Below are 107,689 nucleotides of genomic sequence, written 5' to 3'. Positions count from 1 at the left end.
TCCAATCTGAGAGTAGGTGCGTTTCATTGCATCGTCCTTGCAATTGATAACCCATTGGGATCATTAGCAAGTCGCACTTCATTCTAGAACCCACCTGTCGAACAGCGAACTCGGCGGTTGGTATTCTCCAGGCACTGCACCCATCACTTTCGCCGTAGGCGAATATCGATTTGGCTGCGCTATCTGCATCGAATCTCAATTTCAGGAGGTGTTTCAAGAATATGAGACGCTCGGCGTCGATGCCGTGCTTTTTTCCTCGTATGGCCTTGCCGAGTACTTCCAGATCGCGCTTCGCGCTCATGCGGGGCTGAACTGCATCTGGATCGGCGCTGCGACGCCGGCGCAGAAGGCTGCCAAAGGCCCCGCGGGCATCATCGGCCCGGACGGAAAATGGGTGACGCAGTGCCCTGCAACTCCCGAACCGAACCTGGTGACGGCGGTTCTCGATCGCGACGACCCTCTCTATGACATCCCGCTGCGGAAGGCCCGGCCTTGGCGGCTGAAGGCGCGAGCGGGCGACATCTATCGCGAGAAGATCGTCGATGATCCCAGAAGCGAAAACAGAAACGGCTATTGACGCGCAATGCTGCATTGCGTCGCAGTGCCTTCATCTTGGGGCGCCGACCGTCTATATGAGCGGGGTCGCGGGTTGCGACGTGCCGGAGTTCATGATGGATACCGAAATACGGGGCCGTGCTGCGCATGTGGCCGCCATTCGCGAGCGCGCAGAAGCCGAAATGAAGGCGATGGGGATCGATGATGCGTTCATCGATCACTTGGTCGAGACGTTCTACGGCCGGGTGCTCCAGCATCCGACGCTTGGGCCGGTGTTCGATGCCAGGCTCTCCGGTCGCTGGCCGGAGCATATGCAGAAAATGAAGAGCTTCTGGTCCTCGGTCGCTTTGCGCAGCGGCGCCTATGGCGGCAAGCCAGTGCAGGCGCATACCGGTGTCGCGAACCTGTCTGCCGATCTTTTCCCCCAATGGCTGGCGCTGTTTTCCGAGACGCTTAGCGATATCGCCCCGAACCCCGAGGCCAAAGCCTGGTTCATGGCAACCGCGGAGCGGATCGCCCGTAGCCTGACGCTATCGCTGTTCTACAACCCGGCGCTCGACGATCCGAAGCGGAAGCCCGCCTAAGCCAGTTCAGGCAACACGCTTGTAGAAAAACGTCGTGGCGCAGAGGCCACCTTCCGGCCACAACGCATAGTCCGGGATGACCCCCACCCGCTCCCAGCCAAGCCGTGGATAGATCGCCTCGGCGTCGCTTCCGGTTGCCGTGTCAAGCACCAGAAGCGTCTTGCCGCGCGCGGCCGCTTCGCGTTCAGCCGCAACCATCAGCTCGCGCGCCAACCCCTTGCCGCGCGCGGAGCGATGCACCAGCAGTTTCTTCAGATCGCCGCGATGCGGCTGGTTCGGCATCTGCGCCGCACCGACCTGCACCGTGCCGACGCTGCGGCCTTCAATCTCGGCGACGAAGAGCAGCGTCGCGCCTGAAGCAACGGCATCTGCAACGCCCTGCCAATAGGGCTCCGCATCGGCATGGGTGTAGGGCTGCATGAAGCCGACGGAGGCGCCGCCATTGACGCAGTCGGTCAGCACCTCGCAAAGGTCTGGTATCGCCATGCGGGCCTGTGCCGCGTCAAGAAGGCGGATCATTGCTGTCATCACTTTTTCTCCTGAAATGAATTAGCGTCCGCGCCGGTCGAGCACGACACAATAGCGGGCAGGAATGTTGCCGGGGTTATGGAAAACATGGCCTTCACCGACCGGCATGAATAGACAATCGCCCGGCAGCAGCCGGTAGACCGTGTCACCCGTCGTCATTTCCATCTCGCCATCGAACAACCAAATGTGCTGGGCCATACCGCTGCTTGCGGCGTGCGGAGGAAAACTGACGCGACCGCCTGGCGGAAACTCGACGTCCACGATGTCGACATCGGACGCGGCGCCGGGCGGCGAGACGGAGCGCCTGAGGTAGCCCGTCTCCGGATCCCTCCAGACCTGCTGCTCCTGCCGGCGCGACAGCGGCGAGGCCTCACCCTCCTCGGCAAAGAACGCCGAAAGCGACAAACCGAGCGCTGCGCAAACTCTCGCGAGCAGCGAGGCTGTCGGACTAGCTTCACCACGTTCGATCCGCGAGATCATCGCGCGGCTGACACCCGAGGCGTTGGCGAGGTCGTCGAGCGTCATATTCTTCTGCACCCGCAGCTTGCGGATGCGAATGGCGATCGCCTTTTCCAGTTCCTGTTCCATTATTCGATCCAGTATTTCTACTATAATAGAAATACATAGTCTGATCATGGAATCAAGCGCCAAGTTTCCGCCTGAGAAACAGCGAGTTATCGTAAACGAACCCCTGCTTTTCCGCTTTGCGGCAAGGGGCGGCGCTGCTATATGGCGCGCATGAGCACCAATCCGACCACTCCGCTTTCCCATATCCGCAACTTCTCGATCGTGGCCCACATCGACCACGGCAAATCGACACTTGCCGACCGCCTGATCCAATCGACGGGCGGACTCGCCGAGCGCGAGATGTCCGAGCAGGTGCTCGACAACATGGATATCGAGCGCGAGCGCGGCATCACCATCAAGGCCCAGACGGTGCGCCTGCACTACAAGGCCAAGGATGGAGAGACCTATATCCTGAACCTGATCGACACGCCCGGCCACGTCGACTTCGCCTACGAAGTCTCGCGCTCCCTGTCGGCCTGCGAAGGTTCGCTGCTGGTCGTCGATGCGTCGCAGGGCGTGGAAGCCCAGACGCTTGCCAACGTCTATCAGGCGATCGACAACAATCACGAGCTCGTCACCGTGCTCAACAAGATCGACCTGCCGGCGGCCGAACCGGACCGCATCAAGGAACAGATCGAGGAAGTCATCGGCATCGACGCCTCCGAGGCCGTGCTGATTTCGGCCAAGACTGGTCTCGGTATCCCCGACGTTCTCGAAGCCATCGTTGAGAAGCTGCCGGCGCCGAAGAGCCCGGGCGGCGATAAGGCTCCGCTGAAGGCGCTGCTCGTCGACAGCTGGTATGACACCTATCTCGGCGTCATGGTTCTCGTCCGCATCATCGACGGTGTTCTGACAAAGGGCCAGACGATCCGCATGATGGGCACGGACGCCAAGTACCAGGTGGAACGTGTTGGCGTGCTGACACCGAAGATGGTCAATGTCGACAGCCTCGGCCCCGGCGAGATCGGCTTCATCACCGCGTCGATCAAGGAAGTCGCCGACACGCGCGTCGGTGACACCATCACCGAGGACAAGCGCCCGACGGCGCAGGCCTTGCCGGGTTTCAAGCCGGCGCAGCCGGTCGTTTTCTGCGGTCTCTTCCCTGTTGATGCCGCCGACTTCGAAGATCTGCGCGCCGCGATGGGCAAGCTTCGCCTCAACGACGCCTCCTTCTCCTTCGAGATGGAATCGTCCGCGGCTCTCGGCTTCGGCTTCCGTTGCGGCTTCCTCGGCCTGCTGCACCTTGAAATCATTCAGGAGCGCCTTGAGCGCGAATTCGACCTCGACCTGATCGCCACTGCGCCTTCGGTGGTCTACCAGCTGACGATGACCGACGGCAGCGAGCGCGAACTGCACAACCCGGCCGACATGCCGGATGTCGTCAAGATCGACGAGATCCGCGAGCCGTGGATCAAGGCGACGATCATGACGCCGGACGATTATCTCGGCGGCATTCTCAAGCTCTGCCAGGACCGCCGCGGCATCCAGACCGAACTCACCTATGTCGGCACGCGCGCCATGGTTACCTATGAGTTGCCGCTCAACGAAGTCGTCTTCGACTTCTACGACCGCCTGAAGTCGATCTCGAAGGGCTATGCGTCGTTCGATTATCACCTCGAAGGTTATCGCGAAGGCAACCTCGTGAAGCTGTCGATCCTCGTCAACGGCGAGCCGGTCGATGCGCTGTCCATGCTCGTCCACCGCGCGTCTGCCGAAAAGCGCGGTCGCGACATGTGCGAGCGGCTGAAGGAGCTGATCCCGAAGCACATGTTCAAGATCCCGATCCAGGCCGCGATCGGCGGCAACGTCATTGCCCGCGAGACGATCTCGGCGCTGCGCAAGGACGTGACGGCGAAGTGCTACGGCGGCGACGCCACCCGCAAGCGCAAACTTCTGGATAAGCAGAAGGAAGGCAAGAAGCGCATGCGCCAGTTCGGCAAGGTGGAGATTCCGCAGGAAGCCTTCATCGCCGCGCTCAAGATGGGCGACGAGTAAGGAGAACCAACATCCAGCCCGGCTGGCGCGCATGGCCGGGCTGCGACATGCCTCAGCCGCAGGCCATGTATTCCTTCACCAATCCCTCATAGGCGTCCATCTCCGGTAGCGCCTCATAGCTGCGGGCTGCGCCGGTTTCGGCAAAGGGCAGCTTTTCACGCGTCCAGGTCTCGATAAACGGTTTGAACCAGCGCGGATCGTCCAACATCGTCGGGCGGAGATTGACGAACCAGTCCATCCCTTCCGATCGCGTGAACATCCAGGTCATGCAGTGGCCGCAGAAATAATGGTGCGCCTCGGCGCCGTGCAAACCGCCGACCACTGGCTCCCCTTCCGTAATCGCGAAGCCTTCCGCCGGGATCGCGGCACTCAGCGAATAGGCACTCGACGACATCTTCTGGCAGCCCGTGCAATGGCAGGCCATGGTCAAAAGCGGCTTGGCGCTGATCTTCAATCGCACGCGGCCACATCGGCAGCCGCCCTCCCAAGGCAGATCGACTTCACTCATCACGTCCTCCTTTTTCGCCGTGCTCAATCTAGCGGCAGTCAGTCCGGCGTCAAACTCGCCCACCGCGAACGACAAACGCACCGGCAGATGCTCCCCTAGAGCATCGGGAAATTGCGATCCCGCTCGGACATCTGCTCGACCGGCAGCGGCCAGCCGATGGCGATCTTCGGATCGAGCGCGTTGACGCCGCCCTCGGCTCCCGGCGCGTATGGCTTGTCGTGCAGGTAAATCAGTTCGCAGTTCTCCGTCAGCGTCTGGAAACCATGGGCAAAACCTGGCGGGATCATCATTGACCGCGCGTTCTCGGCGGAGAGAACCTCGCCATGCCACATGAGATAGGTTGGCGACTGCGGCCTAAGATCGACTGCGACATCGAAGACGGCCCCGGCGAGGCAGGAGACGAACTTCGCTTCGTCGTGCGGGGCACGCTGGAAATGCATTCCGCGAATGGCCCCTTTCGCCTGCGTCATCGTGTGATTGATCTGCGCGATGCGACCGATGCCGAAATCCGAAAGCTCCTCGGTACAGAAGAAGCGCGAGAAAAAGCCGCGCTCATCGCCAAGCCGCTGACGCTCGACGACGAGGAGATTGCTGAGGGCAGTCGGGATGCGATTGAAACGGGACATGGAACTCGACCGGAACGTTTGAGGATAGCCGACAGAATGCTTTATCGCCTTGTTTCAACCCGCGCAAACTTGACCTCACACCCAAAAAGGGCTCATTAGCAGCCACTGTTCGAGAGCACTGATTTGGGCAAAGTACTTATCACCGGAGCCTCCGGGTTCGTGGGCCAACACGTCCTGCGCACACTTGTCGCGCAGGGGACCGACTTGCGTGTGGTCCTTCGACCGAAAGCCGTCGAAAAGCTGCGGGACGTCGAAGCGATTGAGATCGTGGAAAGCCCGTCTCCTTTTTCCGAGAGCGAAGGCTGGTGGAAAGATACCTTTGCCGGGATCGATACGATCATCCACCTGGCGTGGTACGCGGAGCCTGGAAAATATCTCACGGCGCCGGAAAATCTGGACTGCCTTTCCGGCACGCTGACGATGGCAAGGGCCGCAGCCAGTGTAGGCGTGCGCCGATTTGTCGGGGTTGGCACGTGCTTCGAATATGACGTTAGCTTCGGCAAGCTTTCGGTTGACACACCATTGAAGCCGCTTACGCCCTATGCGGCTGCCAAAGCGGCGGCGTTCATGGCGCTCTCGCAGTGGCTGCCGGCCCAAGGCGTCGAGTTTGCGTGGTGTCGCCTGTTCTATTTGTATGGAGACGGCGAAGATGAGCGTCGCTTCGTGCCATATCTCAAAAAATCGCTCGAGGCGGGGCAGCGGGCAGACCTCACAGAGGGAAGGCAGGTCCGCGACTTCATGGATGTCCATGATGCTGCCGCACGCATATGCGACGTCATCTTCGGAAAAGCCACGGGCGCTATTAACGTCTGCTCCGGCGTTCCTGTGACGGTGCGGGAACTCGCGGAACGAATCGCCGATCAGTATGGTCGGCGAGACCTACTAAATTTTGGGGCGCGGCCCGACAATCTTGTCGATCCGCCCGTCGTCTTGGGAGTGCCATAGCCTTGAATGCAGCACCAACGGATGTCCGCGTGCTTTACGAGCAGCGGGGTCTGCCGATCTTTCAGAACAGAATGTACGACACCTTGGAGGATGCCCTCGGCTCGCCGAAAGGTGACATCTGCCTGGTGGAAGATGTGCGCACGGGTCTCGTCCGCAACGCAGCGTTCCAACCCGACCTGATGGTCTATGACACATCTTACCAGAACGAGCAGGGCCTGAGCCCAATGTTTCGTCGCCATCTGGAGGAAGTCGCGTCAATCATTACCGCGAACATGGGCGAGAAGAACCTCGTTGAGGTCGGCTGCGGCAAGGGGCTTTTCCTTGAGATGCTGGAAGAGCGCGGGGTCGAGATAACCGGCTTCGATCCTGCGTATGAAGGCACCAACAGCCGAATTCGCCAGGAGTATTTCCAGCCCGGCAGCGGTATTGAGAGCGACGGCCTCATCCTCCGGCATGTCCTGGAACACATTCCGGACCCGGTCGCTTTCCTCGGCCAACTGAAGGAAGCCAACGGCGGGCGCGGATACATTTACATCGAGGTTCCCTGCTTCGATTGGATCTGCGAGCAGCGGGCATGGTTTGACGTCTTCTACGAACACGTCAACTATTTCAGACTTTCGGATTTCCACCGAATGTTCGGGACCGTCGTCGCAAGCGGAAGAATCTTCGGCGGCCAGTATCTCTACGTCGTCGCGGACCTGGCAACCTTGCGCCAACCGATGATCGACCAGAACGACCGCGTAAAAATGCCCGCGGACTTCGTCGAGAAGCTGGAAAGCATCAGCCCCGGCGAAACCCAAACAGCGGTGGTCTGGGGTGGCGCTTCGAAGGGCGTGATATTTTCGCTTTTGCGGCAGCGAAAAGGCCGTCCCGTCACCGCCGTGATTGACATCAACCCTTCAAAGCAAGGCAAGTTCCTGCCTTTGACCGGCTTGAAAGTTCAATCCCCGAACGAGGTGCTGCCCGGACTGCCGCCAGGCTCCGATATCTACGTGATGAATCGCAATTACTCTGAAGAGATCAAGAAAATGTCCAACAACGCCTACAACTATGTCGAGGTCGACCGTGGCTGATTTCAAGAGCGAAGTCGCCGACCGCATTGTCGCGATCCAAGGCAACGAAGAGTTCAAACGAAGCGCTTCCGATTTCCTGCGCAAGTCCGTCGAGCCGAAATATTCCTATAACTACTTCTGGATGGGTCGCCCAATTATCCAGTACCCCCAGGACATGGTCGCCATGCAGGAGATCATCTGGGAGACGCGTCCGGACCTTATTATCGAAACCGGGATCGCACATGGCGGATCGCTGATCCTCAGCGCATCCATGCTTGCGCTCCTTGATATGACCGATGCGATGGAAGCCGGCGTCAGCTTTGACCCACGCGCTTCGAACCGACGTGTTCTCGGCATCGATATTGATATCCGCGCGCACAACCGGACGGCAATCGAAGCGCATCCGATGGCGTCGCGCATTCAGATGATTCAAGGGTCGAGCATAGACCAGAGCGTCATCGACGAGGTCCATCGGATCGCCAAGCCCTTCAAGCGCGTTCTTGTGTGCCTGGACAGCAACCACACCCATGACCACGTGCTGGCTGAGCTCGAGGCCTATGCGCCCCTGACCTCGGTCGGCAGCTATTGCGTTGTCTTCGACACGCTAATCGAAGATATGCCTGAAGACGCGTATCCAGACCGATCCTGGGGGCCGGGCGACAATCCGAAAACGGCTGTGTGGAAGTATCTCGAAACGCATCCTGAATTCGAGATCGACCGGGCGATCGATCAGAAGCTTATGATCACCGTGGCCCCCGACGGCTTTCTGAAGCGACACAGATAGAACTCCCAGAGGCGGCGTTCTCAGGCCAGGAACCCTACATGAAAATCGTCATTCTCGCTGGTGGTTACGGCACCCGTATTTCCGAAGAGAGCCATCTGCGGCCAAAGCCGATGATCGAGATCGGAGGTCGTCCGATCCTCTGGCATATCATGAAGATCTATAGCCACTACGGCTTCAATGATTTCGTGATCTGCCTTGGCTACCGCGGCTACATGATCAAGGAATACTTCGCGAACTACATCCTGCATTCGGCAGACGTGACCTTCGACATGGAGCGCGGCGAGACGACCTACCACGCCACCAAGGCCGAGCCCTGGCGCGTGACACTTGTCGAAACAGGCGAGGGATCGATGACCGGCGGGCGCCTGAAGCGTGTCGCGAACTATCTCGATGACACATTCTGCCTCACCTACGGCGATGGCGTGGCTGACGTCGACATCAAGGCTCTGACGGAATTTCATCTAAGGCACGGACGCGAGGCGACGGTGACGAGCGTCGTGCCGCCGGGAAGGTATGGCGCCCTGCTGACCGACGATGGAAAAGTCACGAGCTTCACCGAAAAGCCTGCGGGCGATAACGGGCGCATCAATGGCGGCTTCTTCGTGCTCAACCGGTCCGTGCTCGATCGTATCGAGGGAGACCTAACGCCGTTCGAGGCAGCGCCGCTCGAAAGCCTCGCCACCGACGGCCAACTAATGGCCTTCCCGCATGACGGGTTCTGGCGGCCCATGGATACGCTGCGCGACAAGAACCAGCTCGAAGAGCTGTGGCAGAGCGGCCATGCCCCATGGAAAGTCTGGTCATGAGCAGGCTTCCGGATCAGCGCTTCTGGTCGGGAAAGCGTGTCTTCCTCACGGGTCACACCGGCTTCAAGGGAACGTGGGCGCGGCTATGGCTTTCCCGGCTCGGCGCCGAGGTGGTCGGCTATGCGCTTTCACCAGCAACGACGCCATCACTGCATGGGCTTGCCGGCAGCACGGGTCTAACGGCCGAGACAATTGCCGACATCCGCGACGGCAAGACGCTTTCGAAGGCGCTTGGCGAGTGCAATCCCGATATCATCCTGCACATGGCGGCGCAGCCGCTGGTTCGGCGCAGTTATCTTGAGCCGGTCGACACGTTCGACGTCAATGTCATGGGTACGATACGCCTACTGGAGGCGGCGCGTTCGCTCGAGGCGCTCAAGGCCATCCTGGTTGTTACGACCGACAAGGTCTACAGCAACGACGAGAGCGGACGGCATTTCGTCGAAACCGATCGGCTTGGTGGGCACGACCCCTACTCCGGCTCGAAGGCTGCGGCCGAGATTGCAGCCGCGACCTACAGGGACTCCTTCTTCCGCTCAAAAGGCGTGCATGTCGGCACCGCGCGTGGCGGAAACGTGCTCGGCGGCGGCGACTTCTCGGAGGATCGCCTGGTTCCCGACATCGTCCGCGCCGCTATCGCCGGCAAGATTCTTGATATTCGCAGCCCGCTGGCGACCCGCCCGTGGCAACACGTCCTCGACTGCCTGAACGGCTATTTCCTGTTCTGCGAAGCGCTGTATACCGGGGCCGTATCGGTCGAAGCGCTGAATTTCGGGCCTTCGCCTGATGAAGCGCAAATCCCCGTTGGTGTCGTGGCGTCATCCGTCCAGACAGCCATGGGGCTCGGGCAAACCTGGCAGGATACGTCAGCGGCAGACAAGCCGCGAGAGATGCACGCGCTGGGCCTTGATCCCGCTGAGGCTAGCCGTTCTCTCTCCTGGCGGGCAAGGCTGAGCCAAGCGGACGCCATAGACTGGGCCGCGCGCTGGTACGATCAGTGGCGCCGGGGCGAAGATGCGCTCTCGCTCGTCACTGGCCAGATTGATGCTTTCACGAAAGGCCCCTAACCACATGTCTCACCAATGCCGTTTTTGCTCAGCGCCGCTGACGACCGTTGTCGCGGATCTTGGATCGACACCGTGGTCCAACGCCTTTCTGTCCGACGCGGCCGCGATTGCGAAGGAGCGCTCCTTCCCACTGAAGGTCATGGTTTGCTCGGAATGCTTTCTGGTTCAGACAACCGAGAACGTGCCGGCTGACGAAATTTTCAATGCCGACTACGCTTACCTCTCGTCGTTCTCGACGAGCTGGCTTGAGCATGCCAAGCGTTATGCCGAGATGATGACCGAGCGCTTCGGGCTCTCAGCGGATTCGACGGTGGTCGAAGTCGCCTCGAATGACGGCTATCTCCTGCAATACTTCGCCGCCAAGGGCATCACCGTGCTCGGCGTGGAGCCGGCCGCAAATGCCGCAAAGATTGCCGAGAGCCGGGGCGTGCCGACCAAGGTCGCTTTCTTCGGCAAGGAGACTGCCACGGCGCTCATCGAGAGCGGCGTGCGCGCCGACGTGACGGCCGCCAACAATGTCCTGGCGCACGTACCTGATATCGCTGACTTCGTCAGTGGCTTCGCCATCCTGTTGAAACCCGATGGCGTCTCGACCTTCGAATTTCCGCATCTTCTGACGATGATCGATGGGATCCAGTTCGATACGATCTACCACGAGCACTACTCTTATATGTCGCTGCTCGCCGTCGAACGCATTTTCGGTGCTTGCGGACTGAAGGTCTTCGATGTCGAAGAAATTCCAACGCACGGCGGTTCATTGCGCGTGTTCGCACAGAAGGCAGAGGGCACACGCGCTGTGACGGACAGACTTGTCGCCCTCCGTAAAAAGGAAGAGGCGTTCGGTCTCAAGCAGATGGCGACGTATGAGCGGTTCGGATCGCGGATCGAAGGCGTGTGCCAGGAGTTCAAGGCCTTCCTTGCTCGCGCCAAGGCCGAGGGGAAGACGGTCGCCGCCTATGGCGCCGCAGCCAAGGGCAACACCTTTCTCAACGTCTGCGGCGTCACCGCCGACGACATCGCCTTCGTGGTCGACCGCAGCGACATCAAGCAAGGCAAGTTGCTGCCCGGGAGCCACATTCCGGTACATGCGCCGAGCCATATCGAGAGTGCAAAGCCGGACTATGTCGTCATCTTGCCCTGGAACCTGACAGACGAGATCGTCAAGGCGAACGACCATATCCGGGCGTGGAGTGGACGCTTCGTCGTCGCGATCCCGACGCTGCGAATCCTTTGACCTTCGGCGCGCAGAGCGGTGCCCGAACGGCGCACCGCTTGTCCTTTGTTGTCATGGGCCGCGCAGGGCTTTGAGGTCCGCGAGATTGCAGAACCTCATCAGGTGTGGATATCATCGGCGCAACGCGCCTCTAGGCAGACAGTGGCGCCGGCGGCATGTTTGCCGGTTTCTCTTTTTTCGTCTCCGAAAGTCACTTTGCATGTTCTGGCATAGCCATTCGCCGAACCTCCTCGGACAACGCTACATTTCAAATCAATGGCGACGGCATGTCGCAAACAGACGTTAGAGGGACGCATTTGCCATTGAATTATCAGTGCAATTCTCTGCAATAGCGGAGAATGCTGAGCCGGCTAGCGTCAGCTTATTCAACCACCGATTGATATGGCGGAGCACGGCCATTTGAGCCTAATGCGACCGGAGCGGATAAAATTTCCCCCTTTCTGTAGCCGGCTGTGGGATTACGGCGCCAAAATCATGGTCGCAGGAGGCGTCGCTCGCCATTTCATTTGGGGGCTTGCAACGCCAGACCTTTACGATAGGTTGCGCGTTGACCTAGACGTAACTGGTCACGGGAACAAACGACTAATAAAAGGCGCAAAGCCTAGAAAGGTGGCCCCCATATGAACTTCCTTACGAAAAAATTCTTGGCTTCAGCAGTGTTTGGCTCGCTGCTGGCCGTATCGGCCCACGCGGCGACGCTCAACATCCACAATGGTGGTGACCCGCAGTCCCTCGACCCTCAGAAGCTGTCGAGCGACTATGAGAACCGCATTGCAGGCGACATCTTCGAGGGTCTGGTAACGGAAGACCCGAAGGACGATCCGATCCCTGGGCAGGCCGAAAGCTGGAAGGTTTCGGAGGACGGCAAAGTCTATACGTTCAAGCTTCGTGACGGTATCAAGTGGTCGGACGGACAGCCGGTAACGGCGGGCGACTTCGTTTTTGCCTTCCAGCGTCTGGTTGATCCGAAGAACGCCGCCGAATACGCCTACCTGCAGTTCACCATCAAGAACGCCGAAAAGATCAATAAGGGCGAAATCACCGATTTCAGCCAACTCGGCGTCAAGGCGATCGACGACAAGACGCTCGAGATCACGCTCGAAAACCCGACGCCCTACTTCATCAACTCGCTGATGCACTACACCGCCTATCCGCTGCCGAAGCACGTGGTCGAGGCGAAGGGCACCGACTGGGTGAAGATCGGCAACATCGTCACCAACGGCCCTTACAAGCCGACCGAATGGATCCCGGGCGCATCAGTTACGACCGTCAAGAACGACCAGTACTACGGCGAGAAGGACCTGAAGATCGACGGCGTCAAGTTCTTCACGCTCGAAGACCAGGAAGCAGCTCTGAAGCGCTACCGCGCTGGCGAGTTCGATATCATGACCGACTTCCCGACCGACCAGTATGAGTGGATGAAGAAGAACCTGCCGGGTCAAGCGCACGTTACGCCGTTCCTGGCCAGCTACTACTACGTCCTCAACGCGACGAAGCCACCGTTCGATGACAAGCGCGTCCGCCAAGCTCTGTCGATGGCCGTCAACCGTGAAGTCATCGGCCCGAAGATCCTCGGCACCGGCGAACTGCCGGCCTATTCCTGGGTTCCGCCGGGCACTGCCAACTACGGCGAACCCGCCTATGTGAGCTGGAAGGACATGCCTTACAAGGACAAGGTTGAAGAGGCGAAGAAGCTGCTGAAGGAAGCGGGTTTCGGACCTGACCACCCGCTGAAGGCACAGCTTCGCTACAACACCAATGACAACCACAAGCGCGTGGCCGTCGCGATCGCTTCGATGTGGAAGCCGCTCGGCGTTCAGATTGAGCTCTACAACACCGAAACCAAGGTGCATTACGACGAAATGCAGCATGGCCAGGTGGAAATCGGCCGCGCCGGATGGATCGCCGACTACAACGATCCGGACAACTTCCTCGGTCTGCTGGTTTCAGGCGTTTCGATGAACTACGGCCGATGGAGCAACCCCGGCTACGACAAGCTGGTCAAGGAAGCAAACGCTCAGACCGACCTGAAGAAGCGTGCGGAAATCTTCAAGCAAGCTGAACAGCTCGCGCTCGACGACAGCGCCGCCATTCCGCTGTACTACTACGTCTCGAAGAACGTCGTTTCGCCGAAGGTCCAGGGCTTCGAAGACAATATTCAGGACATCCATCGCACGCGCTGGCTGTCGGTCAAAGAATAAGGAACACCGGCCCTTCCCGCCTGGCGTGGGAAGGGCCGATCCACGACCATGATCAAATATGCACTCCGTCGCCTGCTGTCGACGATCCCCGTAATGTGGATCGCCGTGACACTCAGCTTTTTTGTCTTGCGCCTTGCTCCCGGCGGCCCATTCGATGGCGAACGGCCATTGCCGCCGGTAATCCTCAAGAACCTCGCGGCCCACTACAATCTCGATAAGCCGCTCATCGAACAATATCTGATCTACGTCTTCGACGTGCTGAAGGGCGATCTTGGTCCCTCCTTCGCCAACGAAGACTTTAGCGTTGCCCAGCAGATCATGATCGGCCTGCCTTACACGTTCACGATCGGCGGCCTCGCCTTCATCCTTGCCATCCTCATCGGCGTAACAGTCGGCTGTCTTGGGGCGCTTTATCAGAATAAGGCGCCTGACTACGTCCTCGGCCTGCTTATTCTCGTCGGCCTGGTTCTTCCGAACTTTCTGATCGCGCCCATCCTGCAGCTGATTCTCGGCATCCACCTCGGCTGGTTGCCTGTAGGCGGGTGGGGCGACGGCTCGTTCAAATATCTCGTCATCCCAATCGTTGTGTTGGCATTGCCGCATGCGGGCCGTATCTCGCGCATGACCCGCGGCTCGATGATCGAAGTGATGAACCAGAACTACATCCGCACGGCAAAGGCCAAGGGCATCGGCCCGCGGCTGACCGTCATGCGCCACGCTCTCAAGCCCGCCATGATGCCGGTTGTTTCCTATCTCGGCCCGGCGGCCAGCTACCTTCTCACCGGCTCGCTCGTTGTTGAAAGCATCTTCGGATTGCCCGGCATCGGCCGCTATTTCGTCAACGCAGCGCTGAATCGCGACTACGGCATGGTTCTCGGCACGGTCATCTTCTACATGGTGCTGATCGTCATCCTGAACCTTCTCGTCGACATCGCCTATGCGTGGCTCGATCCGAAAGTGAGAAACCGATGATCCTCAATCCCGCAAAAAGAGAGCTGCTTGCGGCCGAACTTCTCGAGGCCGAAGGGCTCTCGCACAAGAGCCGCTCTCTCACCGGCGATGCCCTGCGTCGTCTTTCCCGCAACAAGGCGGCCGTCGTTGCCATCGTTGTGCTGCTGCTTCTCATCCTCGCAGCATTTCTTGGGCCATACCTCATTCCGTTCGACTATGAGGAGCCGGATTGGGCGGCGTTCCGGGTGCCGCCTGATATGGAAAGCGGCCACTATTTCGGAACCGATCCGAACGGCCGTGACCTGCTGGCCCGCGTGCTCTACGGCACCCGTGTTTCGCTTGCCGTTGCGGCGACCGCCACCATCGTTTCGGTGGTGATCGGGGTGCTGTACGGCGCGATTTCCGGCTATATCGGCGGCAGGCTCGACGCGATCATGATGCGCTTTGTCGATATCATGTATGCGCTGCCTTACATCCTTTTCGTCATCCTGCTGATGGTCGTGTTTGGCCGCAACGTTTACCTGCTGTTTGCAGCAATCGGTGCGCTGGAATGGCTGACGATGGCCCGAATCGTGCGCGGACAGACGCTGTCGATCAAGCACCGCGAGTTCATCGAGGCGGCCCGGGCATCCGGCCAGAAGCCTTTCAAGATCATCCTCAAGCACATCATCCCGAACCTTGTCGGGCCGGTGGTGATCTTTGCTGCGCTGACGGTCCCAGAAATCATCGCGACGGAGAGCTTCCTGTCCTATCTTGGTTTCGGTGTTCAGGAACCGTTGACATCGCTCGGCACGCTGATTGCCGAGGGCACCGACGCCATGGAAAGCATGCCGTGGCTGTTGGTCTTCCCGGCCTGCTTCCTCGTCGCCCTGCTGATGAGCCTGCTTTTCATCGGCGACGGTCTGCGCGACGCGTTCGACCCGAAGGATCGATAAATGCAACAAGAAACAAAAAACGATACGCTTCTCGAACTGCGAGACTATTCGATCACCTTTGCGACGCCGGATGGCGAGGTAAAGGCAGTGTCCAATATGAACCTGTCGATCCGTCGCGGCGAGCGTGTCGCAATCGTCGGCGAGTCGGGGTCGGGCAAGAGCCAGACCTTCCTCGGCGTGATGGGGCTGCTCGCCAAGAACGGCCGCACCAGTGGCCAGGCACTGCTGGAAGGCAAGGACGTCTTGGCGCTAAAGCCGCGGGAACTCGACCATGTCCGCGGCAAGGACATGGCCATGGTGTTCCAGGACCCCATGACCGCGCTCAATCCGTCGCTGCGGATTTCCCGGCAATTGACGGAGCAGCTTGAGGTTCACCGGGGCTTCACGGCGCGCGCTGCCTCCAACGAGGCGCTCGATATGCTGAAGCGGGTCGGCATCCCTGACCCAACGCGACGCTTCAACCTTTATCCACACGAACTGTCGGGCGGCATGCGCCAGCGCATCGTCATTGCGATGGCACTGCTGACGAAACCGAAGCTGCTCATTGCCGACGAGCCGACGACCGCGCTCGACGTTACGATCCAGGCCCAAATCCTTGATCTCTTCAACGACCTGACGGCGGAAATGAACACGGCGCTTGTCATGATCACTCATGATCTGGGCGTTGTCGCCGGCCTCGCGGATCGCGTTGCGGTCATGTATGCTGGGCGGATCGTCGAGGAAGCACCGGTCGACGAGCTCTTCGAGGTACCGGCGCATCCGTATACGGCTGCGCTGCACGCTTCTATCCCGCGGCCAGACCAAGACGTCGATCAGCTCGCCGTCATTCCAGGCCGCCCACCCAACCTGCAGCATCTACCGAAGGGCTGCAGCTTCTCGCCGCGCTGTCCCATGGTCCAGAACGACTGTATCGACGCGTCGCCGAAACTTGAGATGTTGGCGAAGGGCCATTCCGCGGCCTGCTTCCATCCTTTCCCGCGCCGTGAGGAGGTTCTGAGCCATGGCTGACCGTTCGCTTCTGAGGGTCGAGAACCTCACCACCCAGTTTGAAATTCCGTCGAAGAGCTTCTTCAGGCCACCGATGAAGCTGACTGCGGTGAACAATGTCAGCTTCGACCTGAGAGAAGGTCGGACGCTCGGGATCGTCGGCGAGTCCGGCTGCGGCAAGTCCACGCTTGGGCGCTCGATCCTGCGTCTTTTGAAGTCGCAGAAAGGCCGCATCCTGTGGCAGGGACGCAATCTCCTCGATCTTTCGGACGAAGAGATGCGGGCAGCGCGCCGCGACATGCAGATCATCTTCCAGGATCCGATCGCCTCGCTCGACCCGCGCATGACCGTCGGCGATATCATTGCCGAACCGCTGACCGTCTTCGAGCCGAAGCTTACCAAAGCGGAACGCGTGGCGCGCGTCCGGGAAATCATGAGTGCCGTCGGCCTGGTGCCGGAGATGATCAACCGCTATCCGCACGAATTCTCGGGCGGTCAGGCGCAGCGTATCGGCATTGCCCGCGCTGTCGTGACGCGCCCGAAGCTCATCATCTGCGACGAGCCGGTCTCGGCACTCGACGTGTCGATCCAGGGGCAGGTGATCACCCTGCTGCGCAAACTCCGCAAAGAGTTCGGGCTGACCCTGATCTTCATCAGCCACGACCTTTCGGTTGTGCGGCTGATCTCGGACGATGTGCTTGTGCTCTATCTCGGAAAGGTAGTCGAGGCTGGCGATTGCGCCACCGTATTCGATCGGCCGGCGCACCCTTACACACAGGCGCTCTTCTCGGCAGCACCAGTGCCTGATCCGAAGCTGGCACGCAACCGGCAACGCATCCGGCTTCAAGGCGACCCGCCCTCGCCGCTCAATCCCCCGCCAGGCTGCGTGTTTTCTCCGCGCTGCTGGAAGGCCACGGATATCTGCCGCAAGGAAATGCCGCCGACGGAGCTGGTTCGGCCAGAGCAGAATGCAGCCTGCTATCACATGGACCGCTGACAGGGCATTAACACAAACGCCAAGCGGCCCGCCATCGCGCGGGCCCCTTGTTCTTTATCCGGCGTAAGAGGTGCACAGTCTGCTAGTTTTTCACTGGTGTCGTTACCGTCACGGAAGCGCGTTGCGCTTCGACCCGTTCCGTCAGCAGGCTGTAGGCGACATAGTACTTGAATATATTGCTGACGTACTGGACCGTTTCGCGCCCGACGATGGCCGCAGCGGCGTTTTCGACGTTTCCGAACCAGACGTCAGGGTTAAGCCCCATATCCTTCGCCTTGGCACGAAATTTCCGCAGATTCCCCGGGCCAGCATTGTAGGCGGCGAATGCCATCAGCTGCTGATCTCGGGCTGAGATGCCGGGATCATTGATATAGACCTTGACCAGATAGCGTAGATATTTCGCGCCGGCCTCGACGTTACGATCCTCGCTCTTTGCGATGCCGGTGATACCGATCTCCTTGCCGGCCGCCGTGGCTGGCAACAGTTGCATCACGCCGACGGCGCCCCTCGGGCTGTGGCGCGTTTGATCGAGCTGCGACTCCTGATAGCCCTGGGCCATGAGCATCAGATAATCGAACGAATACGTCCCTGCGTGTTTGCGGAATATCTCGACCAGGTCCTTAAAGCGCTCGACATCAGCCGGCGAATAGGCTCGCCGCAACATCGTATCGCTCTTGAAATAGCGATTGCGCAGCATGTTGCCGAACGTCGTGCCGACCTTGTGCTGTTCGGCGAACTTGTCGAGGACGGCTTTCAACTGCGGGCTACCCTTGCGGATTGCCCAGGCGATCTGTCCATGCGCCGACACGGCGACGTCAGCATGCACCTTCATGTCCGTGAACACCTTTGCCCAGATGTCGGCCTTATATCCATCGACAACGGTCCAGGGGAGCAGGCCGGCGTTAACCATTTCCATCAGATCTTCATCTTCGAGGTTCTCGTCGATCGGCTTGACCTGAATCTCTGGCTTTCCATCTTTCTTGAATTGCTCATTGAGCGCCAGAAGATGCTCGTAGTAGCTGCTGGTCTGGCGGACGCGGATTTCCTTGCCGGCGAGGTCATCGATGCTTGCAATCGGCCCCGCAGACGGTCCGGAAACCAGAACCTCGCTGGCGTCGCTGTAGAGCGGCGCGCTGAAATCGACCTCCTGGAGGCGCGCCGGCGTCACCGTCAGATTCGCCATGACGATGTCGCCGGCGCCCTCCTTGAGGGCTGGAATCAGTCGGTCGCGACCGGTTGGGATGAAGGCGATGCGGATGCGCTCGATTTCCTTCTTCTTACCCTTGTTCAGCTCCGCCTCGAGGGCGGTCCCGAACTCCACGGCCGTTCCGTACTGGCGGCCCTTGTCGATGAAATAGATGGTCTTGCTATACGGCACCAGAATACGGATAAGCCGGATCTTGGTCATCGCGTCGAGATCGCCTGTATTCGGCTTCGGCATGATCTTGCCGATCTCGATCTTCGTTTGGGCGAACGTACCAACCTGACCGAACAATACGGTCATGGTTGCGAGCACTAGGCTGAAAAGGAAATGTCGCATGATCTGCCCCCAGCTGGTGCCGAGAGCGTATCACGTTTATTAGACAATCAAAGCGGCAGAGTGGGACCCGGTCGGCACCTTGAGCGAGCTCTCCCGCTCAAGACAATTTGCCGGATTCATGCCTGCGAGCTGCCGACGCAGCCTAACCGTTAACGGGCGCCCCAGGTGTCAGTCAATCGATACCCTTCCGGCCAGGGGTCGGACGGATCGAGCATGTGCTGATGGGTGCCGGTGATCCATGCGCGGCCGGAAATTTCCGGCAGGATTGCCGCGCGATCGCCGACTTTCGTGGTGCCTAGAATGCGGCCAGAGAAGGTCGAACCGATCAGCGAGACCGCGGTCAACCGATCTTCGAGGTTCATCTGTCCGCGCGCATGCAATACCGCCATGCGCGCCGAAAGCGCGGTTCCGGTCGGCGAACGGTCGACCTTTCCGGGCTGAATGGCGACGGCCGCACCCGCACGCAGACCTTCGGCGGTGCGCTCCACCGGACCTGCGAAAAGGCAGAACGAGAAGTGCTTCCAATCCGGATTTTCCGGGTGGTGGAATCCGAGCCCAGCGTTGGCCGCGTTGGTGATACGCACGCCGAGCCTCGCAATGTCATGCGCCTCGTCGGGCGACAGGCTGAAGCCCATCGCTGCCGCATCGACGATGACGAAGCTGTCGCCGCCATAGGCAGTATCGACGGTCAGTGTGCCCAGCCCTTCGACTTCGAGCTTGGCATCCAGCTGTTCCGCAAAGCTCGGCAGGTTCTGCACGAAGATGCGCTCGGCCTTGCCATTGCGGCACTCGGCGCGCACGCGAACGAGGCCGCCGGGGGCTTCCAGGGTGATCTCGGTAACGGGCTCCTGCATCGGCAAAATGCCGCTGTCCAGCAACACCGTGGAGACGCAGATCGAGTTCGAGCCGGACATCGGAGGCGTGTCCTCGGGCTCCATGATGATGAAGGCGGCATCGGCATCGGGATGCTTCGGAGGCACCAGCAGATTGACGTGGCGGAAGACACCGCCGCGCGGTTCGTTCAGGACGAAGTTGCGCAACGTCCCGTCACGGGCGATCCAGCGGCTTTGTTCCCATATGGTTTCGCCGGGCGGCGGCGTAACGCCGCCAACGATGACATCGCCCACCTCGCCCTCGGCATGGGCGGACACGACATGGATGGTCTTGGTACTGCGCATGATACCTCCTCAGGAAAGCCAATTGGGGAGCCGCGGGGGGACGCGACCCGTTAGAGCCGCTTCGACACAATCAGCAAGGCTGCCGAAGCGAACGGCGCGGCCGGAGAGCCCTGGGCCGTAGTGGGCGTACTTGCCGGAATTCGTCAGCAGGGCACGGGTCCGCGTCGGGAACAGCGGCTCGGAAATCGAACACCAGCAAAGATCCGGGAGAACCTGCACGCCCGCATCCTCCAACCTGCCGAGCAGACCCTCGTTGCGGGCATCACTGATCACCTGGCGACCGGCAGTGACGATCACCGCGACGCTGGCATGTCGGCGACGACCAGCCAGAACTTCAGCCAAGGCGCGGCATTCGGTCAAGGAGGCATGCGGACTGCCGATAGCGATGAGTTCCACCTCCTCCGGCCCGCCGTTCAGGGCTGTCCAGGCCGCAGCCATGTCGGCACGGGAGATCGATGCATGGTCGGCATTATCGCGGGCAGCGCCGGCAGCTTCGGGCGTGACGCCTTCGATATGCAGCATGGGTGCAGCAGAGGTGGTGCCGAAGGCGGCGCACAGGGCCTTGAGATCATCCAGCGTCGGCTGTGCGGGACCAAGGCCGCGCAGAAGCGGAATGCGGTCCGGCGCGGCGCGACCGGCGAGATAGCCGATCAGTGGCCAGAAGGCGTCGTCGACCTCTGCCGGCAACTCCACATCGATGATCCGCCGTGCCTTCCGGTGCTCGTCGAGATAGACCCCGGAAAGTGGCGCTCGACCGGTCAGCGCGATGCAGAGATCGAGGAAATCCGGGTGCTTTGCCGTTCTGGCTCCCAGCACTGTGTTGGCGAAGATCACCGCATTGGATTCCGCCCAGGCGATGGGTTCGCCCGCCTGCGGCGCGCTGTCAAGCAGGTACGGAGAGCAGGTGAAAGTCGGCCGACAGCCCATGCGGACATAGGCATCGGCAAGCCGGGCCGCCGGGTCGCCGAAGGCTTGCGGCACGCCCTGCGTCTGCCAATTGGCGCGATCGACGGAAATGGCGTTCATCGTGGTCGGCACGCAAACCTGCGCCCCCATGTCGGCCATCTTTTCCGCGAAGGTGAGATTGGCCGGGCTCGCATAAATGCAGCCGTCGATGTGGCCTTGCGTGACATCGACAAGTCCGTGCGCGCCCTGCTGCGCTGCCATGGCGCTGATGATGCGCATGGCCTGCTGCACGGCGACGCCCTGCTGTCCGTTCAGCATGGCGCGGTCGGTTTCGCTAAAATCGAGTGCAGCGGTTTCCGGAGGTGCAATCGGAATCTCCAACCCGTCTGCCACGACGGCCTTATCGCTGATCTCGGCGGTTTTCGCACGGGAGAGTGCGGAGAAGGCGTCGGGCCCAAGCCGCAGGACAGGCAGCGGCTTTCCGAACATTTCAGACGCGATCAGCGCACCGAGTGTCAGCACATCCTCGGCCTCGGAAAAAACCAGAGCGGCCGGTGCGCGCCCTGTCAGCACAAGATCGAGGAGAACGCCGGAGCCCGTGCAGGACCCACGGCTCGACGGCATCATCAAGACGCTGCCTGTCAGGCACGCCCCGTGAAGCGGGTGGTGTACGTCGATCACACAGCCGGTCGCTGGGTCGACTCCACCCCAGAAGCTCAGAGCCTCATCGGTGGCGATAACCGGACCGTGGGCAGAGCCAGCGAGAATGCTGCGATCGGGTACAGAGTGTTTCATGTCGGCGAAGCCTCAAGGAGAGAGATGGCATTCACCAACGGGGATGTTACGAGCAACGTCGCGGTTCGCTCGCCTTGATCCCCGTCAGAATCTTTGGGGCGAGAAGGGCGCGATGTCGATCGCGGGCTTCTTGCCAGTCAACAGATCCGCGACGATGCGTGCGGTGCCTGCCGACTGCGTGAGGCCGAGATGGCCGTGGCCGAAAGCATGGATCACCCGCTGCGTATCGCGGGCGTGGCCGATGGCGGGCAGGCTGTCGGGCAAAGACGGACGGAACCCCATCCATTGCACACCGCCGTGCGGCTTCAACCCGGGCAGGAAGCTGCGAGCTTTCTCCAGCATCGCTTCCGAGCGTTGGAAATTCGGCGGCAGCTTCAGCCCTCCGAGTTCGACGGAGCCACCAACGCGAATCCCCGTCGATAGCCGGGTAACGACAAAACCGTGACCGCCAAAGGTAATCTGCGTGCGCAGGTCGAAAGCCTCGGGAGGAAGCGTGGTATTGTAGCCACGCTCGGTTTCGAGCGGAATCTTCTCGCCGATCGTGCGCGCCACTTGATGGGAAAAGGCGCCTGCCGACAAGACGACCTGTGCGGCCCGTCGCAAACCGCCGCCGACGCTCAGAACATCGATACCACCCTCGGCGGGACGCAAGGCTGTAACTTCGACGCGCTCGATCGTGCCGCCCATGGCACGGAAGTGATCTGCCAAAGCCAGGGTATAGAGTTTGGGATCGGCGATCGAGTACCAGCCGGGCGTGAAGGTGCCATGGGTGAAACGCGTCGCGAGGCCGGGCTGGATCTCCGCGATCCCAGCTGCATCGAGGTGGTGGAACTCAACGCCGTGCGCTTCGCGCGCCTTCCAGCCGGGAAGCGAGGCCTTCAACTCGGCCTCGCCCTCATAGACCTGAAGATTGCCGTCCTTGCGCAGCATGGCGGCGGTGCCGGTCTGCTGCAGGAACGGTTCGAGCTCGGCTTTCGAAAGATCCATCAGCGCGGTTTGCGCTGCGGTCGAATGGGCAACACAACCGGGCGCACAGGCCCGCCAGAACCGAAACATCCATGGTGCGATCTGCAAGGCATAGGCCGGCGGCACCGAAAGCGGCCCGAGCGGGTCGAGCAGCCACTTCGGCGCCTTCTTCAGGATGCCGGGTGAGGCGAGCGGCAGGATGTCGGTAAAGGCGAAGGCTCCGGCATTGCCTGCCGATGCGCCGGCAGCGGGACCTTCGCGATCGAGTACGACCACGGAAAGGCCCCGTGCCTGCGCTGCGATCGCCGCGGAAAGCCCAACGACTCCAGCGCCGATCACGATCACATCAGGTTGGGTTTGATCGTTCATCATCGCCTCAGTGAGTGGCAGCGAGGAAGGCCTGCAGCTCCGGATCCTTCGGCGCACCGAACAGCTCTTCCGGCGGAGCAATCTCAGCCATCACACCCTTGTGGAAGAAAGCGACGCGATCGGAAACCTCACGCGCAAACTTCATTTCGTGCGTGACGCAGATCATCGTCATCCCTTCGGAGGCGAGCATGCGCAGCGTGTCGAGGACTTCGCCAACGAGCTGCGGGTCGAGCGCCGAGGTGACCTCGTCGAACAGCATGTATTCCGGCGACATGGCGAGCGCGCGCGCAATCGCCATGCGCTGCTGCTGGCCACCGGACATGCGGTTGGGATAGACCTTCAGCTTCTCCCCCAGGCCGACGTGGGTAAGCTGCTTTACAGCCATCGCTTCGGCTTCTGCCTTGGGAAGGCCGAGCACCTTTCTGGGCGCGAGCATGACGTTTTCCAGCACCGTCAGATGCGGGAACGCGTTCCACTGCTGGAAGACGATACCGAGCTTGCGGCGGAGCCTATTCAGGTCGGTCGCCTTGGCATGGACATCGGTGCCGTCAACGACGATACGGCCGCTATCGATGGCTTCGAGACCATTGATACAGGTGAGCAATGTCGACTTTCCCGAGCCAGAACCACCGATGATGGTCAGCACCTCGCCCTTGGGGACAGTGAGGTTGATGCCCTTCAGGACCTCCAATGAGCCGAAGGATTTGCGGACGTTTTCAATCTCAATCATTGGGGGACCACCGTTTTTCGAGATACCCGCCAATCCGGGCGATGGGGAAGCTGATAATAAAGTAGACGGCGCCGCAGATCATCAGGATGAACAACGGTTCCTGCAGCCGGGTCACGAGGATCTGCGAGGCGCGCAGCAGCTCGATCAGGCCGAGCCAGAGAACCAAGGCGGAATCCTTCATGACGCCAAGCGTCAGGCCGATCCAGGACGGTAGCGAAACGCGTGTCGCAAGCGGCATGACAATATAGCGCATATCCTGCGACCAGCTCATGCCGAGCGACCGGGCAGCACGCCGCGTGGTCGGCGGCACCGAGGAAATCCCGCCGCGGACGATTTCCGTGCAGTAGGCGGCCGTATAGAGCGACAGCACAACGCAGGAGGTCGTGAACGGAGGCCAGCCAAGCCGCATGATCGACTGCAAGGCATTGCCGAGCACAAGCTGGATCAACAAAGGCACCGAACGAAAGACGTCGAGCGCGAAGGTCAGCGGTGCGGACCAGTAAGGCCCGAGTTCGACGCGGATCATCCCGAAGAGGATGCCGAGAACGGTTCCGGCGGCGACGGAAACGACAGTGACCGCGAGCGTCATCCCCGCGCCTTGCGCCAGGAAGGCCAGATCACCCCAGGTGAGGGCAGTACCAAACATCTCTCACCTCTCTCAGTAGCGGAACATGCGCCAGGCAAGTGCCCGGGCGGCAAGGGTCAGAACTTTGGCGATGAAGTAGTAGATCACCGCCGCCAAGGCGAAGAATTCAAAGGTGCGGAAAGAGCGCGCATTAAGCTCCTGCGTCACGCCGGCAAGATCGGTGTTCATGCCGACGGTAACGCCGAGCGACGTCATCAGAACTGCCCAGACCATCTGGTTGGTCGCCGGCAGGAACGCCACGCGCAGCATTTGCGGAAGGACAATCAGTCGAAACGCCTGCATGGACGTCATGCCAAGCGAGCGTCCGGCGCGTGTCTGCGTGTCCGGGATCGCCTTCAGCGCGCCACGGAAATTCTCGGCCAAGTAACCGGCGTTATTAAAGGCAATGCCAACAAGGAGCGCGGTAAAGGGCGTGAGGTGAATGCCAAAATTGCCAAGGCCAAAATGGGCCATGTAGATCTGGAAGAGCGCAGGTGTGTTTCGCGCGATCTCGACCCAGGCAGTGGCAAAGCCAGCGAGAATGCGGTTGGCGGAGAGCCGGAACAAGGTCAGCGCAAGTGCGCACGCCAGTCCGATAATCATGGACAGGAGCGCGATCTGCAGCGTGACCAGCGCGCCGTCGAGCATTTGTGGCAATGCCTTGAGCGCTTGGTTCCAGTGGAAGGTGTAGTTAAACATGACCGTCTCACCTTGTCGTAAAGCTACGGCGCGAGGGATGACCTCGCGCCGCGGGAGAAACGGTCCAGATTAGCGGTAAACGCCGTTGACCGCGAGCGACGGGACGTCGCCGCCGACCCACTTCTTGTAGAGCTCGGCGTAGCGGCCGGTGCGAACCTGCTGGTTGATGAACAGGTTCAGGTAGTTGACCAGGCCGTATTCCTCACGGTTGGTGAAGAGCGCGACGTAGTCGATATCGAACGGCGCCTTGCCGACCACTGCGATGCCCGGGAACTTGCCGGTCTTGACGTTGGCCTGAGCAACGGTCGAGGTCGAGACGGTGGCGTCAAGCTGGCCCTGGCTCAGTGCGAGGAACACGTCGGCCTGCGTCTGGTAAGGACGGAACTCGCCGACACCCCAAGCCTTGACCTGCTGTTCGAGCGCGATCGCTTCGTAGGTGCCAGCGGTTGCGCCGACAACCTTGCCCTTCATGTCTTCGAAGGACTTCACGCCCGACTTCTCGTTCGCGGTAACCGCCATCTCGAAGGCAAAGTAGGGAACCGTCATGCCGACGGTCTTGGCACGCTCCAGCGTGTCGGAGGTGGAGGCGACGCCGACATCGACGCGGCCGGACATCAGCGCCGGAATACGCTCGGGGAACGGGGTCTCGACGATTTCGGCAGTTACGCCGAGCGCCTTGGCCAGATCGTTGCAGTAGTCCACGTCGAAGCCGATCGGATTGTTGTTCTCGTCGCGCGAACCCATCGGCGGGAAGTCCAGCACAACGGCGCAGCGCAGCGTGCCCGAACCGATGATGTCGTCCAGCTTGTCGGCTTTGGCCGGGCTGGTCAGGAGGGTGGCGGCGGCCAGAAGGCCGAAAGCGAGGACCGAGGTTTTCATTTTTCTCTCTCCCAGAGTTGGATTTGTCGATGGACAGCGAGGCGCACTATTCCTCTTCAGCGCGCGCAAATCAATCGTAAAATACATCAAGTATGCAAAAAGTATAAGACGAATAGCGATCATGTCGACAAAAAGGGCGGCCAAGTAGTGGCCGCCCTTTGCTTTTCTACCTTTCGATGAAAATCAGCTGAGGAAATCCTCAGGCAGAAGATCTTCCGACATATTCTGGTACGAGACCGGCCGCAGGAAGCGACGGATCGACATCGTGCCGACGCTGGTTGCTCCGAAGTTCGTCGAAGCCGGATAGGGGCCGCCATGGACCATGGAATCGACTACCTCGACGCCCGTCGGGAACCCGTTGACAAGGACGCGCCCCGCCTTTCGCTCGAGCACTGGGCGCAGACGGCGGGCGTCGGCGATGTCGCCGGCATTCATGTGGATCGTCGCCGTCAACTGACCTTCGAAGCCGCGCGCCAGTTGCTCCATCTCATCAATCGTCTTAACGCGAACCACAAGGCCAAGCGGCCCGAAGACCTCTTCACCGAGGGCGTGGTCGGCCAGGAACTGCGCACCGGTCGTCTCAAAAAGGTTGGGTGCAGCCGTCCGGCCGGAGGACTCGCCGGTGAACAGCGGGTTGACCGTATTGCGGGTTGCAAAGCGCGCCTGTCCATCCTGATAGGCCTTCGCGATGCCGTCCGTGAGCATGGTCTGCGGCGCCACCTTGCCCAGTGCTTCAACCGTTGCGGCCACGAAGCGATCGGCTTCGGCGCCTTCCGCCACCACGGCGATGCCGGGATTGGTGCAGAACTGCCCGGCACCCATGGTCAGCGATCCCGCCCAGCCCTGGCCGAGCGTTTCGCCGCGTGCCTTCAGCGCTTCGGGCAAAAGGAACATCGGATTGACAGATCCGAGTTCGCCGAAGAACGGGATCGGCTCAGGCCGTGCGGCACATAGGTTGAAGAGCGCGCGACCGCCGGCGAGCGAGCCGGTGAAGCCAACAGCCTTGATACGCGGATGCTGCACCAGGGCTTCGCCGACCTGGCGATTGCCGCCCTGGATCAGCGAGAAGACGCCGGGATGAATACCGGTCTTGCGGATGGCAGCCTCGATCGCCTGGGCGACGATTTCGCCGGTGCCGGGATGCGCCGAGTGACCCTTGACCACGACAGGGCAACCCGCGGCTAGTGCGGCGGCCGTATCACCGCCAGCAGTCGAGAAGGCCAGCGGGAAGTTCGACGCACCGAAGACGGCCACCGGGCCGATCGGGCGCTGAATGAGGCGGATCTCCGGCCGCGGCGCGGGTTGACGGTCGGGCAGTGCCGCGTCACGGCGGCGGTCAAGATATTCGCCCTTTTCGATGTGATCGGCAAAGAGCCGCAACTGGCCGGTCGTGCGGCCGCGTTCGCCCTGCAGGCGCGCTTCCGGCAGACCCGTTTCCTGGCTACCAATCTCCGTGATTGCCTCGGCCCGCGCCTCGATCTCGTCAGCGATCGCACGAAGGAACGCGGCCCGCTCTGCGCGTGTGGAGTAGCCGTAGCTCCAGAAGGCATCTTCGGCCGCCTCGCAGGCGCGGCTCACCAGGTCGACCGTGCCAACGGCGAACTGATGCACTGGACCATGCGCCGGTGCGGATGCAAAAGTACCCGCTCCGTCGAGCCATTCGCCCGCGACGAGGTGTTTTCCATTGGGAGTGAAGACCATTTGCTATTCCTTCCTTGAAAGCCGGGGGCGCCTTGCGAAAATCCATCTGCAGGCGAATTGCGCATGCCGGATCTTTGTATACTCTATGTATTTATAACTTCAACACTCGATCGCCTTCGGCGGCCGGGCCAGCCATGAGAGACACAAGATGAGCGAGAACACCACCCTGACCGTCGCGGCCCTGCAGGAGAGGGTCGATGCAATTTTCCGCAAGGCAGGCCTCAACGAGATCCAAGCCGGTGCGCTCGCTCGCGTAATTGTCGCCGGTGAGCGGGATGCCTGCAAGTCGCACGGTATCTATCGGATCGAAGGTGCGTTGCGTACCGTCAAAGCGGGCAAGGTGAAGCCGGATGCGGTTCCGGAATTGCTGCTGCAGGAGGGTTCGGCGATTGTAAAGGTCAACGCCAAGGGCGGCTTCGCCAATCCGGCCTTCGAACTCGGCCTGCCGGCACTCGCGGAGCGCGCCCGAGCGTGCGGACTGGCAGCACTCGTTATCAACGACTGCACCCACTTCTCCGCCCTGTGGCCAGAAGCAGAAGCGCTTACCGAACAAGGGCTTGCGGGTCTCGTTATGTGCCCGAGCTATGCGACAGTTGCACCGACAGGAGGCAACAAACCCCTGCTCGGCACCAACCCCTTTGCCTTCGCCTGGCCGCGCGCCGGCCAGCCACCCTATGTCTTCGATTTCGCCACCTCTGTTGCCGCGCGCGGCGAAATCGAGCTGCATCGGCGGTCGGGAAAATCACTGCCGGACGGCTGGGCGATCGATGCCGACGGCAACCCGACGACCGATCCGGAAGCTGCGCTTGCTGGCGCCATGCTGCCATTCGGCGGACACAAGGGCTCGGCCATCGGCACGATGATCGAGCTGCTCGCGGGCATCATGATCGGCGACCTGACAAGCCCAGAGGTGCTCGATTATCTCGGCACGACAACACTTGCGCCCTTCCACGGCGAGTTGATCATTGCATTCTCGCCGGAGGCCTTCGCCGCCGGCCGGCCGGGCAATCCGTTTGCGCGTGCAGAGATGTTGTTTGAGGCAATCGTCGGCCAAGGCGCCCGCCTGCCCTCACAGCGCCGGTATGTGGCGCGCGCAAAATCGGAAGCCAATGGCGTCACGCTGACCGAGGCCGAAATCAAGCAGCTCGAGCGGTTGCTCGCACTCGGTCTGGAGGCGGTGGCCTGAGCCACCACCCGAGACCGCCGGAAACACAAAAAGGCCCTCCGTTGGAGGGCCTTTCCTGAGAGCTTTAGAAAATCAAGCCTTGTACTTCGCCACTGCGCCGGGGAGCTTGCTCCACTCTGCGTACCAGTTGTTGAAGAGCTTAAACTGAGATTCGACGTAACCGCGCTGACTGTCCGTCAGGACGTCGGTTTCGTTGAAGTGGAGCGTGTATTCCTTATCGCCCTTCAACACCATCATGTGCTTGAAGAACAGGACGAGGTCCGGGCCTTCGTCGAACGAGGAGAGCACTGCCAGTGCCTGCTCGAGCTCCAGCGCCCGCTGGCGGGCATCCGCATCGCCTTCAGCCGCTGCCTGCGAGAGGTTGCAGAGGTGCAGCACTTCCTTGGGCAGCACATTGCCGATGCCGGTGATGGCGCCGGTCGCACCGCAGTTCACGAAGCCGTGGAAGACGGCCGTGTCGACGCCGATCATCAGCGAAACACCATCATCGCGGCTGGTGATGTTCTCGGCCGCATAACGCATATCGGCAGCGCCGCCGAATTCTTTGAAACCGACTAGGTTAGGATGCTCGGCCCGGAGCGCAGAGAACAGATCAGCGCGGGTGGCAAAACCATAATAGGGGCTGTTGTAGATGACAGCAGGAAGATCGGGGGCAGCCGAAAGGATTGCCTTGAAGTGCGCCCTCTGGGCGCCGATCACCGAGCCACGCGACAGGACACGCGGGATGACCATCAGGCCCTGGGCGCCTACCTTCTGGGCGTGCGCTGCATGTGCAACGGCCGAGGCGCTGTTGACGGCACCGGTCCCAACGATGACCGGGATGCCAGCCTTTACCAGGCGCTCGACGCCTTCCATGCGCTGCGCATCGGTCAGGAGCGGCCAGTCACCCATCGAACCGCAGTAAACGACTGCCGACATGCCCTGGGCAATCAGTTCCTGTCCCTTGCGGACAAGGGCGTCGAAATCGGGGGTACGATCCTGCTTGCAGGGGGTCATCAGGGCGGGGATCACGCCCGAGAAAATCTTAGCCTTCATATCGGTCTCCTTTCGGCCGTTTGATCAGTCGGCCGACACAAACGTGCAGAGCCTCCCTCTTTTTCAGGTGATATATCATCTTGTATTTTATTTGTCGACAAGAAAAACGCAAACGCCGCCGAGGTCTTTAAAGCGCTATGTCGATCCCGACATCACGGCTGAAAAGCTTCTGCACCTGGGCAACGATCTGCTCCGCGTGCGCCTTGCCCAAGCGATCGGCCGCCTCGATGTCGCGTGCCTCGATAGCAGCGATGATTTCCGCATGCTCATCGACGAAGCGTTGCGGAAACTGCTCGTCGTAAGACCGGTAGTAAAGTCGCAGAATGCGTCTCCCCTCATCCAGCAAACGACGGAACAGGCTGGTGAAATAGGGATTGCGGCCCGCCTCGGCGATTGCTGCGTGGAAAGCCGCATTGGTGGAGATCATGGTCAGTGCATTGCGTCCCTCAACGGCCGCCGCATAGTCTGCATGGAAGCCGCGGATAATCGCCAAATCCTCCGGGCGGTGGTTTCGCGCCGCAAGCCGTGTCGTCACGCGGTACATCAGGACCAACGCGTCGAAGAAGGTGTTGAGATTCAGGAAGTCGATATTCGATACCATAGTCGAACGGTTTGGCAGTGTCTCAATCAGCCCCTCGCCCGCCAGCCGAACCAATGCCTCGCGGATCGGCGTACGCGACATCTTGAACCGCTCGGCCAACTGCACTTCATCGATGGGGCTGCCGGGCGGCAATACAAGATCAAGGATCTCGTCGCGCAAGAGGTCGTAGACCATCTTGACGCCGGAGCCGCGCTTGCGCTCTGGGGTGGAGTTCGTATCTGTATCAGTCATCGAAGAATCCTTTTGTCGACAAAAGGAATACTTTTTCTCGCGTAGTGGTCAATAGTGGTGGCGACTCGGCGGGTGAAAGCGCAGCACGTCGCGCGAGCATACAAAGGGCGGCTCCGCGCGTAACATGGTAGACTGCCGTCGCAGATCGATTGGCGCTACCAGAATTCGGTGGGCAAATACAATTAAGTGCTCATTTATTCATCTATCTTAGCATCGCAGAAGGACCACCCAGGGGGCGAAGGTACGAGACAGAATGCGGATCAGCACGATTACAAATTGGGCCTATGCCGTGACGGTTGTACTCACCGTTCTCTCGGGCGGAGCCTTCATTCTGTCTGCCTACAGCGCCGTGCGCGAACGGTCGGCGGTGGAGATGCGCCAGCAACTCGACGAGCTTGCTGATCAGCTCGCAATAGCAGCCGAACAGACAACGGAGGATGCCCGCCTCTACGTGATGCGCGGCGAGGACCGTCACCTTCAGGCCTTCCGCAGCGCCGATGGAGAGGAACGCGCTCGCGAGGAAGCCATCAAGGGCTTGAAATTGACCGATCTGTCATCGCCGGAACTTGCCGCATTGCGCCGGTTGGAAGGTGACGCGGAGGCATTGGACCAAATCGAGGAACGTGCCGTTGCTGATTATGGGAACGGCGATCGCGACGGTGCACGGCAAACCCTTTTTGGACCCGAGCATGAGCGCTTGCAGACTGATCTGCTCGCCAGCGTTCAGCATTTTACCGATCTCGTGGCGACCCGTGCCGACGACGAACTCGCTGCTGCAAAAGCAAGAACCGACCTCTGGGACAACATAGCGAAGTCGATGTTGGGGCTGACGGCGGCCGTCTTCATCGGCGTCCTGTATTTTGTGTTGAAGCGTCGGGTGGCAACGCCGCTGCTCAGAATGACTGGGATCGTCAATCGACTGGCGAAGCAGGACTATGACGTCGAGGTGCTGCCTGACAGGCGGCACGACGAGATCGGCGAAATGAACGAAGCGATCCAGATCTTCCGCGACAACGGCCTGGAGCGAGAGCGCCTGGATGCCGAGCGACGGCGCGATCAGAAAACGAAGGATCACATTCTTCAGATGATGCATCGGCTTCAGGCCTGCCAGCAACAGGAGGAACTCGCCGATGTCGTTTCACTTTTCGCGCCGCAGATCTTTCCACATCTCGCCGGACACCTGTACCTCATGAACGGTGGCCGATCGGCCCTTGCCTCCGCCAGCCGCTGGCTACAACCGAACCGGTCGCATGACGTACTGGCGCCGGCGGAATGCTGGGGATTGAGACGCGGCAGGCCGCATGTCAGCGACCATTCGCGAGACGATGTGCCCTGCCAACATCTTGAGGAAGGGGAACACGCCTGCATCTGCATACCGCTCTCCGCCCATGGCGACACAGTCGGTCTGCTGTATTTCGAGGGCACCGATGGCGGCAAGGCGATGGAGACCGCAAGGCTCTACATTGAGATCATCGCCGAGAATATCGGGCTGGCGATCGCCAATCTTCAGCTCAGGGAGCGGCTGACACAGCTTGCCGTGCGCGATCCCCTGACAGGGCTTCTCAATCGACGCTCGCTGGACGACGAGATGAACCGGCTGCGCCGAGACACCGTTGACCGCCCAACGGCCTGCCTGATGGTCGACATCGATCACTTCAAGCACTTCAATGACGAGTTTGGCCATGATGCCGGCGACCACGTCATGCGGCAAGTTGCGACCCTGATGGCCGAGACGGCCGGCAAGTCGGGTTCCGTTTACAGGTTCGGCGGCGAGGAGTTCACGGTCCTTCTCCCCGAAGGGACGCGGGAATCGGCATTCGATATTGGGGAAAAACTTCGCAACGCGGTCGAGGCCGCACCCATAACCTATCAGGGGCGGCCGTTGGGGACCGTAACTGTATCGATCGGGATTGCCTTGGCGGATGATGACAAACCAGCCGCCACGCTGCTGCAAAGGGCAGACGCGGCGCTCCTTCGCGCCAAATCGAAGGGCAGGAACATCACCTTGATCGATGGTGCCGACGGGTCCCCCAATCACCGGCTTGCCGGGTAGCTTTCTCAATCCTTTGATTGCAAGCCCGCCCTGCCGCGCTTCGCCGAGGGATCGACACCGCTGACGGCTCCGCCAGAAGTTACTTGCATAATGGAAGTCATTCTTATAGTGGCTTGCATTATGCAACGAACAAGCTTTGCCAATTTCAAATGCCCGGTGGCCCGTGCGCTCGACAGCGTCGGCGACTGGTGGAGTATTATGATCTTGCGCGATGCGTTTCAGGGCCTCACACGCTTCGACGAATTCCAGAAGAGCCTCGGCGTTGCCCCAAACATCCTCACCCGTCGACTTGCACATCTTGTCGAGGCCGGCCTCCTCCAGAAACGGCGCTACAGCGATCGCCCCGCCCGGCACGAATATGTGTTGACGGAAAAGGGCCAAGATTTCTTTCCAGTTCTGATGGCGTTGTTTTCGTGGGGCCGCCGCCATGTGCCGGAGGAAGACCTAGCCTTCTTGCTCGGCGACTCTGCCTCCGGCAAGGAGCGGCATACCAAACTCGTCGACGTCGAAACCGGTGAAGAACTTACCCCTCGAAATACCTGCCTGCTTCCCGGCCCGGCGGCCGCGGAAGGCGATCGCGACCGCATTGCACGCGCCAGGACATGGTATCTCGGCATCTATGCCTAACAAGGATAAAGACAGATGGATCGGATCGTCGTGACTGGCATGGGACTCGTGTCGCCACTTGGCACGGGCGTTGAAACGGCATGGCAACGGCTGCTTGCCGGCGGCTCCGGGCTTAGGGTTCTCAGCGACGATATCGTCGGCGACCTCTCCGCCAAGGTCGGCGGTGTCGTGCCATCCGCCGCGGAGGACGCTGAAGGCGGATTCGATCCGGACCGCTATATTCAGCCCAAGGACCAGAAAAAAATGGACCGCTTCATCCACTTTGCGATGGGCGCTGCCGACGAAGCAGTCCGGCAGGCCGGATGGACCCCTGACGATACGGTCGCGCGGGAGCGCACAGCGACGATCATTGCGTCCGGCGTCGGGGGCTTTCCCGCTATCACGGATGCAGTCCGTACGGTTGAGACGCGCGGCGTTCGTCGACTCTCGCCCTTCATCGTGCCGTCGTTCCTCGTCAACCTAGCAGCAGGCCAGGTGAGTATCCGCTATGGCTTCAAGGGTCCGCTCGGCGCTCCCGTCACGGCCTGTGCCGCCAGTGTGCAGGCGATCGGAGATGCCGCACGGCTGATCCGCTCAGGCGAAGCGGATGTTGCGATCTGCGGCGGCGCGGAGGCCTGCATCGACAGAGTCAGCCTCGGCGGCTTCGCTGCGGCGCGGGCACTCTCGACGGGCTTCAACGATCGGCCGGAGCTTGCCTCGCGTCCGTTTGATACCGGCCGCGATGGCTTTGTCATGGGCGAAGGCGCGGGCATCCTGGTTATCGAGTCGCTGGAGCATGCTCTCGCCCGGGGCGCCACGCCGCTGGCCGAGCTGGTCGGATATGGCACTGCGGCCGACGCTTACCATATGACCGCGGGACCAGAGGACGGCGACGGTGCGCGCCGGGCGATGGAGGCAGCAATCCGACAGGCGCGGATAGCACCGTCGGAGATCAAGCACCTCAACGCTCATGCGACATCCACCCCCGTCGGCGACCGCGGCGAAATGGCGGCCATCGGCACCGTCTTCGGCCGTAATGGAGAGATCGCCGTAAGTGCGACGAAGTCCGCCACCGGCCATCTGCTTGGTGCAGCCGGTGGGCTTGAGGCGATCTTCACGATCCTTTCATTGCGCGACCAGGTTGCACCGCCGACCCGCAATCTCGATGAAGCTGATCCCGCTGCCGAAGGTCTCGACATCGTCGGTAAGACGGGACGCAAGCTCGCCATGGAATATGCGATCAGTAACGGCTTCGGTTTTGGCGGTGTCAACGCAAGCGCTGTCTTCCGACGCTGGAGCTGAGGCTTAGATCAGGCGATATTCGCTTGCCGTAGACAGATCTCGGTAAGCGGTATCTTCATCCCGCCGCTGGGTGGCCACGGCCAGCGAAATACTTGACCTTCGATTGATCAGACGCCCTCGCCAGGTGCGTCTGCGTACCGGAGGCTGCGTTATATGTGCGTCCGCCAAGCGCGACTATCCCGAGCATTCTGCCGCGACTTCGTCCCCAATTTTCTAGCGACTATTGCTATCGGGATGGTGCAATAGACTATGTGCTGCGCTCTCCAACCAATTCAGTACCATATTGCTTGGCTCAAATTAGCAACTTCCCTCTCGCATTAGGTAAGCTTTGAAGCCCTCGCGCAGTTGGCGATTTGGTAGTGTCTCACAACCGTCAATTCCGGCGGGAGGAAGAGGAGAGATACAATGAAAATCAAGGGCCTAGTAATCGCAACCGTGTTCGCGCTTTCGTCAGTTACGGCAGTTTTCGCAGCGGATAATGAAGCCGTCACGGATCAAGGCGGCTGGGGCAACTACGCGGGCACAGCCCAGCATGGCAAGGGCAACTTCAGCGGCACGATACAGCGCGGCGGCTGGAACGACGCCACAACTGTTCAACATGGCAAATATAACGAATCTGTAACCTATCAAAAAGGCATCGGCAACGACTCGTATACCGAACAAACGGGCAGAGGAAACCTGTCTTTTACCGGGCAGTTTGGTAAGGGCAACACCTCATCAACCTACCAGCAGGGTAAGGGCAATACCTCGGTCACGATTCAGCATTAGTATCGTACATTTGAAAGTCAGCGGCATTTGCCGCTGACTTCTTTTGCCTGGAGTCCCGACCATGATCGCAGCCCTCCCCCCCGTCCACTGCATCATCGAGCATCACAAGGAGAGTCCCGGCGCGATGACCCTTATTCCGACAATCGAGAGTGATGGTCGCGGCGAAGGGACATATCAGTTCGAGATTTTCTCGAACGCCGATGGCAACACCTCAAGCAACGTTCAAGGTGGCGATTTCCAGAAGGATGACCCGGGACGGCTTGCGCTTTCGCGCTCAACCGTCTCCGTGTCGCCGAATGGCTGGAGCGCCCGGCTGACGGTGTATGGTCCGAGCGGCGAGAAGCTCTGCGTCGTGTCGGTGCCGTGACATTTATGCACCGTTCGGGTGATCTTCCGAATGGAGGAAACGAGACTAATTGATTGTATACTAAATTATAATAGAAATAGACCTCAGTGTGTCGTGCCGGCGTGCTTCGGCGGCCATATCGAGGTGATAGGGAATGCGGATTTGTTGGGCCGTTCAGTCTCACAAACTGGCTGCTATCCTTGTTGCGACACTGGCAAGCATTGCAAGCAGCGAATCGATTGCAGTTGCCGATGACATCAAAACAGCGCCGACGGCGCAGAGTGTCGAGCCCGCGACAGGCGTGCAGATCGGCACCGGTATCTACTGGTTCAGCTTGCCAAGCTGGAGTCCTCGGGGACCCGACTTTCTTGGAACCGGCGACAGCAGAGTCATTGATGATGGCATCGGTTTTGGCATCAGCCTCGATTTGCCGCTCGGGCAAATCGGTTTGCAGCCCCTCATTCTGGAATGGAATGGCGGTATCGCCGACCTGTCGTCCAGTTCGACCGACCGAACGAGCCTTGCCGGCCAAAACTCCCTGAACCTCAGCTTAGGAAATTCGGCGAACGGCCGCATCGATCCGAGCCTACTGACGGCGTCGCCTATAGGGACGCTGCCCGCGACCGCCACCGCTGATGTCACGTTTACCGACAGTGCAGGCGCGACGGGTCACACCTTTCTCTCGGATTCGTCGCCCGCGGGCGGGCGTGTGACCCACTTTGCATCCCAAACGGGGGTGACCGGCGGGTCTTTCGCAGCTACCCTGACTAACGGTTCGACCCAGAGCGCCGCGGCCTACGCAGCCTATGGTGACAACACCGGCTTTACCCTGGCCGCGACCGGTGACCTCAGCAGCAGCGCGATCATCGACAAGCGCAGCGAGGATGCCTTCGTGATCGATCAGGAACTGCTTCTCGGCGCTCCGATCGATCTTCAGGGCGGCTGGACGGTTACTCCTAAATTCGGCCCCATGTACCGCTCCATCGATCGCGACGTGGATTTTCGCAGAACGCTCCGTATAACCGCCAATCAACCGGGCATCGTGGTGCCTGAGGTCGGCTTCGCGCAAACCGACGAACTCGACGCGCGCTATGTCGGCGCCATCGCCGAACTGGCTGTAACCCAAGCCCTGCAGCCGGATCTCAGTGTTTCGTTCGACGCCAGGCTGGGCGGCGCCTACCTGCATTCCCGTTATCGAAGCCACTATTCGGCAATTCTGCCAACGATGACGACGGGTCCCTTCGACTTCATTTCCGAGACACGCGACGACGCCAGTCTGCTTGCTGGCCTCGGCGCCGGGCTGCGCTACGCACCCAAGGAAAACGTCGTGATCGGCTTGGACACCGGCGTGAACTTCGTCAACAAGGTGCCGACGATCGACTATGTCGCGGATGCCGGCGGCGGTGTATCGCCGACGATCGGCATGAGTCATGCGATCGACTATAACGTCTCCGTCAACGTGACCTGGCGCTTCTGAGCCAGAGATCAGCACATCGCGGACAGCATCGACAGGCAGTGCAGAAATTGCGTCTGCCGGTTTACCCCGACGCGGGCCATCGCGGAGGCAAGCTGGTTGTGGACCGTATTCTTTGAGACGCCACGTTGGCGCGCGATCTCCGACGCCGTTTCTCCCCTCAGAAGGCAATATGCGAGATCCGCCTCTGTCGGTGTCAGGCCGAAGATGGACTTGATCGTGTCAGGTGCCAACAGACTGTTTCCACCAAGTTCGCGTATCGTCAGCATGTAAACACGCTCGTTGGTGGCAAAGACGTTCTTGAATTGCGATCCGAGGCCAACACGCCCCGACAGGGCATCGACGCTTACCAACCATTTGACATTCTTCACCTTATCCTCGACCCAGGCAACGTGCCGAACACGCCCGTGTAATGTCGCCAGGCCGATCAGACGCGCAACTTCATCCTGAAGGGCCGTATCGACGATATCGATCGCCGAATCGCTGTATTCGACAAGCAGGTGCGATGCCTCGACAAATTTCTCGAAACTACCGTTGGCGAGACGCACCTGATAGTCTTCCGTGATAATCGCAGAAGGTGCGGAAGAACTGAAGAAGGCGCTCTCCATATGCGCGGACCTCTCCCGCTCCAGGAGGGTCGCCTTTTGGATGGCAAAGGCCGTCTGAAAATGCGGCAGCAATTTCTGCAGCATTTGGGCCGCTCTATCCGTTTCGGTTCGACCTGGGCGATCGAAATGGAGCATCAGCGTAATCCGGCGTCCGCCTTCCTTGACAAGAACGAGCGTCAGAAGGCAACCTTCCGTACCAAAGCAGTCACGCACGGGTACTTCCCATTGAGGACTGAGCCTCGCCTTTAAATCGATCGTCAGGAATGCTCCTTGCCCCAAGGCAAGCGTCGCCGCATGCAATGCGGCAATCATCGGAGGATTGGAGAGCGCGCTTTTCGGAACGCCTTTTGCGAACACGCTCGCGCGCCGATCTTCCGCCCCCTTGAAGCCTACGACAGCTCCCGCCGCTGCCTTGGTGATGTCGATCAGCTCCGCTATGACCTTTTCCCACTCCGGCGGGCTCACAACGGTTTCGTAGATCAACTGCACCAACGGCAAGCAGATATCTTCACCAAAGCTATTGATCATCGGACCACTCCAATGCTTGGCGAATTTCCAAAGATTTCACGTCCGGCCGCGTCATTTTCAGAACGCAGTCCACCTGAGCTATGCAGCGGCATTGTTGCCGCGTTTTCACCTCTCATGAATGTTTCAGGCTACCTTCATCCCGGTCCGACCGTGCGGTCGAAGGTGGTTCCCAGCCACTGCCTGCTCTCCATGTCTCGGCGGCTTCTAGGAAAAGCCGAAGAGATGCCACGTCTCTGTACGAAACATCGAATGTCTCCTCCAGATTGTGTTTTTATGTCTTCAAGTCGTGCGGCCCACGCCAAAAACAAGCAACGCGCTCATTTGGCTCTCTTAAGACAAAACGGCACGCAACGAAGTATGTTATGTCGAGAATATTCCCGACATCACCCCTAAAAACCTAGAGATTTCTAAGAATAGCATGCGTCTTCTTGTTGTAAAATGCTTAATAGTTATTCATTTACTACGACAATAGGGGTATATATTATTGCAACCTTGAGAGAAGTCGCCAACAGCTTATAATTGAATTTGAGGTCGCGCTTTTATCATTCAGTTGAGGTTGCGGCGCTAAGGCCGTTGTCCGCCCGCGAGAACGGTGACAGTTCGTATCCTTCCTGTCGCCGGACTGACTGCACCGTCGAGTTGAAGTCAACCTTACCGACAACTATCGCCGCACATTAACGTTGGGTTAACCATAATCGTCGTTTACCATAGGTAGCGGCCCCAAGGGTCGTTGATTCGCAAGTCCAGCGCGAAATTTGCGTATGGAGGTGAGGAAAGACGATTGCGGCGACCCAAAACGTTCAGTCTGCTGAAGGCATTAGGCTTGGCATTGCTTGCCGGGCTCGTGGTCGGATGTCAGTCGTCGGGAAATGTTAGCTCACCAAACATTTCCGAAACGGTCCCCGCCGAAAGGGCACTGGCCTTGCCTCCGCCAGGCGGCCCTTCGATTGTCAGCGTCGTCGAACACAAGCGCGGCAACGGCACGGAGCAGATGATTTCGCTCTACACATCATCTTCCGTGTCCGGGCAGAATTTTCTTAAAGTGCAGTTCCTTGGTGCGTCGGGCGCCAATCCCGGCATCGGAAGCGCTTCCTACCAGATGATCAGTGAGAACGGGATAATCCGCGAAGCATTTGCCGCCGTGCCCGGTGTGCAGATGGCCCGATCGGCGACCTATCTGCAAAACAGCTATGGACCGTTCAGCTACGCGTCGGGCGAGAGCGGTTCGGGCGACACGTGCATTTACGGCTGGCAGCAGATCCGCTCCAGCCGGTCGGCCCACACACAAGCGCGCAACTTCGGAATGATCCAGGTACGATTGCGCCTTTGCGATGCACGAGCAACCGAAAGGCAGTTGCTGGGCATCATGTACGGCTACACAATCGTTGGGACGCTCAATGGAGAAATCTGGAATCCGTTTGGATTTCCGCATGGCGCTGATCCAACACTCGGGCGCCCCGGCAATCCGATCTATCCCGATGAGGGCGGCTACAGGAACACACCGATGGCCTTCGGCTATGAACCTGCCCGTCCGGAAATCCAATCTCGTGTCGTTCGCGTACGCAGCGTTCAGCCGAAAGCCGAAGAGGCCCCTCTGCAATTGCCGCCCCCGACAGGTCCTCGCGTACCACTGCCGGACGGCTCCAGCGGTCAGCCGCAACCAGACATGTCAGCAGCGCCTTCGAACGAACAGACACAACAGAGAACCGTGACGGCAAGCGGCGTCACTGTGCCATTGCCAGAGTGTATAGGGGATTCGGCCATGACGGCCGCGTGCCAGAGATAGACGTGAAGGGGCTGTGGTGTTCCCAAGCGCCCAGCCTGCATTGTCAAAGGGATATTGATGCATAAAGCCCGAAGCATCATTACGTGGGCCATCGTTTCTCTGTGCGTGATCGCGTTGATCACATTGCCAGTGAACCTTCAGACCCAGCTGATCGCGAGCATTGTCGTTGTCGCCGTGATGGCGATCATCAAGGGGTTGAAGGCTGAAGGCACATGGAGGCTGATCGCCCTCGCCTTCGGCACCTCAATTGTTCTTCGCTATGTCTACTGGCGCACGACCAACACGCTGCCGCCGATCAACCAGCCGGAGAACTTCATCCCCGGTCTGCTGCTCTATCTTGCGGAAATGTACAGTGTGGCAATGCTGGCGCTCAGCCTGTTCATCGTGGCCACGCCCTTGCCTCCGCGCCCATCGCGCGCGAGCAAGGAAGAGCGTTTTCCGCATGTCGACGTGTTCGTCCCTTCCTACAACGAGGATTCGCATCTCCTCGCCAACACGCTGGCCGCGGCGAAGGCCATGGATTATCCAGCCGAAAGACTGCATGTCTGGCTGCTGGACGACGGCGGAACCTTACAGAAGCGCAACTCCAACAAGTTGCTCGAGGCCCAGGCGGCTGTGGCGCGTCACAACGAACTCAGGAAGCTTTGTGAGGATCTCGACGTTCGCTACCTCACGCGCGATCGAAACGAACACGCCAAGGCCGGCAACCTCAACAACGGAATGAAGCATTCAAGCGGCGAGTTGATCGCCGTCTTCGATGCCGACCACGCGCCAGCACGCGACTTCCTGCTCGAAACTGTTGGCTATTTCGATGACGATCCGAAGCTGTTCCTCGTTCAGACACCGCATTTCTTCATCAACCCGGATCCACTAGAACGCAATCTTCGAACCTTCGAAAGAATGCCGAGCGAAAACGAGATGTTCTACGGCATCATCCAGCGTGGCCTCGACAAATGGAATGCGGCGTTCTTCTGTGGCTCTGCCGCCGTTCTCAGCCGGAGGGCACTGGAATCCCAAGGGGGATTCAGCGGCATCAGCATCACCGAGGACTGCGAGACCGCACTTGCCCTTCATGGCAGCGGATGGAACAGCATCTATGTGGACAAGCCGCTGATCGCCGGGCTGCAGCCGGCGACCTTTGCAAGCTTCATTGGCCAACGCAGCCGCTGGGCACAGGGGATGATGCAAATTCTGCGCTTCCGCTTCCCCTTGCTGAAGCGCGGCCTGACGGTCCCCCAACGCCTTTGCTACATGTCGTCGACGCTCTTCTGGCTCTTCCCGTTTCCCCGCACGATCTTCCTGTTCGCACCGCTTTTCTATCTCTTCTTTGATCTGGAGATCTTCACAGCATCGGGCGGCGAGTTCTTGGCCTACACGCTGGCATACATGCTGGTGAACCTGATGATGCAGAACTACCTCTATGGGTCGTTCCGCTGGCCGTGGATCTCGGAACTCTACGAATATGTTCAGACGGTTCACCTGCTCCCGGCGGTGGTTTCGGTCATGCTCAATCCGCGAAAGCCAACCTTCAAAGTAACGGCGAAGGACGAGTCCATTGCCGTCAGCCGCCTCTCGGAGATCAGCCGACCGTTCTTCGTCATCTTTGCCGTACAGCTGGTCGCTCTGGCGGTAACATTCTATCGGATCTATGCCGAACCGTACAAAGCAGACGTCACCCTCGTGGTCGGCGGCTGGAACGTGATCAACCTGATTATGGCCGGGTGCGCCCTCGGAGTCGTTTCCGAACGTGGCGAGCGGGCCGCGTCCCGCCGCGTACGGGTGAACCGTCGCTGCGAATTCGGGGTCGGCGGTAAGTGGTACACTGCATCGATCGAGGATGTGTCGGTACACGGCGCCCGGCTGCATGTGTTCAACAAGCAGCTGGACCCGATGGTGATTGGCTCCGAGGGGGAAATTCGTTTCCAGCCACACAGCGGCGCAAGCATCGAAACGCTGCCGCTCATCGTCCGAAACATCCAGCCTTCCGGCGAGATTCTGGCCGTTGGCTGCCAATATGTTCCGAAGAATGCCCTCGACCATCGGCTGATCGCCGACCTGATATTTGCGAACTCCGACCAGTGGACGCAGTTCCAGCAGGCACGCCGCCACAATCCTGGTCTTATTCGCGGAACGATCTGGTTTCTCGGCCTTTCACTCTACCAGACGAGCCGAGGCCTCGTGTATCTTTTCCGCAGTATGAGGCCCGAGCGCGAGCGGCAACATCAGGCCGCGAAGGCAGGCAGCTGATGAAGAAGATCGCATCGATCTCTGCGTTCGTTCTCGCCGCCTCAACAATTGCCTATGCGCAGACGGCGCCCTTCGACATGTCGGGCGAGCGCGAGCAAGGCAGCACGCCAATGGTGCCGAGATTGACATTGCCGGCGGCGCCTGCACCGGCGACGGTCCCACAGACCTCCGTTGCACCGACGAGCCCGGCACCATCGGCGACGCCCGCGCCGGCGGAACCGCCTCGCCCCCAATCTGCTGCACCCGTCGGCCCGGCGCCCGCAGAAGCGCCGCCACCCGTTCGCCAGCGAACCGCCGATGCGCTCCGGAGATTTGTTATTCCATTCACCAAGTTCGGGTTGGATGGCGAGTATGATCGCAAATCGTGGTCGGTCTACATCACACCGGAGCAGGCCGCAGCACCGGCGAAGTTCAATTTCTCCTATCAGAATGCTGTCGTCGTTGCTCCGGAGGCGTCTGAACTGACGGTTCTTCTGAACAATCGGATCGTCGGACAACAGCAGATTGGCTCCTCGGACGCACCATCGAACGTTTCCTTCGACGTGCCCGTAGGGCTGCTGCAACCGGGCGCGAATCTCCTCACATTTGAAGCAACCCAGCGCCACCGCACTGACTGTACTGTTCAATCCACCTATGAGCTTTGGTCGGACATCGACCCCGCAAAGACCTATCTAAGCTTCAGCGGGCAAGAGGCAGCCAAGTTTTCCAGCACGGATGCCATTCGCGCCATCGGTGTCGATGAAACCGGCAGGACGCAGTTCAATCTCGTCGTGCCGGCGCTCCAGCAGCCAGGCACAACAAAGCCGCTGCTACGCCTAGCGCAGGGACTTGCGGTTCTGAGCGGCATGCCGAACCAGACATTTTCCTTCAGCCCGAGCTCGCTTCCTCAGCCTGGAGCCGGGCGCATGACCGTTGTCGTGGGAACGCCGGCCGAACTCCAGCCAGTCATCACTCCGCCGCCGGCCGCCCAGACGGCGCCGTCGGCCTCTTTCGTGACGGACCCGAAGTCGGGGGCCCCGATTCTCTTGATCAGCGGCCCATCCTGGCCCGCAATTTCGTCCGCGATCGACACGATCGTTTCGCCTACCGACCGCCCCGCGACGGCTGTTCGCGACACGCTGGCAACGCAGCGCTGGAGTGCTCCGGATGCGCCGCTGGTTCTCTCCGACACGAACCTTACCTTTTCGCAGCTCGGCGTGAAGACGGCGGAGTTTTCCGGACGCCGCTTCCGGACCAATTTCAATATCGGCGTGCCGTCCGATTTCTATGCGAACGCTTATGGCGACGCCACCGTCCTGCTGGATGCAGCCTACACACAAAACATCCTGCCCGGCAGCCATATCGACATCTACGTCAACGGCAACATCGCTTCGACTGTGCCGATCTCGTCGACAGGTGGAGGCATCTTCCGGCACCTGCCAATTCGCGTGACAATGCGGCATTTCAAGCCGGGCTTGAATACGTTGTCGCTTGAAGCCATCCTGATGACGAAGGAGGACGAGGTGTGCGTGCCTGGCACGACTGCCGGAGCAGCACCGCGTTTTGCACTCTTCGACACCAGCGAGATTCACATACCGGACTTTGCCCGGATCGGGCAGCGGCCGAACCTTGCCGGTCTATCCGGTACCGCATATCCTTATAATCGAGCGACACAGCCAACGCCGCTTTTCATCGACATGATTGATAGCGACACCTTGTCTGCGACCGCGACGCTGCTCGGCCAAATGGCCGTCGCTGCTGGCCGCCCGCTCGACATGGAGCCGGCCGCGACGCCAGGTGCCATCGGCGAACGGGACGCAATTTTCATCGGCTCCATTTCGCAAATGCCGGCAGCCGTGCTGACGCAACTGAACATTGCGACGACCAGTCAGGCATCCTGGCAACCTCCAGCAGCGACGCAGTCAAATCAGACAGAACCTTCGGTGAGCTTCGACGATTGGCGCTCGAAAGTCAGTGGCGGCGTGTGGCGCGGCCAAATCACATCGTTTCAGGAGTGGCTACGCCGCAACTTCGACATTTCGCTGAGCTCACTGCAGTTCGTGCCAGGGTCAGAACAAGTCTTCACGCCTTCCAACGCCGAGAGCTTCCTGATCGCTCAGGGTAAGAGCGCAGCAGGGGGATCGACCTGGACCGTTGTCACGGCTCCCTCCGCCAACGATCTGCGCGAAGGCGCCGAGGCACTCACCGCACAAGTCAACTGGCCGCAGGTCGCCGGTCATATCACCACCTATTCCAGCAAGACCGGTAAGATCGTCAGCGTCCCGGTTGGCCGCTTCGACTTCGTGACTTCTCAGCCGTGGTCAATTTCAAACTACCGCCTGATTGCCGCAAACTGGTTGTCGACCAACATCCTGTCTTACGCGTTCCTCCTGGTCGTCCTTTCGCTGCTGATCGGAGTGACAACGGCTGGCATGCTTTCCAGGCTGGGTAGGCGCGAATGAAGAGACTTCTAAAACTGATCTGTGCCGCAAGCTTTGCGGTTGCCGCTTTCTGCCAGTCCGCGCAGGCGCAAGGTCCGGGGATCACCCCGGAAGCATGGGGCGCGTACAAGGCGAAGTTTCTCGATGCGAGCGGCCGCATTGTCGATGACGCAAACGGCAATATCAGCCACAGCGAAGGTCAAGGCTATGGTCTGCTCCTGGCTTACCTTGCCAACAGCCCCGCCGACTTCGAGCAAATATGGTATTTCACCCGCACCGAACTCTTGTTGCGCGACGATGGCCTTGCCGCCTGGAAATGGGATCCCACGGTCACGCCTCACATCACCGATACCAACAATGCGTCGGATGGCGACCTCCTGATTGCCTATGCCTTGGCCCTTGCGGGGTCAGCTTGGAAGAAGAGCGAATATATCGAGGCGGCAGCGAAGATGGCGCAGGCGCTACTGTCGCACCTCGTGATCAATTCGGGTGGACGCACTCTGCTGCTGCCGGGCGCCAGCGGTTTCGATTCTCCCGATCGCAAGGATGGCCCGATCATCAATCCCTCCTACTGGGTCTATGAAGCAATCCCAGTGATGGCGCTGCTTGCGCCGTCAAACGCCTGGCAGAAACTATCCGACGACGGTCTGGCGCTGCTGCGTGCAATGCAGTTCGGCCCACGTAAGCTGCCCGCTGACTGGGTGAGCCTCAATCGTATGCCGGAGCCCGCCGCCGGCTTCGACGCGGAATTTGGATACAATAGCCTGCGAATCCCGCTCTACCTCGTTCGCGCGGGAGTTTCGGACAAGGCTCTGCTGGCAAGATTACGCGAGGGAATGACCGCCGAGGACGGCGTGCCGGCGACGATCGACCTCGCGTCCGGCAAGCCGAAAACGCTGCTGCCGGACCCCGGTTATCGAATTGTTAACGATGTCGTGGCCTGTGTGACAAACGGTACGAAGCTGCCTGAGTCGTCGCAGCGATTTGAGCCATCGCTCTACTATCCATCGACCCTTCATCTACTTGGGTTGGCATTTATCGGGGAGAAGCATCCGGAGTGTCTGTGAAATCCTCATCCGTTGCAATTGTGGTTGCGGTGGCGGTGGCCGGTCTGGTGGCCGCCCTGAAGGATCGCGCAGCGCTACAGGAGATGCTGGGCTTCGCACCGGATCAGGCGCCTGCACCGCAATTCATGCTTATGGGTCGCGTCAAGGGGCCGGAGATCAGCTCCAAACCGCAAATTGACGTCCAGGCCATTACTGATCGGTTGCAGGCAGCAACCACGGTTCCGCCGCCGGCATCTCAAGAGAGCGGCGTGACCGGAGGCCCATTGGTTGTTGCCCAGGCACCGCAGCAGCAGCCAACCCCCGCCCCGCCAGCAAAGCCCGCACAGCCAAAAGTCGACGAGAGCGCATTGCGCTATTTCGCCAGCCGCGGCGACAAGGCGCGACTGCAGGCGGAGATCGCGCGGCTGCAGGCACTTTACCCGAACTGGGTGCCGCCAGCCGATCCTCTGGCCGTTCCCCAGGGCGGCGACCCGCAGTTGGAGCAAATGTGGCAACTGTACTCGGAGGGGCGCTATGCGGAACTCCGCAAGGCCATTGCCGATCGGCAAGCCTCCGACTCGGCATGGCAGCCGCCGCCGGATTTGCTTGACCGGTTGGATGTCGCCGAGGCCCGCGCGCGCCTCGTCAATGCCTCCGACCTGAAGCAATACGCAACCGTCATTCAGATCGGCGCCAATACGCCGAGCCTTCTGACATGCAGCGACATCGACGTGCTCTGGAGAGTAGCAGAAGCGTTTGCAAGGACGGATCGCGCACCCCGTGCCCGGGATGGCTACGTCTATATTCTGAAGAACTGCACCAATCCGCAGGAACGTCTGGCGACCATTCAGAAAGCGTCCGCTTTGTTGTCCTACGCGACAATGCAGGATCTCCTGGCGCTCGAACGTCCTGACGGCAACGGCGGCCGCGAATTCGACAGCATTCGAAACGACTTGGCGCGCCGCTTTGTCGCCGCTGGTAACGACGACCCCGATCTCGCCGTGGCCCCGGCTTATCTCCAGATTGTCCAACGACTCGCCGAAACTGAAGGGCTTGCATCTGACAGCCTTCTACTTGGTTGGTACCAGCTTCGCCGGGAGAATTATGCGGACGCGGAAAAATGGTTCCGGGCAGCACATGAGAAGGACGACACGGCTCTTGCCTCCCAAGGCCTGGCGCTGGCGTTAATCGCCGAGAAAAGGCCCCAGGAGGCGGAGGAAGTGGTCTACAAGTGGCGCGCCTCCTCCAAGGACGCGACTGCGACCTATCTCGCAGCGACAGCCAACCTGATGGCCCTGCAGCCGCCGGCTAACCTCAGCGAAGCGGTGCTCTCGCGTATCGCCGCAGAGGTCATTGCGCAGAAATACGTCCCGACGGCGCAGCAATTCGGCTGGTTTGCCCGTACGCTCAACCAACCGCAGACGGCGGCGCGCTGGTTCGAGACGGCCTTGCGTTGGAAACCGGACGACGAACCGTCTGCTTACGGATTGGCCATCACGCGCCAACAGCTACGGGACCGGGCGGGCGTGGCTGAGATCCAGCGCCTGTGGGCGGGCAAGTCCGAGCGCATCGCGCAGCTGGGCGAAACAAACAAGCGGCCAGCCACGCAAGCTCCGCTTCCAGCGCCCAGCGAGACAGTGCCGCAGGGTGAAACCGTTTCGCCACCGGAGATCGTTGGGGTCCCGACCGAGCGAATTGAGGGCACGAGCCCACCGGTCGCGCGCCAACCCGCGCTGCAAACGGTAACGGTTCGCCGCGGCGCGCGGCAACTGCGCGGATGCACGACCACGGTGAATGCGCAGTTGCTCGATCCGGAAACGGCGCTGTCGCGTGGCTGGTGCCTGATGGACATCAATCGCCCCATGGAGGCAGCAAAGGCGTTCGAGGCGGCGCTGGCCAGTCCGAACCGCAAGACACGCGAAGACGCAGCCTATGGCCAAAGCCTCGCGTATTTACGCGCCGGTTTGTCCAACAACGCCGCCGTCGCGGCCACGAAGGCGCCACAGACACAACAGCGTGCGGCCGAACTGCAGGTCGCGATCTTGGCCGACAGGGCCGTCGCCGCCTTCGGCGCCAAGCGCTATCGCGAGACCCTGATATACCTCGATCAGCGTGCACAACTCCGGCAGGAGCCGATCGACCTGATGGTGCTGCGCGGATATGCCTATTTGAGTATGAGTATGTACGGCGACGCTGAGCGGATATTCACGGCTGCGGCTGCGACGGGCAACAAGGACGCCAATCGTGGCCTTGCCGATCTGAAGGCAGCAACGCATCCCGATACCAACGATTGACAGTGGAGAGACCGCGCGTAGCGGGGTCTACTTAAAAATCAAGGTAGACGCGTACTCTCAGGCGCATGGTTTCTATCGAGGCTTTGGGCGTGGACCATCCCCTTCACCTTGCGTCGAGCCGCCCGAGCAACACTTTCAGCAAGAATAAACACGCATCCCAGGAAAAGCAGGCAGGCGCCTGTCAGTCCTCCGATCACCTCGATCTTCACCATTAACCCGATGCACGCGATCAGCGCGATCGTCAGAAGCGCCACGGCACCGTCATCGATGAACATGCCGACGATTTCTTTTATGGCCATCCTCAGGATTTTCATCTGACGACCTGCCTGACGTGAGAGGCATGATAGCGTTGGAGCGTTCTTACCAACGCGAAAGAGGCCAGGATGAGCACCAAAAGGATCGGCAGCAGCGCCAGATCGTCTCCCGGCCATTCCGCGCCGATCCCCTCGCCCGCCCAAAAAATTCCGAATGCGCTCAGGAGCACTCCCACAGCAAACTTGAGGCTGTTTTCCGGGACAGTCGACAGGGGTTTGTGCACAGCGAAACCGACGACAAGAACCAATAGACAAGCCGCCGCCGCGCCAACACTTGCATAGCAGATCATTCCTCGGCCCGCGCCAGTCGCAATGACAATAAACACGACCTCGACCCCCTCGAGGAGAACCGCCTTAAAGGCGGTGATGGCAGCCAGTAGATTTGCGCGGCGATCGGAGGCCTGCATGCGAAGTTTGTTCGTCTCTTGTACGAAGGCTTTCTGCTCATCATGCAAAGCAGTAAAGCCTGATGCTCTGAGGATCGCCTTCCGTAGCCATCGCATTCCGAACAGAATGAGCAACGTCCCGATCACAAACTGCATGAGCTCGATTGGAATCATCCCAAGAAGTGATCCAAGCGTGAGCACCAGAATCGCCAGGACTGCCAGCGCCAAGCCAGTGCCGAGGAAAGCCGGCCGCCAACCCTGCGTCACGCCAACCGCCAAGATAATCGTGAAAGCCTCTACAACTTCAACCAGCGAACCAAGGAACGAGGCCGTCATCGTAGACGATATACTTGTAACGGTTGTCATAAGTGTTCCGAATTCATTTTTCAGCTTAACAAGCGCGCCACTCCGGCATCCGAAAGGAATGCCCAGCGGCGCCTTCAGGCACTTTGACCGATTGTGCTTGCCTGCGCGAACCGCCGACGTTTAGCCGGTATTGAGCCCCATAAAATGTTCCAGGCGGTCGGCAAAGGCGCCGTCCCAACCCTCAGGTGTGTCGTTTTGCTTTTGGGTCGCAAAGCTGACGCACGCCTGAAGAACGGTATTCGCCGAGCAGGATACCAGCCAACCGACGATTTTCTCGCAGGTCCGACCCTTCGAGCAACAAGCGACGGATTTCCAACGCACCACATTCAGTTCGCGTTGTGCAGACGGCGTAAAAGATTCGCGGTGGCTATTCGAGCTCGATCTTGGCGTCACGCACGACAGGTGTCCACTTGGCAATCTCCGCCTTGACGTGCGCAGCGAGCTCTTCCGGTGTGGAACCCACGATAACGGCACTGAACTCGGTCATTCGCTTGCCCACTTCAGGATCGGCGAGCGCCTTGTTGGCTGCTGAGTTCAGACGGGCTACGACATCCTCAGGGGTGCCGGCGGGAGCGAACAATGCGTTCCAGGTATAGGTTTCATAGCCGGGAACAGTCTCGGCAACGGTCGGCACATCGGGGAAGGATGGCGCGCGTTCCTTGGTGGTGACCGCAAGTGCACGCAGCGTGCCGCTCTTGATGTGGCCAGACGAGGACGGCAGGTTGTCAAACATGATCGGAACCTGATTGCCAAGGACATCGTTCAGCGCCGGGCCTGACCCCTTGTAGGGGATGTGCTCCATTTCCACTCCCGCCATTGCCTTGAAAAGCTCACCGGATAGATGCAGCGGCGTACCATTGCCGGAGGAGGCATAACTATATGTGCCTGGATTGGCCTTGAGGAGCGCCACCAGTTCGGCAACCGTTTTGGCCGGCAATTCGGGATTGACGACGAGAACGTTCGGAACGACGACCAACAGCGAGATCGGCGCAAAATCCTTTTCAGGATCGTATGGGGTTGACTTCAGGATCAACGGGTTGAGCGCGTGGGTCGCGACGGTCCCCATCAGGATCGTGTAGCCGTCAGCATCGGCGCGCGCAACATTGCCTGCGCCGAGATTTCCGCCTGCGCCTGCGACGTTCTGCACGATCACCTGCTGGCCCAGATCCTCGGACATCTTCTGCGCGAGGATGCGGGCAACGACGTCAGTCGATCCGCCGGCTGCAAACGGGACGACCATCGTCACCTGCCGATCGGGAAAATCTGCCGCTCGCGATGGTGATGCGGCGACCAACGCCGCGGCCACAGCAAGGCCCGCAGCAAGCGTGCTGCGTCGGGTCAGGTTCAGTTTCGTCATCCTTATTCCTCCTCGTTGCGGTCTGTTTGTCGGCGCGATGCTATTTCGTTGGTTCAGTCTTCTTCCTGGAAAACCTCCTCGCGCTTCGCCTTCACCGAAGGCAGGAACACCACCAGCAGGACGGCAAGGGCGATCAGAAGCAAAATGGCGCTGATTGGACGTGTGACAAACGTCATCGGATCGCCGCGCGACAGGATCATCGCACGCCGGAGATTTTCCTCCAGCAATGGTCCCAGCACGAACCCCAGGAGCAACGGTGCGGGCTCGCAGCGCAATTTGACCAACAGGTAGCCGGCTAACCCGAAAAAGGCGACCGCGTAGAGGTCGTAGACATTGCTGTTAACGCTGTAGACCCCGATCGAGCAGAAGGCCATGATAATCGGGAAAAGTACGTAATAGGGAATTGTCAGCAATTTAACCCAAAGGCCGATCAAGGGCAGGTTGAGCACAACCAGCATCAGGTTGCCGATCCACATGGATGCGATGATCCCCCAAAACAGCGCCGGCTGCTCGGTGGCCACATTTGGACCCGGCACGATCCCCTGGATGATCATGGCGCCGACCATCAGCGCCATCACCGGATTTGCCGGAATGCCCAGCGTCAGCAACGGAATGAATGAGGTCTGGGCACCGGCGTTGTTGGCCGATTCCGGCCCGGCCACACCGGCGATGGCGCCATGACCGAACTCCTGCGGGCGGTCGGAGATGCGCTTCTCCACTGTGTAGGAGGCAAAGGCGGCAAGGATGGCGCCGCCACCCGGCAGAATCCCGAGTGCGGAGCCAATCGCCGTGCCACGCAGAACCGGGGCGATCATCCGCCTGAAGTCCTCGCGGGTCGGCCAGAGGCCGCTAACCTTAGCCATCAGCACCGTGCGGGTCTTCTCTCCCTCCAGGTTGCGCAGGATTTCCGCAACACCGAACACGCCAACGGCAACGGCAACGAAATTCAGTCCGTCGGCATATTCGCGAATGCCGAGGGTAAAGCGGGGCGTTCCCGTATAGATATCCGTACCGACCAGTCCAAGCAGCAGGCCGAGCGCGACCATGGCGAGTGCTTTGACAATCGAGCCGTGGGCGAGGGCAACCGAGGACACCAGGCCGACGATCATCAGTGAGAAGTATTCGGCGGCACCGAATTTCAGGGCAAGTGCGGTGAGCGGGATTGCGAAGATCGCGACGAGGAAGGTCGAGACGGTGCCGGCAAAGAACGAGCCGAGCGCCGCAATCGACAGTGCCGCTCCTGCCCGGCCGCGACGGGCCATCTGATAGCCATCAATCGCCGTCACCGCCGAGGAGGACTCGCCGGGCATGTTGATGAGGATCGCCGTGGTCGAGCCGCCATACTGTGCCCCGTAGTAGATGCCCGCCAGCATGATCAGCGAGGAGACAGGCTCCAGCTGGAAGGTGATCGGCAACAGCATGGCGATCGTCGCAGTCGCCCCGATCCCTGGCAAGACACCGATCAACGTACCCAGCAGCACACCGATGAGGCAGAAAAGAAGGTTTTCCGGTGAGGCCGCGGTGCTGAAACCCAAGGCAAGATTGCTGACAAGATCCATCGCCGCCTCCTAGAACCGAACCCACGGGCCGAACCGCTCGAACGGCAAGCCAAGCGCATAGCTGAAGACAATGACCGAGAAGAGGGTTATCGCGACCGCAAGCACCAACGCCAGCGGCACCTTCATCCGCGAAGATGCGAAGGCCGCCACCAGCGACACCAGAAACAGCGACGGCACGAAGCCCATCCCGCGCACCGTCAATCCAAAGACGATTGGTGCCGGCAGGATGAAAGCCATGCCGCGCAGCGCCATCGGGCTTAATGGTTCGCCGTGCACCCGTGTTGCCTGGATCAGCACGATCAGGCCAAGAAGCGTCAGGACGACAGCAAGCAGCAGCGGAAAGTAGCCCGGACCCATTCGCAGGGCGGTGCCGAGTTCAAGATTAAGACATTGATAGATGAAGAAGCAGCCCAACCCGATGAAAAGCGTGCCGCAAAGCGCGTTGGTGCTGTCGAATGTCAGCGATTTCATATGTCCCCCTTGGCGATGGTCGTAGCGCGGCTCGCCGGCTGTCCCGAACGCGAAAAGCACGGCCGACTGCCGCAGCGATCGCGCCGCCCGAAACCCATTCCGGGCGGCAATCGACATAGCTAGTCGGCGTATTGACCCGCCGCCTCGATCACAGGCTTCCAGCGGGTAATCTCTGCTTCGAGTTTAGCCTTGAGGGCGGCCGGCGTTGCATCCGCCTCCGGCGATGGCTCGGTGCCGAGTTCGGCGAAGCGGGCCACAACGTTCGGGTCCTTGAGGGCAACCTGCAGCGATTTCGACAGCCGCTCGGTTACCGCAATCGGTGTACCCTTGGGCGCATAGATCCCATGCCAGATGCCGACCTGGAAGTCGGCAAGACCCGCTTCGACTGCCGTCGGTACATCGGGAAGCACCTTCAGTCGTGCCGGCGAAGTGACAGCGTAAGCCTTGATCGTGCCGCCCTGGATCTGCTTGGTCGTGTTGGTGGTCTGGTCGCACATGATGTCGACCTGGCCGCCGAGCAGGTCAGTCATGGCGGGGCCGGTGCCTTTGTATGGAACGGTGGTCAATGGCGTTTGGATTGCGCTCATCAGCATCATGCCACACAGGTGCGAAGCCGCGCCGATGCCGGCATTCGCAACGGTGACGCTATCCTTGTTGGCCTTGACGTATTCGACAAGGCCCTTGAGGTCAGCCGGCTCAAAATCCTTGCGCGCAACGATCGTCATCGGCACGTCGGTCACAAGGCCCACATACTCAAAGGAATTCAGGGTGTCATAGGCAAGCTTGCGATAGAGCGTGGCGCTGGTCGCCATGCCGATATGGTGCAAGAGCAGCGTGTAGCCATCTGCATCAGCCTGAGCGACGCGGCCTGCACCAAGGGTACCGCCAGCGCCGCCGACATTTTCAACGACGATCTGCTGGCCGAGGTCCTTCGACATCGACTCGGCAACCAGACGGGCCACAGTATCCGTCGGGCCGCCGGCGGCAAACGGGACGACCATCGTGATCGTCCGTTCCGGGTAGGTTTGAGCGATTGCGGATGCGGAAACGAGCGAAGCGGCAGCGATGGCCGTCACGCCCAGCAAGGCATTCAATATTTTCATTTCATCCTCCCAGTAACCCGCCGGAACGGCTCCCCCCGCTCCGGTCACGAACTGTCACTGTGGAACGCCTAGTGCGCCGGACAACCGGCAGAGGCATAGCTCCTTGCATTTTCCTGCATGATACCACACGAGACGGGTGGGAAAGGGGACAAACGAACGGGATCGTGGGTGGATTTCCACCCATTCACGCTTCGTCCTCATCGTCGCTCCTGCCTTTTTCAAGCCCGTATTTCTGCATCTTCTCGTAGAGCGTCTTTCGCGAAACGCCGAGCATCTCATAGACCGGACGGAGACTGCCGCCGTGGGCGGCGAGCGCACTGGCAATGAGGCCACGCTCGTAGGCAGCAACCCTGTCTGCGAGTTTCTGATTTTGCTCCGCTGTGTCCTCCGGCTGGAGATCGAGACCAAGAACCAGCCGATCGGCGGCGTTGCGCAATTCACGCACATTGCCCGGCCAGGTCCGCGAGCCTATCCTGCTGATCGTTTCTGGCCGCACCTCCACGTCGCTGCGCCCGTAGCGGGCGGCCGCCTCTCGAACAAGCTGGAGAAACAGAAGCGGAATATCCGCCTGTCGTTGCGCAAGCGCGGGCACGTGAATAGTAGCGACATTGAGACGGTAAAGAAGGTCTGGACGAAAGCGGCCCTGCGCGACTTCGGTCTCCAGATCAACCTTGCTCGTCGCGATGAAGCGCACGTCGAGCGGTACAGCCTCGTTGGAGCCCAGGCGCGTGATAACGCGCTCCTGCAGCACGCGCAGGAATTTAGCCTGAAGATCGAACGGCATCGAACCAATTTCGTCGAGCAGGATCGTGCCACCTCGGCCGTGCTCGAACTTGCCATATCGCGGCCGAAGAGCTCCGGGAAAAGCACCGGCTTCGTGTCCAAACAGCTCGCTTTCGATCAGGGTCTCCGGCAACGCAGCGCAATTGATCGCGATGAACGGCTTTTCTGCGCGGGCGCTGGTATCGTGCAACGCACGGGCTACCACCTCCTTGCCGACGCCCGTCTCACCGATGATCAGTGTGTCGGCATCCGTCGCTGCTATTGCACGCAGTCGATACCGCAGGTCCACCATGGCCTGCGTGCGTCCCGGCAGGCGCGCCTCGATGTCGTCGCGTTTGCCGGCCACGGCGCGCAGCCGTCTGTTCTCGAGAACCAAACTGCGCCGATCCAGCGCGCGTCGGATGATGCCAACCAGATGCTGGGCCGCGAAGGGCTTTTCAACGAAGTCATAGACCCCGGCGTGCATGGCGCTGACGGCAAGCTGCACATCTGCGTGTCCCGTCACCAGAATGACCGGTATCTCGGAATCCATTTCGCGGACGCGCTGCAACAAAGTCATGCCATCCATTCCGGGCATCCGGATGTCGCTGATCACCACGCCGTCGAAGCCATAGCCGACCCGCTCCAGGACCGGCTCGGCGCTCGCGAATGTCGCGACGTCGAGTCCGAACAGGCTGAGCGCCTGGGCGGAAGAGCGACGCATCTCCTCTTCGTCGTCTATCAGGAGTATCCGGCCTTCCTTCATTCGGCCGCCTCACTGACAACGGGCGCGGCATCAAGCACGATACGGAACTCGGCGCCCCCGTCTTCTGCATTGCTGACCGAAAGGCTGCCACCGAAATCCTTGATGATATTGTAGGAGATCGACAGGCCCAGTCCGAGGCCGCGGCCAACGCCCTTCGTGCTAAAGAACGGATCGAAGATGCGCTCGGCGATCGCGGGAGAAACACCCGGACCATGATCGCGGATCGTGAGGATCATCTTGGCGCCATCCCGAACCGCCACGACATGGATACGTCGGTCATCAAGACCTTCCACCGCATCAGCGGCGTTGGTGATGATATTGACGAGAACTTGTTGAAGACGCACAGAGCCCGCCTGCACGGCGGCGGAAGGTTCGCCGAGGTCGATGACGAGTGTCGCGTCCGCCACTTTCAAACGCGCGGAAACGATTTCGAGCGTATCGGCGATCGCAGTTGCGAGCGAAACCGGCCCTACCTTTTCATTTGGTTTGCGCGCAAAATTGCGCAGGTGTCGGCTTATCGACGCCATCCGGTCTATCAGGCCGGAGATGCGAGAGAGGTTATCGCGGGCCTCGTCGACTCGATCGCGCGCAATCAGCATTGCGGCACTGTCCACATAGGTCTTGGCGGCAGCAAGCGGTTGGTTGAGTTCATGCGATAGCGCGGCTGACATTTGCCCGAGGCCAGCAAGTTTTCCTGCCTGGATGAGATCCGCCTGTGTCTGGCGAAGCTTCTGTTCGGTCAGGCGCCGCTCGGCGATCTCCTCTTCGATGCGCTGATTGACGTGCGCGAGAGCGGCGGTCCGCTCCTCCACGCGCTCCTCAAGTTCATTGCGCGCATCGATCTGCATGCGCATCCGCTCCTGCGCCCGGGCGCGACGCTGCAGCACGATCGCGACAACCAGCCCCATCAGACCGATTGAAAGCAGCACCGCGATGAGCATGGTCCGCGCCTGCGCATGCACTGAACTTGTGTCCATCAACACACTGACGGTCCAGTCGGCATCCCTCATATAGTGAGAGAGCGTCAGATACTCCCTGGGCGCGGCGCCGTCGGCGACTGTAAGCAGCCGATGACCATCAGCATACTGCTCGCTAATTGGAAGTGGCCTGAGAACAGCCTCGGCATAGCGGCGCGATGCCTGGGTGCGTCGCAGGCGCTCCTCTGTCAATGGCAGGACGGAGGAATATAGCCACTCGGGGCTACCGGTCATGAAGATGATGCCTTCCGGGTCGGACACCAGTATCTTGTACTCACCGCCCTTCCACGACCCCTCGATCGAGTCGATGTCGACCTTGAAGACGATAACCCCGCGTACGGTCCCGTTCACCTGGATGGGAGAGGCGAAGTAGTAGCCTCGCTTCAATGACGTCGTGCCGAGCGCGTAAAACCGCGCCTGACTGCCCCTTGCAGCGTCTTGAAAGTAGGGGCGGTAGCTGAAGTTCTCCCCCACGAAGCTCGTCGACCCATCGTAATTGCTCGCAGCGATCGTATCGCCGTTCATCCGCATCACATAAATGTCGGACGATTCAAGCAGGCTATTGATTTCCTTGAGATAAGTGTTTGCTCTACTGCGGAGAGCCTCATTGCCGGGATCGTTCACCAGTTGCTTGATATTGTCATGATCGGCAATCAATTCAGGCAGCGGTTCATATCGGCTCAGATGCCCCGCAAGCGCCGAAACGGCCAGACGCAAGGCGGAACCAGCCTGCAAAGACGCCTCGTTCATATAGCTTCGCGTCGCGAATTCCCTGCCGGAAGAGATAGCCGCGTAGCAAGCAGCCGACAAAAGGCAGAGTCCGACAAGAACACGAAATCGCTGCTTCACGAACGCGGGCTCCTCCCTCCCCTCGCCATGGCCCTTCCGAGCATAGAGTAAGTGTAGAGATCAAAGGCAGAGTTTCCAAGAGCGATCCCGATGGATCCGCCTGGCCAGAAATGGCTTCGCGCATGACAACCGAAACAAATGGTCCGCTGGACAGGCGGCAGGCTACTCGGCCGCTTGTCGCCGAGCTGTAAAGCCGATCTGCATTCTCTGCGGATTCTCCTGGCGAAGTGTGCGCAGCATCTCCTCGTACTCTCGCTCCATCTCCGGCGTTACAGAAGGCCGCACCTCCTGCAGCGCTATTGTGAAATCCTCGTTGGTGACCGTCGATGCGTCGAGAGACTGGCGAAGCGCGATCAGCCCTGCCCGCCGCGTCAGATCCTCCAAATCGGCTCCGGTGAAGCGCTCCGTCTTTTCAGCCAGGTCGTCGAGATCGATGTCGCCAGCCAATGGCATCCTCTTCGTATGAATGCCCAAGATCTTCCGCCTCGCTTTCGCATCCGGAACGGGAACATAGACCAACTCGTCGAAACGGCCCGGGCGAAGCAGAGCCGGATCAAGCAGGTTCGGGCGATTGGTGGCAGCCATAACGACGACACCCTGCATGTCTTCGAGGCCGTCCATTTCAGCCAGAAGCGTATTGACGACGCGCTCTGTCACGGCGGGCTCGCCCAAGCCTCCACCTCTCGCAGGTGCCAACGAGTCAATCTCGTCGATGAAGACCACGGTCGGCGCGACCTGTCTGGCGCGTTCGAAAAGGCGGGACACCTGCTGCTCGGATTCGCCGTACCATTTAGACAGGAGATCGGACGATTTGGTTGCGACAAAATTGGCCTCGGCCTCGCGAGCGACCGCCTTCGCAAGAAGTGTCTTGCCGGTTCCGGGCGGTCCGAATAGCAGGAAGCCCTTCGCCGGACGGATGCCCATGCGCTTGAACGACTGGGGAGATCGAAGCGGCAGTTCCACCCCTTCTCTCAGCCTCATTTGCGCTTCATCAAGGCCGCCAACATCCTCCCACCGGACATTGGGGGCCTGGATCATGATTTCGCGCAACGCCGATGGCTGTATGCGCTTCATTGCGGACATGAAATCATCTTGCGATACCGTGAGTCTTTCGAGGACCTCGGCGGGGATGCCATCCCTCAGATTGATATCCGGCAGAACGCGCCGCAACGCGTCCATGGCCGCCTCGCGTACCAATGCACCGAGATCGGCACCGACAAAGCCGTAGGTCGTCCGGGCGATCTCATCCATGTCGGTGTTTTCAGCGAGCGGCATTCCTCTTGTATGGATGGCAAGAACCTCTCGCCTTCCATTCTGATCCGGCACCCCAATAACGATTTCGCGGTCAAAGCGCCCCGGCCGACGAAGCGCTTCGTCGATAGCGTCGCGCCTGTTGGTCGCGCCGATCACCACGATGTTCTGCCGCGGCTCCAACCCATCCATCAGGGTCAATAGTTGAGCAACGATGCGCCGCTCCACTTCGCCGGTGACTTGCTCGCGTTTTGGGGCGATGGAATCGATTTCGTCGATGAAGATGATCGACGGCGCGTTTTGCGACGCCTCCTGGAACACCTGCCTCAGCCGCTCCTCGGACTCACCGTATCGGCTGCCCATGATTTCGGGGCCGGCGATATGGTAGAAGTTGGCTTCCGTTTCGTTGGCAACGGCTCGCGCAAGCAGCGTTTTGCCGGTCCCTGGAGGGCCGTAAAGAAGAACACCCTTCGGCGGATCGATCCCGAGCCGCTGAAACAGTTCAGGATGGCGCAATGGCAACTCGACCATCTCCCGGACTTGGTCCACAGAAGACCCCAAACCGCCAATATCGTCGTAGGTAACGTCTGCCCTGCGTGCTTCCTTCGGCTCTTCGAACTGCGGGCGAAGCTCAACGACGGTTTGCTCAGTCATCTGGACGATGCCGCGCGGCTGCGTCGACACGACCACGAGCCTGATTTCTTGGAGGCCGTATGCCGGCAGATCGAGAAGGTTTCGCAACGCCTGATCCCGCGGATCCCGTCCGCTTGCGCGCTGCTGGACGGACGTAGAGATGACGTCGCCTGCGACCATGGGCCGATGCAGAAACGTTCGCTGCAATGCCTCGCCGGAGCCCTGGAGAACGAGATTTTTCTGCGCGGGCGCGAGCACGACCTTGGCGGCCGCCCTCGCCTCGACCTTGCGAACCTCGATGTGGTCGCCGCTCGTCGCACCTGCATTGACCCTCTGCAAGCCATCGAGGCGCACAATGTTGAGCCCTTCGTCATCCGGGTAAGGCTGCATCGCAATAGCGGCCGTGTGACGCTTGCCTATCAACTCGATGAGATCGCCCTCGCGCACGCCAACCTTATTCATAGCCGTAGCGGATAGCCGCGCTATGCTCGCTCCGGCGTCCTGTGGCCTCATGTTGGCAACTTGCAGCGTTAGAACCTGATCGTCCGGAACAGACATCACCCTCTCCACAAAATCATTCCTGAAACACGATCAGGTGGTAGCTAGAGGCGCAGAGAAAAAGGCAAGCCACGGAACGGTGCAAGCGCGGTCCGTTGGCACTCTTGCCAGCCCAAAACGGGTGGTCCGCACGCACCTCCGGCTACCGGTTGGAGACAGAGCCCATATTTGAGGGGGCGTCTCCGAGACCAACTACAAAGGTCGCAGGAAACGATGGGACTTTCGTCCAGTCCAACGGCACCTACGTCGCAAACTTCGTTCAACCTAAGTAGGTCCCTGACAGCCCGTGAACTCCCTTACCATACAAGGTGGAATCAAGTCGGAACCTCGTATCGAGGATTGGGATCCGACCAAGGAGGGGGCAATGGACTATCGTGCGTTCTTCACCAACGCCCTGGATGGGCTACGTCAGGAAGGGCGCTATCGCGTCTTTGCCGACATAGAAAGAGTGGCGGGCGCCTTTCCGCGCGCCCGTTATCATGATGGCGAGCGCGTCCGTGATGTCATTGTCTGGTGTTCCAACGACTATCTCGGCATGGGGCAGAACGACAAGGTTCGGAAAGCCATGCATCGTTCGATCGACCTGTGCGGCACCGGCGCCGGCGGCACGCGCAACATCGCCGGCACCAACCATAGTCACGTCCTGCTGGAGCGCGAATTGGCCGACCTCCATGGCAAGGAGGCCGCTCTGCTGTTTACGTCGGGCTACGTCTCCAACTGGGCGGCCCTTTCTACCCTTGCGGCGAAGCTGCCGAACTGTGTCGTCCTGTCCGACGCCGGCAACCATGCCTCCATGATCGAAGGCATTCGTCACTCCCGGGCCGACTACCGGATCTTCAAGCACAACAGCCCAGAGGATCTGGCACGCTGTCTGAGCGAAGTCGAACCCGGCCGCGCAAAGCTGGTCGCCTTCGAGTCGGTCTATTCCATGGACGGCGACATCGCGCCGATCGCGGAACTGTGTGACGTGGCTGAACAGTATGACGCCATGACCTACCTGGACGAAGTCCATGCCGTCGGCCTCTACGGCCGGCATGGTGCAGGGATCGCAGAGCGTGATGGGGTGATGAATCGTCTGACAATCATCCAGGGCACGCTCGGCAAGGCATTCGGGGTCGTTGGGGGATACATCGCATCCAGCGCTCCGGTGGTCGACTTCGTCAGATCCTTCGCCTCCGGCTTCATCTTCACGACGGCGCTTCCGCCGATGCTTGCGGCCGGAGCTCTTGCCTCCGTAAGGCACCTGAAGGAGAGCCAACGGGAACGGGAAGCTCAACAGCGTCACGTTCGGATGCTGCGCGAGCGCCTCGACGAACGGGGCATTCCGCACCTCGCCAATCCCAGCCATATCGTGCCGGTGATGGTTGGCGATCCGGTGAAATGCCGGACCGTCGCCAATCTGCTGCTCGACGATTTCGACATCTATATCCAGCCGATCAACTACCCAACCGTTCCCCGCGGCACAGAAAGGCTGCGCATCACCCCTTCGCCCCTCCATAGCCGGGCAGACATCGATCGGCTGGTCGCGGCCCTGGACGAGGTTTGGGAGCAGATGGGGCTCGCTCGCGCTCTGGAGACCAGAAAGCAGCCGACAAGGGTACCGATACCGGCTTGGCAGCCAAAGGAACCGGCCATCTGCGCCGGCTGTCGCACCCTCTTGGCGATGAGCAACTGTTCCACCGGTGGCGACCGCGCCGCGATTGCGAGTGCCACCTTGGCGTAGAGGGCGTCGTCATGAACGGAAGACGGCGATGGACGAATAAATCTCGGCTCGACGCCACCGTGCAAGGTTGCGTCGCCTGGCTGCGGAAAATGGCATCGGCGATCGCGCTTGCGGCGATTGCCGCCGCCGTGCTCGTCAGCCCCCTTCTTGTCGGAAAGTCACGTTTGGGCGCGGGCTCGCCGAAACTTGTCTCGGATATAGGCCTCGTTTCAAATGCCCACAACGCTCCGACCGTCACAACGGTCACGGCCGAAACCCGGCGTCTCGAGACGCGCACGATCGTCTCTGGATCGCTTGTGGCGCGTGAGGAGGTGTCCGTTGGAACCGAGAGCCAACACGCGAGAATTCAGGCGGTCCTCGTGGAAGAAGGCGATCAAGTCCATGAAGGGCAGATACTCGCCATCCTGGCGTCCGATCTCGATGAAATCGCTGTCTCGATGAACGAGGTCGAGATCGAGCGCGCGAACGCCCTCCTCCTCCAAAGCGAAAGCTCGATCGCCCTGGAAGAGGCCAATTTGGACCTGGCCCGCAAGGCACTCGAAAGGGCCCAGCCGCTATCACGCAGTGGGGTGACATCACTTGACGCGCTCGAGCAGCGCGAGGCCGACGTGAAGGTAGCCAAAGCCAAGCTGAGGACCGCGCAGCAAACGAGACGGGTTGCCATCGCAGAACGCGCGATTGCCTACGTCAAACGCCGAGAGCTGATGACCCGCCTCGAAAAAAACCGGATCAGGGCGCCCGCCACCGGCATCGTCACCGAGCGGATCGCAAGGCTCGGCGACATCGCCTCTGCCGACGCGCCGCTATTCCGGCTTGTCAGAGATGGTCTCGTCGAGTTCGAGGCCATGGCGCCAATGCGTCTTGTCGGGCGCGTTCAAACTGATTCGCCTGTCCTCGTCACGGTTCAAGGTATGGGCACAGCCGTTTCTGGCACGCTGCGGCATATCGCGCCCAGCGTTGATCCGTCCACCAGGATGGCGCGCCTTCGCATCGCCCTTCCCCAATCCGATGTTTTGAAGATCGGCGCCTTCGCGCGCGCCGAGCTGCCTTATGTCGAAGGAACGTCGCTTGTCCTGCCTGTCGCTGCCGTCCGTCAGGCGCCTGAAGGAGCGCAGGTGGATGTGGTGACCTCAGGTGTCGTTGAAAGGCGAAGCGTGGTGACCGGGGAGCAGACGGCTGAGCAGATCCAGATCCTGTCAGGTCTGCGCGAGGGCGAGTATGTCGTGCTGCGTGCAAGCGGAATCGTCCAGGCGGGTATGCGTGTGCGACAGGTGCCCGTCGCCTCCGTTCTCGCCTCGAGCAAGTGAGGTTGCTCATGTCGTTCAACCTTTCCCGCTGGTCGATCGAAAGGCCCGCCTACAGCATTGCGATTTTCGTTCTTCTGGTCGTGATGGGCCTTCTGTCGCTGCATGCGTTGCCGATCAACCGTTTTCCCGAAATGGAGTCTCCAATCGTCAAGGTCGTGCTTCGGCAGCAAGCGGCCTCGGCCAGCGATCTCGAACATGACGTTGCGCAGAAATCCGAAGATGCCTTGCTCAGACTTCAAGGTATCCGTCGCCTTGATACTACGATCGAGGATGGCGCTGTGACCTTCAACGTGGAGTTCGATAGCGGCATTGACCCACAGTTGGCGCTCGAGCGTACCGATCGCGCTATCCGTTCGATTCGAGGCGACCTTCCAGCGGCGGTCGAAGAGCCGGCGATCGAGATATCAAACTTGCGGGAGATCGCCATTGCGACCTTCGCCGTGCAGTCGAACACAATGTCTCTCCAGGCGCTCAACCGCTTGCTTAGCGATGATGTCCTGCGCCGGTTCGAGCGAATTCGGGGCGTTGGAAAGGTCGTCCTTAGAGGCGGTGACGACCGTGAGGTTCGGGTCTGGCTCGACCCTGACGAGATGCTCGCCCGCGGGTTGTCCGCTGGTGCCGTAAGCGCCGCGCTTCGCACTGCGATCACCAATTCCCCCGCGGGCATCGCGTCCACCAATGACATCGATCGGCCAATAAGAACGGTATCGGCACCTTCGGCCGTTGCCGCACTCGCCAACGTCGTATTGCCGGATGCCAACGGTTCCATTCTGAGGCTTTCGGATATCGCCCGGATCGAAGATGGCTGGGCCGAGGCCAACGGCTTCGCCCAACTAAACGGGGAACCCATCCTGGCTCTCTCCTTTTTCACGGAGAAAGGGGCAAACGAGGTCGAAACATTCACCCGCATCCGCGCGGCGATTGACAATTTCGCCGCTGAAGACACGCGCTTGCAGTTCACCTTGCTGGACGAGAATGCCAGCTACACCCGCAACAATGTTGCAAGCACCGTGAGTGGCATGATCGAAGGCGCGGTCTGCACGATTGCGGTGCTGTTTCTCTTCCTGAGAGATTGGCGTTCGGTCACGATCGCAGCAATCAGCCTACCGCTTGCCGTGATTCCGACATTCTTCGTGATGGAGGCGCTCGGCTTCTCCTTAAACCTCGTCTCGCTGCTCGGATTGACGTTGGCGATCGGCCTGCTTGTCGATGACACCATCGTAGAAATCGAGAACACGGCCCGGCATCTGGAAATGGGAAAGACCCCGTTTCAGGCGGTTATCGATGCAACGGACGAAATCGGCAGCTCCGTTATTGCGATCTCATTGACGATCGTTGCCGTCTTTGCGCCGCTTGCCATGATCGGCGGCATGCCCGGTCAATATTTTCGCGAGTTCGGCATGACGGTAGCAGCGGCAACGGTGGCGTCTCTGCTCGTTGCCCGTCTCATGACGCCGCTTCTCGCCTCGAGAATGCTCCGGCCGAGGGCGCCCGCTCTACGCAACTCCGCCTCGCCTGCCAGCGGCTACTCCCGACTGTTGAGATTTGCGACCGGCTGCCACCGCGTTCCACTTGGACGATCTCGAGCGGGCTTGCCTCGCCGCGCCATGACGCTTGACATGTCCTTCATCACTATTGCTCTCGGCATTGCTTCCCTCGCATGGGCTGCCTTTTTCGTCCTGCCCGGCCTGACACGGGGCTTCATTCCGGAAGAGGACGGGACACAACTGCGATTTACGGTCGAGATGGCGGGCGGCACGAGCAACGCCTCCATGCGGGAGAAATCGGGCGAAGTGACCAGGTTGCTCGCCGCTGATGAAAATGTCGTGCATGTTTACGCTTACAGATCTGCCCCTGCTGGCCGCGTCGCAACCCGACAGGCCTTCTCCATCCAGATTGAACTCAACGACCCTGCCGATCGCGCACAAACGCGACAGGTCATCGCCTCCGATATCGCCTGGAAACTAACATCGGTCGCCGACATCAGGGTCAACCAGCTTGGGCTGACAGGCGGGCGGCAGTTTTCCGTCTCGTTGCTTTCAGAGGACGCGGCGGCACTGGAGCACGCATCCGATTGGCTTGCATCCTCAATGGTAACCATCCCCTCAGTCGGTCATGTCTCATCCTTCGGCGCTGCGCACAGGCCGGAGCTTCAAATCATCCCGGACCTTGATCTTGCCGCCTCTTTGGGTGTCGACCTGCATTCGCTGTCGAATGCGGTGCGCGTTGCAACGATGGGCGACAGGGATCGGGAACTCGGCTCCATCCAGATGGATGGCCGGAGCGTCCCCGTTCGGGTTGAGGCCGCAAAATCGGCCAATGAACTGTCGGTGGTCGAGACCATTCCCCTGCGAACAGGAGACGGGAAGGTGGTTCCGTTGGGGGCAGTTGCACGCATCGCGACAGCTTACGGACCGGGCCAGATCCTTCGCCAGGACGGATTGCGGCGGATCGAACTCAACGCCGACCTTGCCGCGGGCGCCTCGCCGGGGACGGCGCTCGCGCTCGTGAAATCACTGATTGAACAACATCCGCTGCCGGCCGGTGTAATCCTGCAAACGGCTGGGGAAACGCGCTCGATGGAAGACTTTTTTGCGAGCTTTGTTGACGCGAGCATTCTCGGCTCGACCTGCGTTTTTGTCATTCTCTTCGTTCTCTTCGGTAGTCCGTTTCAACCGCTGACAATCCTTCTGTCGCTACCGCTGGCGCTGTCCGGCGGGCTCATCGCGCTCGCCGCGACTGGCCATGGCGTGACCATGCCAGTCTTGATCGGAGCTCTTATGCTTATGGGCATCGTCGCTAAAAATGCCATTCTGATCGTGGATCTGGCCAGCCGGATAATCGAGGCGGGCGAGGAGCCCAGAGAGGCCGTCGTCTTGGCCGCCGAACGGCGATTCCGGCCGATTGTCATGACCACTGTTGCCATGGTTGCCGGCATGATGCCCGTCGCCTTCGGAACTGGCGATGGCGGCGCATTCCGCGCTCCCATGGCGATTTTCGTTATCGGCGGACTGGTCGCCTCGACGGCGCTGTCGCTCGTCTTCGTGCCGGCGCTCTATCTGCAAGTACAGAAGATAGGCGCCATAATCACCCGTATTTGGTCACCAAAACCTTCTCTCCGCCCTCAGACTCGAATGGTCCAGAGCTTGGATGCAAGGCGTGACTAATCACGGGTTGGCCCACACAAGCTTCACGGTCGAATGAAACCCCTTGATTTTGGGCGAATTTGCTTTGCGCGCCAGAGGCGGTTAATCACGTGAATTCCTGCTTTAATGAGGAGGAGGTGCAGCTCTAGCATAGCGGCGTCATTTTGCTCCGCGGCCGCCCTTCCGGACAGGGTGAATGATCCTGAGGTTTTTTAGTATGCAAAGGCCCGTCCTTCTCGTCGCTACACAATGAAAAGAAATCGCTCGACTCAGTGGATCCTACCGCTCGCAATTTGGCTGATTAGCAGCTTGATCAGCATCGCCACGGTAGCTGCGATCGAATATCGTGCAGGCCTTGCAGAACTTTCGGCGCTGGCGCGGCAGACCGATACGCTGCTCGCTGAAAAGCTGGCACAGCATGATGCCCACATGACCGCACTTGCGGCCGTAATCCGCATGTCGCCGACCGAGCCATCCCCTACCATTCAGGGGCTTGCCAACTCGATTACCGCCTTCTATCCGCGCATCGACGACATCGCGACGATCCGCGTTGATGGTCCGACGGCCCATGTGGTTACCTACGGAAAGCCCACCAACCCGACGGTTGCCGAATACCCGGCTGGTGCCGAGTTGCCGGGACTGAATAAGCCCGGCGAAACTGCAATCCGAGCAATCGCCGGAAAAAATGCCTACGACATCTATAAGCTGGTCGAAGGCAACCGGCTGCTACGGCTGCGCATCAACGCCGGCGCGTTGTTACCGGCCGACGAGATTTCTCCTGGCTATTTCGTCGGCCTGTCGCTCGATGGCATCAAACTATTCACCAGTGGAGCGAACGAGGCATCACGCCTCAGCGCAGCGACGAGCCTGTCGGCCAGTAATCCGGGTCAACCGTTGCACCTCACCTTGGGACGGTACTTCAGCCTCGGCGAGCTCATGCCTCCGCGTCTCATTGCACCACTGATGCTCGGTTTGGCGGCGCTCGTTTGGCTGGTGGCGGGATATCGCAATGCCAGGCAAGAAAGACATCGTCAGGAGCGACGCGCGGCCCTGCTGGAGCAGGAGGCGCGCCTTGCCCACGCCGGGCGGGTGAACGCACTTGGCGAGATGGCTTCGGGCATCGCCCATGAACTGGCCCAGCCGGTTACCGCTCTGCTGAGCCAGAGTCAGGCCGCGCGACGGGCGCTGATGATCCAGGACAATGACATCCTGTTGCAGGCGCTCGACGCCAACGTCCGTGAAGCAAAACGCGCAGGCGACATTCTGGGCCGTATGCGGGCCTATATCTCTGGAGCAAAGGCACGGATCGAGATGGTGGCGCTTGCCGATGCGCTGACTGATGCGGTGCGGCTCGTCGAAGCGGACCTGGCACAACGGAGCATCGCGCTGAACATCGCGATCTCCGACCGGTCCTGCATGGTGGCAATCGATGTCATCTCGTTCCAGCAGGTCATCCACAATCTGATCCGCAATGCGGTCGAAGTTCTCTCAGGTCGGCCTGAACCGCGCATCAACCTGTGGACCGGATCCGAAGGCCAAGACGTCATCGTTGCTGTCGCTGATAACGGTCCGGGGATCGATGTCGCTGCCTTGGACCGCATTTTCGAGCCATTTTTTACCACCAAGCCGGACGGTATGGGTCTTGGGTTGCCTCTTTGTGCGCGCCTGATCGAAAAAATGGACGGCACAATCGAGGCACGCAACGATGACGGTGGTTGCTTCATCATTCGCCTGCCGTCGGGAGGAGCTCAATGATCTATCTTGTCGATGACGACGCTTCGGTGCGCGAGGCTCTGGTGCTGCTGCTTTCGACCTATGGCAAGGAAGTAACGGCTTTCCCGGATGCGGCGCACCTGCTCGCCCATATGGACAAGGCAAAGCCCGGCATACTGATCCTTGACCTGCGCATGCCGGCAACGAGCGGATTGCAGCTCCTGAAGAAGCTGGCCGAGATGAGCATTGCGTGGCCCGCAATCATGGTCACCGGGCATGGCGACGTCGAAGCCTGCCGCCGCGCCTTCAAGGCCGGCGTGGCAGACTTCCTGGTCAAGCCCATTGATGAACATGTGCTGATCGAGGCGATTGCCTCGTGCGAGGCGCAACTTGCCGAGCTGCTTGCCCGACAGGAAACCGCCGGCCTGCTCGACCAGCTCACTGCCCGTGAGCGCGAGGTCATGGAGCTCGTGTCAAAGGGGCTGGGCAGCAAAGATATTGCAACAACCCTCGACGTCTCCGTCCGCACCGTCGACAGCCACAGAGCAAGCATCGCCATGAAGCTTGGAACGCCCGCTGTCGCCGAGCAGACGCGCATCTGGCTCGGCGTGTATCGGTAATCCTACCGATAAGCTTCCGTGACCGTGCGAATTTCGGAACGGCACCACGCTGGATACACCCTCTTCCGGGAAAACGAACACCTGGAGGTTCCCATGATGAAAAGCGTCCTTCTTTCTATTGTTCTTGGCACCGTTATCGCCGCCCCGGCTGTTGCGGAAGATATCGCGAAGCAAACCAGCCTCGGCACTGCTTTTTCAGTCGATCTTGCTCAAGCCGCCGTCAGCGCGTGCGCCGCTGATGGCTACAACGTCGCAGCCGCCGTTACCGACCGCGCGGGCATCCTGCTGGCGCTCGTCCGCGCTGAAGGCGCAGGTGCTCACACCGCGAATGCCGCGACAGCCAAGGCCTATACATCCGCATCCTCGCGGAATCCGACCAGCGGCATGGCCGAGACGGTGCAGAAGAACAGTGTCGCGGCTGGCCTCGCAGATATCCCAGGCTTCCTGGTGCTGGCAGGTGGCGTGCCGGTCAAGGTCGGGAAGGACACGATCGGCGCGATCGGCGTCGGCGGTGCACCGGGCGGCAACCTCGATGAAGCCTGCGCCGTCAAAGCCATCGAGAAATTGGCCGACAGGTTGAAGTAACTGTGATGGAAAGCGTCCGTGCCCAATTGCGGTTCGGACGCTTCATTTGCCTGCCTACGCCTTCGAATATGCGAACATTGTGGAGTCCTTCGCGTCCGGTTAGAAGTGATAATGGTCCAACGCGCGACGGCGGAATTATGAATCGCTATCCCATGTTCAGCCCGCAGCTTCTGATCAGCTTCGTGGCCGTGAGCGAGACCACCAGTTTTACACGCGCGGCCGACCGGGTGTCGCTATCGCAGTCCACCGTCAGTCAGCAGGTGCGCCGCCTGGAGGAACTTCTCGGCAAGGCGCTCTTCGAGCGAACCTCCCACGAGGTGCGGCTAACCGAAGAGGGCATCAAACTTCTGAGCTATGCGCGACGCATTATTGCGATCAACGAGGAGGCGCACGATGCGCTGACCGGACCGTGGCGAGACGGCGTTTTGCGGCTCGGCATGCCTGAGGATTTCACCGTGCCGACGGTCGAGTTGCTTGCAGCCTTCAAGCGCGAGCATCCGAATCTCCGACTCGACGTCACCAGCGGCCTCAGCCGCGACCTGCACCGCGCCTACCTTCAAGAGGAACTCGACCTCGTGCTGGTCAAGCAGCGACGAGTACATCTGCCCCGCGCCGCACGGGCCGAACCACTGCTCTGGCTCGATAGCCAGAAGCACCCGGCTATCGACCAATCGCCGGTTCCGATCGCCGTCTTTCCCGTTAACGGGCTCTACCGCGAGGAACTGTGCCAGACGCTGGACAGCCTCGGCGTTCGCTGGCGCGTCAGCTATAGCGGCGGGGGCCTCGCAGCCCTAGCGGCCGCGTCTGCCGCCGGTCTCGGCGTTAGCCTGTTACCGGCAAGCTGCCGGCTGCCGGCGCATCGTGTGCTCGGTATCGCCGAGCATTTGCCACCGGTCGAGGACTTCGAGCTTGCTCTGTTCTACCGGGACAACGCTTCCCCCTTGGCGCTCGACCTCGCTGCTCGGCTCATTGCTTTCTGTGGTCTGACACGCTGACGTCATTGGCAAATCGAATAGCCAACATTTTCAAATGTCGCTGCCATGAAATGGGGACATTTCCTAAAATACGCCATCCCTTCCATGCACGACGATGAGGAGACGATAGTGCAACACGCTGTATCGCAGAGCCGCAGGGCCTTCCTAAGCCGCACCGGTCAATTGACAACAGTCGCGGCAGTCGCAGGGCTGACCGGCGGCATGAGCCGCGAGGCCGCAGCCGAGACCACGAATTGCGCAGAGAGCGCCACGGTAACGACGGTGAAAGACAGCCACTACCTGCTCGGCAACGTACGCCTCGAAGAGGGTTTCGAGAGGGATGGCGATGTCATCGTTGCCACCCGAACGGCGCTATACACACTGGAAGTCAAAGACGGCAAGGTCGCCGCGCTGCATGCCGCCGGAGCCACGCTACCGGCGGGCCTGCCGACCTACCAGGCAGGCGGTCAACTCGCGCTGCCGACCATGCGCGACATGCACATCCACCTCGACAAGACATTCTACGGTGGCGCGTGGCAGGCGCCGCTACCACGCCAAGGCAAGACGATCATGGATATGATCGCACTCGAGGAAAAGCTGCTACCGAAATTGCTGCCGACCTCGGTCCAGCGCGCCGAAGGCCTGATCGCGCTCCTGCAGTCCAAGGGCAGCACGATTGCCCGCAGCCATTGCAACATCGATCCGGTGAGCGGCCTGAAAAGCCTGGAGCACCTGAAGCTTGCGCTGGAGAAACACAAAGACGACTTCATCTGCGAGACCGTCGCCTTCCCACAGCACGGCCTGTTGCACTCGAAGGTCGATGGCCTGATGCGTGAAGCCATGCAGATGGGCGTCGAATATGTGGGTGGCCTCGACCCGACGAATGTCGACGGCGCCATGGAAAAATCGCTCGACGCGATGTTCCAGATCGCACTCGACACCGGCAAGGGCGTGGACATTCACCTGCATGAGACAAGTCCGGCAGGCGTTGCCGCGGTCAACTACATGATCGACACGGTGGAGAAGAACCCGGCACTCAAGGGCAAGGTGACGATCAGCCACGCCTTCGCGTTGACGACGCTCAGCCCCGAAGTCCTCGAAGAGACGGCGGCGCGGCTTGCCGCAAACGGCATGACGATCGCATCGACCGTACCGATCGGCGGGCTGATGATGCCGCTACCACAGCTCAGCAAGGCAGGCGTCTTCGTGATGACCGGCACCGACAGCGTCATCGACCATTGGTCGCCCTTCGGCAGCGGCGACATGCTGGAGAAGGCCAATCTCTACGCCCAGCTCTACCGCGGCTCCGACGAGTACCACCTGTCCCGCTCGCTCGCCATTTCTACCGGCGGCGTCCTGCCACTCGACAATGACGGCAATCGCGCTTGGCCGAAACCCGGCGACGATGCGGGCTTTACGCTGACGACTGCGAGCTGCTCGGCCGAAGCCGTCGCCCGCATGCCGGCCCGCAGCGCCACTTTCCACAAGGGCCGCCTCGTTTCCGGAGGAATCGGCAAGGCCTCCTCGTAGAAGCGGAAAGGCCGCCGAAAGGCGGCCTTTCCCCATCGCGGCGGCACGATCGCGTTCCGGGCAGTTTCTGATCTTTGGAATAACTGGTTGGGCGAGCGGCGAGCGCTGCACCCACGGCCGATTTTCCCGACCCCCTTACCGCAATGCGCCCGGATGCCTCAGAGCGAAGCCGTGATGCCGCCGTCGACGTAGAGCACATGTCCGTTCACGAAAGAGGAAGCGTCGGAGGAAAGGAAGATGCAGGCGCCAACAAGCTCTTCGACTTTGCCCCAGCGGCCAGCCGGCGTGCGTTTTTCCAACCAGGCTGAGAAGGCCGGATCGGCGACGAGAGCGGCGTTTAGTGGCGTGTCGAAATAGCCAGGGGCGATCGCATTGCATTGCAGACCGTATTTCGCCCAGTCGGTCGCCATGCCTTTGGTCAGGTTGCCGACCGCGCCTTTGGTCGCCGTATAGGGCGCGATGCCGGGGCGAGCAAGCGCGGTCTGGACGCTGGCGATATTGACGATCTTCCCAGCGCCTCGTTTGATCATGTGACGCGCGACCGCCTGGCCGACATTGAAAACCGTGGAGATGTTGGTCTTCAGTAACCGCTCGAAGGCATCTGCCGGAAAGTCCTCCAATGGCGTGCGGTGCTGCATGCCAGCATTGTTGACAAGTATGTCAATGGCGCCGATTTCCGCCTCGAAGCCGTCGACGGCGTTGCGCACGGCCTCGTGATCCGTAGCGTCGAAGGCAAGCGTGTGCTTCACGCCGAGGCTTTGAGCCGCCGCCTGTAGCTTCGCCTCGTCGCGGCCATTGAGGACGATCTCTGCACCGGCGCCTGCAAGGCCCTCGGCCAGGGCATAGCCAATGCCCTGCGAGGAGCCGGTGACGAGGGCCCGCTTGCCCTTCAAGCTGAAGAGTTGAATGCTCATGCGTCTTTCCTCAAGTGAATGCAATTTGCGTTTTCATCGATTGCCCCTTGTCCGTGTCGGCGCCAGTGCACTGCTGTCCGCAACCTTGCCACCTTCGTTCGAAAACCTCTCCGTCAGATATAGCAGGAAGTGTGACCAAATACCGTGCGCCTACGCCCGCTTCATTTTCGACGCTGATCGCTCCTTCGTGATCTGCGACGGGACCAACAAGGTCTTCCTTGTTCGCAGCGCGCAACAGTGCGACGGCGCTATCATTGACCCCGGTGACAACCACCGACTCGCTGACAAGCTTCAAGAGTTCGGAGTTGTCCCTGCGTTGCTCGTCAATTCATCACCGAACGGCTTCGCGCGCAGGAAGGTCTCAGTCATTACCCGCGCATCGATTTGCCACAGCGGAAGCGATAAGTTGTTAATGAGACCTCGGTCCGCGACCAAACGTTCGTTTAATTGTATCGCCTTACCGGTCTGATACCATGAGATGTAACCGGAGTTCTCGTCATCGGGCGGAGAGGTGCCGCGATCTTGGCGGGAGCCTGAAATACCTTCGAGCGAAGAATGACGAGCACGCAGCAGCTGTCTTCAACAGATAGCGTTGGAACCGACGCTTGCGAACTAGAGGTCATGGGGTCGCCACAGCCTTTTGACCAAGGCGTGCGCATGAGCACGGTCTGGCTGATCTCACCGCCCGGAATGTTTGAAAGGCCGAGCGTCGTTATCCAGTGCTTTTAGAACGAAATTTTCTTTTAACCGCCGGGAACTGCCCCGGCCCACTCTTCTGAGGTTCCATGCTCCATGCAGGCCACGAAACAAACGACGATCGCCATCATAGACGATGATTGCGCTTTGCTGGAGGCACTCCGTGACCTCTTCGAAACCGTCGGCGTCTCCAGTCTGATTTACGGCTCGGCCGACGCCTTCTTGGACTCTGGCGACCTGTCCCGTGTGGACTGCGTGCTCGCCGATGTAAGAATGCCAGGGACCAGCGGCCTCGTGCTTCTCGATGCGGTGGTTCGGGCTGAAGGCCCTCCGGTTTGCATGATGTCGTCCTTTGCTGAGAGCACCATCAGGCAGCACGCGCTGTCGGCCGGCGCAGCGTTGTTTCTGGCGAAGCCTCTGAACTCGCAGGATCTGCTCGAGTTTGTTGCGCAAGCCACGTCGCGTTGAAGAAAGACAGCACGGACGTGTTTCTCGAGAGCGTCTTTGGCTGCCGCCATTGGCGCCTCCGGGCGCCGTGCCGTACCAAATGCAGACGTAATACCCAGAACCGCGCGGCCGCTGGCGGTCCTGCCAAGATCCGCCCACCGATAACCGTTGAAATGGTGTCAGTGCGAAGGTCAAGGTTTCGGTCGATGAGTTCAGACGCTCGATCGGGAGGAACAAGATGAGTCTTCTGAATAATCCCCGCCGCGATTCGCTCGTTCAGTGGTTGCTCGCTGGCGTTCGCGAGGAACGCGATATCGCGCAGATATTCATGCAGCTCTGCACTCGGCTCGTTGACTGTGGCGTCGCACTCAGCCGGGCGAGCCTGCATATCCGCGTCTACCATCCGCAGTGGCTCGGGACGAGGATCATATGGGCCAGGGGGCAATCGAGACCGGATGTACAGATCGTGGGCTACGAAGTTGAGGCAACCGCTACCTTCCTCCAGAGCCCTTATCGCGTCGTCTTCAGCACAGGCTCGGAAATCCGTCAAAAGCTTCAGATCCACGGGCCGCATGCCTTTCCGCTGTACGAGGAGCTACGCGAGCAGGGTCATTCTGAATATACCGGCTGGCCAATCGATCACACGCAGGGCAAGCGGCATCTCATTACATTTTCGACAGACAGACCGAACGGCTTCGACGATAGCGACATCATATTTCTGCGCGAGATATTGCCCGTGTTTTCTTTGGTTAGCGAAATCAGGGTCAAGAACCAGTTGGCACGCACGCTGCTTGAGACCTATGTCGGGCCGCATGCCAGCGAGCAGATACTGGACGGGGCGACGACGCGCGGAAGCGGCGTGTCAATCAACGCGGCGATTATGATCTGCGATCTGCGCGGCTTCACCAAACTGTCGGACCGTCGTCCGCGCGATGAAGTCATCTCCATACTGAACCAGTATTTCGATGCCGTTGCCGGTCCGGTTGACCGGCATGGCGGAGAGATCCTGAAATTCATCGGCGACGGACTCCTTGCCATTTTTCCACTAGAACAGCCAAAAGCGTGCGAAAACCTCCTACAAGCCGTTTGCGACGCCCACGAAGCGATTGCGAAGGCTCAGGGGACCAGATTCGCGGATGAACTGCGCTACGGCACCGGCGTACACGTCGGCGAAGTAATGTATGGCAATATCGGCTCGCAGAAGAGGCTCGACTTTACCGTGATCGGACCGGCCGTGAACCTTGCTTCTCGTCTCGAAAATCTCACAAAGGAGCTCCAGCGCCCGGTCTTGATCTCGTCTGAGTTTGTCAAGTTGGCAAACTGTTCGGAGCGAACCGAGCGCATGGGACTCCACAATCTGAAGGGATTTGAAGAGCCGGTAGAAGTTCACGCGCTGCGATAGCGGACCAGGATGGTCGGGCGGCTCCTGGGCATAGTCAGCGCAGCCTTGAAGGCTGCGGCGACCGTCCTCAATGCGCAATCTGGACTGTCCGGAAAAAGGATCTCTCGCGCTGAACGAACTGGGCGACAATATGATCAGCGAACTTGAACAAAGCAGGTGGTCTCGCATTGGGTCGCACCGCCCGCGCTTCCTGCACATGGGGCTTTTCATAGCGGCTTACGTGTTGGGCGCTGGTTTCGCTCAGTTGCTCGCCGTCGTGCCCGGAACAGGCATCTCCATTTGGCCGCCGAGCGGTGTGTTCATCGCTACGCTTGTCGTTGCTACGCCGCCGAGCTGGCCCTGGTGGGTGCTGGCGGGCCTCCTGGCCGAACTGACCTGCAACCTCCTGTGGTTCCACAATCAGTTGCCAGTCGCCGTGCTGATCAATGCCGGCAACGCACTCGAGGCAGTGCTCGGCGCATGGCTAATCCAGCGGACCTGCAGGCGTCCGGTTCGGCTGGAAACCTTGCGCGAGGTTGTCGTGTTGGCCTTGGTGGGCGCTGGAATTGCGCCCATTGTCAGCGCGACCGTGGGAAGTGCGACTCTCGCGTGGTTTGGCATGCAGTCCTTCACGGGGGCCTGGCCATTGTTCTGGATCGGAGACGCCACCGGGGTGCTGATCGTCGCACCGCTAGCTCTGGTTCTAGTCCAGAACTGGCGTCGTGAGAACCCGATCTCGGCAGCTCCGCGATGGATCGAAGCTTGCGCCGTCGGCTTGATCTTTCTGGGTGTCGCCGCCTTTTCCTTGAGCAGCTACCTGCCCTTCGCCTACCTCATAATGCCGCCTCTACTTTGGGCCGCTGTGCGTTTTGAGTTCAAGGGTGCGGTCATCGCCTTGGCTCTCCTCGCTCTGATCACGGCAGCATTCACGATCACCGGCGTCAGTCAGTTTGCCGGCGATCCCGAATCCCAGCATCAAAAGCAGATCATGCTGCAGCTGTTTTTGGCGATTTCGGCCCTTTCGGCGCTCGTCGTGGCGGCAATATCCCGGCAGCACCATACCGCGTTGGCGACATTGCGTGAAAGCGAGAGGCAGCTATCGCAGCTCATCGACATGGTTCCCATCCACCTTTGGCGGCTGAGCCCGAACGGAGAACCAGTCTTCTTCAATCGGCGCATGGTCGACTATGTCGGCATGGACGTAGAAGACACAGATAGGCCCGGCATGAGCCGACTGGAAGCGTTCATGGAGACCGTGCATCCGGACGATGCGGCTCAGGTTAGGGAGAGTCTGCAACGCTGCCTCGCCACCGGCGACAGTTTCGCTCTGCAATGCCGGTTGCGACGTGCCGATGGTGTTTATCGCTGGATGTCGAGCCGGGCAGAGCCGATGCGGGACGACGGTGGACGCATCGTCCAGTGGTACGGCCTCTGTCACGATATCGACGATCAGATGCACGCGGAAGACGCGCTGCGGCGAAGCGAGCGGCAGTTGCAGCAGATGATCGACACCGTGCCTGCCATGATCTGGTGCATGACGCCGGAAGGAACACCCTGTTACCTCAACAAGCGAACAACGGATATCACCGGCATTACTTTGAAGGATATGGTCGCGCCTGATGGCGCGCGATATTTGGCCGTCGTCCATCCGGATGAGCGGGATGGGGTGGATAGGACCTTGGCGCACGCAATCGCGACGGGGACTTCTTTCACGGCGAGGTACCGTCAGCGCCGCTCCGGTACCTGCCATCGGTGGGTCGAGAGCCGTGCCGAGCCCCTGCGCGATGACTCAGGCAAGATCGTCCAATGGTACGGCGTGAGCGTCGACATCGACGATGAGATGCGCACCCAGGAAGCCCTGCGCGAGCGCGAGCGCGAACTCTCGCAACTGGTGGACATGGTGCCCAGCCTCCTGTGGCGGCTGGACCCCGAAGGGCGGACGACCTTCTTCAACAAGCGTATCAGGGATTTTTTCGGCCCGGGGATACCAGACCTCGACAACCCGGAAGGGAACCGACTGCCTACGATTATCGAGGCTATTGCGCATCCCGATGATGTCGCGGGTCTGAAGGAGGCGCTCGGCCGCTGCCTCGCTACAGGCGAGCATTTCTCCATGAAGTATCGCATGCGGTACGCGGATGGCGTCTATCGCTGGGTGGATGGTCGTGCCGAGCCGCTGCGGGACCCAAGCGGGCGCATCACCCAGTGGTTTGGCCTCTCCCACGACATCGATGACCAGGTGCGCGCCCAGGAGGCGTTGCGCCAAAGCGAGCAGCTTTATCGCGCTGTGTTCCATTACACGCCTATTCCTCTTTGGCGGGTGAATACTTCCCGCCTCGATGAGCTTTTGAATCAGGTGCGCTCGCAGGGCGTAACGGACCTCGGCCGGTACATGAACGAGCATCCCGACTTCCTGAGGGAGGCCATGGACCTCACTGTGATCGAAGAAGTCAATCGGAGCGCCATCGAGCTCTTCGGCGCCAAGCACGACATCGACCTGACGGGGCCGATCACCCCGTATTGGCAGGCGCCATCCGATAGGGTGAGGCGGAGTTTCGAAGCACGCTTCCGTGGCGAGCAGTCTCACGCCGAGCATGCAAAGTTCATGACCTATGACGGACGCGCGCTCGAAGGTCTCCACACCACGGTATTCCCGTCGGCCCTCGCCAGCCTCGGCATCAGCATCGGCAGTTTTCTCGACGCTACGGATCGCATCAAGGCGCAGGAGGATCTGCGGATGGCTCACGAGAACATGGCGCGCGCGAGCCAGGCCGCTAGCCTTGCCGAACTTTCGGCATCCATTGCCCATGAAGTCGGTCAGCCGCTGGCGGCCTTGGTATCCAGTTCGGACGCCTGCCAGCGCTGGCTCACCGCGAACCCACCCAATATGGAGCGCGCCCGGATGGCTCTGGAGCGCATCATGCGTAGCGCCAACTCCGCAGGCAATGTCGTGACCCGCATTCGCGCGCTGTTCAAACAATCCGTGGAGACCCGCAGCCTTACGGACCTTGAAGGGGTCATCGCGGAGGCGCGCGACCTTTTAGCCGAGGAAGCTTCGAGACGTCGCGTCCGTCTGCTCGTCGAAGTCGAAGACGGCCTCCCGCGCGTCGCGGTCGATCGCGTCCAGCTCCAGCAGGTTCTGATCAATCTGATGCGCAACGGCATGGAGGCGATGGACATGACGACAGGCGATCGAGTCCTTAGCGTGCGTTTGCGCCGCATGAAGGGCGTCGTGCAGACCGAGATCAGCGATCACGGCCCTGGCGTCGAATTTCCCGAGAGGATCTTCCAGCCGTTCTTCACGACGAAGGAACAGGGAATGGGCATGGGACTGGCGATCTGTCGTTCGATCGTCGAATCGCATGGCGGACGGCTATGGGCGGAGGACAACAAGCCGTTCGGCGCTACATTCATCTTCACATTGCCGATCGAAGTGAACCTGGAACTGTGAAGACAAGTTTGCTTCAATCTGGTGTGAGGGCTGAACGGGATCGCGTCCCGCGACTTTCTCGACGACCCGCTCGCCGGTCGCACATTGGACGCGGGCAACCAACCACCCAATATGGCCGTGCAAGCCTGAGACGACCGTCTGTCCTCAGCCACCGCTGCCGCGAGAGCGGTCAGCTTGGCGCAACCAACGTTTGATTGAGTTGAGCCGTTGATATCCAGCCGTTGTGAGCGGTTTGCGGGTGCTGGCGTGGGAATATGGGGGGCCAAACCAAGGCCGGCCAATATCGTCCTGTCGTCGTGCGCGCCTGCAGCCTTTCAACGCCGGAGAGACCGGAGACGTTTAATGAAGGCGCAGCTTAAGCCCAGAATCAATCTCGATGATCGTACTGCGTTGGAGACGGTTATACCCCTCGACACGCCCTTCATCGTCTTTGTTGATCCGGCCAGTTCTTGCAACTTTAAGTGCACATTCTGTCCGACGGGACACCGCGACCTGATCGCCGATACCGGCCGTTTTCAAGGCGCGATGAAGTATGAGGTCTTTCAGAAAGTCGTCGACAATCTTGGCGAGTTTCCACAAAAAATCAAAGTCCTAAGGATGTACAAGGATGGCGAGCCGCTTCTGAACAAGCGCTTCGCTGACATGGTTGCCTACGCAAAGCAAAGCGGACATGCAGACTATATCGATTCAACGACGAACGGCACTTTCATCACCCCAGAGCGAATGGGGCCGATTATTGAAGCTGGATTGGATAAGCTCAACATCTCCGTGGATGGAATGACGCGAGAGCAGTACATCCAGTTTACAGGGTTCAAGTTCGATTTCGACGCTTTCGTGAAGAACGTCAAATGGCTCTATGCCAACAAGGGAAACATGGAGATCTCCATCAAGATCCCTGGAGAACTGATCACCCAAGCCCAAAGGCAAGAGTTCTTCGATACGTTCGGCGACCATTGTGACCGCATCTTCATTGAGAATTTTGCACCGTGCTGGCCTGAATTCGATATCGAAAAGCATACGGGTGTCAAAATTACCGGCGGCATCTACCAGCAGGAGATCGGCAATACGGACACCTGTCCTTACATTTTCTACGGGTATTCCGTAAACGCCGACGGACTTGTCAGCTCATGCTTCCTGGATTGGGGACGAAAGCTCGTCATCGGTGACGTCCGAAAACAGACGATGAAAGAGATCTGGAACTCGGACGCAATGAATGCCCTCCGGCTCCAGCATCTCGAAGGTCGTCGGTGTGAAAACGGTACTTGTGGCAATTGCGGTCAGTTGACCCACTGCCTTCCCGACAACATCGACGCGTTTCGCCCGATGCTACTCGAGAAATTCAAGTCTACGGTGACCCTGAATCCTGGCGCTCAGGCTCCGGGCGGACGCAGGATCGCAGTCGAGGCTGCCGAATGAACATCCTGCACATTGCGGCTCATCTCGGAGGTGGCGTGGGCAAGGCGCACAGCAGTCTGTGCAGCGTTGATCCAAGTTCCACAAAGCGAAGCTACCTTCTGCTCGAGCCTCCCCGCGACCTCCGCCATGTCGACTTGCTTAAGCAACTCGGCGCCGATGTTGTGGTCGCACCGGATCGCAAAACCATATCGTCGATGGCGGCAAAGGCGGATATCGTTCAGGTCGAATGGTGGAACCATCCGAGATTGTACGAATGCCTGTGCGAAACCGCCTGGCCGAAGATGCGGACACTGTTTTGGTCGCACATCTCGGGTATTGCGGCTCCTTATCTGCCGACTGGGCTTCTGACCGGTGACGATCGATTCGTGTTTTCGTCGGAGTGCTCATTCGCTGCGCCCAACGTCGCAACGCTTCCTCCCGCGACAAGAAACAGATTTGGTGTCGTCAACAGCGGCTTTGGCCTTCCACCTCGGACAGTTGACGGTGTACGGCGAAACCGCAATTCCATCAGCTACCTGGGGACAGTCGATTTCGCCAAGATGAGCCCGGATATCTTTCGTGTCGCCGACGAGGCGGCCACGTCAGAGGCACCGGTCCGTCTATGGGGCGAAGTCAGCCCATTGAGCGAAGTCGTTCATACGGCGGCTGCCATGAAGGATCCGCGACGCGTCCGCTTTATGGGTCACACTGACAATCCGGCGGATGTCTTCGCGCAAACCGGCATCTTTCTGTACTTGCTGCAGCCGGAACATCTTGGGACGGCAGAAAACGCTCTGACCGAGGCAATGTCATCAGGGTGTGTGCCGGTCGTGTTTAACAATCCCGCGGAAGCGGCCATCGTCGAAGATGGTCGAACAGGATTTATCGTGAGCAGCATCGCGGAGGCCACGGAACGGCTTCGCTGGATGATGCGAAATCCGGAAGCTGTAGCGGAAATGGGCAGGAAAGCAGCTGACCATATAGCCACGACGCGGACGCCCGTTTCTAGCGCCATGGCGTTTGAGAAAATTTACGCTGACCTTCTGCAGGTCGAAAAGCGGCGCACTGATTTCCGCAGCAGGCTTGGCAATACAGCCGCTGAATGGTTCTTGTCGACCAAGACCCTGGCCAGTGTAACGCTCGAAACGCTCGATCTTCGGACGGGTGGGCGTGCAGCAAAGGGAACGATTGATCATTTTCTCACCTGCTTTCCCGAAGACACGTCGCTGCTCTCGCTGGTTGCCGAACCGACGGACGACGATTGGTCACCGGATCGTTCCAATTGCCTTTCTCGAGACCGTGAGTGTGTGGTCGCGTGACCAGGAAAGAAGGATGAAGGTCACGTGACGGCAATGTTTTATCACCAAGGAGCGAGATCGCAAGAGGTCGCACAAGCGTCTGCCGCGCACGGCGCGCTTCACTTTCCTGGACTGCCGGACGGGTTGGCTGCACAAGAGCTTTTGCGTCGAATTAATAATGCCACCTGCCGCTTTTCGGCGCGCCCGCTGCGCGATCCGCTGGTGCTCTACGGCGCCGGCGACATGGGACGCCTTGCGCGTGATTACCTTCGCTCAATAGGGCATGACTTTGCGTTCGTCGTCGACAGGAATGCAGTCGCACTTCGTAACGACGCGTTTTGGGCAGACGTGCAGGTTCTTCACCCGTCCGAGGTGCCTAACGACATGATGCGCTCGGCGCTGCTGGCGGTCAGCATCGCCACGACGCCCTTCGTTCCTTTGGAAACGGCTTTGCGTGAAGCGGGCTGGCATGACGTTGTGCCGTTTTACGATGTCGCCGAGAGCTACCGTGAGCGGCATCCCCTCTCGAACGGTTGGTTCGCCGAAAAACTGACATCGGAAGAACTCGCCAGGACGACGAAGGTCCTGCTGGGATGGGAGGATGATCTTTCGCGTGCCCACCACCTGCAATTTCTGGCATGGCGACGTCTACGCGAGGAATGGACCTTTGAAGGCGCGCCGGTCACCGGCGACGATCGTTTCTTCATTCCGGAGATACGGCATTGCTTGAATGCAGTGTCGGTCTTTGTCGATGGCGGCGCGCATGACGGAAGCATTACTGCGAAGCTGGTCGCCAACGCGGGGCCTCGTCAGACCGCTATCATCGCGATCGAGCCGGATGCGAAGAATGCCGCCGCCTTCAGCAGAAGGCTTGCATCTCTGGACGCCAAAGGCGCCGGCGATGTGACGCTGCTGCCATATGCACTTGATTCAATGGAGCATGAACGCTGCTTCCACAACGGGCTCGGATACGCCTCCCAACTATCCGATACGGGTCGAGAGCATGTTCGGACTGTAACGCTGGATAGTTTGGCTCTCTCCCCCGGCTTTCTGAAGCTGCATCTCGAGGGGGCGGAATTGAACGCCCTTAGGGGTGGATCCGAAACGCTGCAGCGGCATCGGCCCATCGTCGCCGTAACAACCTATCACAACAGCGACGGCCTATGGCGTACCCCTGAGTACTTGATGGAGCAACTTCCGGCGTACCGCTTCTTTATGCGGCTTCATAGCTGGTGTGGCACCGGAGCGGTCGTCTATGCAGTTCCTCAGGAAAAAGTCCGTATCCAATGAAACATTTCGCAAGCGGCAGCCAACTCGTCTTCGATCTCGGGATGAACAACGGTGACGATACGGACTACTATCTGAAACGCGGCTTCCGCGTGGTCGCTCTTGAAGCCAACCCGACGCTTTGCGAAAGTGCCGCCAGACGTTTCGAGACGGAAGTGAACGACGGGCGGCTGACCATTGTTCACGCGGCGATCTGGGAGCATTCAGGCGAAGCGGTCTTCCACATCAACCTCGAAAACGATCATTGGAGCAGCATTGACATCGGTTGGGCTGGCCGCAACGACGGCACTTGCCGCGCGATCACCGTTCGCTGTGTGACTTTGTCGGAGTTGTTCGCCGAGTACGGCGTACCGTTGTATCTGAAGATCGATGTCGAGGGCGTCGACCACGTGGTCCTCGACCAATTGAAGGAACTCCCGAGCCTCCCTTTGTACGTCAGCGTCGAGGATTGTCGTTTCGGCTTCCAGTATCTGGAGACGCTTGCTGCATGCGGCTACGACGGTTTCAAATTGCTCGATCAATCAACAGTTCCGTCGCTTCGCGATAGCTCGCTTGGCTACAATTTTCCGGTGGGTTCGTCTGGGCCGTTCGGCGATGACGTTCCTGGCGCATGGTCATCGTACGGCTCTGTTGTCGATAGCTATTCACACACTGTCCGCGACTTCAATGGAAACAGACTAGCCCCGCGCACGCAGTGGTGGGACATCCACTGCACGCGCACGCCCCAAGAGAAGCATCATGACTGAAGATCAGAAATTTGCGGCATTCGTCGCCGGCAACATCGAGAGTGCAAGTAAGGATGCAGGCTTCATCGGCCTCTCACAAGTGTGGGTCCGCGAATGCATCCGTCACAACTACGTTCAGAACTTCACGTGGTTGGGCCGCCCGATCATCCAGGTGCCGCAGGATATTTATGCCATACAGGAACTGATCTGGGTATGCCGGCCCGACCTCATCATCGAGACAGGCATCGCACACGGCGGATCGCTCGTCATGAGCGCGTCAATGCTAGCCATGCTCGACTATTGTGACGCGGTTGCTGATGGTCGTGTTCTCGATCCCAAGGCGAGCCGCCGCAAGGTCGTCGCTGTCGACATCGATATCCGAAAACACAACCGCGCGGGAATAGAAAGCCATCCGCTCGCTCATAAGATCGTCACGATTGAAGGGTCGTCGATCGCACCGGACGTCTTCTCCCAAGTAGCTGCGCACGCGAAAGGCTACGAACGGGTCATGGTCTTTCTGGACTCCAACCACACGCATGACCACGTCCTCGCTGAATTGGAGCTTTATGCGCCGTTGGCGTCAAAGGGATCCTATTGCGTCGTGTGGGACACTGGTGTCGAAGACCTGCCCGAAGATATGTGCGGCGATCGCCCCTGGGGCAAAGGAAACAACCCAAAGACCGCCGTCAGGGCGTATCTCGAACTCCTGTCGTCTGAAGGACGGAGCGGTTCCGACGGTGGAAAGCTGTCATTCGAAACCGACAAGATCATCGAGAACAAGATCATGATTACGGCATCGGCTGACGGATTCTTGCGCCGCATTTAAACGCTGCCCACAGGCAGAAAGCGCTCTATCCGTTTGTCACCGTGCAGCACCTCCGCTTCAAAACGTAACGACGTTTTGAAGCGATCCCGTAACGAGCAGGAAAACTGAATGGCTACCGATACTTTTTACTATCCTTCCGGCGGCGAGAGCGTGTTCTTCTCGAAGCTTGATGAACTCGCAAAGAGATGGCCGCATGAAATTCGGCATTACCTGGATCTGTTCCCGGTCTATGCGAGCCGCCGTTCTTTCATTCGCCAGCTTGCCCACTATGAGCTTTTCAAGCTCACTGTAGATCTGCCCGGACACTATGCAGATTTCGGCGTCTATTTCGGTAAGTCGTTCTTCAGCTGGCATAAATTCCTCGAGACCTTCACGCCAACGGCCACGCATAAGAAGGTCATCGGTTTCGATACGTTCGATGGCTTTCCTACCCTTGCAAGCGAAGACGGCGCGGTTGATGCGAACATCCAGAAGGAAGTCGGCGGCCTTAGCTCCGGCAGCTTTCTGGAGGAATTCCAGGCGCTGCTCAAGCTCCACAACGAAGATGGAGTGATCCCCAGCAATCGTGGCTCGATCGTCAAGGGCGATATCTGCAAGACCTTGCCTCGCTGGCTCGAAGAAAATCCCGAAGCTCGCTTCTGTCTGCTCAATCTCGACGTCGACATCTACGAGCCGACGCGCATCATCCTCGAGCAATGCTGGGATCGATTGGTGCCCGGCGGCGTGCTGATCCTCGATGAATATGCGACAAGCAAGTGGCCAGGCGAAACGCTCGCTTGGGATGAATTCGCGCGTAATAGGAAGATCGACAAACCCCTATCAAGATTCCCCTGGGCAAACGCACCGGGAGCATGGGTGGTCAAGTGACATCGACAGGGAACGCCGGGCACTAGATTTCACCGGCGTCTGGTCGTCCACGACGCCACCGTGGATGAGCGGCCAAAGGACTAAGCAGGACAGCGCTGAGCGCGCGAATACGACAGCGGAACGCAGCAATGGAAAAAAAGACCAAGTTAAGCATTTGCATACCGACGTACAATCGCGCGGCCTTCCTACGCTTTCTGCTGACCACTTTCGTAGAACAGAAAGTTATCGATTTTCCGTATGAGATCGTCATCTCGGACAACGCTTCTACCGACGACACGGCGACGGTCGTTGAGGAGTTTCTCCTTCAGGGCTTGCCGATCAAGTATTGCCGGCGTGACGTAAACGGCGGAGGTTGGCCCAACCTCGCAAACGCCTATCAGCAAGCAGTCGGAGAGTACGCACTCTATCTTGCCGATGACGATCTTCTGAATTTCCAGAACCTGCGGGCGGCCATCGTCTACCTCAACATCAATCCCGAAACGGTCGCCTGTTATGCCCCGTGGACGATGTACGATGCCATTGATCAGGTCGATCTTAGTCTGTTCTACACCATTGAAAAGAATCGCAAATTCTCTCGTCGGAGCTTCAGCGACGTCTTCGACTTCATGACGAAGCGGCACATTTTTCCTGAAATCGCTATCTATAGAACCTCGGCCTTGAGGTCGGCTTTCGTGCCGAAAGACTTTTGCTTCTGGGCATTCTCCCATCTTGCCCATTTGCTCGATGTTGGCGCAGTCGCTTTTCTCGACAAGCCTTTCTATCGATCCGTCGTGCGGACCGCTGTCGTGCGCGACCGTGCGCAGGCCGGTAACGACGAGGCAATGACGGGATGGGACCGCTATCGGGGCGGCCTCGAATACTTTCTCTATTTGGGCTCAAAACGGGGCCAGATTGACCTCTCGCCAGCAAAATCGACGCAATACGAGGAGGCGTGCAAGGTCTTTACAATGCGACGAATGTCGGTGGCATTGCGCATGTGGTTCGAGCGAGGCGAATATATCAAGGCTTACGAGATTTTTGCGCGAATGTGCTATGGGGGCGGCAGCCAACATCCCGAGATCCAAGGCCTCCGTGAGAGGCTGCCCTTGATGGTGGCGGTTCAAACGCTGGCGCAAAAAGTGAATGCCGCGTCGAGCCTGAAGTACCTGATCCTTGATCAGGTCTCGTCCGTCGACTCGCTCGCAAGCCTTCTTCGCGAGGTTGGCCTCAACAATAACATCACGATACTTCCGGCGCCAACCGAGCACACCCCCGAAATAACGTCTACAGCAGCGGTATTTACGTCAAGTGCTGCTGGACGCGACACTTTCCTGGACAATGGATACAGGCCAAACATGGTCTTTTGCGAAAGCGATATGGTGTCGTCGGTGGTGACTTAGTGTGCAGGCGAGCTGCATATCGTTTTCGGCCCGAATATTGCGTTACCTTAACGCAAGGCAGGCGCCGCAAGGGCGAGCCTTCGTTGCGTCGGGCCCGTCAAGGCCGCCTTTTGAACCTTGATGGAGCGCCGCTGCGGCGATTGGCATAAACGTAAGAAGCCCGCATAAAGCGGGCTTGGCATAGGGAAGTTTGGTTGCGGCGCCTGATCACACAGAGACTTACAAAAAAGCCTGCATCGCGACAGATGTGTGCGGCGGGCGCGTTGACCATTGGCACAGTGCTGAACTTGAACATCTCGGGCACTTGTAGATGCTCCTGAATGTCTAGGCGGATGGAAGAAAGCATCGTCCAGCTATTGCATCCTCAGCGCCATCTCCGCTGCCTTTTCCGCGATCATGATCACCGGGGAGTTCGTATTGCCGGACACAATCGTCGGCATGATCGAGGCATCAACAACGCGCAGCTTCTCAAGCCCATGCACGCGCAGATTTGCATCCACCACCGCCATCGGATCGCTTCCCATCCTGCAGGTGCCGACAGGGTGAAAAATCGTGGTGGCGATATCACCGGCACGATGGATCAACTCGTCATCGCTCTGATATTGCCGGCCCGGCAGCATCTCCTGCGGTCGAAAACGGGAGATAGCCTTCGTTTCCATAAGGCTGCGCGCATGGCGGATAGAATTTGCAGCGAGCAGCCGGTCGCCCGCGGTCGACAGATAGTTGGGACGGATTTCAGGGGCGGCCGAGGCATCACGAGTCGTCATGTGCACCGTGCCGCGACTTTCCGGCCGGAGGTTGCAGACAGAGACGGTTACGGCAGGATAAAGATGAAGCGGTTCACCGAGACGGTCGGTGCTGAGCGGCTGGACGTGATATTCGAGATCGGCCGTCGCAACGGCCGAAAATGCCGAGTTGGCTCGGCGCCATCGACAAGGGACCGGAACGGCTGATTGCATATTGCAGGCCCATGCCGGCCCGGCTGAAGAGGTTGTGATAGAGCTGGTTCAGCGTGCGCGCGCCCTCGATCTGGAAGACGGTGCGGATTTGCAGATGGTCCTGCAGATTTTCGCCAACGCCTTGAAGATCGTGCAAGACAGGAATGCCGAGCGCCGAAAGAACATCCGGCCGGCCGACCCCCGAGAGCTCCAGAATTTTCGGCGAGTTGATCGCCCCGGCCGAGAGCACGACCTCGCGTGACGCCCGCGCAACACAGGATCGGCCCTTCCGGCGGAAGCGCACGCCCGTTACCATCTTCCCGTCAAATTCCAGCCGCTCGGTTTCGGCGCCCGTCAGCACGCGCAAATTCCGGCGCTTCATCGCCGGCCGCAGGAAGGCTTTCGTCGTGTTCCACCGTAGCCCGCCCTTTTGATTGACCTCGAAATAGCCGGACCCTTCGTTGTCGCCGTCGTTGAAATCGTCGCTCTTTCGGATACCCAGTTCTTCCGCGGCATCGCGAAACGCATCGAGAATCGGCCAGGACAGCCGCTGGCGCTCGACGCGCCATTCGCCGCCCGCGCCGTGCATGACCGATCTGCCGCGATAATTGTCTTCCGACTTCAGAAAATAGGGCAGCACGTCATCCCAGCCCCAGCCGACGTTGCCCGCCTGCCGCCAGCCATCGTAATCGGCCGCCTGCCCCCGCATGTAGATCATGCCGTTGATGGAGGAGCAGCCCCCGAGCACCTTGCCGCGCGGATAGTTGAGGACGCGGCCGTTGAGACCTTTTTCAGCGGCCGTCTTCATCATCCAGTCGGTGCGCGGATTGCCCATGCAATAGAGATAACCGATCGGCACATGCACCCAATGATACCGATCCGAGCCGCCGGCTTCGAGCAGCAGCACCCGGTTTTTCGGATCGGCCGAGAGCCGGTTTGCCAGTACGCAACCAGCCGACCCCGCGCCAACGACGATGAAATCGTAGCTGCCTTCATCCACGGGCATTTCATTCATGGGCATGGTCACGCTGCAACTCCTGTCGCGGGACTTTGCGCTTCCGAAAGGCGCCGCCACAGCGGCGTCATCGCCTCAGCAATATCCTTGTAGAGCCCATAGCGACGGTCATAGTGGGCCGACAGCGAGCCGTTCGGCTGATAATGCCGATCGTTGCGGACCATGGCGGTGGCCCCTTCGGTGAAATCGGCAAACAGGCCGACGCCCATTCCGGCCGCGATCGCAGCCCCGAGCGCCCCGGTTTCCCGCGAAACGGCGACCGTGACAGGAACGCCGAGGACATCGGCAAAGATCTGCGGCCAGAGCTTGCTGCGCGAGCCGCCGCCGGAGAGCACAGCCTCCTCGAAGGTTGCGCCCGCCTTGCGGATCGTCTCGATATGCTGGCGATGACCGAAGGCGACGCCTTCCAGAAGCGCCCGGATCAGGTGCCCCTTGGTATGCCAGCCGGCCATGCCGTAGAAGCCGGCCCGCGCGTGGCCATCCTGCTGGGCGCCATAGAGATAGGGGTGATAGAGCGGATCGTCGGTCGCCGGCGTGACCGCGGCTGCAAGCGCGCAGGCCGCATCGAAGGGCGAGACGCTTTCCTCATGCTCCCCTTCGAAGAACTCTCGCACCAGCCATTCGAGATTGGCGGCCGACGTCGCGCTATTTTCCATCGCCATATAGCGGCCGCGATCGAAAGTGGAGGACATGAAGACAGGGCCATTGAGATCGGGACCATCGATGATCACCTGGTTGATGCTCCAGGTGCCGGCGATGATCGAGGCGCTGCCGGTGCGCGACACGCCCGAGCCGAGCGCCGAGGCCACGACGTCGAACAGCCCGCCGATGACAGGTGTGCCTGCCGCGAGCCCGGTTTCGGCCGCCACCTCTTCCGCCACATGTCCCGCGATATCGGCGCTTTCTATCAGCGGCGGCAGCATGTGCATGCTGTCTGCGAGGCCGTAGGCCGCCATCAGTGTCCTGTCATAGCGGCGGGCCGCAAGGTCGAGCAAGCCGGCGCCGGACATGTCGGAAACTTCGCTGACGCGGCTACCGGTCAGTCGGTTGACAACGAAATCCTTGGAGAAGAACACCGTGCCTATGCGCTGGAACATGTCCGGCCGGTGGCGCTTCAGCCAGGCAAGCAGCGTCGGCGTCTGGGAGGGCCAAGGGCGCTGGCGCGCGATCGGTGCTGTGCGGTCGCCGACCCCTTCCGCTGCCCATTCCTCGACAAGTCCGGTCGCGCGCGTATCGAGCGACTGGATACCGAGAAGCGGCTGACGATCGCGATCGAGCGCATAAAGACCATTGCCATGGCCAGCACAGCCGATCGCGGCGATATCCGTGGCAGCAATGCCGGCCTTGTCGAGGCAGGTGCGGATCACCCGTTTGGCATTGGCCCAGAGCTCGCCGAGATCGCGCTCCACGTGACCGGGGTACGGCATACGACTATGCCCCTCCTCCCCGGCGTAGGCCACCTCCCGGCCGTTGAGATCAAAGATTACAGCCTTGATGACCGTGTTTCCGGCATCGAGCCCCAACAGATATTTTTCCATTCCGAACCCCTCCCAAGGTTCTGGCAGAGTCTTGCGTGATTCTGGCTGAAAACACAGGCCCAGCTCCATCACCCCTTCCGATAAAGTGCAAACGCCTCTTCGCCAGTCACATCCTCGTGGATGATCGCCATCAGGCCGCGCACGACGGCGCTCGGATTGGCATGCTGGTAGACATTGCGCCCATAGACCATGCCCACCGCACCCTGCCGCATCAAGGCGGCGGACTTGGCGAAGACGGCGGACAAGTCCTCCTTGCCGCCGCCGCGCACGAGAACCGGGCAGCGTGCCGCCTCGACCACGCGGTGAAAATCCTCCGCGTTGATCGTCGGGTCGGCCTTGACGATATCGGCACCCATCTCGCGGGCAAGCCGCGTCAGTGTCACGATCTTGTCGGCATCGCCATCGACCATGTAGCCGCCGTGCTCAGTCACCGCCTGCATCACAAGCGGCTCGATCATCAGCGGCATGCCGTATTTCTCGCAATCGGCGCGAACACGGGCAATGTTCTGGACGCATTGGCGGAAAAGATCAGGCTCATCCGGCAGCATGAACAGATTGACGACAACGCAGGCCGCATCCGCCTGCAGCGCGCCGATCAGCGGCTCGGCCTCGTTCTGCAACACGGCCCACATATCCCGGTGGCGGACGCGGTTATAGGGGTTGCCCATGTCGATGCGCATGACGAGTGCCGGCTTGTCCTTGCCGGGCAGGTCCTGCAACAGGTCGGCCTGACCATAGTTCATCTGGATCGCATCGGGCTTCGCGTCGACCAGCGCCTTCAGCACGGCGGGCATGTTCTCCAGCCCATCGAGGAAGGACGGCTCGTTGCAGACGCCATGATCGATCGCCACGTCCAGGCAACGGCCGTTGCCGAACAGCCGGTTCATCCGGACCTTGCGGTTGTCTCGCATAATTCACTCCTTTGTTCGTTCCTTGCGGAAAGGGCTTCCTCCGAAACGCCGTGACGGTCGTTCAGGAGGGTCAGAAAACGGGTTCGCTCCTCGGCGGCGCGCTGGGGCGGCCAGCTTTTTTCCACCGAGAGGATGGCGAGCACGGCGTCGGTCATGTCGAGCGAAAGTTCACCACTGATGGCGAGTGTTGTGCGCCGCAAGAGCAGGTCGTCCAGATGCTCCACGGCTTCGTGACGCATGAGATAGATGAACTCGCGGGTGCTGTAGCCGGCATGAGGCAGAAGATGGTCCGGTTCCAGCGCGATAAAGTGGGCGACCTCCTGCGCGTCCGTGCCATAGCGTTCAAAGAGCGTTTCCGAGCGATCGAGGGTGATGCCCGTCGCCTCAGCGAGCTGATGGACCCAGAGGTTCGGCTTGCCTGGAAAGCCGCGCCCACCCCCAAAGGTACGTTCGGCGGTATCAATGCGACGTTTTCGGCCGAGCCGTTCCAGCGTCATATCGGCCGCCAGTTCCCCAAAGGAACGGAAAGTGGTCCACTTGCCGCCAATCATGCAGAGGACCGGCGGCTCGCCGTCGCGGCCTTCAAGCATCGTGCAGAAATGATCGCGCGGAATACGGCCGGTGAAGCTGTCATTGCTTGCCGGTAGGGGGCGAACGCCAGCAAACTGGAAGACGATCTCCTCGGGCCGGATCGAAATGCCCGGCAGCACGAATGCCAGTGATTGCAGGATATAATCCCGCTCGTCTGCCTCGCAGCGCACCGTTTCGGGGTCATCCACCCGGATATCAGTCGAGCCGACCAGCACCTTTCCAAGATAGGGAAAGAGGATGCAGATGCGGCCGTCCTCGTTTTCATAATAGATCATGTGGCCGTCGAGCATGTCGCGCAGACCGGGATGGTCGATGATCAGATGTGAGCCCTTGGTGCCACCCATCAGCGGCGTGGAAGGAGCCTCTTGCGGAAAGAGCGTGTCATTGGCGATATCGATCCAGCCGCCGGTGGCGTTGATGACGAGGGATGGCTTGACTGTGAGCGTCTCGCCCGAAATCCCGTCACGCAGCAGAAAACCTCCGGCTGGAGCCTGCTCGATCGTCGCATAGTTCAGAGCCGAGGCATTCGTGTCGGTTGAGAGGCCGTCGCGTAAGATCTCGATACCGACGCGCTCTGGGTGGCTGACCCAGGCGTCGTAATAGGTAGCGGCGCTCCGGATCGCCGGGTTGAGCGCCGGCCATTTGGCAAGCGTGCTGCGGCGGCCGCGAAACTGGTGCTTCCGCATCAGGGCGCGCTTGCGTGTCAGAAAATCATAGATGCTGAGCCCCGCCTTGATGGCGATGGCGCCGCGGCGGCTCGGGCGGCGGGTGAGGCCGAGGAAACGCACGATGCCATTACCGAGACCCGAGAAAACGTCGAAGATCGGAACGGTGGTCGGCAGCGGTGCGACGTAGTGGGGGGCGTTGCGCAACAACCGGTCGCGCTCGACCAGCGATTCCCGGACAAGGCTGAACTCGCCGTTTTCGAGATAGCGCAGCCCCCCATGCACCATGCGCGAGAGTGCGGCGCTGGCACCGGAACAATAGTCGCCCTTCTCGACCAGCAGCACGTTCACGCCCTGCAGCGCCAGCTCGCGAAAGACGCTGAGCCCGTTGATGCCGCCGCCGAGGACGCACACGTCCACCTTCGGGCTCTTGCGGAGCCCGTCCAATGTCTCTTCACGGTTCATGATGACAGCCTGTTATCCGTCCATGTTAGCCAGTTTCGCAGCCAGTGCCGCGTCAATGGCCGAAAGATCGTCCGCAGAAAGCCTGAGCGTTCCGGCTCGTGCATTGTCGAGTGCTTGCGCCGGATTGCGTGCGCCACAGAGAGCAAAGGTGACGCCCGGCTGCGAAAGCGTCCAGGCGATCACCAACTGCGCGACGCTCGCCGCATGCCGCTCCGCTATCGGTCCGATCGCGTCGGAAAACGCCTTCGCCTTCTGCCGGTTGGCGACAGAGAAGCGCGGATTGCCCTTGCGCTGGTCGTCGCCTGCGAAGATGCGATCCGGTCCGATGGTGCCCGACAGCAGACCGAGCGCCAGCGAGGAATAGCTGAGCGTCGAAATCCCGCTTTGAACAGTAAGTGGCAGCAGGTCCGCCTCGATTTCGCGATCGATCATACTGAACCGCTCCTGGATCGCATCGAGCGATCCAGTTTGAACATATTGCTGAAGCCCGGCCTTATCGACGTTGCTTGCGCCGATGGCACGGATCTTGCCCGCCGACTTCAACTCTTCAAGCGCCCGCACGGTCTCCTCGATCGGTGTCGTTACGTCCTGCCAATGAGTGATGTAGAGGTCGATATGATCCGTGCCGAGCCGGCGCAGACTTTCCTCGACTTCGTGGATGATAGAGTCACGCCCGAGATAGCGGTGAACCGGCTTGCCATCCTGATCGAAGAAATGCTTGCCCTTCTGTGTATGCCAGACGAGGCCGCACTTGGTGGCAATGACAGCCTTGTCGCGCCGACGGGTGAGCGCCTTGCCAACGATCTCCTCAGAGCGGCCGAGGCCATAAGCCGGGGCCGTGTCGATGAGGGTCACGCCGGCATCAAGCGAGGCGTGGATGGCGGCGATGGATTGCGCCTCGTCGGTGCCGCCCCACATCCAACCGCCGATCGCCCACGTGCCCAGCCCTACGGCCGAGGCCCTGACGCCGGAGCGCCCGATCTCGCGGATCAACTGTTCGCCACTCATGCCGAAAACCCTTCCCCGGATGCAATTTCAAGAATGCGCGCCCCGGTGGCCTCGTCAGTGACGAGTGTATCGAGATGGCTGCCGCGCAGCACGCTCAGGATGGAGCTGGCCTTGTTGAGGCCGCTTGCGACGCCGATCTTCGTCGGGATCGAGGCGAACTCTTCCAGCGTCAGCGAAACCAGTGCCCGGTTCAGGCTGTAATCGCAGACCCGGCCTTCGCCATCGAGCAGATGGGCGAGCAGTTCCGCACTCGCGCCGGAATGTTCAATGGCCTTGCGGTCCTCGCTCGAAGAAGGATGCAGATCGTAGTACGTCGAGTCTGCGCTGAGGATCGAGCCGATACCAACCACCGCGACCTTGGCTTCCCGCGCCCGCCGGAAGACATCCGCGACGGCGCGCATGTTGATCAGCATGTCCCGCTGCACGGCATCATCGGCAAAGAGCGGCGCGTGGATCTGGTAGGAGCGTCCGCCGAGCCGGTCGGCCATCAGCGTCGAGACGTGGTTGACGTCGGTATAGTGCTTGCCCTGAACGCAGCCGGTCGCGGGGATCACCTCGACGTCGAAACGGCGGGCGGGCTGCAGGCCGGCGACGACTGCCCCGACACCCTTGCCGCCGGTGATGCAGATCGTGTCGCCATCGGCGATTTCCTCCAGCAGCAGCCGAGCCGCCGCTTCCCCAACCGCTTGCAACGCCGTCTGCGGATTGTCGGAGACTGTCGGCACCACCACGGCGCGGCGGATGCCGCCGAGCGAAAGCAGGCGTTCTTCCATGTCCACCAGCGGTTCGACCGGCGATTTGATCTTGATCTCGACAAGGCCGAGCTGGCGGCCGCGCTTGATCAGCCGGTTGACGGTGGCGTGCGAGATGCCGAGCTGGTCGGCGATCTGCGACTGCGTCAAACCTTCGAGGAAGTGCAGCACGAGCGCCTGGTGCATCTGGCGCGCGATGACGATTTCCTCGCGTGGCGCTGTGGTCTTGGGTTTCAGTTTGGCGATCGGCATATCAGACGGCCTTCCGCTTGTGCAGGAAATGATCGATGGAAACGGCGGCGAGCAGAATGCACCCCTTGATCATGTCCTGCCAATAGACAGAGACATCGAGCAGGATCAGCGACGAGGTGACGACCGAGAGCAGCGCAATGCCAAGGATGGCGCCGAAGATCGTGCCCGAGCCACCGTTCAGTGAAGCCCCGCCGATAACCGCCGCCGCGATGATGTTCAGCTCCATGCCGACGCCGAAAGTGGGCGTCGCGGCGCCGAAGCGGGACATATAGATGACACCTGCGACACCTGACAGCGTCGAGCAGAGAACCGTCACCCAGAACTTCACTTGGTTGGTGCGGATGCCGGAATAGAGTGCCGCCTTCTCGTTGCTGCCGGTGTAGAAGACCTTGCGGAAGGCAGTCGCCCGGCGCAGCAGGAAATCGAACAGGATGACGACAGCGACGAAGATCAGGATCACGTAGGGAACACCATAGAACGTACCCTGCCCCACGGCCTTGAAACTTGCCGGCAGCGTGAAAAGCGAGAGCGGCGTGCCCTTGGTTATGATCAGGCAAAGCCCGCGTACGATCACCATGCCCGCAAGTGAGGTGATGAAGTGATTGAGCCCGACCACCGTCACGAAGAAGCCCATGATCGCCCCAATGAAACCGCTGGCGAGAATGCCGACTAGCGAGGCCGTCCACGGGTCCAATCCGGCAAGGAACAGCGAGCCGGAGAGCACCATCGCAAAGCAGACCACCGAGCCGACGGCGAGATCGATACCGCCGACGATCAAGAGGATCGTCATGCCGACGACGACGATACCCTCCACAGAAAAGCTCATCAGCATGGCGCGGAAATTGCCGAGCGTGAGGAAGTGCGGAGAGGCAAAGCTCATAATCACACAGAGCGCTAGGATGATAGCGATCAGCCCAGCCTCGCGCATGGTGCCGATGCGTTTCCAATGCCCCGTTTTCGGCATGTCCGCCGCCATCGTGTCGATTGCCATTCCCGTCTCCCCCTCCTTAAGCGGCATGATCTGCCGTCCTCGCTACGCTGACCCCCGATGCAAGGCGGATCACGGCTTCTTCCGTCATGTCTTGCGGGCCAAGCTCGCCCGCGATGCGCCCCTCCCGCACGACCATCACGCGGTCGCAGAGCCCGAGCAGCTCGGGCATTTCCGAAGAGATGACGACGATGCCGATACCGCCGCGCGCGAGGTCGCGCAGCAGCCGGTGAATTTCGGTTTTCGCGCCGACATCGATGCCGCGTGTCGGCTCATCCATCAGGATCACCTTGGGATTGACGGCAAGTTGCTTGGCGATCGCCACCTTCTGCTGGTTACCGCCCGAAAGCGATTTGACCGGCGCCTCGACGCCGAGCATGCGCACCGCCAGCCGCCGCGCGAAATCCTCCGCCACCGCCGCCTCGGCGCGACCGTTGAGCAGACCGGCATGATTGGTGAGCGCCTTCAGGTTCAGCACCGAGATATTCTGGGCGATCGACATTTCCAGGAAAATGCCCGCGCCCTTACGGTCCTCCGACAGATAGAGGATGCCGGCCTTAACGGCATCGGCATAGGCGCGGATCGCCTGAGACTTGCCATGCAGGCGGACCTCGCCGGATGTATGCGCACGAAGGCCGCAAATGCCCTCGGCGATTTCCGTGCGGCCGGAGCCGATCAGGCCGCCAATGCCGAGGATTTCGCCTTTGTGCAAATCGAAGCTGATGTCATGAAAACGCGCACCGTCGCTGATGCCATCGACTTCAAGGATCGTCTCGCTGGATGCCTCGCCCGCTCCGAGTTTGTCGGGATAGAGCTGCGTGATCTCGCGACCGACCATGCGGCTTACCACGTCGTCAGCCGTGACATCCGCGATGTTGTCGGTGCAGACATAACGGCCGTCACGGAACACGGTCACCTGGTCGCAGAGGCTGAAGATCTCCGCCATGCGATGGCTGATATAGATAAGCGAGATGCCGTTCGCCTTGAGGTCGCGGATGATGGAAAAGAGCCGCTGCGCCTCCGTTTCGGTAAGCGCAGCAGTGGGCTCATCGAGGATCAGAACGCGGCAGTCCAGCGTCAGCGCCTTGGCGATCTCGACAAGCTGCTGGCTGGAAATCGACAGATCCGCGACCTTCTGGCGCACATCGATGGCGGCGAGCCGGTTCATCACCGCCTGGGCATCGCGCTCCAGGGCACGGTAATTCATGAAAGGGGTGCGTCGCCGGTTGGTCGCCGCCATGAACATGTTTTCGGCTACTGTCGCATCCGGGCAAAGTGCGATTTCCTGATGCACGAGACCGATGCCCAGCGATTGCGCGGCAGCCGGCGAAGCAATACGCACGGGTTTGCCATCGACGCGGATCTCGCCTTCGGTCGGCTGCAGCACGCCGGCGATGATGTTCATCAGGGTCGACTTTCCGGCGCCGTTTTCGCCACACAGCGCATGAACCTCGCCGCGTTCGAGCGTGAAGTTGACATCGGTCAAGGCCTTCACCGCCCCGAAATGCTTGGTCATGCCGTGAATGGTAAGCACCGGATCCGCCATTGGTCATTTTCCCTTACTTCATAGCCGGCAACAGATCGAGGCGGCTGCCGTAATCTGACGCTTCTCCCCCAGCGGGGAGAAGTGCCAAGTTTGCGAGGCGATGAGGGGACAGGGGCAGTGCGGCATGCTCAGAGCCGGCCCCCATCCAGCCGGGGAGAAGAGCCCCCTTACTCCTCGATTCCCTTCGTGCCACGCCGCTTCAGGTACTTGTCCCAATAGAAGTCGTCGGCATTTTCGGCGGTAACGATCGAAAGGCCGTTGTCGACGACCGGGATGCTCATTGGGTTGAAGCCCGAGCGCTTGGCGTCATTCATCGGGTCGATCAGTTCCGGGTGCTTTGCAAGCCACAGCAGCATGAAGCCCATGTAGCCCTGCATGCCTTGGTTCGGGTTGATCGATCCGAAGACTTCGCCGGCCTTGATCATGTCGAGGATGTTGGCGTTGACGTCGGCGCACATCACGAGAACCTTGCCGCCGTTTTCCTTGGACGCCTGCGAGGCACCGATCGCGGAGTTCGCCTCTGGCATGAAGACTGCACCGAGGTTCGGATTGGCCTGAATCAGGCTCGAAAGCCCCTGATAGGCCTTGGTCGGGTCTTGGTTGGAAGCGGCGCGGCCAACCAGCTTCATGTCCGGCCACTTTTCTTCCATACGGCCGATGAAGGCGGTGATGCGCTTGTCGTGGTTGTCCTGACCAGGATTTTCCAGAACCGCATATTCGCCCTTGCCACCCATCTTCTCGGCAATCGCGTCGGCGGCATAGACTCCTTCGCGGTTGTTGTCCGAGGTGATGAACGAAACGCGCTTGGAAAGCGGCGAGTCGGCGGCGAAGGTGACGACGGCCGTGCCTTGGTCGATGGCGCGGTTGATCGGCTCGATGAACGGATCGGAGTTCATCGGATGGACGAGGATGCCGGCCGGGTTCTGGGCTAGCGCCTGGTCGAAGGTGGCGATCTGCTTGTTGACGTCATATTCCGGCGTGCCGGTATAGGCCGTTTCGCAGCCGAACTGCTGGCCGGCCTGCTTGAACATCTCATAGACCGGGAACCAGTATTCGACGCCCGAAACCATGACGTTCATGACGTATTTTTCACCCGGCTTGCAGCGGAACGGATTGTCCGTCTCCGCCGACGCTGTGCCGGCAAAAAGCGTTGTTGCAAGGACCGCCAATGCGGTAGAGCCTAGAAATTTGCGCAAGATTCCTCCTCGAGGCCGAAGCCCCTCCCAAAAGCCCGAGGGCGTCAAACCGACGCCGCTGATCGCGTTGAAACCGAACTTCCTCCTCGAAGTTCGATGGGAACAATAAAGGCGAAGACGAAATACATGTCAATATAATTCATATAGTGAAATATATTTCAGAACCTCACAATCAGACGGAATTCGGCTGTGAGGTTGCATGTGTTGCGTCGTTATTGCTGCCACGGCGCAACAGGTCCAGCCATGCCAGCACTTTACCGCGAGGTGCTATTGTCGCCCGAGTGCGGCATGATCGTGCGCTCAGCCATGATGAACGTCTTCACTTGTTGAGCTAACACGGGTGGGTGACGCTGGCGCGAAAAGCGGCTAAATTCGCTGGCAAGCGCCAGTTTGAGCCTTGAATTCGTTCGGCGCAACTCATCACAGCACGTTCACAGCGAAATCATCTGAGAGCGCATGGAACGATCCGGCAAATCAGACGGCAAGACATATTGCTTTGGTGACTATCGGTTCATTCCGGACCGGCAACTACTGATGTTTCGCGACAAGCCGTTGCGGTTGGGAAGCCGGGCCGTCGATCTACTCCACCTGCTCGTGAGCCACCCGGGAGAGGTCGTCGGCAAGGACAAGCTTATGAGTTTCGCCTGGCCAGACACTTTCGTTCACGAAAGCAACCTGAAAGTCAACATCGCCGCGCTGCGCCGAGCCCTTCCACGAACGGCCTCAGGCCTGTCGTGCATTGCCACCGTGGCCGGCCGCGGCTACCGCTTCGTTGCGCCCCTGCGCATCTATGGTGGAGACCAGCCGCACCTCTCCTTCGATGCGGCCAACGCTTTCATCCGTGAGTTGCCCCGCCTGCCGCAACTTGTCGGTCGCCACGACGTCGTTGCGGAACTCGCCGCCAGGCTTCCGGAAAGCCGACTGGTAACCGTTGTCGGACCAGCGGGAGTCGGCAAGACGACTGTCGCTGTCGCCACGGCAAAAAGCCTTCTGGACAACTATCGGGACGGTGTCTGTTTTGTGGATCTTGCCGTCATCGGCGATCCCCAGCTTGTGGAGGTGACGATAGCGACGTCGCTGGGCATCGGCGGCAGATCGGCGAATACGCTTGCCGGGATCGTCGAGGCATTGCGCAGTCACGAAATGCTGCTCGTGCTGGACAACTGCGAGCATGTTCTCAGCACCGCGTCGGCGATCGCGGAACACCTTACGCTTGCGCTTCCGGGCCTTCACATCATCGCCACAAGCCGGGAGCCGCTTCGATCACGGTCGGAGAGCGTCTATCGCCTGTCTCCGCTTCCCTATCCAGACGAACACCGCGGAGAGAACCGAGCAGATGCCCTGACCTTCCCCGCGGTCCAGCTCTTTGTTCAACGGGTCAACGAGGCCTGCGGATACCAACTCAATGACGCTGATGCACCCGTCGTGGCAGCCATATGCCGGCGTCTGGACGGTATAGCGCTTGCAATCGAGCTCGCCGCATCGCGGCTGCCGCTATTGAAGCCGACAACCCTGCTTGTTCTGCTCGAACACAGTTTCGAACCACTTGTCGCCAGTTCCGCGGGGACCCCGCCACGACACCAGACCCTGCTCGCGACGCTGGAGTGGAGCTATCAGCTCCTGTCCAAGGATGAGGCCAAGCTTCTGCGCTTCCTGTCGGTCTTTTCGGCAAGCTTCTCTTTGTCCGACGTCATCGCCGTAGCCGACCACATTGGCCTAGCAATCGAGGAGGTCGCCGCTTGTACGCAAAACCTCGCGGCGAAATCGCTTTTGTCGGCCACGCGCGACGTCGAAGAACTACGTTATCGGCTGCTCGACAGTACCCGCAGCTTCGCGGCCGAGCAGTTGGCCAGGAGTGGAGAAGCCGCCAACGCCCGATCCAGCCACGCGCGCTTTCTCCTCCGGCTGTTCGAGCAAGCCGAGGCGGAGTGGCTATGGAAACCGAGGAGCGAATGGACCGCGTGCTACGCACCACGGACGAACGATTTGCGCAAGGCGATCGACTGGACTCTCGGTGACGGCGCCCAGCCGGAGGTGGGTGTGCGCCTTACCGCCGCTGCAATTCCGCTTTGGGACGAATTGTCGACCGTCGCTGAAAGCCGGCAATGTGTCGAGCGTGCGCTGAAATCCACGGAAGCACTGTCGCGTTGCGACCCCGCCATCAAGATGAAGCTCATCGCGTCCAATGCCTCGGGCCTCAATTTCTCTGATCATCTCGGTCCCGAAGCCGACGCGGCGTGGGCGGAGGCAAACCGACTGGCGCGCGAGATCGGCAATGTCGATTATCAGCTGCGCACCTTGTGGGGGCTTGGCATATTGCAGAGCTTCACCGGGCGACACAAGCAGGCGATCGCGACGCTTGAGCAGTTCGCCAAACTCGCAGGCGGCGACGATGAACGGCTGGCTATCGTAGAGGGAGAACGGGTCAGGCTGACGGCCGTCTTCTATCGCGGCGATATCGGGCGCGCGCACTCCGACCTGAAGCGCCTCGCGCGCGACAATGCCACCACCGCGAAACGCTCGGCTGTTGCCCGCTTCCAGATGGACCGGTTCGTGTCGATCCGGGTTGCATTGGCTATGACAGCCTGGGTAGCGGGAGATCGCGGTGAGGCGACGACAGCACTGACAGACGCGCTAGACCATAGTGTCGCACTCAACCACACGGTCTCGCATTCCAACGCTCTGGCCCAGGCTGCGCTGCCTATCGCCTTTTGGTCCGGCGATACCGAGATCGTACGCCTGCATGCCGCGGCGCTTGCCCGCAATCTTACTTTGCGCGAAATCGCGATCTGGAGACCTGTCTGCCTGTTTTACCGTGGCGTCGCCGGGAGCATGGAAGGCGACCCTGAGGGAGTCGACACGATGCACCTCGCGATCGATCAACTCGTCGCCAACAACTTCCTTGTTCGGGTGCCGTTCTATCTCGCCACTCTCGCCGAGGCTGCCTTGCGCGACGGGCGCATCGCGTTGGCCCGCGACAGCCTGAGTGCCGCTTTCGACCACGCCGACCGGCAGGGGGAAGACTGGTCCCGACCGGAGCTGCTGCGCGTGCGCGCAACGCTGCAGCGGCTGGATAGCGATCTGTCAGGGGCCTCGGAAACGCTTCTGCTCGCAGCGGAAACCGCAAGGGAAAGCGGTGCGCTTTTCTTCCGGCTTCGGGCATCGACGGCACTAGCAGAACTATGGCTGGAAGCCGACCGGCGCGAGGCGGCGGCCGAACTGCTGTCGCCCGTCTGCGCCGAGTTCGATGACGTATTGCCCTGCGTGACCGTGGTGAAGGCCCGTCAACTTCTCGAAGCTCTCCGGCAAAACACCTATCCTGATTGAGTTAGCCATTCTTGCTCGCAACCATTACGGGGTCGAGGACAAAGGCGCTCCGTTCGGCGAGATCATGGATGCTGGCCAGGTAATTCTTGAAATGCGGCGTCTCGCGGTGCGCCGCCACCGCGGCGTTGTCGATATAGAGTTCATCCAGAACATACCGGTCGGCTTTCGCCTGATCCCGCCAGACATCCCATCTCAGGTTCCCCGGCTCCATCCTGCATTCGGGTGCCATGGCGAAGAGCAGCGCCTCAAGCTCTTCGGCTTTGCCCGGCTTGGCAAGCAAGGTGGCCATGATCTTGATGTAGAGCATGATCCGGTTCCGCTATTTATCCGCAGTTTCGATGAAGGCTGCGACCTCTTTGGCGTGCGAAAGCATCACGGCATGGCTGCTGTCGATCTCGGTGGTCACACTGCCGGCCCGTTTGGCAAATCCCCTCTGGAAGGTTGGGGGGATCATCATGTCTTTCGTGGTGACCATGAAATACGAGGGCTTGGCCTTCCACGCGACCTTGCTGATCGGGGTCTTCACAGCGTCCAGTCCTCAGGGAACCTGGGCTGCGGCCATGAAGCGTGTAATTGAGGCATCGACATCGGCGGCGAATGCCTTCGGGAACTTCGACGGGTCCACAAGCAGGTAGCCATCGCTGGGCGGCAACAGCGGTGCGGCCGATTCTCCGGCCGGAACCGGCTGTTCCGCGAGCGACGCCACCGACTCCCCGGCGTCAGGCGCGAACGCCGCGACATAGACCAGGCTTTGCACCTTGGGGTTAGCCCCGGCCTCGGTAATGACCATCCCACCGTAGGAGTGGCCAACGAGAACCACTGGATGTTTCGCCTTCGAGATCACGCGCTCCGTGGCCGCGACATCGCCACTGAGGCTGATCGTCGGGTTCTGAACCACCAGCACCTCATACCCATCCTCGCTCAGGGTGTCGAACACCGCCTGCCAGCCGGAGCCATCGACGAACGCGCCGTGCACCAGAACAACCGAGACTGTTTTTTCGGCGGCAACAGAGGCCGCGGGAGCAAAAACGGTCATGGCAGCGAACAATATCCAGGTTGAGCGTTTCATCGTGTCGAACCCCTAATGCCTCGCGATGGACGGAGGACCGATGCCGGCCTTCCGGGAAACTGCGCAGATGATATAGCGAGGGTTGCGGCTCGGCTGGTTAAAAGACGTAAAAACGGAAGTCGGTCACAACGGCCTTGATCGGCCCTGCGGTGATACGCGAATGGCTAGGCTTTCCGGGTCGGATAGGGTCCAAGGAAAAGAACCACTGTCGCACCGCCGATGAGCAGCAGCGCACAGGCTTTCAAGATGCCCGAATAGGTGCCGGTGCTGTCGAACGCATAGCCAAACAGGCTGGGGCCCACGAAAGCACCGACCACGAAGATCCCGTATAATGTTGCATATGTCGTGGCGTAGCTCCGCATCCCGAGATAGCGCGAAACCAGATAGGCCATCAGGTCGAATTCGATCCCAGATACCAGGCCGAGCAGCAGGATGGCGATGCACGCTACGGAGAAGCCCACATCGTCCAGCGAAAGGATGAAGCAGGCGACAGCGCCAAGCGTCAATATCACCGTGCCAACCGCAGGCGCCCAGAACCTGTCGACCAAAACGCCGCCAAGCAGCCGGCCGGCAACAGCCGCTATTCCGACGAGCGAGGCGAGCTCGACGACTTCGGTCGGCGACAGGCGCAGCGAACGAAGGATGTTCTCGATGTTGGGAAGCGGAGCCGCAACGGCAAGAGACATCGGGATGAAAACGATGGCCAGGAGCCAGAATGAACGCGAGCGGAAGGCCTCGCGTGCGGTCATGCCTTCCAGCGCAATCTCTGGCGCCGGCCCCGCGTCGACATTCCTGCTGCGCAATCCGGCAAAGCCCCAAAGTACCATCGGACATGCTATGAGTATCGGCATTGTGCCCACGACGAGGATCGCGACGCGCCAGCCGCCCGTCTCGATCAAAAATTGAGCCAAAGGCTTCACCACGAAGGCAAACAGCCCCGCGCCTGACAGCGCGATGCCAAGAGCAAACCCCCGGCGCTCCTCGAACACGCCGTTGATCACCCGCGTGAAGACGACTGGCGTCGCCCCCAGCCCGAAGATCGCGATGGCCAGCCACGAGAGATAATACTGAACGATAGAGCCGCTCGACGCCGCAAGCGTCATATAGCTCAGGCCCAGACACGACAGAGAGGTCGACGCCACCAGCCGCGCTCCAAACTTGTCGATCAACATCGCGAAAAATGGCCCGACAGCCAGAACCGAAGCGGCTAACAACGACAGGCCGCCAAAAATTGTCGCGAACGACCAGCCGAATTCCCGCGCGAAGATCGGCGCGAAAACGCCGATCGTATAAAACACAATGGCCGGCAAGCCAAAAGCCGTTCCAAGCAGGCTTGCCAGAACGATCCGCCAGCCGCTCCTGAATTCAGAGAAGTCCGTTCCCTTCATAAAGACTTCCCTCGTCGAAACCAATTGTCCGGCAACCGCTTCGCGGCGCAAAAGTGTATGAGCAACCTGTCTCTGTCTGCAACTCATGCACGGTTGACCACAGTCGTAACACCAGCGGAACCTATTGAAAGGTGGCCGATCGGATGAGAAATGGGCTGCCTCCACAATGGCCGCTGCCTTGATACGACGGCCACCATGTCGAAGACGGATATGAAGGCGATTTGCGGCCATCCCAACCGAGCCTGATTGACGACATTAAAGCACAGGCGCCGGGCCGCTTCGGTTTGGAGCCGATCGAGGCCAACCAAGCGTGACATCGTCCTGATCGGAGATTCACCTTTTTTAACCGGCGACCTTCCTTGAGCAGTGATATTAAGGTGGCGAGGCCGGTGGATAACGAGATCCCACAGGTTACGGCCCGACAGCATCAGCAGGTTCGAGTTTTAGGTGGTCGTTGTTGGCCATGCCTGCTTGTGCCTGGACGAGACTGGTCGAGAAACCATCGGATCGAGGAGGGATCATGCCTCGCGCGCTGAGCACACTGACTTTATCGGACGCCAAGCAGATGCTCCAGGCAGCCGAGGTTAAGGCGGCCAAAATTGGCATTCCCTACAACATCGCCGTGGTCGACGCGGGTGGCGCGCTGATCGCCTTCGCGCGCCAGGACGGCGCGCTCGAAGGCAGTATCGATCTTGCCATCGGCAAGGCAAAGACGGCCCGGATGTTCAACAAGACGACCGAATATCTCGCTGAATTGGCACAGCCCGGCGCACCGCTGTTCGGGATCGAGCAGAGCAACGATGGCCGTGTCGTGATTTTCGGCGGCGGTCTGCCTGTGACGATTGGCGATCAGATCGTCGGTGCGGTGGGCGCAAGCGCCGGTTCTGTCGAGCAGGACATCGCGGTCGCCGAGGCGGCGGCAGCCGCGATCATGACAAATCCAACACGGTGAAGGAGACCTGTTATGAAGGCCGCGCGTATTCTCGAATACAACAAGCCCCTCGTCCTCGAGTACATCAAGGTTCCCGATATTCAGCCCGACGAGGTGCTCGTGAAGGTCGCCGCCTGCGGCATGTGCCGCTCCGACGTGCTGCTCATCGATGGGTTCTTCCAAGGCTATGGCGATATCCCGCCCCCCGTCATTCCTGGTCATGAGATCACCGGAACAGTCGATAAGATCGGCGGGGTCGTGGCCAAGGCCTCCGGTCTTGCGGAAGGTGACCATGTCGTCGTCTCGCCCGGATGGGGCGACGGCGTCTGCAAGCATTGCCAGGTCGGCAATACGCACATCTGCCCCAATGTCCGCTGGCCGGGCTTTGGTACTTATGGGGGCTTTGCCGAATACATTCCGGTGCCGGCCCGCTATGCCATCAAGGTCGCCAAGCATCTCAAGTTCGAGCAGCTGGCGCCACTGACGGATGCCGGACTGACGCCCTATCGCGGGCTCAAGAAGATCCGCGATGCCGGTGGCCTAGGACCAGACAAAGTCATCGGCGTGTTCGGCATAGGCGGCCTTGGCACTTATGCGGTCCAATATGCCAAGCTGCTCGGCGCAGGCGGCCCAGTCGTTGCCGTCGCGCGGAACGAGGAGAAGCTTCAGGTCGCCAAGAAATACGGCGCCGACCACGTCATCGCGATCGAGGGCAAGTCGTCGGAGGATGTCGGAAAAGAGCTCAAGAAGGCGACCGGCCAGGACAAGTTCGACGCCATCATCGACTGCGCCGGTGCTACGGAGATGATGCAGCTTGCCTTCTCCCGTCTGGCGATCAGCGGGCACTATGCCGACGTCGGCTTCATCGGCGACCGGATCAACATTCCCCTGTTTCCGCGTGTCTCCGGCGAACAGACCTTTCACGGATCGTTCTGGGGAAACAACGCGGATCTCATCGAGGTCATGGCGCTGGCAGCCGCAGGCAAGATCCAGCACACGATCAAGACCATCTCGTTCAAGGATATCAACGAATACATCGATCTCATGCGGGACAACAAGATCGTCGGGCGTGCCGTGGTCACGTTCTGACGGCACGGCCCGCAAGAACCAAACCGAACCATATGTCTAGGAGACAACCATGACCCAGCATGTCCTGTTCATCGTCACCAACGCAGCCGTGATCGGACCGCATAACCGGAAAACCGGCTTCTTTTTTGCGGAAGTCGCCCACCCGTTCGATGTCCTCGACACCGCCGGCATCGCGGTGGAATTCGCCTCGCCCGCCGGCGGGTGGACTCCTTACGACGCCTATGACGAAAAGGACCCCGCCCAGAAGGCGTTCTTCGAGAGCAAGGCTTTTCGGCGGCTAAATCGCAGCCGTAAACTCAGCGAGGTGGATGCGGCCGACTACGATGCCATTCTTGTGCGTGACGCGGAGGCGGTCGAAGCCCATCGCCAGACGCAGCACTACCAGGCCTATCTCGCCCGTGTTCCGGCGTTGGCGGATCGCTCGGCGCTTGTCCTCGAAGCTGTCGCGCTCGGAGAGTAACTGGAACGGAGGATCTCATGCTTGAAGTCGTGCAAGCCTATGATCGCGAACATATCGCCGATCTTCCGACGGACGACGCCACAGCACTTGAAAGCAAGCTGACCCTCGCCCGCAAACGCTTCGAGGACAGGCGCGGCTGGCTGCAGCCGCACCAGCGTCGGGCGGTTCTCCTCCGCCTTGCCGATCTGGTTTTGCAGCAGCGGGAAACGTTCGCGATACGCATCGCACGAGAAGGCGGCAAGCCCTACACCGATGCTTTGGTGGAGACCGATCGGGCGATCGATGGAATTCAAAACGCCGCAGACCTGCTTCGCACCCGAGGCGGCACCGAGATACCGATGGGCCTGACCCCGGCCAGCGAAGGCCGCCGCGCCTGGACGATCCTGGAACCGATCGGCGTGGTTGCCGCGATTTCCGCATTCAATCATCCCCTCAATCTCATTGTGCACCAGATCGCGCCGGCGATCGCCACGGGCTGTCCCGTCATCGTCAAGCCCGCCGCCGCCACACCGCTTAGCTGCCTGGAGCTGGTCAAGCTCGTCCATGAAGCCGGCATGCCGGAGGGCTGGGTCCAGACCCTGCTTCCCGAGAGCCGCGATCTGTCGAGCGCCTTTGCAAGCGATCCGCGGATTGCTTTCCTGAGCTTCATCGGTTCGGCCGCGGTAGGCTGGCATCTGCGCGCCAATCTGGCGCCAGGAACCCGCTGCGCACTCGAGCACGGCGGCGTGGCCCCCGTTATCATCGACCAGACTGCCGATATCGACGCAATCATCGAACCGCTCGCGAAGGGCGGCTACTATCATGCGGGTCAGGTTTGCGTCTCCGTCCAACGGATCTATGTCCATGGGTCTCTCAAGGATGCCTTCGTCGAACGGTTCGCCGAGCGTGTCGGGCGACTGCGCGTCGGAGACCCCCTGCTTGCCCAAACCGAAGTCGGCCCACTCATTACGCCGGCAGAGGCCGATCGGGTCGCAGACTGGGTCGCGCAAGCCGCTTCGGACGGTGCGCGCCTTATCGGAGGTGGACGCCTCAGCAGCACGACATTGGCGCCTGCTGTTCTCGTGGAGCCGCCCCAAAAATCGAAGGTGTCACACGAAGAAGCGTTCGGCCCGGTCACCTGCGTCTTTTCATTTTCCAGTCTCGACGAGGTCATTCACGAGGCAAATTCGTTGCCGGTCTCATTTCAGAGCAGCATATTCACGCGTGATCTCGCCGTTGCGCTCAAGGCGGCCGAACACCTTGATGCCTCGACTGTTATGGTCAATGACCACAGTGCGTTTCGGACCGACTGGATGCCGTTTGCCGGTCGGCAGACATCAGGCTATGGGGTCGGCGGCATTCCATATACCGCGCGTGAGATGACGGCCGAAAAAATGATTGTCTTCAGGCAGCCGTAGCTCGCCGTCCGCCGCGAGGGCACTAGTGAAAATTCCGTGCCTTGACCTTCAGCATTTCGATCCTCAGATCGGACTCGTCCATCGCCTTCGGTCGCACGATCGGCTTCGATGCATCGAGTGGATCCGGCCCGCCACCATGAGTAAACTCGTCTCCCTTGGCTGCTGGCAGCCTGAACCGGGTACCGTGATCGGCAAGACCCCGGGCCATCAGCCGGCCGGTTTGCGGGTGCACGGCTCGATCGCCAACATCATGGCGTCGATGGAGGTTCTGGACCTGATGGAGCAGCAGTTCATCACCGCCGCACA

The 107,689-nt window shown here is 60.2% G+C and carries 84 protein-coding genes and 3 pseudogenes; 49 read left to right on the top strand and 38 right to left on the bottom strand.

Annotated features, from left to right (window positions below; translation table 11 throughout):
- Positions 1–208: 208 nt before the first annotated feature.
- On the top strand, positions 209–577 hold the full coding sequence (locus tag FHT77_RS26025; RefSeq protein ID WP_246720184.1) for a hypothetical protein: 369 nt from the start codon (positions 209–211) through the stop codon (positions 575–577).
- Between the two features lie 94 nt (positions 578–671).
- A complete protein-coding gene (locus tag FHT77_RS26020; RefSeq protein WP_183757783.1) occupies positions 672–1,139 on the top strand; it encodes a group III truncated hemoglobin in 468 nt (155 codons plus the stop codon).
- A 6-nt stretch (positions 1,140–1,145) separates the two neighbouring features.
- On the opposite strand, the gene FHT77_RS26015 is transcribed toward FHT77_RS26020, so the two are convergent.
- Complete coding sequence (locus FHT77_RS26015; RefSeq protein WP_183757774.1) at positions 1,146–1,667, bottom strand: GNAT family N-acetyltransferase; 522 nt, start codon at positions 1,665–1,667, stop codon at positions 1,146–1,148.
- Positions 1,668–1,688: 21 nt separating this feature from the next.
- A complete protein-coding gene (locus tag FHT77_RS26010) occupies positions 1,689–2,255 on the bottom strand; it encodes an XRE family transcriptional regulator (RefSeq protein ID WP_183757772.1) in 567 nt (188 codons plus the stop codon).
- A 141-nt stretch (positions 2,256–2,396) separates the two neighbouring features.
- On the opposite strand from FHT77_RS26010, the gene lepA reads away from it, so the two are divergent.
- Positions 2,397–4,229 carry a translation elongation factor 4 gene (gene lepA, locus FHT77_RS26005; protein ID WP_183757771.1) on the top strand — a complete coding sequence of 611 codons (1,833 nt, stop codon included), beginning with the start codon at positions 2,397–2,399 and terminating at the stop codon, positions 4,227–4,229.
- Positions 4,230–4,281: 52 nt separating this feature from the next.
- Here the strand turns inward: lepA and FHT77_RS26000 are convergent, their stop codons facing one another.
- A complete protein-coding gene (locus FHT77_RS26000; protein WP_183757769.1) occupies positions 4,282–4,737 on the bottom strand; it encodes a GFA family protein in 456 nt (151 codons plus the stop codon).
- A 95-nt stretch (positions 4,738–4,832) separates the two neighbouring features.
- A complete protein-coding gene (gene rfbC / locus FHT77_RS25995) occupies positions 4,833–5,363 on the bottom strand; it encodes a dTDP-4-dehydrorhamnose 3,5-epimerase (RefSeq protein ID WP_183757767.1) in 531 nt (176 codons plus the stop codon).
- A 123-nt stretch (positions 5,364–5,486) separates the two neighbouring features.
- Between rfbC and FHT77_RS25990 the strand changes: the two genes are divergently transcribed.
- From FHT77_RS25990 to FHT77_RS25940, 11 genes are all read left to right on the top strand, one after another.
- Entirely contained in the window at positions 5,487–6,308 is an 822-nt protein-coding gene (locus FHT77_RS25990) for an NAD(P)-dependent oxidoreductase (RefSeq protein WP_183757765.1), read from the top strand.
- A 2-nt stretch (positions 6,309–6,310) separates the two neighbouring features.
- Positions 6,311–7,381: a class I SAM-dependent methyltransferase gene (locus FHT77_RS25985; protein ID WP_246720183.1), complete on the top strand. Its 1,071-nt coding sequence runs from the start codon at positions 6,311–6,313 to the stop codon at positions 7,379–7,381.
- Positions 7,359–8,144 (top strand): cephalosporin hydroxylase family protein, encoded by a 786-nt coding sequence (locus FHT77_RS25980; RefSeq protein ID WP_210281033.1) that lies wholly within the window; start codon positions 7,359–7,361, stop codon positions 8,142–8,144. The genes FHT77_RS25985 and FHT77_RS25980 overlap by 23 nt, the downstream gene beginning before the upstream one ends.
- A gap of 38 nt (positions 8,145–8,182) precedes the next feature.
- Entirely contained in the window at positions 8,183–8,950 is a 768-nt protein-coding gene (rfbF, locus tag FHT77_RS25975; RefSeq protein WP_183757761.1) for a glucose-1-phosphate cytidylyltransferase, read from the top strand.
- Positions 8,947–10,017, top strand: a complete 1,071-nt coding sequence (rfbG, locus tag FHT77_RS25970) for a CDP-glucose 4,6-dehydratase (RefSeq protein ID WP_183757760.1) — start codon at positions 8,947–8,949, stop codon at positions 10,015–10,017. The genes rfbF and rfbG overlap by 4 nt, the downstream gene beginning before the upstream one ends.
- A 4-nt stretch (positions 10,018–10,021) precedes the next feature.
- A complete protein-coding gene (locus FHT77_RS25965; RefSeq protein WP_183757758.1) occupies positions 10,022–11,251 on the top strand; it encodes a class I SAM-dependent methyltransferase in 1,230 nt (409 codons plus the stop codon).
- A gap of 620 nt (positions 11,252–11,871) precedes the next feature.
- Entirely contained in the window at positions 11,872–13,452 is a 1,581-nt protein-coding gene (locus FHT77_RS25960) for a peptide ABC transporter substrate-binding protein (RefSeq protein WP_183757756.1), read from the top strand.
- Positions 13,453–13,500: 48 nt separating this feature from the next.
- Positions 13,501–14,424: an ABC transporter permease subunit gene (locus FHT77_RS25955; RefSeq protein ID WP_016552174.1), complete on the top strand. Its 924-nt coding sequence runs from the start codon at positions 13,501–13,503 to the stop codon at positions 14,422–14,424.
- Positions 14,421–15,338: an ABC transporter permease gene (locus tag FHT77_RS25950; protein ID WP_183757754.1), complete on the top strand. Its 918-nt coding sequence runs from the start codon at positions 14,421–14,423 to the stop codon at positions 15,336–15,338. The genes FHT77_RS25955 and FHT77_RS25950 overlap by 4 nt, the downstream gene beginning before the upstream one ends.
- Complete coding sequence (locus FHT77_RS25945; protein WP_114710429.1) at positions 15,339–16,346, top strand: ABC transporter ATP-binding protein; 1,008 nt, start codon at positions 15,339–15,341, stop codon at positions 16,344–16,346.
- Entirely contained in the window at positions 16,339–17,322 is a 984-nt protein-coding gene (locus FHT77_RS25940; protein WP_183757752.1) for an ABC transporter ATP-binding protein, read from the top strand. Before FHT77_RS25945 ends, FHT77_RS25940 begins: the two co-directional genes overlap by 8 nt.
- 82 nt (positions 17,323–17,404) lie before the next feature.
- Here FHT77_RS25940 and FHT77_RS25935 read toward each other — a convergent pair whose 3' ends face one another.
- From FHT77_RS25935 to FHT77_RS25895, 9 genes are all read right to left on the bottom strand, one after another.
- Positions 17,405–18,862, bottom strand: a complete 1,458-nt coding sequence (locus FHT77_RS25935; RefSeq protein ID WP_183757750.1) for a lytic transglycosylase F — start codon at positions 18,860–18,862, stop codon at positions 17,405–17,407.
- A gap of 149 nt (positions 18,863–19,011) precedes the next feature.
- Positions 19,012–20,040, bottom strand: a complete 1,029-nt coding sequence (locus tag FHT77_RS25930) for a trans-3-hydroxy-L-proline dehydratase (protein WP_183757748.1) — start codon at positions 20,038–20,040, stop codon at positions 19,012–19,014.
- A gap of 9 nt (positions 20,041–20,049) precedes the next feature.
- Entirely contained in the window at positions 20,050–21,741 is a 1,692-nt protein-coding gene (locus tag FHT77_RS25925) for an aconitase X (RefSeq protein WP_183757746.1), read from the bottom strand.
- A gap of 84 nt (positions 21,742–21,825) precedes the next feature.
- Complete coding sequence (locus tag FHT77_RS25920; protein ID WP_183757744.1) at positions 21,826–23,076, bottom strand: FAD-binding oxidoreductase; 1,251 nt, start codon at positions 23,074–23,076, stop codon at positions 21,826–21,828.
- A 7-nt stretch (positions 23,077–23,083) separates the two neighbouring features.
- Positions 23,084–23,806, bottom strand: coding sequence for an amino acid ABC transporter ATP-binding protein (locus FHT77_RS25915; protein ID WP_183757742.1), 723 nt, complete (start codon positions 23,804–23,806; stop codon positions 23,084–23,086).
- Positions 23,799–24,452, bottom strand: a complete 654-nt coding sequence (locus FHT77_RS25910) for an amino acid ABC transporter permease (protein ID WP_183757741.1) — start codon at positions 24,450–24,452, stop codon at positions 23,799–23,801. Before FHT77_RS25910 ends, FHT77_RS25915 begins: the two co-directional genes overlap by 8 nt.
- A gap of 12 nt (positions 24,453–24,464) precedes the next feature.
- Positions 24,465–25,130 (bottom strand): amino acid ABC transporter permease, encoded by a 666-nt coding sequence (locus FHT77_RS25905; RefSeq protein WP_183757739.1) that lies wholly within the window; start codon positions 25,128–25,130, stop codon positions 24,465–24,467.
- A 69-nt stretch (positions 25,131–25,199) separates the two neighbouring features.
- Positions 25,200–26,009 carry a transporter substrate-binding domain-containing protein gene (locus FHT77_RS25900; RefSeq protein WP_114710407.1) on the bottom strand — a complete coding sequence of 270 codons (810 nt, stop codon included), beginning with the start codon at positions 26,007–26,009 and terminating at the stop codon, positions 25,200–25,202.
- A 183-nt stretch (positions 26,010–26,192) separates the two neighbouring features.
- Positions 26,193–27,710, bottom strand: a complete 1,518-nt coding sequence (locus FHT77_RS25895; protein WP_183757737.1) for an aldehyde dehydrogenase (NADP(+)) — start codon at positions 27,708–27,710, stop codon at positions 26,193–26,195.
- Positions 27,711–27,858: 148 nt separating this feature from the next.
- Between FHT77_RS25895 and FHT77_RS25890 the strand changes: the two genes are divergently transcribed.
- Positions 27,859–28,896 carry an Ldh family oxidoreductase gene (locus tag FHT77_RS25890; protein WP_183757736.1) on the top strand — a complete coding sequence of 346 codons (1,038 nt, stop codon included), beginning with the start codon at positions 27,859–27,861 and terminating at the stop codon, positions 28,894–28,896.
- Positions 28,897–28,968: 72 nt separating this feature from the next.
- Here FHT77_RS25890 and FHT77_RS25885 read toward each other — a convergent pair whose 3' ends face one another.
- The gene (locus tag FHT77_RS25885; protein ID WP_183757734.1) at positions 28,969–29,931 is read right to left on the bottom strand and encodes a dihydrodipicolinate synthase family protein; all 963 of its coding nucleotides are present in this window, start codon (positions 29,929–29,931) and stop codon (positions 28,969–28,971) included.
- Between the two features lie 127 nt (positions 29,932–30,058).
- Positions 30,059–30,763, bottom strand: coding sequence for a GntR family transcriptional regulator (locus tag FHT77_RS25880; RefSeq protein ID WP_183757732.1), 705 nt, complete (start codon positions 30,761–30,763; stop codon positions 30,059–30,061).
- A 253-nt stretch (positions 30,764–31,016) separates the two neighbouring features.
- Here FHT77_RS25880 and FHT77_RS25875 point away from each other — a divergent pair, with 253 nt between their 5' ends.
- From FHT77_RS25875 to FHT77_RS25850, 6 genes are all read left to right on the top strand, one after another.
- A complete protein-coding gene (locus FHT77_RS25875) occupies positions 31,017–32,816 on the top strand; it encodes a diguanylate cyclase (protein ID WP_183757730.1) in 1,800 nt (599 codons plus the stop codon).
- Between the two features lie 120 nt (positions 32,817–32,936).
- Entirely contained in the window at positions 32,937–33,443 is a 507-nt protein-coding gene (locus FHT77_RS25870) for a winged helix-turn-helix transcriptional regulator (protein WP_183757728.1), read from the top strand.
- A 15-nt stretch (positions 33,444–33,458) separates the two neighbouring features.
- Entirely contained in the window at positions 33,459–34,724 is a 1,266-nt protein-coding gene (gene fabF / locus FHT77_RS25865) for a beta-ketoacyl-ACP synthase II (RefSeq protein ID WP_183757726.1), read from the top strand.
- A 405-nt stretch (positions 34,725–35,129) separates the two neighbouring features.
- Positions 35,130–35,492, top strand: a complete 363-nt coding sequence (locus FHT77_RS25860; protein WP_183757725.1) for a hypothetical protein — start codon at positions 35,130–35,132, stop codon at positions 35,490–35,492.
- 61 nt (positions 35,493–35,553) lie between these two features.
- Positions 35,554–35,859, top strand: a complete 306-nt coding sequence (csgH, locus tag FHT77_RS25855) for a curli-like amyloid fiber formation chaperone CsgH (protein ID WP_183757723.1) — start codon at positions 35,554–35,556, stop codon at positions 35,857–35,859.
- Between the two features lie 133 nt (positions 35,860–35,992).
- Positions 35,993–37,315, top strand: a complete 1,323-nt coding sequence (locus FHT77_RS25850; protein ID WP_183757721.1) for a hypothetical protein — start codon at positions 35,993–35,995, stop codon at positions 37,313–37,315.
- Between the two features lie 8 nt (positions 37,316–37,323).
- Here FHT77_RS25850 and FHT77_RS25845 read toward each other — a convergent pair whose 3' ends face one another.
- Positions 37,324–38,448: a helix-turn-helix transcriptional regulator gene (locus FHT77_RS25845; RefSeq protein WP_183757719.1), complete on the bottom strand. Its 1,125-nt coding sequence runs from the start codon at positions 38,446–38,448 to the stop codon at positions 37,324–37,326.
- A gap of 781 nt (positions 38,449–39,229) precedes the next feature.
- On the opposite strand from FHT77_RS25845, the gene bcsN reads away from it, so the two are divergent.
- From bcsN to FHT77_RS25820, 5 genes are read left to right on the top strand one after another with little or no spacing between them, the layout of a single operon-like run.
- Positions 39,230–40,234, top strand: coding sequence for a cellulose biosynthesis protein BcsN (gene bcsN / locus FHT77_RS25840; protein ID WP_183757717.1), 1,005 nt, complete (start codon positions 39,230–39,232; stop codon positions 40,232–40,234).
- A gap of 57 nt (positions 40,235–40,291) precedes the next feature.
- The gene (bcsA, locus tag FHT77_RS25835) at positions 40,292–42,481 is read left to right on the top strand and encodes a UDP-forming cellulose synthase catalytic subunit (protein ID WP_183757715.1); all 2,190 of its coding nucleotides are present in this window, start codon (positions 40,292–40,294) and stop codon (positions 42,479–42,481) included.
- Positions 42,481–44,922: a cellulose biosynthesis cyclic di-GMP-binding regulatory protein BcsB gene (locus FHT77_RS25830; protein ID WP_183757713.1), complete on the top strand. Its 2,442-nt coding sequence runs from the start codon at positions 42,481–42,483 to the stop codon at positions 44,920–44,922. The genes bcsA and FHT77_RS25830 overlap by 1 nt, the downstream gene beginning before the upstream one ends.
- On the top strand, positions 44,919–45,968 hold the full coding sequence (locus FHT77_RS25825) for a glycosyl hydrolase family 8 (RefSeq protein WP_183757711.1): 1,050 nt from the start codon (positions 44,919–44,921) through the stop codon (positions 45,966–45,968). Before FHT77_RS25830 ends, FHT77_RS25825 begins: the two co-directional genes overlap by 4 nt.
- Positions 45,965–48,241 (top strand): cellulose synthase, encoded by a 2,277-nt coding sequence (locus FHT77_RS25820; protein WP_183757709.1) that lies wholly within the window; start codon positions 45,965–45,967, stop codon positions 48,239–48,241. The genes FHT77_RS25825 and FHT77_RS25820 overlap by 4 nt, the downstream gene beginning before the upstream one ends.
- A 38-nt stretch (positions 48,242–48,279) precedes the next feature.
- On the opposite strand, the gene FHT77_RS25815 is transcribed toward FHT77_RS25820, so the two are convergent.
- The 9 genes from FHT77_RS25815 to FHT77_RS25775 all read right to left on the bottom strand — a co-directional run bounded on the left by FHT77_RS25815 (position 48,280) and on the right by FHT77_RS25775 (position 59,593).
- Entirely contained in the window at positions 48,280–48,540 is a 261-nt protein-coding gene (locus FHT77_RS25815) for a hypothetical protein (protein WP_312859775.1), read from the bottom strand.
- An 11-nt stretch (positions 48,541–48,551) separates the two neighbouring features.
- Positions 48,552–49,307, bottom strand: coding sequence for a COG4280 domain-containing protein (locus FHT77_RS25810; RefSeq protein ID WP_183757705.1), 756 nt, complete (start codon positions 49,305–49,307; stop codon positions 48,552–48,554).
- A gap of 367 nt (positions 49,308–49,674) precedes the next feature.
- A complete protein-coding gene (locus tag FHT77_RS25805; protein ID WP_183757703.1) occupies positions 49,675–50,664 on the bottom strand; it encodes a Bug family tripartite tricarboxylate transporter substrate binding protein in 990 nt (329 codons plus the stop codon).
- A gap of 53 nt (positions 50,665–50,717) precedes the next feature.
- The gene (locus tag FHT77_RS25800; protein WP_016552143.1) at positions 50,718–52,223 is read right to left on the bottom strand and encodes a tripartite tricarboxylate transporter permease; all 1,506 of its coding nucleotides are present in this window, start codon (positions 52,221–52,223) and stop codon (positions 50,718–50,720) included.
- 9 nt (positions 52,224–52,232) lie between these two features.
- The gene (locus tag FHT77_RS25795) at positions 52,233–52,694 is read right to left on the bottom strand and encodes a tripartite tricarboxylate transporter TctB family protein (RefSeq protein WP_183757702.1); all 462 of its coding nucleotides are present in this window, start codon (positions 52,692–52,694) and stop codon (positions 52,233–52,235) included.
- A 119-nt stretch (positions 52,695–52,813) separates the two neighbouring features.
- The gene (locus FHT77_RS25790) at positions 52,814–53,797 is read right to left on the bottom strand and encodes a tripartite tricarboxylate transporter substrate binding protein BugD (RefSeq protein ID WP_183757701.1); all 984 of its coding nucleotides are present in this window, start codon (positions 53,795–53,797) and stop codon (positions 52,814–52,816) included.
- Positions 53,798–53,981: 184 nt separating this feature from the next.
- Positions 53,982–55,325 (bottom strand): sigma-54-dependent transcriptional regulator, encoded by a 1,344-nt coding sequence (locus FHT77_RS25785; RefSeq protein WP_183757699.1) that lies wholly within the window; start codon positions 55,323–55,325, stop codon positions 53,982–53,984.
- A complete protein-coding gene (locus FHT77_RS25780; RefSeq protein ID WP_312859774.1) occupies positions 55,322–57,151 on the bottom strand; it encodes a sensor histidine kinase in 1,830 nt (609 codons plus the stop codon). Before FHT77_RS25780 ends, FHT77_RS25785 begins: the two co-directional genes overlap by 4 nt.
- Positions 57,152–57,313: 162 nt before the next feature.
- Positions 57,314–59,593 (bottom strand): CDC48 family AAA ATPase, encoded by a 2,280-nt coding sequence (locus FHT77_RS25775; RefSeq protein WP_183757697.1) that lies wholly within the window; start codon positions 59,591–59,593, stop codon positions 57,314–57,316.
- 364 nt (positions 59,594–59,957) lie between these two features.
- Between FHT77_RS25775 and hemA the strand changes: the two genes are divergently transcribed.
- The 8 genes from hemA to FHT77_RS25735 all read left to right on the top strand — a co-directional run bounded on the left by hemA (position 59,958) and on the right by FHT77_RS25735 (position 71,191).
- Positions 59,958–61,316 (top strand): 5-aminolevulinate synthase, encoded by a 1,359-nt coding sequence (hemA, locus tag FHT77_RS25770; RefSeq protein ID WP_183757696.1) that lies wholly within the window; start codon positions 59,958–59,960, stop codon positions 61,314–61,316.
- 89 nt (positions 61,317–61,405) lie between these two features.
- Positions 61,406–62,623: an efflux RND transporter periplasmic adaptor subunit gene (locus tag FHT77_RS25765; RefSeq protein WP_246720182.1), complete on the top strand. Its 1,218-nt coding sequence runs from the start codon at positions 61,406–61,408 to the stop codon at positions 62,621–62,623.
- A gap of 8 nt (positions 62,624–62,631) precedes the next feature.
- Positions 62,632–65,790, top strand: coding sequence for an efflux RND transporter permease subunit (locus FHT77_RS25760; protein WP_246720181.1), 3,159 nt, complete (start codon positions 62,632–62,634; stop codon positions 65,788–65,790).
- 288 nt (positions 65,791–66,078) lie between these two features.
- Positions 66,079–67,524, top strand: coding sequence for a sensor histidine kinase (locus FHT77_RS25755; RefSeq protein WP_183757692.1), 1,446 nt, complete (start codon positions 66,079–66,081; stop codon positions 67,522–67,524).
- A complete protein-coding gene (locus FHT77_RS25750; RefSeq protein WP_183757690.1) occupies positions 67,521–68,102 on the top strand; it encodes a response regulator transcription factor in 582 nt (193 codons plus the stop codon). The genes FHT77_RS25755 and FHT77_RS25750 overlap by 4 nt, the downstream gene beginning before the upstream one ends.
- A gap of 93 nt (positions 68,103–68,195) precedes the next feature.
- Complete coding sequence (locus tag FHT77_RS25745; RefSeq protein WP_246720180.1) at positions 68,196–68,687, top strand: GlcG/HbpS family heme-binding protein; 492 nt, start codon at positions 68,196–68,198, stop codon at positions 68,685–68,687.
- Positions 68,688–68,824: 137 nt separating this feature from the next.
- Positions 68,825–69,682, top strand: a complete 858-nt coding sequence (locus tag FHT77_RS25740; protein WP_183757688.1) for a LysR substrate-binding domain-containing protein — start codon at positions 68,825–68,827, stop codon at positions 69,680–69,682.
- Positions 69,683–69,790: 108 nt separating this feature from the next.
- Complete coding sequence (locus FHT77_RS25735) at positions 69,791–71,191, top strand: amidohydrolase family protein (protein ID WP_312859773.1); 1,401 nt, start codon at positions 69,791–69,793, stop codon at positions 71,189–71,191.
- A gap of 158 nt (positions 71,192–71,349) precedes the next feature.
- On the opposite strand, the gene FHT77_RS25730 is transcribed toward FHT77_RS25735, so the two are convergent.
- Complete coding sequence (locus FHT77_RS25730) at positions 71,350–72,105, bottom strand: SDR family oxidoreductase (protein WP_183757686.1); 756 nt, start codon at positions 72,103–72,105, stop codon at positions 71,350–71,352.
- 792 nt (positions 72,106–72,897) lie between these two features.
- Here FHT77_RS25730 and FHT77_RS25725 point away from each other — a divergent pair.
- From FHT77_RS25725 to FHT77_RS25680, 10 genes are all read left to right on the top strand, one after another.
- Positions 72,898–73,269 (top strand): response regulator transcription factor, encoded by a 372-nt coding sequence (locus FHT77_RS25725; RefSeq protein ID WP_183757684.1) that lies wholly within the window; start codon positions 72,898–72,900, stop codon positions 73,267–73,269.
- A 217-nt stretch (positions 73,270–73,486) separates the two neighbouring features.
- Entirely contained in the window at positions 73,487–74,650 is a 1,164-nt protein-coding gene (locus FHT77_RS25720; protein WP_183757682.1) for an adenylate/guanylate cyclase domain-containing protein, read from the top strand.
- Positions 74,651–74,780: 130 nt separating this feature from the next.
- Positions 74,781–78,080, top strand: coding sequence for an MASE1 domain-containing protein (locus FHT77_RS25715; protein ID WP_183757680.1), 3,300 nt, complete (start codon positions 74,781–74,783; stop codon positions 78,078–78,080).
- Positions 78,081–78,422: 342 nt separating this feature from the next.
- On the top strand, positions 78,423–79,496 hold the full coding sequence (locus tag FHT77_RS25710) for a radical SAM protein (RefSeq protein ID WP_183757678.1): 1,074 nt from the start codon (positions 78,423–78,425) through the stop codon (positions 79,494–79,496).
- Complete coding sequence (locus FHT77_RS25705; protein WP_183757676.1) at positions 79,493–80,794, top strand: glycosyltransferase family 4 protein; 1,302 nt, start codon at positions 79,493–79,495, stop codon at positions 80,792–80,794. The genes FHT77_RS25710 and FHT77_RS25705 overlap by 4 nt, the downstream gene beginning before the upstream one ends.
- Before the next feature lie 33 nt (positions 80,795–80,827).
- Positions 80,828–82,063 carry an FkbM family methyltransferase gene (locus FHT77_RS25700; protein WP_246720185.1) on the top strand — a complete coding sequence of 412 codons (1,236 nt, stop codon included), beginning with the start codon at positions 80,828–80,830 and terminating at the stop codon, positions 82,061–82,063.
- A complete protein-coding gene (locus FHT77_RS25695; RefSeq protein WP_183757673.1) occupies positions 82,060–82,806 on the top strand; it encodes an FkbM family methyltransferase in 747 nt (248 codons plus the stop codon). The genes FHT77_RS25700 and FHT77_RS25695 overlap by 4 nt, the downstream gene beginning before the upstream one ends.
- A complete protein-coding gene (locus FHT77_RS25690) occupies positions 82,799–83,611 on the top strand; it encodes a cephalosporin hydroxylase family protein (protein ID WP_183757671.1) in 813 nt (270 codons plus the stop codon). Before FHT77_RS25695 ends, FHT77_RS25690 begins: the two co-directional genes overlap by 8 nt.
- Before the next feature lie 108 nt (positions 83,612–83,719).
- On the top strand, positions 83,720–84,478 hold the full coding sequence (locus FHT77_RS25685; protein WP_183757669.1) for a TylF/MycF/NovP-related O-methyltransferase: 759 nt from the start codon (positions 83,720–83,722) through the stop codon (positions 84,476–84,478).
- A 128-nt stretch (positions 84,479–84,606) separates the two neighbouring features.
- Entirely contained in the window at positions 84,607–85,857 is a 1,251-nt protein-coding gene (locus tag FHT77_RS25680) for a glycosyltransferase family A protein (protein WP_183757667.1), read from the top strand.
- Positions 85,858–86,210: 353 nt separating this feature from the next.
- Here FHT77_RS25680 and FHT77_RS25675 read toward each other — a convergent pair.
- From FHT77_RS25675 to FHT77_RS25635, 9 genes and pseudogenes are all read right to left on the bottom strand, one after another.
- Positions 86,211–87,810 (bottom strand): annotated as a pseudogene (locus tag FHT77_RS25675) (GMC family oxidoreductase).
- An 8-nt stretch (positions 87,811–87,818) separates the two neighbouring features.
- Positions 87,819–89,348 carry an FGGY-family carbohydrate kinase gene (locus FHT77_RS25670; protein WP_183757665.1) on the bottom strand — a complete coding sequence of 510 codons (1,530 nt, stop codon included), beginning with the start codon at positions 89,346–89,348 and terminating at the stop codon, positions 87,819–87,821.
- 68 nt (positions 89,349–89,416) lie between these two features.
- The gene (locus FHT77_RS25665; RefSeq protein ID WP_183757663.1) at positions 89,417–90,259 is read right to left on the bottom strand and encodes a class I fructose-bisphosphate aldolase; all 843 of its coding nucleotides are present in this window, start codon (positions 90,257–90,259) and stop codon (positions 89,417–89,419) included.
- Entirely contained in the window at positions 90,232–91,980 is a 1,749-nt protein-coding gene (locus tag FHT77_RS25660; protein ID WP_183757661.1) for a glycerol-3-phosphate dehydrogenase/oxidase, read from the bottom strand. The genes FHT77_RS25665 and FHT77_RS25660 overlap by 28 nt, the downstream gene beginning before the upstream one ends.
- 12 nt (positions 91,981–91,992) lie before the next feature.
- Positions 91,993–92,988: an aldo/keto reductase gene (locus FHT77_RS25655; RefSeq protein WP_183757659.1), complete on the bottom strand. Its 996-nt coding sequence runs from the start codon at positions 92,986–92,988 to the stop codon at positions 91,993–91,995.
- On the bottom strand, positions 92,985–93,992 hold the full coding sequence (locus tag FHT77_RS25650) for a sugar-binding transcriptional regulator (protein WP_183757657.1): 1,008 nt from the start codon (positions 93,990–93,992) through the stop codon (positions 92,985–92,987). Before FHT77_RS25650 ends, FHT77_RS25655 begins: the two co-directional genes overlap by 4 nt.
- A gap of 1 nt (position 93,993) precedes the next feature.
- On the bottom strand, positions 93,994–94,983 hold the full coding sequence (locus FHT77_RS25645; RefSeq protein ID WP_183757655.1) for an ABC transporter permease: 990 nt from the start codon (positions 94,981–94,983) through the stop codon (positions 93,994–93,996).
- A gap of 16 nt (positions 94,984–94,999) precedes the next feature.
- Entirely contained in the window at positions 95,000–96,526 is a 1,527-nt protein-coding gene (locus FHT77_RS25640; protein ID WP_183757653.1) for a sugar ABC transporter ATP-binding protein, read from the bottom strand.
- Between the two features lie 167 nt (positions 96,527–96,693).
- Entirely contained in the window at positions 96,694–97,722 is a 1,029-nt protein-coding gene (locus FHT77_RS25635) for a substrate-binding domain-containing protein (RefSeq protein ID WP_183757651.1), read from the bottom strand.
- 456 nt (positions 97,723–98,178) lie between these two features.
- Between FHT77_RS25635 and FHT77_RS25630 the strand changes: the two genes are divergently transcribed.
- Complete coding sequence (locus FHT77_RS25630; RefSeq protein WP_183757649.1) at positions 98,179–101,049, top strand: ATP-binding protein; 2,871 nt, start codon at positions 98,179–98,181, stop codon at positions 101,047–101,049.
- 1 nt (position 101,050) lies between these two features.
- Here the strand turns inward: FHT77_RS25630 and FHT77_RS25625 are convergent, their stop codons facing one another.
- From FHT77_RS25625 to FHT77_RS25615, 3 genes and pseudogenes are all read right to left on the bottom strand, one after another.
- Entirely contained in the window at positions 101,051–101,356 is a 306-nt protein-coding gene (locus FHT77_RS25625) for a putative quinol monooxygenase (protein WP_183757647.1), read from the bottom strand.
- A gap of 12 nt (positions 101,357–101,368) precedes the next feature.
- Positions 101,369–102,085: pseudogene (locus tag FHT77_RS25620) on the bottom strand (alpha/beta fold hydrolase).
- A 197-nt stretch (positions 102,086–102,282) separates the two neighbouring features.
- Positions 102,283–103,506, bottom strand: coding sequence for an MFS transporter (locus FHT77_RS25615; protein ID WP_183757646.1), 1,224 nt, complete (start codon positions 103,504–103,506; stop codon positions 102,283–102,285).
- 520 nt (positions 103,507–104,026) lie between these two features.
- On the opposite strand from FHT77_RS25615, the gene FHT77_RS25610 reads away from it, so the two are divergent.
- The 4 genes and pseudogenes from FHT77_RS25610 to FHT77_RS25595 all read left to right on the top strand — a co-directional run bounded on the left by FHT77_RS25610 (position 104,027) and on the right by FHT77_RS25595 (position 107,383).
- On the top strand, positions 104,027–104,458 hold the full coding sequence (locus FHT77_RS25610) for a GlcG/HbpS family heme-binding protein (protein ID WP_113364229.1): 432 nt from the start codon (positions 104,027–104,029) through the stop codon (positions 104,456–104,458).
- A gap of 12 nt (positions 104,459–104,470) precedes the next feature.
- Positions 104,471–105,526, top strand: a complete 1,056-nt coding sequence (locus tag FHT77_RS25605; protein WP_183757645.1) for an NAD(P)-dependent alcohol dehydrogenase — start codon at positions 104,471–104,473, stop codon at positions 105,524–105,526.
- A 49-nt stretch (positions 105,527–105,575) separates the two neighbouring features.
- Positions 105,576–105,863, top strand: a pseudogene (locus FHT77_RS25600) (type 1 glutamine amidotransferase domain-containing protein); the annotation flags it as partial.
- A 140-nt stretch (positions 105,864–106,003) separates the two neighbouring features.
- Positions 106,004–107,383 carry an aldehyde dehydrogenase family protein gene (locus FHT77_RS25595; RefSeq protein WP_183757643.1) on the top strand — a complete coding sequence of 460 codons (1,380 nt, stop codon included), beginning with the start codon at positions 106,004–106,006 and terminating at the stop codon, positions 107,381–107,383.
- Positions 107,384–107,689 lie beyond the last annotated feature (306 nt).

Source organism: Rhizobium sp. BK181 (assembly GCF_014193305.1).
Lineage (GTDB): Bacteria > Pseudomonadota > Alphaproteobacteria > Rhizobiales > Rhizobiaceae > Rhizobium.
This window is presented reverse-complemented; position numbering and strand designations above follow the sequence as displayed.

Excerpts from the sequence above, each read along its gene's own strand:
- FHT77_RS25610 (WP_113364229.1), top strand. The coding sequence starts at position 104,027 with ATGCCTCGCGCGCTGAGCACACTGACTTTATCGGACGCCAAGCAGATG.
- FHT77_RS25880 (WP_183757732.1), bottom strand. The coding sequence starts at position 30,763 with ATGACTGATACAGATACGAACTCCACCCCAGAGCGCAAGCGCGGCTCC.
- FHT77_RS25705 (WP_183757676.1), top strand. The coding sequence starts at position 79,493 with ATGAACATCCTGCACATTGCGGCTCATCTCGGAGGTGGCGTGGGCAAG.
- csgH (WP_183757723.1), top strand. The coding sequence starts at position 35,554 with ATGATCGCAGCCCTCCCCCCCGTCCACTGCATCATCGAGCATCACAAG.
- FHT77_RS25885 (WP_183757734.1), bottom strand. The coding sequence starts at position 29,931 with ATGAAGGCTAAGATTTTCTCGGGCGTGATCCCCGCCCTGATGACCCCC.
- FHT77_RS25940 (WP_183757752.1), top strand. The coding sequence starts at position 16,339 with ATGGCTGACCGTTCGCTTCTGAGGGTCGAGAACCTCACCACCCAGTTT.
- FHT77_RS25625 (WP_183757647.1), bottom strand. The coding sequence starts at position 101,356 with ATGCTCTACATCAAGATCATGGCCACCTTGCTTGCCAAGCCGGGCAAA.
- FHT77_RS25630 (WP_183757649.1), top strand. The coding sequence starts at position 98,179 with ATGGAACGATCCGGCAAATCAGACGGCAAGACATATTGCTTTGGTGAC.
- FHT77_RS25955 (WP_016552174.1), top strand. The coding sequence starts at position 13,501 with ATGATCAAATATGCACTCCGTCGCCTGCTGTCGACGATCCCCGTAATG.
- FHT77_RS25960 (WP_183757756.1), top strand. The coding sequence starts at position 11,872 with ATGAACTTCCTTACGAAAAAATTCTTGGCTTCAGCAGTGTTTGGCTCG.
- FHT77_RS25850 (WP_183757721.1), top strand. The coding sequence starts at position 35,993 with ATGCGGATTTGTTGGGCCGTTCAGTCTCACAAACTGGCTGCTATCCTT.
- FHT77_RS25910 (WP_183757741.1), bottom strand. The coding sequence starts at position 24,452 with ATGTTTGGTACTGCCCTCACCTGGGGTGATCTGGCCTTCCTGGCGCAA.
- FHT77_RS25725 (WP_183757684.1), top strand. The coding sequence starts at position 72,898 with ATGCAGGCCACGAAACAAACGACGATCGCCATCATAGACGATGATTGC.
- FHT77_RS25980 (WP_210281033.1), top strand. The coding sequence starts at position 7,359 with ATGTCGAGGTCGACCGTGGCTGATTTCAAGAGCGAAGTCGCCGACCGC.
- FHT77_RS25615 (WP_183757646.1), bottom strand. The coding sequence starts at position 103,506 with ATGAAGGGAACGGACTTCTCTGAATTCAGGAGCGGCTGGCGGATCGTT.
- FHT77_RS25605 (WP_183757645.1), top strand. The coding sequence starts at position 104,471 with ATGAAGGCCGCGCGTATTCTCGAATACAACAAGCCCCTCGTCCTCGAG.
- FHT77_RS25965 (WP_183757758.1), top strand. The coding sequence starts at position 10,022 with ATGTCTCACCAATGCCGTTTTTGCTCAGCGCCGCTGACGACCGTTGTC.
- FHT77_RS25870 (WP_183757728.1), top strand. The coding sequence starts at position 32,937 with ATGCAACGAACAAGCTTTGCCAATTTCAAATGCCCGGTGGCCCGTGCG.
- FHT77_RS25845 (WP_183757719.1), bottom strand. The coding sequence starts at position 38,448 with ATGATCAATAGCTTTGGTGAAGATATCTGCTTGCCGTTGGTGCAGTTG.
- FHT77_RS25655 (WP_183757659.1), bottom strand. The coding sequence starts at position 92,988 with ATGAGTGGCGAACAGTTGATCCGCGAGATCGGGCGCTCCGGCGTCAGG.
- FHT77_RS25670 (WP_183757665.1), bottom strand. The coding sequence starts at position 89,348 with ATGGAAAAATATCTGTTGGGGCTCGATGCCGGAAACACGGTCATCAAG.
- FHT77_RS25640 (WP_183757653.1), bottom strand. The coding sequence starts at position 96,526 with ATGGCGGATCCGGTGCTTACCATTCACGGCATGACCAAGCATTTCGGG.
- FHT77_RS25825 (WP_183757711.1), top strand. The coding sequence starts at position 44,919 with ATGAAGAGACTTCTAAAACTGATCTGTGCCGCAAGCTTTGCGGTTGCC.
- FHT77_RS26010 (WP_183757772.1), bottom strand. The coding sequence starts at position 2,255 with ATGGAACAGGAACTGGAAAAGGCGATCGCCATTCGCATCCGCAAGCTG.
- FHT77_RS25920 (WP_183757744.1), bottom strand. The coding sequence starts at position 23,076 with ATGAACGATCAAACCCAACCTGATGTGATCGTGATCGGCGCTGGAGTC.
- FHT77_RS25915 (WP_183757742.1), bottom strand. The coding sequence starts at position 23,806 with ATGATTGAGATTGAAAACGTCCGCAAATCCTTCGGCTCATTGGAGGTC.
- lepA (WP_183757771.1), top strand. The coding sequence starts at position 2,397 with ATGGCGCGCATGAGCACCAATCCGACCACTCCGCTTTCCCATATCCGC.
- FHT77_RS25925 (WP_183757746.1), bottom strand. The coding sequence starts at position 21,741 with ATGAAACACTCTGTACCCGATCGCAGCATTCTCGCTGGCTCTGCCCAC.
- FHT77_RS25775 (WP_183757697.1), bottom strand. The coding sequence starts at position 59,593 with ATGTCTGTTCCGGACGATCAGGTTCTAACGCTGCAAGTTGCCAACATG.
- FHT77_RS25875 (WP_183757730.1), top strand. The coding sequence starts at position 31,017 with ATGCGGATCAGCACGATTACAAATTGGGCCTATGCCGTGACGGTTGTA.
- FHT77_RS25695 (WP_183757673.1), top strand. The coding sequence starts at position 82,060 with ATGAAACATTTCGCAAGCGGCAGCCAACTCGTCTTCGATCTCGGGATG.
- hemA (WP_183757696.1), top strand. The coding sequence starts at position 59,958 with ATGGACTATCGTGCGTTCTTCACCAACGCCCTGGATGGGCTACGTCAG.
- FHT77_RS25785 (WP_183757699.1), bottom strand. The coding sequence starts at position 55,325 with ATGAAGGAAGGCCGGATACTCCTGATAGACGACGAAGAGGAGATGCGT.
- FHT77_RS25900 (WP_114710407.1), bottom strand. The coding sequence starts at position 26,009 with ATGAAAACCTCGGTCCTCGCTTTCGGCCTTCTGGCCGCCGCCACCCTC.
- rfbG (WP_183757760.1), top strand. The coding sequence starts at position 8,947 with ATGAGCAGGCTTCCGGATCAGCGCTTCTGGTCGGGAAAGCGTGTCTTC.
- FHT77_RS25710 (WP_183757678.1), top strand. The coding sequence starts at position 78,423 with ATGAAGGCGCAGCTTAAGCCCAGAATCAATCTCGATGATCGTACTGCG.
- fabF (WP_183757726.1), top strand. The coding sequence starts at position 33,459 with ATGGATCGGATCGTCGTGACTGGCATGGGACTCGTGTCGCCACTTGGC.
- FHT77_RS25680 (WP_183757667.1), top strand. The coding sequence starts at position 84,607 with ATGGAAAAAAAGACCAAGTTAAGCATTTGCATACCGACGTACAATCGC.
- FHT77_RS25800 (WP_016552143.1), bottom strand. The coding sequence starts at position 52,223 with ATGGATCTTGTCAGCAATCTTGCCTTGGGTTTCAGCACCGCGGCCTCA.
- FHT77_RS26020 (WP_183757783.1), top strand. The coding sequence starts at position 672 with ATGGATACCGAAATACGGGGCCGTGCTGCGCATGTGGCCGCCATTCGC.
- FHT77_RS25665 (WP_183757663.1), bottom strand. The coding sequence starts at position 90,259 with ATGCGAGACAACCGCAAGGTCCGGATGAACCGGCTGTTCGGCAACGGC.
- FHT77_RS25715 (WP_183757680.1), top strand. The coding sequence starts at position 74,781 with ATGATCAGCGAACTTGAACAAAGCAGGTGGTCTCGCATTGGGTCGCAC.
- FHT77_RS25690 (WP_183757671.1), top strand. The coding sequence starts at position 82,799 with ATGACTGAAGATCAGAAATTTGCGGCATTCGTCGCCGGCAACATCGAG.
- FHT77_RS25730 (WP_183757686.1), bottom strand. The coding sequence starts at position 72,105 with ATGAGCATTCAACTCTTCAGCTTGAAGGGCAAGCGGGCCCTCGTCACC.
- FHT77_RS25895 (WP_183757737.1), bottom strand. The coding sequence starts at position 27,710 with ATGGTCTTCACTCCCAATGGAAAACACCTCGTCGCGGGCGAATGGCTC.
- FHT77_RS25935 (WP_183757750.1), bottom strand. The coding sequence starts at position 18,862 with ATGCGACATTTCCTTTTCAGCCTAGTGCTCGCAACCATGACCGTATTG.
- FHT77_RS25795 (WP_183757702.1), bottom strand. The coding sequence starts at position 52,694 with ATGAAATCGCTGACATTCGACAGCACCAACGCGCTTTGCGGCACGCTT.
- FHT77_RS25805 (WP_183757703.1), bottom strand. The coding sequence starts at position 50,664 with ATGACGAAACTGAACCTGACCCGACGCAGCACGCTTGCTGCGGGCCTT.
- FHT77_RS25890 (WP_183757736.1), top strand. The coding sequence starts at position 27,859 with ATGAGCGAGAACACCACCCTGACCGTCGCGGCCCTGCAGGAGAGGGTC.
- FHT77_RS25740 (WP_183757688.1), top strand. The coding sequence starts at position 68,825 with ATGAATCGCTATCCCATGTTCAGCCCGCAGCTTCTGATCAGCTTCGTG.
- FHT77_RS25950 (WP_183757754.1), top strand. The coding sequence starts at position 14,421 with ATGATCCTCAATCCCGCAAAAAGAGAGCTGCTTGCGGCCGAACTTCTC.
- FHT77_RS25750 (WP_183757690.1), top strand. The coding sequence starts at position 67,521 with ATGATCTATCTTGTCGATGACGACGCTTCGGTGCGCGAGGCTCTGGTG.
- rfbC (WP_183757767.1), bottom strand. The coding sequence starts at position 5,363 with ATGTCCCGTTTCAATCGCATCCCGACTGCCCTCAGCAATCTCCTCGTC.
- FHT77_RS25745 (WP_246720180.1), top strand. The coding sequence starts at position 68,196 with ATGATGAAAAGCGTCCTTCTTTCTATTGTTCTTGGCACCGTTATCGCC.
- FHT77_RS25760 (WP_246720181.1), top strand. The coding sequence starts at position 62,632 with ATGTCGTTCAACCTTTCCCGCTGGTCGATCGAAAGGCCCGCCTACAGC.
- FHT77_RS25930 (WP_183757748.1), bottom strand. The coding sequence starts at position 20,040 with ATGCGCAGTACCAAGACCATCCATGTCGTGTCCGCCCATGCCGAGGGC.
- FHT77_RS25945 (WP_114710429.1), top strand. The coding sequence starts at position 15,339 with ATGCAACAAGAAACAAAAAACGATACGCTTCTCGAACTGCGAGACTAT.
- FHT77_RS25790 (WP_183757701.1), bottom strand. The coding sequence starts at position 53,797 with ATGAAAATATTGAATGCCTTGCTGGGCGTGACGGCCATCGCTGCCGCT.
- FHT77_RS26000 (WP_183757769.1), bottom strand. The coding sequence starts at position 4,737 with ATGAGTGAAGTCGATCTGCCTTGGGAGGGCGGCTGCCGATGTGGCCGC.
- FHT77_RS25645 (WP_183757655.1), bottom strand. The coding sequence starts at position 94,983 with ATGGCAATCGACACGATGGCGGCGGACATGCCGAAAACGGGGCATTGG.
- FHT77_RS25830 (WP_183757713.1), top strand. The coding sequence starts at position 42,481 with ATGAAGAAGATCGCATCGATCTCTGCGTTCGTTCTCGCCGCCTCAACA.
- FHT77_RS25700 (WP_246720185.1), top strand. The coding sequence starts at position 80,828 with ATGTTTTATCACCAAGGAGCGAGATCGCAAGAGGTCGCACAAGCGTCT.
- FHT77_RS25685 (WP_183757669.1), top strand. The coding sequence starts at position 83,720 with ATGGCTACCGATACTTTTTACTATCCTTCCGGCGGCGAGAGCGTGTTC.
- FHT77_RS25765 (WP_246720182.1), top strand. The coding sequence starts at position 61,406 with ATGGCATCGGCGATCGCGCTTGCGGCGATTGCCGCCGCCGTGCTCGTC.
- FHT77_RS25815 (WP_312859775.1), bottom strand. The coding sequence starts at position 48,540 with ATGGCCATAAAAGAAATCGTCGGCATGTTCATCGATGACGGTGCCGTG.
- rfbF (WP_183757761.1), top strand. The coding sequence starts at position 8,183 with ATGAAAATCGTCATTCTCGCTGGTGGTTACGGCACCCGTATTTCCGAA.
- FHT77_RS25660 (WP_183757661.1), bottom strand. The coding sequence starts at position 91,980 with ATGAACCGTGAAGAGACATTGGACGGGCTCCGCAAGAGCCCGAAGGTG.
- bcsA (WP_183757715.1), top strand. The coding sequence starts at position 40,292 with ATGCATAAAGCCCGAAGCATCATTACGTGGGCCATCGTTTCTCTGTGC.
- FHT77_RS25860 (WP_183757725.1), top strand. The coding sequence starts at position 35,130 with ATGAAAATCAAGGGCCTAGTAATCGCAACCGTGTTCGCGCTTTCGTCA.
- FHT77_RS25810 (WP_183757705.1), bottom strand. The coding sequence starts at position 49,307 with ATGACAACCGTTACAAGTATATCGTCTACGATGACGGCCTCGTTCCTT.
- FHT77_RS25905 (WP_183757739.1), bottom strand. The coding sequence starts at position 25,130 with ATGTTTAACTACACCTTCCACTGGAACCAAGCGCTCAAGGCATTGCCA.
- FHT77_RS25720 (WP_183757682.1), top strand. The coding sequence starts at position 73,487 with ATGAGTCTTCTGAATAATCCCCGCCGCGATTCGCTCGTTCAGTGGTTG.
- FHT77_RS26015 (WP_183757774.1), bottom strand. The coding sequence starts at position 1,667 with ATGACAGCAATGATCCGCCTTCTTGACGCGGCACAGGCCCGCATGGCG.
- FHT77_RS25595 (WP_183757643.1), top strand. The coding sequence starts at position 106,004 with ATGCTTGAAGTCGTGCAAGCCTATGATCGCGAACATATCGCCGATCTT.
- FHT77_RS25650 (WP_183757657.1), bottom strand. The coding sequence starts at position 93,992 with ATGCCGATCGCCAAACTGAAACCCAAGACCACAGCGCCACGCGAGGAA.